We start from the raw sequence: 93,985 nt of genomic DNA on the forward strand, positions 1-93,985 counted from the left end.
GATCAGCGTCTGGCCGTTCTGCCAGTGGCCGCTCGTCAGCGTCATCGTGTAGGCCTCGTCACCGAGTCCGTCCGTGGCCGTGCCGGTGACCTTCACCTTGGCGTGGTCGTCGGTGTTCGTGTACGTGGCGCACTCGGCGGCCACGGTCCGCAGGCCCTTCATGACCGTGGCCGCGGTGGTGCCCTGGAAGGCGTCGATCTCCTGGGCCACGAGCTCGGTCTGGTCCTTGTTCGCGTAGTCGTCCTGCGCGAACGACACGCCCCCCTTGTAGCCGCTCACCTGGATCCACGAGGTGGTCTCCAGCCTCGTGCAGTCCGGCTTCGCGGTCTTCCTGCCCGACGGGGAGAGGAACCGGCCGCCGCTGTCCGCGGAGCCGTCGGCCTCCCGGGTGAGTCCGGACGGGAAGGCCGACGCGGGTGCCAGCGCCTCCTTCAGCTGCGTACCGGTGGCGAGACCGGCGTTCAGGTCCTCCGCCTTGGCCGGCTTGGCGCTCGCGCCCCCGGTGCCGGAGGAGGAACCGGAGGAGCAGGCGGTGAGGGCCAGCGGGAGCGCCACGACGGCGAGCAGCGTGGCGACGCGGGGAGAGAGGTGCATGACAGTCCTTAACAGGGGTGGGTGTGACAGGTGAGCGGTGGTGGGGGGTGCGTGGGGGTGGTGCGTGGGGGGTGGTGTGAGGGTGGCCGAGAGCCGGCCGGCTCAGGCCGCCTTCTTCCAGGCGCCGCAGCCGCTGGTCTTGAAGTAGGCGTCGCCCGGGCTGATGGTGACCACGGCCGAGCCGGTCACGTCGTTGTTGGCGATGATCGAGTCCAGCCCGTGCTCGGCGTCCCTGGTGCGCTCCCAGTAGCAGGAGTCGTCCTTGTTGCCGGTCGACCTGTACGTGCCCGGCGCGATGTCCGTGCCGACCTTGTACATGCCTCCGTTGCCGTCCATCGACGTGGCGGGGGTGCCCTTCGCCTTGGGGCCGACTGCCTCCCAGTCCTTGCAGCCGCTGGACTTGAAGATCTTGTCGGTGGCCTTGACGGTCACGTAACTCGTGCCGCTGACGTTGTCGTTGGCCAGCAGCGAGCTCGTCTCGCCCTTGGCGTCCTTGGCGCGCTCCCAGTAGCACATGTCGTCGCTGTTGCCGGTCGTGCGGTAGGTGCCCGGCTTCACGTCCGAGCCGACCTGGAACTCGCCGTCGCCGGCGATGGCGGCCTTCCGCTTCCCGGCCGCCGACGCGCTTTTCGAGTCCTTCGTGCCCTTGGCGCCGCCGGGCGTGTGCCCGGCGGAGGCGGCGGAGCCCTTGCCGCTGCCGCTCGAACCGCCGTCCTTGCCGTCGCTGCCGCCGCTGCCGGCGTTCGCGGACACGGCACCGATGACGACGAGTCCCACGACGGCGCCCAGCGCGACCTTGGTCTTCGTACCCATGGCGAATCCCCTCCCCAGAGCGGCGGCCTCCCCCTCCGGTGGCTGCTCGTTCGCTGGGTCAATAAGAGCAGAGCCTGTGAACCGAGTCAACACGGTTCACAGAGTCGAATGTGTACACGGGCGTGAATGCAGGGATCTTGTGTACGCCGGTATGCTCGGCGCACACACGGGACGAGGGGAGCGGGGCCGGTGCAGGACAACGCGACAGAGGTGACCGCAGCCGGAATCGCCAGGCTCGCCGGAGTGGGCCGGGCCGCCGTGAGCAACTGGCGCCGTCGGCACGCCGACTTTCCCAAGCCGGTCGGCGGCACCGAGACCAGCCCGTCCTTCGCGCTCACCGAGGTCGAGACCTGGCTGCGCAAGCAGGGCAAACTCGCCGAGGTCCCGCTGCGGGAACGCGTCTGGCAGCAACTCGTGGGGCACCCCGAGGGCCCCCTGACCGCCCTGGTGCACGCGGGGCAGGTGCTCCTGCTGATCCACGAGCGCCCCACCGTCTGGCTCGAGGCGAGCGCCGGTTCCGACGCACGCCTGGCCGCGATGCTGCCCGGCGCGCTGGAGCAGGTGCTGACATCGCGCTTCGGCGTTACGCCGGGCCGGGCAGTTCACAGGGGCCGAGCTGCGGATGGGGCCCGGGCTGTGAACACGTCCGGCGACGCAGAGGGTGTGAACCCACCCGGTGACGCAGGGGGTGTGAACCCACCCGGTGACGCGGAAGGTGTGAACCCGTCCGGCGGCGCGGACCGTGTGAACACCGCGCCGAGCACGCCCGCTGTGAACGGAGGCGCTACGGCACCTGCTGTGAACGCCTCAGTCACCCCCAGCCGCACCCCCACCGACACTCAGACCCCCACCCCCACCCCGGTCCCCACCCCCGCCCTCCGCACCCCCTCCGGCCCCCAACTCCTCCTCTCCGCCCCGCTCCTGCGCGGCGCGGCCGAGCTGGCCGCCGAGCTGGGGGCACGGCAGGCCTTCGAGTTCCTGCTGGGCCGGCATCTGGACGCCAACCCCCGCCAGTACACGCTCACCCCGGCCGACCTCGCCGGTCTCATGGCCGACCTCGCCGGCCCCGCCCGTACCGTCCTGGACCCCGCCTGCGGCACCGGTGCGCTGCTGCGGGCCGTCGACATCCGCCCCGGCCAGGAGCTGTACGCCCAGGACAGCGCGTCCGACCTGGCCGCGCTCACCGCGCTGCGCCTCGCGCTGCACTCCCGGGCCACCGTGCACGCCGCCGCGGGCGACACCCTGCGCGCCGACGCCCACCCGGAGCTGCGCGCCGACGCGGTGCTGTGCCATCCGCCGTTCAACGAGCGCAACTGGGGCCACGACGAACTGGCCTACGACCCCCGCTGGGAGTACGGCTTCCCGGCCCGCACCGAGTCCGAACTGGCCTGGGTGCAGCACGCGCTGGCCCGGCTGGCCGACGGAGGCTTCGCCGTCCTGCTCATGCCGCCGGCCGCCGCCTCCCGCCGTTCCGGGCGCCGGATCCGCGCCGACCTGCTGCGCCGGGGCGCGCTCAGGGCCGTGGTCGCGCTGCCGGTCGGGGCGGCACCGCCGTACAACATCCCGCTGCACGTGTGGGTGCTGCGCCGGCCCGACCGGACGCCCGCGGCGCCCGAGGTACTGCTCGTGGACACCGGGAGGTTCGCCGGGGAGGGGCGTGGCGGGCCGGACTGGGCGGCGGTGCGGGAGGCCGTCCTGGACGCCTGGCGTGCCTTCGAGCGCGCGGGGCGGCCGGCGGAGCGGCCGGGGCTCGCCCGGTCCGTGCCGGTCATCGAACTCCTCGACGACGACGTCGACCTGGCTCCCGCCCGGCATCTGCCGCCGGCCGCCGTGGCCGACGGCGCCGAGCAGCTCACGGTGGTGCGCGAGCGCCTCGGCGCGACCCTGAGCCTGACCGCCGGCCTGACCCCGCCGCCCGCCGCCCCGGCGCCGGGCGCGCGCTGGCCGCTCACCACCCTCGGTGAGCTCGCGCGTGGGGGTGCGCTGGTGATGCGCACCGGCGGAAACGGCGGCCACGTGCGCGTGCCCGTGCTCACCGACCACGACGTCCTCGCCGGCACGGCACCCTCCGGGACGCTGCCCGAGAGCGAGGAGGAGGCCGTTCTGACCGAGCCGGGCGACGTCGTCGTACCGGTGCTGGGCGGTGGCTCGGTGGCGCGCGTGATCGACGAGGCGACGGGGGGCGCCGCCCTGGGGCGCAACCTCGTCCTCCTGCGCCCTGATCGCACGGCGCTCGACCCGTGGTTCCTCGCCGGCTTCCTGCGCGGCACCGCGAACAACCGGCAGGCCAGCAGCTACGCCTCCACCGCGACCCGGCTCGACGTGCGCCGCCTGCAGCTGCCCCGGCTGCCGCTGGACGAACAGCGGCGCTACGGCGCGCGGTTCCGTGCACTCGACGAGTTCGAGCGGGCGCTGCGCCACGCGAGCCGGCTCGGGGAGCAGCTCGTGCGCGGGATGTACGACGGCCTCACCGACGGTACGGTGGCGGCCGACTGATCGCCGGTGTGGGCAGGACAACGGTTCGGTACAACCGGGACGCTTGTCCGTGTCCTTGTCCGTGTCGGGTCATATGCTCGAAGCGACAATCGCACGACCGGCGTTCTCCGCCCGAAGGAGCGCGCCGGGCGGGCACGTACGCCCACATCAGGCATCAGGAGCAGCCATGCAAGGCCACGGCTACGGACAGCCGCTGAAGCAGCCGCCGCACACCGCGTGGCTGGTTCTGCTGCGTGTGCTGTTCGTGGCGATCGGGTTCTTCGCCATCGGCCTGCTGTCCTGGGTGATGCTGCTGCGGCTGGCGATCGTCACCCGACGGTCGCTGGACTGGGGCCTGTTCGTGGCCGCGCTGGTCGCCGACATCCTCAGCCTGGTGCTGATAGGCACCGAGTCCGGCGACGACGTGCACACCCCGGGCGGCTACTTCGGCATGTTCCTGCTGCTCGGCACGCTGGTGGCCGCGACCGCGTACTACCTCGCCGCGGACATCCGGCACTTCGCGCTGCGGCAGCAGGCCCACGCGGCACAGCGCAGCGGGCAGGCCGGATACGCCTATCCCGGCCCCACGCACCCGTACCCGCCGGCGACCGTCCCGACGGGGCCGATCGGACAGGCGGGCCGCGACACGCCCTTCCCGCCGGCCCCGGCCGCCCCGCACACCCCGCCCCCGATGCCGCACACACCCGTGCCCCAGCGGCCGCCGGCCACCCCGCCCCCGCCGCAGCGCCCGGCGCCCAGCCACATCGACCAGGTGCGTGCCGAACTGGACGAGCTGAGCGACTACCTGCGCCGGCATGACGGCCGGCACGGCAGCCACGAGGGCGGAAGGTGAGCGTGGCGGCAGGACGCGTGGTCGCCGGCCGGTACGAACTGTCCACGCTCATCGGGCAGGGCGGCATGGGCCAGGTGTGGACGGCGTACGACCGGCGGCTGGACCGGCGGGTGGCGGTGAAGCTGCTGCGGCCCGACAAGGTGGCGGGCCAGGAGGCGGACGAGCTGCGCCGCCGGTTCCTGCGCGAGTGCCGGGTGACCGCACAGGTGGACCACCCCGGTCTGGTGACGGTGCACGACGCGGGCAGCGAGGGCGAGGAGCTGTTCCTCGTCATGCAGTACGTCGACGGCGCTGACCTGTCCGACCATCTCGCCGAGCACGATCCGTACCCGTGGCCGTGGGCGGTCGCGGTGGCCGCGCAGCTGTGCGCCGTGCTGAGCGCCGTGCACGCCGTGCCGATCGTCCACCGCGACCTCAAGCCGCGCAACGTGATGGTCAAGCAGGACGGCACGGTCACGGTCCTCGACCTGGGCGTGGCCTCGGTGATGGACACCGACACCACGCGCCTGACGCACACCGGCTCCCCGATCGGCTCGCCCGCCTACATGGCGCCGGAGCAGGCGATGGGCGGCGCGGTCGGCCCGTACACCGATCTGTACGCGCTCGGTGTGCTGATGCACGAACTGCTCAGCGGTGACGTGCCGTTCGCGGGCTCGACGGCGCTCGGGGTGCTGCACCGGCACCTGTACGAGCCCCCGGTGCCCGTGCGCCGGATCCGCTCCGAGGTCCCCGAGGCGCTGGAGACGCTCGTGCTGCGGCTGCTCGCCAAGGACCCGCAGCACCGGCCGGCGTCCGCGCAGGAGGTGTACGAGGACCTGGCGGTGCTTCTGCCCGCGCGCGGGACGCCCACCGGGGCGCCCCTGGACCCGACTCGCCCCTTCCTGCGCCCGCACGCCCCCTGGCCGGACCGTGCGCGGACCCCCGCGCCCCAGCCCGCCCCTGTCGCTCCGGTCCCACCGGTGGCGGAGAAGCCCGACGTCGCCGCCGCCGTGGACGAGGTCAAGCGGCTGCTCGGGGAGGGGCGCATCACCCAGGCCGTGGACATCCTGGGCGCGATCCTGCCCGCCGCCGCCGAGCAGCACGGCGAGCACTCCCCGGTGGTGCGCACGCTCCGCAAGCAGTACGCGGCCACGCTCATGGACGACGGCCAGTACCGGCGCGCGCTGCCCGAACTGCGCCGTCTCGCCGGCGAACGCGCCGCCGAGGCCGGCCAGGCCGACCCCCAGTCCCTGCGCTACCGCTACGAGGCCGCGCAGTGCCTGGAGCAGCTGGGCGAACCGGCGGCGGCGCTCGCCGAGTACCGCGCGCTGCTGCCGTACTACGAGAACCAGTACGTCTCCGGCGACCCCCAGCTCGCGCACGAGGTGCGCCGGCGTATCGGCCATCTGCTGCTCGCCCTCGGCGACCGGCCGTCCGCCCACGACACCCTCGCCCGGCTGCTGATGGACGTGGAGCGGCTGCACGGCCCCGGTCACCCGATGGCCCTGGAGATCCGGCGCACCCTGCAGTGGCTGGGGCAGGTGCGCTGAGCCGACTCGGTGGTGCGGCGGTGCCCCAAGCGCGTGCGAATCGTTGGTCGAATGGGTTGGCCCGCGCCCGCCCACTCCCTACCATCGATCACGCAAGACTTTGTGCACCGTCGCACAATCTCCCTTGGAGGTCTCCTTGCACCGCCGCCGCACCGCGCTCGTCCTCACCGCCGCGATCGCCGCCGCGGCACCCCTGCTGACCGCCTGTGGAAGCGATGCGCATCCGGGGGCGGCGGCCGTCGTCGGAGGGCAGCGGATCACCGTCGCCCAGCTGCAGAGCCGGGTCGACGAGGTCCGCAGGGCCCAGCGGGCCGCGGTCCCGGACGAGACCCAGTACCAGCAGGTGCTCGCCTCCACCAGCAGCCTCACCCGGGACACCCTGCACAACATGGTCCTCGACCGGGTGCTGCACCGCGCCGCACAGGACGCGGGCGTCACGGTGACCCGCAAGGAGGTCCAGCGGATGCGCGCGGGCCTGGAGCAGCAGGCCGGCGGCGCCAAGGGGCTCCAGGCCGCCTGGCTGCAGAAGTACGGCATCGCCCCCGCCCACCTCGACGAGAACCTCCGCCTCCAGCTGGAGGCGCAGAAGCTGGCCAAGCAGCTCGGCAGCGACACCAGCCAACCCGAGTTCTGGAAGGCGCTGTCCAAGGCCTCCCAGGAGCTCCGCATCGACCTCAACCCGCGCTACGGCACCTGGAACGTGCAGAAGAGCAGCCGCGTGGACGCGAAGACGCCGTGGGTGCGGGAGGTCACGGCGGCGGGCGGCGGGCAGCCGGTGACGGCCTAGCACGGCCGGCACGGCCGGGCCGGGCGCCGTGGCCGGACACGCGTCGGTCATACGATCACACGATCGTCCCCGCCCTGTGGACAACCGAATCCGCCGCCTGCCGCCGTGGGTTACGTTCGGATCGTGAACGCATCCAGCTCCGACCTCGCCGCCACGACCGACCCCGGTCGCATCGTCCTGCTCACCACCAGCCACCGCGTCGCCCCCGGCTTGCTGTCCTGGCCCGCCTGGCAGGCACTGCGCGCCGCCGACGCCGTGCTGTGCGCGGACGGAGCGCATCCGCAGCTGCCGTATCTGCGCGAGGCCGGGACAGCGGTGGAGGAGGCGTCCCCCACCGCGCAGGAACTGGTCGACGCCTGCGCCGGCGGGCGGACCGTGGTGGTCGTGGCCACCGGTGAGGGAGAGCCCGCGCTCACCGACGGCCTGGCCCGCCTGGCCGGCTCGGGCCGCGTCTCCATGCCGGAGCTGGAGCTGCTGCCGGCTTCCTACGACCTGCCGGGCGCCCGCCTGCTGGACCTCGTGCAGGTCATGGACCGCATCCGCGCCGAATGCCCCTGGTCGTCCCGGCAGACCCACGAGGGCCTCGCCAAGTACGGCATCGAGGAGGCGTACGAGCTGGTCGAGGCGATCGAGGCCGGCGACCGCCAGGAACTGCGCGAAGAGCTGGGCGACGTCCTGCTCCAGGTGATCTTCCACGCCCGGATCGCCGAGGAGCACCCGGAAGCGCCGTTCTCCGTCGACGACGTGGCCGGCGGCATCGTCGCCAAGCTCGTCCACCGCCACCCGCATGTCTTCGGTGACGAGAAGGCCGAGACACCGGAGGACGTCAAGGCGCACTGGCTGCGCACCAAGGCCGAGGAGAAGCGGCGCACCTCGGTCACGGAGGGCGTTCCGCTCGCCCAGCCCGCGCTGGCCCTCGCCGCCAAGCTCGCCTCCCGCGCCCGCACCGCGAAGCTGGACGTCCCGCTGCCCCGCGGCGAGGGGATCGGGTACGAGCTGCTCGCGCTGGCGGTCCGTGCCGAGGCGGCGGGCGCGGACCCGGAGGCGGCCCTGCGGGCGGCGGCCCGGGCGTACCGGGAGGCGATCCGGGAGGCGGAGGGCGCCGGGCCGGAGGCTGCGGGCGCGGTCGGCGGCGGCCACCGGGACGCGGAGGCCCACCCGAGTCCGGATACGGTCGAGGAGTGACCGACCAGCACCACCCCCAGGCCGCTCGCGGCCCCGCCCCGGAATCGGCTCCCACCCTGTTCACCTGGGAGTTCGCCACCGACCCCTACCCCGCCTACGCCTGGCTGCGCGAGCACGCCCCGGTGCACCGGACACGGTTGCCCAGTGGGGTCGAGGCCTGGCTGGTCACCCGGTACGCCGATGCCAAGCAGGCCCTGGCCGACCAGCGGCTGAGCAAGAACCCGGCGCACCACGACGAGCCCGCGCACGCCAAGGGCAAGACCGGCATCCCCGGCGAGCGCAAGGCCGAGCTGATGACCCATCTGCTGAACATCGACCCGCCGGACCACACCCGGCTGCGCCGGCTGGTCAGCAAGGCGTTCACCCCGCGCCGGGTCGCCGAGTTCGCGTCGCGCGTGCAGGAGCTGACCGACCACCTCATCGACGGGTTCGCCGAGAAGGGCTCGGCCGACCTCATCCACGAGTTCGCCTTCCCGCTGCCCATCTACGCCATCTGCGACATGCTCGGTGTCCCGCGCGAGGACCAGGACGACTTCCGGGACTGGGCGGGCATGATGATCCGCCACGGCGGAGGGCCGCGGGGCGGCGTCGCCCGGTCCGTCAAGAAGATGCGCGGCTATCTCGCCGAGCTGATCCACAAGAAGCGCGAGGCGCTGCCCGCCGAACCGGCGCCCGGCGAGGACCTCATCTCCGGCCTCATCCGCGCCTCTGACCACGGCGAGCACCTCACCGAGAACGAGGCCGCGGCGATGGCGTTCATCCTGCTGTTCGCCGGCTTCGAGACGACCGTCAACCTCATCGGCAACGGCACCTGCGCGCTGCTCACCCACCCCGAGCAGCGCCGGCGGCTGCAGGACTCCCTGGCCGGGCGGGAATCGGGCCTGCTGGAGACCGCGGTGGAGGAACTCCTGCGCTACGACGGCCCGGTGGAGCTGGCCACCTGGCGGTTCGCCACCGAGCCGCTCACCATCGGCGGCCAGGACATCGCGGCGGGGGATCCGGTGCTCGTGGTGCTCGCGGCGGCCGACCGGGACCCGGAGCGGTTCGCCGACCCGGACGTGCTGGACCTCGCCCGCCGGGACAACCAGCACCTCGGGTACGGCCACGGCATCCACTACTGCCTCGGCGCACCGCTCGCCCGGCTGGAGGGCCAGACCGCGCTCGCCACGCTCCTCACCCGGCTGCCCGACCTCAGGCTCGCGGCCGATCCGGCCGACCTGCGCTGGCGCGGCGGGCTCATCATGCGCGGCCTGCGCACGCTGCCCGTGGAGTTCACACCGGAGTCCGGCAAAGCCGTAGAACGGTGAACATCAGGGACGTTCAACTCTGTGATCTTCACGTGATCTGCGCGGCATTAACTTGTGACAAGTGATCGTCTGCCGATACGTTCACCCATCAGCGTGGCGAGGTATTTCAGCGCGCCGCGCCGCTCCTGCTGTCGCACGAAAGGCTTCCGCATGCTCTCCGGGAACGGTCGTCACCGTCGCCCCCGTCAGGCTCCGGCCCTCCTCGTCGCGGCCGGAGTGACCGGCTCCGCCATCGCCATCCCGTTGCTCGGCGCCGCGAGCGCCAACGCCGCCGACGGCACCACGTGGGACAAGGTCGCCGAGTGCGAGAGCGGCGGCTCCTGGAGCGCGAGCACCGGGAACGGCTACTACGGAGGCCTGCAGATCTCGCAGGACGACTGGGGCAAGTACGGCGGCACGCAGTACGCCGACAGCGCCGACCAGGCCAGCCGCTCGCAGCAGATAGCCGTCGCCGAGAAGATCCTCGCCGACCAGGGCACCAAGCCGTGGGCCATGTGCGCGCTGACCGCCGGCCTGACCTCCGACTCCGCTTCGGTCGACGTCGACACCGGCGTCGGGGGCTCCGGCGGCACCGCCGGGCCGGGCGACACGTCCGGCTCGGCCGACAGCTCCGACTCGTCCGGTCTGCCGGATTCATCCGCATCCGGTTCCGGCTCGGACTCCAACTCCACGTCCGGCACGGACTCCTCGGGTTCGGATGCCTCCGGCTCCTCGTCCGACGCGAGCACCACCCCGGCCCCGAGCCCGAGCCGCCAGGACACCAAGGCCCCGGACGCGACCGAGGGTCCGACCGGGACCAGCACCCCCAAGTCCGACAAGACTGACAAGTCCGGCTTGACCGGAAGTGGCGGCTCGCGGGGGAGTGACAGCGCGCCCTCGGTGCCCCCCGGTACCGACGAATCGGACAATTACCAGCAGCCTGCCGGTTCTTGGAGTCTGATCGACACCGGTGCGCTCAGCAGTGGCGGGCGTCACCGCGGCGGCAGCGCGGATGAAAGTGCGGACGAAAGCGCGACAAACGGTCAGAACGCCGCTTCTTCGGGCCGTCACGCCGGCCGCGCGGCCAGCACCTACACCGTGCGCGAGGGGGACACCCTCGCCTCCATCGCCGACTCCCTTGGCGTCGACGGCGGATGGCGCGCGCTCTATGACGGGAACAAGAGCGTCATCGGCGCCGACCCGAACCACATCGCGGCCGGTCAGACCCTGGACATCGGTTCTGAAACGGTCCAGAAGTAGCGGCAGTTGACACCCCGTTTCGCCGCTGATGTCCGTTTCGGTGAAAGTGTGGGATGAGTCTCAGAAGCCCTGATCGTCTTTGAAATTCCCTCGATCACCTGTCTACGGTCAAGGCCGCTCGTCACCACGAGCCCCGGCATCCGCAACGCCGAATCCTGCCAGCGGTTGCCCGGGAACAGTCGTCGCGTCAAGCGCCGTGGGCAGGAGCGGGGGACCCAAGGTAAGTGCCGGTCCCGGCGGTTGACGCCGGTACCGGCTGGGGGTGAAGCCGCACCTCGCGAGAGCGAGCGTGCGGCCGGGCAACTCAACCGGCCCGAACCCGACAGCTCACCTCGCAGGCGTCGGTGAGGGGATCGATCCATGCTGTTCACCGGCAAGGGCAAGCACCGCCGTCCGTCCAAGGCCACCCGCGTCATCGCTCTCGCCGGCGTGACCGGCGCCGCCGTCGCCGCCCCGCTGATGGCGGCCGGCAACGCCTCCGCCGCCACCGCCTCCGAGTGGGACGCCGTCGCCCAGTGCGAGTCCGGCGGCAACTGGTCCATCAACACCGGCAACGGCTTCTACGGCGGTCTGCAGTTCTCCGCCTCCACGTGGGCCGCGTACGGCGGCACCGCCTACGCCTCGCAGGCCAACCAGGCCACCAAGGCGCAGCAGATAGCCGTCGCCGAGAAGGTCCTCGCCTCCCAGGGCAAGGGCGCCTGGCCGGTCTGCGGCACGGGCCTGTCGAGCGCCGCCTACAACGGCTCCGCGCCCAGCACCCCCTCGAAGAGCACGGCGCCGAGCACCACCACCCGCTCCACCGGCACGCAGGCCGCCTCCCGCTCCGCCGAGCGCACGGCCCCGTCCGCGAGCAAGACCGTCACCACCCCGACCGGCAAGAAGGTCAAGAAGGGCGACGGCGAGTACAAGGTCGTCAAGGGTGACACCCTTAGCACCATCGCCGAGAAGCACCACGTCCAGGGCGGCTGGCAGAAGCTGTTCAAGCTGAACAAGGACATCGTCGAGGACGCGAACCTCATCTACCCGGGCCAGCAGCTGCACCTGAAGTAGGCGCGGCGGCCCTCGGGTCCGCCCCCCGGTCCCCACGGGCTCCCCGCCCCGGCGCGTGTTCCCCCGTACGCGCCGGGGCGGGGTCTTTTTCTGTGTGCCCCGCGTGTTTCCCCGCTCTTCACCCCCACCCCCCTTTGTTCCGCTCATGAACAATGGGTACCGTCTGCGTGTCCCTCCCCGTCCACGGGGCGGTCGGTCGGTGGCTGATCCCCTGGAGACGGTTAGGCTCTAGTCGCAAGGCAGCGCCGTAAGGCACACCGCCCCGCACTTCCAGCGTCACATCCAAGAAGGAGATGCTCGTGCCGTCCATCGACGTCGTCGTAGCCCGGGAAATCCTGGACTCCCGAGGCAACCCCACGGTCGAGGTCGAGGTCGGCCTCGACGACGGCAGCACGGGTCGTGCCGCCGTCCCGTCCGGCGCCTCGACCGGCGCCTTCGAGGCCATCGAGCTGCGCGACGGTGACCCCAACCGTTACCAGGGCAAGGGCGTCGAGAAGGCCGTCCTCGCCGTCATCGAGCAGATCGGCCCGGAGCTGGTCGGCTACGACGCCACCGAGCAGCGCCTGATCGACCAGGCCATGTTCGACCTGGACGCCACCGACAACAAGGGCTCCCTCGGCGCCAATGCCATCCTCGGCGTCTCCCTCGCCGTCGCCCACGCCGCCTCCGAGGCGTCCGACCTCCCCCTCTTCCGCTACCTGGGCGGTCCGAACGCGCACCTGCTGCCGGTGCCGATGATGAACATCCTCAACGGCGGTTCGCACGCGGACTCCAACGTGGACATCCAGGAGTTCATGATCGCCCCGATCGGCGCGGAGTCCTTCTCCGAGGCCCTGCGCTGGGGCACCGAGGTCTACCACACCCTCAAGAAGGTGCTGAAGGGCAAGGGCCTGTCCACCGGCCTCGGCGACGAGGGCGGCTTCGCCCCGAACCTCGGCTCCAACCGCGAGGCCCTCGACCTCATCCTCGAGGCCATCAAGGAGGCCGGCTACGTCCCCGGCCAGCAGATCGCCCTCGCGCTCGACGTGGCCGCCTCCGAGTTCTACAAGGACGGCACGTACCTCTTCGAGGGCAAGGAGCGCTCCGCCGCCGAGATGACGGAGTACTACGAGGAGCTCGTGGCGGCCTACCCGCTCGTCTCCATCGAGGACCCGCTGTTCGAGGACGACTGGGCCGGCTGGAAGGTCATCACCGACCGTCTGGGCGACAAGGTCCAGCTGGTCGGCGACGACCTGTTCGTCACCAACCCGGAGCGCCTGGCCCGCGGCATCGACGAGGGCACCGCCAACGCCCTGCTGGTCAAGGTCAACCAGATCGGCTCGCTGACCGAGACCCTGGACGCCGTCGAGCTGGCCCAGCGCAACGGCTTCAAGTGCATGATGTCCCACCGCTCCGGCGAGACCGAGGACGTCACCATCGCCGACCTGGCCGTCGCCACCAACTGCGGCCAGATCAAGACCGGCGCCCCGGCCCGCTCCGAGCGCGTCGCCAAGTACAACCAGCTGCTGCGCATCGAGGAGATCCTCGACGACGCCGCGGTGTACGCCGGCCGCAGCGCCTTCCCGCGCTTCCGCGGCCACGCCGAGGTCTCCAAGGGCTGACCTCCACCGGGCTAAGTCTTAGCCAGTCATACGTACGTCCCCGTACCCGGTCCCGTACCGTGTCCGGGGACGTACGCACGTGTGAAGCGCAAGGCAAAGGGGAGGCGGAGAGCCACATGGCCGTGAAGGACCGCGACCGTTTCTCCACCACGACGAGGCTGCGGCTGCTCGGCGAGCAGACGGCGGCCCGGGTCTACCGCTCCCAGACCAGACGGCAGGCCCGCCGCTCCCGGCTCACCGGCCGGGCGGCGCTGCTGGCGCTGGTGCTGTGCACGATGATCGTCGCCCTCGCCTACCCGATGCGGCAGTACGTCTCCCAGCGCGCGGAGATCGCCGACCTCCAGCGCCGGCAGGAGCAGGCCCGCAAGCGGGTCGAGCAACTGCGCGACCTCAAGGCACGGTGGCAGGACGACTCCTACGCCGAGCAGCAGATCCGGCGCCGGCTGCACTACGTCAAGCCAGGCGAGACCGGGTACGTGGTCGTCGACCCGGGCGCGGCCAAGCAGTCCCGTGCCGACCTCGGGGCCGCCCACCGGCCCTGGTACGCGAACGTCTGGGACGGGGTCGACAAGTCCGACGCCTCCGACCAGTGAGCAGTAACGCCGGCCTTTGGCCGTAACCGACAGAAAGCTTCGAAGAGCAGTCATGGAAACGCCCCCGCCCCGCACTTCGCGCACCGAGCCCACCGACGCGGACGTCGAGGCCTTCAAGCAGCAGCTGGGCCGCCCGCCGCGGGGCCTGCGGGCCATCGCGCACCGCTGCCCGTGCGGCCATCCGGACGTCGTGGAGACCGCCCCGCGGCTGCCCGACGGCACCCCCTTCCCGACGCTGTACTACCTCACGTGCCCGAAGGCGTCCTCCGCCATCGGCACGCTGGAGGCGAACGGCGTGATGAAGGAGATGACCGAGCGGCTGCGGACCGATCCCGAGCTGGCCGCCGCCTACCGGGCCGCGCACGAGGACTACATCCGGCGCCGGGACGAGATCGAGGAGCTGAAGGGCTTCCCGAGCGCGGGCGGCATGCCGGACCGGGTCAAGTGCCTGCACGTCCTGGTGGCCCACTCGCTGGCCGCCGGCCCCGGTGTGAACCCACTCGGCGACGAGGCGCTCGCCATGCTGCCGGAGTGGTGGCGCAAGGGTGCCTGCGTGACGCTGGAGAACCCCGAGGGGGCCGAGCAGTGACCCGTGTGGCCGCCATCGACTGCGGTACGAACTCCATCCGGCTGCTGGTCGCCGACGTCCATCCCGAGACCGGTGAACTCGTCGACCTGGACCGCCGTATGACGATCGTGCGGCTCGGCCAGGGCGTCGACCGCACCGGCCGGCTCGCCCCTGAGGCACTGGAGCGCACGTTCGCGGCCTGCCGCCAGTACGCGGCCCTGATCAAGGAGCACGGTGCCGAGCGACTCCGTTTCGTGGCCACCTCCGCCTCCCGCGACGCCGAGAACCGGGACGACTTCGTGCGCGGCGTGGTGGACATCCTCGGGGTCGAACCGGAGGTCATCACCGGCGACCAGGAGGCCGAGTTCTCCTTCACCGGTGCGACCAGGGAGCTGACGGGGCGGGCGGACCTCACCAAGCCGTACCTCGTCGTGGACATCGGCGGCGGCTCCACGGAGTTCGTCGTGGGCGAGGAGCACGTCCGGGCGGCGCGGTCGGTGGACGTCGGCTGTGTGCGGATGACGGAGCGTCACCTGGTGCGGGACGGCAAGGTCTCCGACCCGCCCACCGAGGAGCAGATCGCCGCGATAAGGGCCGACATCGAGGCCGCCCTGGACCTCGCGGAGCAGACGGTGCCGCTGCGCGAGGCGCACACCCTGGTGGGCCTGGCCGGCTCGGTCACCACCGTCTCGGCGATCGCCCAGGACCTGCCGGACTACGACTCCGCGCGCATCCACCACTCCCGGATCTCCCACGACCGCGTCCGCGAGATCACCGAGTGGCTGCTGCGCTCCACGCACGCCGAGCGCGCCGCGGTCGCGTCCATGCACCCCGGCCGGGTCGACGTCATCGGCGCGGGCGCCCTGGTGCTGCTCGCGATCATGGAGCGGATCGGCGCGGAGGAGGTCGTGGTGAGCGAGCACGACATCCTCGACGGCATCGCCTTCACGGTGGCGGAAGAGGCGGAAGCGGCGCACTCGGACTGACCGTCGAAGGGCGGCGGGCAACAGGGAGGGAGCCGGGCGGAAGAGCTCTTCGGGCGGCCGCCGGCTCTCTTTTATTACCTGCCGGTAGCATTCGACTGAGCAGGTCGGACACCGTTTGAGCGTCGCACCTCGGCCCTTGGAGGCGCCCCGGCGACATGGCGTCAGGAAAGTTCGTGAAGTTCTTCACAAGGAATTCGGCCCGGTCGGGGTGCGGAAGAGTGTCCGTTGGCCCTTCCGGGGGGCGAAGAGGCCGTTGAACATGTTCAGATAGGGGGTGTGGGGCACCTGCGGATCGCGTGTCGACGAGGGTGTTGCGAACGGCTCACACGCCGGTTCGCGCTCGAGAGAGGCAGCTCACGCGGCATTGACAACGGCCCCGGGGGTGCTGCGGTTCCCTTCGCCCGCCATGACCTGCGTCACGCGAGTCGCGGAGTGTAGCACAGGGCCTGTCGGACCTTGTGAAGGGGCGCACGAGCGACCCCTCCGGAGCAGGTGGATACTCGATGGCATGAGCACCACGGAGCGTCCCAGGATCCTCGTAGTAGGCGGTGGGTACGTAGGCCTGTACGCAGCTCGGCGCATTCTCAAGAAGATGCGCTACGGCGAGGCGACCGTCACGGTCGTCGACCCCCGGTCGTACATGACCTACCAGCCCTTCCTCCCCGAAGCCGCCGCCGGCAACATCTCCCCTCGCCATGTCGTCGTCCCGCTGCGGCGCGTGCTGCCGAAGGCGGAGGTCCTCACCGGTCGGGTCACCACCATCGACCAGGACCGCAAGGTCGCCACGATCGCCCCGCTGGTGGGCGAGGCGTACGAGCTGCCCTTCGACTACCTCGTCATCGCGATGGGCGCGGTCTCCCGCACCTTCCCGATCCCCGGCCTCGCCGAGCAGGGCATCGGCATGAAGGGCATCGAGGAGTCCATCGGCCTGCGCAACCACGTCCTCGAGCAGCTCGACAAGGCCGACTCGACCAACGACGAGGAGATCCGCCGCAAGGCGCTCACCTTCGTCTTCATCGGCGGTGGCTTCGCGGGCGCGGAGACCATCGGCGAGGTCGAGGACATGGCCCGGGACGCGGCCAAGTACTACAAGAACGTGTCCCGCGACGACATGCGCTTCATCCTCGTCGACGCCGCCGACAAGATCCTGCCCGAGGTCGGTCCCAAGCTCGGCCAGTACGGCAAGGAGCACCTCGAGGGCCGCGGTGTGGAGATCTACCTCTCCACCTCCATGGACTCCTGCGTGGACGGCCACGTCGTGCTGAAGAACGGCCTCGAGGTCGACTCCAACACGATCGTGTGGACCGCCGGCGTCAAGCCGAACCCGGCCCTCGCCCGCTTCGGTCTGCCGCTCGGCCCGCGCGGCCACGTCGACTGCGAGCCCACGCTCCAGGTCAAGGGCACGGACTACATCTGGGCCGCCGGCGACAACGCACAGGTCCCGGACCTCGTCGGCCGCAAGGCGGGCAACGAGAACGCCTGGTGCCCGCCGAACGCCCAGCACGCGCTGCGCCAGGCCCGCGTCCTCGGCGACAACGTGATCTCCGGTGTGCGGGGCTTCCCGCAGAAGGAGTACGAGCACGCCAACAAGGGTGCGGTCGCCGGTCTCGGCCTGCACAAGGGCGTGGCGATGATCGTCATGGGCAAGATGAAGATCAAGCTCAAGGGCCGCCTCGCCTGGTACATGCACCGTGGCTACCACGGCATGGCGATGCCGACCTGGAACCGCAAGATCCGCGTCTTCGCCGACTGGACGCTCGGCATGTTCCTCAAGCGCGAGGTCGTCTCCCTGGGCGCCATGGAGAACCCGCGCGAGGAGTTCTACGAGGCCGCCAAGCCGGCCCCGGTGGCCGCCGCCAAGACCGAGGAGAAGGCCAAGGCCTCCTGACCTTTGACGGTCGCTGAAACACCCGAAGGACCTCCTGCCATCCGTGGTGCGGGAGGTCCTTCGGCGTTCCCGGACCATCATGTGCGTGGCCGATACAACGGTTTTGCTCAGTTGTAACTCCTTTGCGGGACTGTGCGGAACTGCAGACGGTGTTTACGTGGTTACCGGCATCCGGGATCGTCGTCTTGGAGGTGTGCGCCATGGCCGACGCCGCGTCGCGGCTGAGGAGTCTTGCCGAGCAGCTGCTGGGAGCCCCGCTCCCGGTCCGGCTGCGGGCCTGGGACGGATCACAGGCGGGGCCGCCGGGCGCGCCTGCGCTCGTCCTGCGCAACCGCCGCGCCCTGCGCCGCATGTTGTTCAAGCCGGGCGAGCTGGGCCTCGTCCGCGCCTGGGTCTCCGGCGACCTGGGCATCGAGGGGGACCTGTACACCGTGCTCGACGTGATGACGGGCCTGGTGTGGGAGCGGGGCGAGGACGCCCGGGGGCCGGCCGAGGCCCTGCGTGACCCCGCCGTACGGGCCGCCGTCCGGGAGTTGCTGAAGCTGGCGGGGCCCCCGATCCCGCCCGCCCCACCGCGCGAGGAGGTCCGCAGACCGCGCCGGCACCTGCACACCCGGCACACCGACAAGCGGGCCATCAGCCACCACTACGACGTCGGCAACGACTTCTACGAGCTCGTCCTCGGCCCGTCGATGGTGTACTCCTGTGCGTACTGGGAGGACACCGGCAGCCTGGAGACCGCCCAGCGCGACAAGCTCGAACTCGTCTGCGCCAAGCTGGGCCTGAAAGACGGTCAGCGACTGCTGGACGTCGGCTGCGGCTGGGGTTCGATGGCCGTCCACGCGGCCCGCGAGCACGGCGTGAGCGTCGTCGGGATCACGCTGTCGCAGGAGCAGGCCGCCTACGCCCGTAAGCGCGTCGCCGACGAGGGGCTGACCGACAGGGTGGAGATCCGGGTCCAGGACTACCGGGACGTCCGGGACGGCCCCTTCGACGCGATCTCCTCCATCGGCATGGCCGAACACGTCGGTGCCGAGCGGTACCTGGAGTACGCGCAGCAGCTGTACGGTCTGCTCACACCCGGTGGCCGGCTGCTCAACCACCAGATCGCCCGACGCCCGCGGCGCGACGAATCGGCCTACGAGGTAGACGAGTTCATCGACGCGTACGTCTTCCCCGACGGCGAACTCGCCCCCATCGGCACCACGGTCACCCAGCTGGAGAGCGCCGGGTTCGAGGTGCGGGACGTGGAGTCGATCCGCGAGCACTACGCCCGCACCCTGCGCCGCTGGGTCACCAACCTGGAGGCGGACTGGGGCCGCGCCGTCCGTCTGACCAGCCCCGGCCGGGCCCGCGTCTGGCGGCTGTACATGGCCGCCTGCGCGCTGGCCTTCGAACGCAACCGGATCGGCGTCAACCAGGTCCTGGCGATCCGTACCCCGGATTCCGGCGCCTCCGGCCTGCCGCTGCGCCCGCGCACCTGGCACGGCTGACCCGGCCGACAGGGCCGACCCGGCCGACACGGCAAGGGCCCCCGTTCCGCGACCGGAACGGGGGCCCTGACCGTCGTACGGCTACTCGGCCTTGATCGCCGCCAGCATGTTCAGCCTGGCCGCGCGCCGGGCCGGCCACAGGGCGGCCAGGATGCCGACCAGACCCGCCAGCAGCAGGAAGACCGCCATCCGGCCCCAGGGCAGGACCAGTTCGTACGTCGGCATCTTCGTGCCCAGCAGCTGACCGGCCGCCCAGCCGAAGAACACCCCCAGGCCGATGCCGAGCACCCCGCCGAACAGCGAGATCACCAGGGACTCCAGGCGCACCATCCGCTTGACCGCCCGGCGGTCCAGGCCGATCGCACGCAGCATGCCGATCTCCTGGGAGCGCTCGAAGACCGACATGGCCAGGGTGTTGATGACCCCGAGGACCGCGACGATCACCGCCATGCCGAGCAGGCCGTAGAGCATGTTCAGCATCAGCGTGAACGTCTTCGCGATGGCGTTGGAGATGTCCTGCTTGTCCTGGACCCTGATGGCCGGGTTGGAGTCGAGGGCCTTGACCAGCTTGTCCTTGGTGGCGCTGGAGGTGCCGCCCGCGGTCTTGACCATGACGTCGCTGTCGGCCGGGTGGCTCAGGTGCGGAGTGAGGGCCTTGTTGTCGACCAGGATCTCCTTGAACATCTCGTTGCCCCGGTAGACGCCGGCGACCGTCAGCTTCTGCCGCTTGCCGTCCTCGTAGTGCACGGTGAAGACCGAGCCGGCCCTCCAGCCGTGCGCCTTGGCGGTGTCCTCGTCCACGGCGACCCGGGAGCCGCTCACCTCGAAGGTGCCCTGCTTCGTCTCCAGATGGGTCAGTGCGCCGATCGCCGAGCCGTTGACGCCGGTCAGCAGCTCGCTGGAGCCGTCGATCCGGGAGACGGCGCGGCGCACGGGGCTGCTGGCGGTCACGCCGTCGGTCGAGGCGAGCTTCGCCGCCACGTCGGGGGAGAGCGGGTCGCCGTTGGTCATCGAGACGACGTAGTCCGCGCGCAGCGACGAGCTGGCCATCTTGTCGATGGCGGTCTGCAGGCTGCCCGCCATCACCGTCATGCCGGTGATCAGCGTCAGGCCGATCATCAGCGCGGAGGCGGTGGCCGCCGTACGGCGCGGGTTGCGCACCGAGTTCTGCCGGGCCAGCTTGCCCGAGACCCCGAAGGCGCGCATGACCGGGGCGGCGGCCGCGATCAGCGGGCGGGACAGCAGCGGGGTCAGGATGAACACGCCGGTGATCAGCAGGACGGCGCCGATGCCCATCGGGCCCTGCGCCGAGTCGGCGTCCATGGACGTGGTCGCGAGGACCACCGCGACACCGGCCGCCGCGAACAGCGCGCCGAGCGTGTTGCGCAGCACCAGCGACTTCGTGGTGGCCTTGGCGTGGACGCTGCTCATCGCCGCCACCGGCGGGATCTTCGCGGCCCGGCGGCCGGGCAGCCAGGCGGCCAGCATGGTGATGAGGATGCCGACCGCGAGGGCGGTCACCACGGTGCCGGGGCTGATCGCCAGCGGTCCGTCCGGCACGCTCGCGCCGAAGGAGCCCAGCAGGGCCCTGAGGCCCGCGCCGATGCCGATACCGGCGGCGAGCCCCGTCACACCGGCGACCGCGCCGACCGCGAACGCCTCGATGAGCACCGAGCGGGTCACCTGGCGGCGGGAGGCGCCGACCGCACGCAGCAGGGCCAGTTCCCGGGTGCGCTGGGCGACCAGCATGGTGAAGGTGTTGGCGATGATGAACGTGCCGACGAACAGCGCGATACCGGCGAACACCAGCAGGCTCTGCTTCAGGCTGCTCATCGAGTCCGCGATCTGCTTCGCCTGGTCGTCGGCGAGCTGCTTGCCGGTGATGGTCTCCACCAGGTGGGACGGCAGGGCCTTGTCCAGCTCGGCCTTGAGCGCGGACTGGCTGGTGCCGGGCGCGGCCCTGACGTCGATCTCGTCGTAGGTGCCCTTCTTGCCGAACAGCTTCTGCGCCGTCGGCGTGTCGAACAGGGCCAGGCTGCCGCCCGCGGACACGTTGCCGTCGTCGGTGGTGAAGATGCCGGCGAGGGTCGGGGTGAGGACCGGGCCGTTCACCGACAGGCGCACGGTGTCACCGACCTCGTAGCCGGCCCGCTTCGCGGTCTTGGAGTCGAGCAGCACCTCGTCCGCGCCGTGCGGGGCGTGGCCGCCGACCAGCGGGTACCGGGCGTCCTTGGCGCCCCAGTAGTTGCCGCCCGCGGACTGCCAGTCGCCGCCGACCAGCTTGCCGTCCTGGTCGGCGACGGCCGTGAAACCGCTGACGACACCGGTCGCGGAGGCGGCGCCGGGGACCTTGCCGGCCTTGTCCAGCATGGCCCGGGTCAGGTCGGCCGTCCTGCCGACCTTGTCGCCCGTGGAGTCCTGGTACCCGGGCCGTACGGCGACGTCGACGTGGTCGAAGCCCTTGGCGGAGCTCTTCTGGTAGGCGTCGGAGATGGTGTTGGTGAAGACGAGCGTCCCGGAGACGAAGGCCACGCCGAGCATGACGGCGAGCACGGTCATCAGCAGCCGGGCCTTGTGCGCGAGGACGTTGCGCAGGGCGGTGCGGAACATCAGCTGGTACGGCCCTTCGCGTCGAACTGCTTCATGAGGTCGAGGACGGAGTCGGCCGTGGGGGCGTGCATCTCGTCGACGACCCGGCCGTCCGCGAGGAAGATCACGCGGTCGGCGTAGGCGGCGGCGACCGGGTCGTGGGTCACCATCACGACGGTCTGGCCGAGTTCGCGCACGGAGTTGCGCAGGAAGCCCAGCACCTCGGCGCCGGAGCGCGAGTCGAGGTTTCCGGTGGGCTCGTCACCGAAGATGATGTCGGGCTTGGAGGCGAGGGCGCGGGCGACGGCCACACGCTGCTGCTGACCGCCGGAGAGCTGCGAGGGCCGGTGGCTGAGCCGCCCGGACAGCCCCACCATCTGGATGACCTGGTCCAGCCACGCCCTGTCGGCCTTTCGGCCCGCGATGTCCATCGGGAGGGTGATGTTCTCCTGGGCCGTCAGCGTCGGCAGCAGGTTGAACGCCTGGAAGATGAAGCCGATCTTGTCCCGGCGCAGCTTGGTGAGCTGCTTGTCCTTCAGGGAGCCCAGCTCGGTGTCGCCGATGCGCACGGACCCGGAGGAGAAGGTGTCGAGGCCGGCCACGCAGTGCATCAGCGTGGACTTGCCGGAGCCGGACGGACCCATGATCGCGGTGAACTCGGCCTGCCGGAAGTCGACGGAGACCCGGTCCAGGGCGACCACCCGGGTCTCACCCTGCCCGTAGATCTTCGACAGCTCCGTGGCGCGTGCGGCCACGGCGGTGGTCCGGCCGGCGGTGGGTGTGGTGGTCACGGGAAGGTGCTCCTGTCGGGACGGCGTGTGTTCCATGGGGACCGCTCCATCGTCTCGGCGTCCGGGGCGCGTGTAGTCAGTCGCTGTTCCGGTTCCTGGGGGCGACTCGGGTCGGACGGCCGGACGCCGAGTCATACCTGGGGAGGACGGGCGACCCTGAGAAGGGGCGCGGCCGGACGGGTGCCGAAGGATGTCGAGAACGGGTGGAACACCCTCGTTCGGACGGTGAAATTCCGTCATTTCGCGTACGCGCGTACATCCGTCACGCCACGCTGTTGGCAAGTGCGGATGGCCCGTTCCCTGGGCTGATGCACCCTCAGACGTCAATAAAATAAGACAACATCGGTCCGCTCGTCCGCTGTTCGGGGGACGCGTCCCGATAGGCTCGAGCCTCGAAGCGGAGCCCCATGGCCTGCCCGGATGGTGGAATGCAGACACGGCGAGCTTAAACCTCGCTGCCCCTTCGCGGGCGTGCCGGTTCAAGTCCGGCTCCGGGCACCACCCGCGCCCCCGAGGCAGGGGTTCAGCGCGCGGCTCCTTCCTCATTGACATCGGATGCACCCCGGCGGAGACTCGGCCCAGCATCCAGTGAAGGGAATTTCACCAGGCGAACAGACGGAAGGGGCAGGGCCGATGCGCACCACCGTCGGGATCATCGGAGCGGGACCGGCCGGACTGCTGCTCGCACGGCTGCTGCACCGGGCCGGCATCGACTCCGTCGTCCTGGAGAGCCGCGACCGCTCCTACGTCGAGCACCGGCAGCGCGCCGGAATCCTGGAGCAGGGCACGGTCGACGTCCTGCGCGCGGCCGGCGCCGGCGAGCGGATGGACCGGGAGGGCCTGCGGCACGACGGCATCGAACTGCGCTTCGACCGCCGCCGGCACCGCGTCGACTTCCCCGCCCTGACCGGCGGGCGGTCGGTGACGGTGTACGCCCAGACCGAGGTCTGCAAGGACCTCATCGCCCTGCAGCTGAAGGAGGGCGGACCGCTGCTGTTCGGGGCGGAGGCGCTGGCGGTGGAGGGCGCGGACGGCGACCGGCCGCGCATCCGGTTCCGGCACCAGGGCCGCGAGGACGTGCTGGAGTGCGACTACGCCGTCGGCTGCGACGGCTTCCGGGGCGTGGCCCGGGAGGCCTTCCCGGCCGCCGTGTCCCGCGTGTTCGAGCGGACGTATCCCTACGCCTGGCTCGGCATCCTCGCCGACGTCCCGCCCTCGCACCACGAACTCGTCTACGCCCGCCACGACCGCGGCTTCGCCCTTCTCTCCATGCGCTCCCCCTCGGTGTCCCGCCTCTACCTCCAGGTGCCCGCGGGCACGGACGCCGGCGAGTGGACCGACGACGCGGTCTGGGCGGAGCTGGAGCGGCGCCTGGAGACGGATGACTGCTGGAGCCTGCGGCGCGGCCCCGTCACCCAGAAGTCGGTCACGCCCATGCGGTCCTTCGTCCACGAGCCGATGCGCCACGGCCGGCTCTTCCTCGCCGGTGACGCCGCCCACATCGTCCCGCCGACCGGCGCCAAGGGGCTGAACCTCGCCGTCGGCGACGTCGTCACCCTCGCCCGTGCCCTCACCCACCGGCAGGAGACCGGCTCCACGGACCTCCTCGACTCCTACTCCGCGACCTGTCTGCGCCGCGTCTGGCAGGCCGAACGCTTCTCCTGCGACATGACGACGATGCTCCACCCCGCCGTGGACGGCACGCCCTTCGACGTCCGCCTCCAGCGGGCCCGGCTGGACCGGATCACCTCCTCCCGTGCGGCCGAGACCGACCTGGCCGAGGGGTACACCGGGTTTCCGCTCGGTTAGACCGCATCGGTTAGGTCCCAGGTTCGTCAGGGAATGCGATCAGCCGTGGCCGGGAATCACCGGTCCACGTAGCGTGTTGCGCAGCACGGCAGGGGAAAGATCCTCCTCAGGTATCATGGTCGGTCCTTTGCCAATCCATTACTCTTGAGCCAAGGCTGCGCAAGGCAGCCATGGAGGAGTGAAATGAGGAGCAGTAACCCGGTCTTCTCGCGACGGGGGTTCAGCCGCGACAACGGCTACGCCGGCTTCAACACCGCACCGCAGGCCGGGTACGCACAGGGCAACCCGTACGCGCAGAACCCCTACGCCCAGAACCCGTACGCACAGCCGGGCGTCCAGTACGGCGCCGGCGCCCCGCCGCAGGCTCCGGTCACCACCGACCGGATGACCATGGACGACGTCGTCGTCCGCTCGGCCATCACGCTCGGCACCGTCGCCGTCGGCGCCGTCCTCGCCTGGGCGCTGCTGCCGGTCACCACGACCAGCTACGGCCTGGCCGTCGGCTCCGCGATCGTCGCGCTCGTCCTGGCGATGATCCAGAGCTTCAAGCGCACCCCGTCCCCCGCGCTGATCCTCGGGTACGCCGCCTTCGAGGGCGTCTTCCTCGGGGTCATCAGCGAGATGTACAACAGCCGCTGGAGCGGCGCCCCGTTCCAGGCGGTGCTCGGCACCATGGCCGTCTCGGCCGCGACCCTGCTGGTGTACAAGGCCGGCTGGATCCGCGTCACCGCACGCTACGCCCGCATCGGCATCGCCATCGCCATGGCGTTCCTGGTGGTCATGGCGGTCAACCTGCTGCTGGTCGCGTTCGGCGTCGCCGAGGACGGCGGTCTGCGCAGCTTCGGTCCGCTCGGCGCGCTCGTCGGCATCGTCGCGATCCTGCTCGGCGCGTTCTTCCTGACCCTCGACTTCAAGCAGATCGAGGACGGCATCGCCTACGGCGCCCCGCGCAACGAGTCCTGGCTGGCCGCCTTCGGCCTCACCGTGACCCTCGTCTGGATCTACCTGGAGATGCTCCGACTGGTGGCGATCTTCACCAACAACGACTAGCGGACGGCTGGTCAGGCGCAGTAAAGGGCCCCGGACTCGTTCCGGGGCCCTTCGCCGTCTAGAGCAGCTTGCGCGCTGCCCTCCTCAGGTCGTACTCGTGGACGATCGCCTTCGCGTGGCCGTACGCGAGGTCGTACTCGTGCCGGAGCCAGCTGACCTTCTCCTCGAAGCGGAACAGGGCGGGGCCTTCTTCAACGGTGCGCAGCCAGTCGGAGACTTCACGACCGGTGCAATGGGGAATGCGGGCGAGCAGGTTGCGGTGGGTCTCCTCGGAGAAGAGTTGGGACATCGGCGCCTCCGAACGCAAAGGGGATGTAAGCCGGTCCTTCACGTCACCGTGCCTGAGCGTTGGCCTGTTGGCAACAGTGCGGCAGGCTAGTCTCGGCGCGTGGTTGATACGACGCCCCTGACCCAAGCAGTGGATCACTTCGCCGACAGGTTGCGGGCCGCTCCGCAGAGCCGGCTGCAACGAGGCGCCGCCGGTGAGGCCTTGGCCGTCGCGAGGGAGCTCTCCCGGCGCGCCCAGCGGCTTGAGGAGCCCGGTGCCGAGCCGCGGGAGATGCCGGACGCGGGGATGTTCGCGGCGGCCGACCAGCTGCTGGTCGCCGCGCATGACCTGGGGCTGGTGCTGCGTAGCGACACCGAAGTCGCCGAGGCGGTGCGGCTGGTCGAGGAGGCGCGTCGCAGGGCGGGGGTCTGAGCGCCCTTCGCCACCTGCGGCACAAGGTCCTCAGAGCGACGCTATGACCCTGTCGGCCAGGATGTAGACCATGTTCCCGTCGTCCTCGCCGTAGGCGAAGGTGAGGGTGTATGCGCCGGAGATGCCGGAGCCGCCCAGCAGGTAGGGGGCCTCGCCCGCTTCCACGGCGGAGGCCAGGCGCTCGGCGGTCTCACGGTGGCCCGGGGTCATGCACAGGGTGGTTCCGTCGGCGAACACGTAGACGTCGAGGGTGCCGAGCGGGCCCGGACGGACGTCGGAGAGCTCGACGCGCTCGGCGGCCAGCTGCTCCAGCGTGGTCACCGTGCGCTCGTGGTCGTTCACCGCAGGGGACTGCACCGGGACGAAGTCGGGGTGCGAGGGGTGACGGCGCCGGGCCGCGGCCAGCTCCGGGGACTCCCCGGCGAACTCGTCGCTGTCGGCGGTCGGCTCGGACACCGGCTCCAGGCCGACGAAGTCCGTCTGCCGGGGCAGGAACAGGTCGGCGTCGGGCAGGCCGAGGAGGGTCGGGGTGTCGGAGGCGTCACGGGTTTCCTGAGCGGCCCAGAAGGCACGCGCCTCGGCCAGCTCGCGCTCCCGCTCCTCGGCGAGCGCCTCGGCGACGGCGGCGCGTATCCGGTCGGTGTCGGACTCGCTGCGCGCGTTCGGCACCAGCGCGCGCGTGGCGGCTGGCTGGTTCTGCGCGAGCTGGGTCTGCAGCTCACCGAGCTGGCGGCGCAGCTTCAGAACGGTGCGCAGGACGGCGACGCCCACGGCGCCGGTGGCGGCCGTGGTGAGCAGCAGGGCGATCGGCATGGCGCTCACTGACGTACTCCCGGTTCAAAGTCGACCCCCGACTTCCTACATCAGCTTGAAGGGCGGACTATCCAGCTGTCAGTGCGTAACGTCACGAAACGGACGGGACTTTGGCTTCGTGGTCTCGCCGCGTACCGCGCTGACCTGCTCCGACCTGCACTGATGTGCCCGGTGAGCGAGATAGGTCACATCCTGGGGGAGATTGGATCACGAAAAGGCCCGGAACCTTGGCGTTTCCTCGGTTCCGGGTCGATTCCTGACGGATTGTGCCTGGCCTGCTACGGACGGTGTGTCAGCTGAGGCGCTCGATGACCATCGCCATGCCCTGGCCGCCGCCCACGCACATCGTCTCCAGGCCGAACTGCTTGTCGTGCCACTGCAGGGAGTTGATGAGCGTGCCGGTGATCCGGGCGCCGGTCATGCCGAAGGGGTGGCCGACGGCGATGGCGCCGCCGTTGACGTTCAGCCGGTCGAGGTCGATGCCGAGTTCACGGTAGGAGGGGATCACCTGGGCGGCGAAGGCCTCGTTGATCTCGACCAGGTCGATGTCGCCGATGGTCAGTCCGGCGCGCTGCAGCGCCTGCTTGCTCGCCTCGACCGGGCCGAGGCCCATGATCTCGGGGGAGAGGCCGGAGACGCCGGTGGACACGATCCGGGCGAGCGGGGTCAGGCCCAGCTCGCGGGCCTTGGTGTCGCTCATGATGACGACGGCGGCGGCGCCGTCGTTGAGCGGGCAGCAGTTGGCGGCGGTGACGAGCCCGTCCGGGCGGAAGACCGGCTTGAGGCCCTGGACGCCCTCCAGGGTGACGCCCGGGCGGGGGCCGTCGTCCTTGCTGACGACCGTGCCGTCGGGAAGCGTGACCGGGGTGATCTCGCGCTCCCAGAAGCCGTTCTTGATGGCCTGCTCGGCGAGATTCTGCGAGCGGACGCCGAACTCGTCCATCTCCTGGCGGGTGACGCCCTTGGCGCGGGCCAGGTTCTCGGCGGTCTGGCCCATCGCGATGTACGGGTCGGGCAGCAGGCCGTCCTCGCGCGGGTCGTGCCAGGTGGAGCCCTCGGACTCGGCCACGGCGGCGGTACGGGCCTCGGCCTCGGCGAACAGCGGGTTGTGGGTGTCCGGCAGGCCGTCGGAGCTGCCCTTGACGTAGCGGGAGACGGTCTCCACGCCGGCCGAGATGAAGACGTCGCCCTCGCCGGCCTTGATGGCGTGCAGCGCCATGCGGGAGGTCTGCAGCGACGAGGAGCAGTAGCGGGTGATCGTGCAGCCCGGCAGGTGGTCCATGCCCATCTGCACGGCGACGATCCGGCCGAGGTTGTGACCCTGTTCGCCGCCGGGGAGGCCGCAGCCGAGCATCAGGTCGTCGATGTCCCTGGGGTCCAGTTCGGGGACCTTGGCGAGCGCGGCCTGGATGATCGTGGCGGTCAGGTCGTCGGGGCGCAGATCCTTGAGGGAACCCTTGCCGGCGCGGCCGATGGGGGAGCGGGCGGTCGAGACGATGACGGCTTCGGGCATCACGGCTCCAGTGACGGGGTTGTTTAGGCAGGGCCGGTTGGGAAGTTACCGCTACGTATGGCCCAGGTCACCGGTGTCGCGGTGTGACACTGACCGCAATTTACTAAGCGCTTGCTTGGCACTCCGGTGATTCGGCCCCCACGGTGCGGGCGGGCGGGGAGCCGGTCAGACCGACGGAGTCGCCGGCTCCGCCTCCGGTACCCGGCGCCGCCGGCGACGCTTCAGCAACGCCCACGGCCCCCGCGCCCCCGTCGGCATCGCCGCCGTGACCTCCGTGCCCGCCTCGGACGCGGCTTCCGCGGCGGCCCGTGCCACCGGCAGGAAACCCTCGCGCCGCGACACGTCCGGCCGTTCCTCCTCCGCCGGCCACAGGCCCAGCGCCGCGCACACCGTCGGCAGGACGGCCATGGCCGCGGTCGCGTAGCCCTCGGCCGAGGGGTGGTAGTTGTCCGGCCCGAACAGCTCCCGTGGGTTCGCCTCGAACTCCGGGCCCAGCAGGTCGCCCAGCGACACCGTGCGGCCGCCCTGCTCCACGACCCCGATCGTCTGCGCCGCCGCCAGCTGCCGGGAGGCCCGCCGGGCCAGCCAGCGCAGCGGCTGCTGCACCGGCTCGATGGTGCCCAGATCGGGGCACGTTCCGACCACCACCTCCGCGCCGGCCGTGCGCAGCCGTCGTACCGCCGCCGACAGGTGCCGTACCGAACGGGTCGGCGGCATCCGGTGGGTCACGTCGTTCGCACCGATCATGATCACGCAGATGTCCGGGACGGGGGACGGGGACGACAGGACCTGGGCCACCTGCCGGTCCAGGTCGTCGGACTGGGCGCCCGGCAGGGCGACGTTGCGCAGTTCCACGGGGCGTTCCGCCACCGCCGCGAGTCCCGAGGCCAGCAGCGCGCCCGGTGTCTGGCCCGCCCGGTGCACACCCTGTCCGGCCGCCGTGGAGTCGCCGAGCATGCTCAGACGCAGGGGTGGCTCTCCGGGGACGTCGTACGCGTGGCCGTACACACCGTCGGCCACCGGCACCCGGCCGCCGCTGTGGTTGCCCACATGGCGCCGGGCCAGCCGTACCTCCGCCAGCAGCAGGCCGACGGCGGCCGCGCCGACCAGCCCCGCCCCACCGCCGCCGTACGCCGCTCCGGCCGCGATGCGCCGGGCCACTCTCGCCCTCGACATGCTCGTCATGCGTCGCCGCCACCTCCTCGTAGCCGTACCCACTCCTTGCCCCGTACAGCCCGTGCGCCAATCTCAACGGGGAGTGAACGACCGCCACCGCCACACCGCTGGCCTTAGGCTGGCGGCACCACTACGAACACTTCTTTTGCAGCGACCGGAGACAACGGTGCACTTCCACGACTCGATGATCAGCCTCGTCGGCAACACCCCGCTGGTGCGGCTCAACAACGTGACCAAGGGCATCCAGGCGACCGTCCTGGCCAAGGTGGAGTACTTCAACCCCGGCGGCTCCGTGAAGGACCGCATCGCCCTGCGCATGATCGAGGCCGCCGAGGAGAGCGGGGAGTTGAAGCCGGGCGGCACGATCGTCGAGCCGACCAGCGGCAACACCGGTGTGGGACTGGCGATCGTCGCCCAGCAGAAGGGCTACAAGTGCATCTTCGTCTGCCCTGACAAGGTCTCCACCGACAAGATCAACGTGCTGCGCGCGTACGGCGCGGAAGTGGTCGTCTGCCCGACCGCCGTGGACCCCGAGCATCCGGACTCGTACTACAACGTCTCCGACCGGCTCGTCCGCGAGACCCCGGGCGCGTGGAAGCCCGACCAGTACTCCAACCCCAACAACCCGCTCTCGCACTATCACTCGACCGGCCCCGAGCTGTGGGAGCAGACCGAGGGGAAGATCACCCACTTCGTCGCGGGCGTCGGCACCGGCGGCACCATCTCCGGCACCGGCAACTACCTGAAGGACGCCAGCGACGGCAAGGTCAGGATCATCGGTGCCGACCCCGAGGGGTCCGTCTACTCCGGCGGCTCCGGCCGGCCGTACCTGATCGAGGGCGTCGGTGAGGACTTCTGGCCGACCGCCTACGACCGCACCGTCGCCGACGAGATCGTCGCCGTGTCCGACAAGGACGCCTTCCAGATGACCCGCCGCCTGGCCAAGGAGGAGGGCCTGCTGGTCGGCGGCTCCTGCGGCATGGCGGTCGTGGCCGCGCTGCGGGTCGCCGAAGGGCTCGGACCGGACGACGTCGTGGTCGTGCTGCTCCCGGACAGCGGACGCGGCTACCTCAGCAAGATCTTCAACGACGAGTGGATGGCCGACTACGGCTTCCTGGAGGACGAGGGCCCGAGCGCCCGCGTCGCCGACGTCCTGAGCGACAAGGCGGGCGGCACCATCCCCTCCCTGGTGCACATGCACCCGGAGGAGACTGTCGGCCAGGCCATCGAGGTGCTGCGCGAGTACGGCGTCTCGCAGATGCCCGTCGTCAAGCCGGGCGCCGGGCACCCCGACGTGATGGCCGCCGAGGTCGTCGGGTCCGTGGTGGAACGCGAGCTGCTGGACGCCCTGTTCAACAAGCGTGCCTCCCTCGACGACCCGCTGGAGAAGCACATGTGCGCCCCGCTGCCCCAGGTCGGCTCCGGCGAGCCGGTCGGCGACCTGATGTCCGTGCTCGGCTCGGCCGACGCGGCGATCGTCCTGGTCGAGGGCAAGCCGACCGGCGTGGTCAGCCGGCAGGACCTGCTGGCCTTCCTGGCCAAGGGCGGGAAGTAGCGGCGCACCCCCGGCGAACCCCCGGTGAACTGGGGGTTCACGGGTGTGGCTTGACGTGGGGCGGGGTTCGCGGAAGTGGTACGAGCGTGTCACGTGCGCGCAGCACCCGCTTAACACGCGTCCGGCACATTGGTGGGTGTCGGCAGGGCGGGAGCGGCTCCCCGCCCCGGCCGGCGCCGAACGGCGCCAAGGACCTCCGGAGCGGCTCCCGGACCTCCATGGACGCCACGGACGCGCAGCCCGGCCCTGACCCGGCCCGCGTCCCTCGCGGGGACCGCCGTCGTCCCGCCCCCCGGAAACGGGGGTGCGGCGGTCCCCGCGCACATCTTTTCCCCCGCTGTCCGGGGAGTGCGGACGGTCAGTCCTCGCCGTCGCCGCGGCGGCGGCCGCTGATCAGCTCGGGATGGAGCCGTACCGCCTGGGCGAAGTTGACGCCGACGATGCCGACCCAGGTGGCGATCGTCCCGGCCGTCCCCGCGATGCCGCCGCCGACGGCGGTCAGCGGTATGGCGAGGACCAGCGAGACCACGGCGAACCCGAAGCGCTCCGTCCACGTGTCGGCGTCCTTCGGGCGCCGGGCACCCCGCGCGCCCTCCATCCGCTGCTCGGCCAGCTGCCGCCGCACCCGGCGGTCCACCGCGTCGTCGATCCGCTGCTCGACCTTCTCCAGGAAGGAGTCGACCAGCGCGGCGTCGTAGTCATCGCCGAGTTCCGTGCGCGCCCGCACGGTGGCGTCGAGTTCCTTCCGCAGGTCGGGGTCCTTCTTCAGGTCCGAGCCGGGCGTGTCCGGTGTGCTCATACGTTCCAGCCTAGGGAACGATCATGTCCGGTGCACTGGGGACAACCCCCCTTCAGAGCGCCCTTGGCGTCGAACTGGATCATGAGATGTCCCTTGCCCGGCTGTATAACGTCATGCAGAGTTCTTGGTGTCTGAATAGGCTGTCCATGCTCCGGTGTTGATCCGGCGTAACCGATGACCGCACAGCAAGATCGGACGTCCGGGTTGAGGGGAGTGTGTGCTTGATGTCGTCTCGCATCGTGAACGTGCCGCTGTCCATGCCGTCCGCACGATCCGCGACCGTGATCCTGGACGGAGCCGGACTCGGCGTCGAGGACGTCGTCCGCCTGGCCGACGGCACCGCGCGTCCGGTCCCCGTGGCCGACGCGCTGCGACGCGCGGAGCACTCCTGGAACGCCGCCCGGCAGATCGCCGCGACCGGCCGCGTCTACGGCCGCTCCACCGGCGTCGGCGCCAACCGGAACGAGGACGTGCCCACCGAGGCCGCCGCCGGCCACGGCCTGCGCCTGCTGCGCAGCCACGCCGGCGCCATCGGCGAGCAGCTCCCGGCCCGCCAGGTGCGCGCGCTGCTCGCCGTCCGCGCCAACCAGCTGCTGGCCGGCGGCGCGGGCCTCAGGCCCGGCGTGATCACGGCGCTGTGCGAGGCCCTGGAGACCGGCGCACATCCGGTCGTCAACGAGTTCGGCTCCGTCGGCACCGGCGACATCGCCGCCCTCGCCCAGGTCGGGCTCGCGCTCGCCGGGGAACACCCCTGGCGCGGCGCGGACGCCCCCGAGCCACAGCCCCTCGACAACAACGACGCCCTCGCCCTGATCAGCAGCAACGCCCTCACCCTCGGCCAGTCCGCGCTCGCCCTGCACGAGCTGCGCGGACTCGTCGGCGCCACCCAGGTCGTCGCCGCGCTGTCCCTGCTCGCCGTCGACGGCTCCCACGAGGCCTACGCCGCCCCCGTGCACGCCGCCCGCCCGCACCGCGGCAGCACCGAGGTGGCCCGGCGGATGCGCGAGCTGACCGGCGCCGCCGACCGGCCGACCCCGCCGCTCGGCCGGATCCAGGACCCCTACGGCTTCCGCTGCCTGCCCCAGATCCACGGCCCCGCGCACGACGCCGCCGACGCCCTGGAGCAGGTCCTCACCGTGGAGATCAACGCGGCCGCCGAGAATCCGCTCATCTCCCCCGAGGACCTCGCCGCCTACCACCACGGCGGCTTCTATCAGGCCCAACTCGCTCTCGCCCTGGACCACTTCCGGCTCGCGCTCACCCAGGTGGCCCGGCTGTCCACGTCCCGCCTGTCCACGCTCAACGAGCCCGCCTACACCCGGCTGCGCCCCTTCCTCGCCGACCACGAGCCGGCCTCCTCCGGTGTGATGATCCTCGAGTACGCGGCCGGAGCGGCCCTGGGCGACCTGCGGGCCTTCTCGGCGCCCGCCTCGCTCGGCCACGCTGTACTCTCCCGGGGCGTCGAGGAACAGGCCAGCTTCGCCTCGCTCGCCGCGCGGCAGACCCTGCGCGCGTGCGGTGCGTATCGTCTGGTGGTCGGCTGCGAACTCGTCGCCGCCGTCCGGGCGCTGCGCCAGCGCGACCTGCGACCGGACCCGGGGCTGCCGGTCGGACGGGCGTTCGCGCTCGCCGAGACGGTCCTCGACGCCGACCCGGCCGACCGGCCGCTCACGGACGACGTGACGGCGGCGGCCGCACTGCTCGACCGGTTCACGGACATCTGGAGGGGGAGCGCGTCATGAGCGTGGACAGGAGTACCGGTGCGGCCTCCGGCGGGACGCCGGGTGCGCCGTCCGGCGTCACGGACAGCCCCGCGAACCGGCTGCAGGCGCTCTTCGAGGGGCACCGGCTCACCCCGACCCAGCGCCGGATCGCGCACAGCATGGTGCGGCGGGCCGCCGACGTGCCCTTCCTGTCCAGCGTGGAGCTGGCCGAACTGGCCGGGGTCAGCCAGCCGTCGGTGACCCGGTTCGCCGTCGCGCTCGGCTTCGACGGCTATCCGGCGCTGCGCAGGCACCTGCGCGAGGTCGTCCCCGCCGAACCGGCCGCCGAGGCGGGCGCCTTCAACGAGTACCAGCAGGCCGTCGAGGCCGAGATCGAGAACCTCCGCCACCTCGCCGACCTGCTCGCCGACCCGCGCCCGGTGCAGAAGGCCGGCCGGATCCTGGCCGCCTCCCGCCCGCTGCCGGTGCTCGGCCTGCGCGCCGCCGCCTCCCAGGCGTACGGCTTCGCCTACTTCGCCGCCAAGGTGCATCCGGACGTCCGGCTGCTCAACGAGGGCGGCACGATGATCCAGGACCGCATCGACGCCGCCGTCCGCGCGGGCGCCTCCGCGCTGCTGTGCTTCGCGCTGCCCCGGCATCCGCGCGAGGTCGTCGACACCCTCGCCTACGCCAAGGACGTGGGCCTGACCACGGTCACGGTCGCCGACTCGGCGTTCGCACCGGTCGCGAAGTACTCCGACCTGCTGCTGCCCGCCGCCGTGGGGACCGGCCTCGCCTTCGACACGGCGTGCGCGCCGATGCTGCTCGGGCGGGTGCTGCTGGAGGCGGTCTGCGACGGCCTGCCCGAGGCGCAGGCCCGGCTGGAGGAGTTCGACGCGAAGGCGGCGGCCCGGGGGCTCTTCGTGGAGTGATCCGGGGGCTGATCCGCTGTCGCGGGCGCTCTCAGACTCGTCTCACGTTCGCTCGTTACCGTTCCCGGCCGACAGCACTGTGCCGGACCGAGGAGGCGGATCGTGGCGCGCGGAGTACGCGGAGGACAGGGCCTGGCCCGGGTGGCCGTAGTCGTACGGGCGGGGGCCGCCCCGCTGTGGTGGTCCGGGGTGGTCGCCGCCGGTATCGGTGTGCTGCCGCAGGGGGTCACCGGGCGCCGGACCGGGGTGCTCGCCGGGGCCGCGCTGTTCCTCGTGGGCGCGGCCGCCGTGGCGCTCGTACGACGCGGGCGGTACGGCGCCCTCGCCCGCGGCGCGTCCCGCGCGGGCAGGTACGACGTGCTGCAGGACCGTGCGGTGACCGTGCGCAACTGGCGCCGGGGTCACCGCTGGTGGCTGCTGACGGCCTTCGCCGTCGCGCTCGGCTCCGCCTTCGCCGTGCCCGCGGCCGGCGGCCTGCTGCTGGCCGGGCTGGGCACCGGGCTGCGGCTCAAGGCCGCCTGGATCGGGCGGCGGGAGCGGGACGGGGAGACGCTGCTGTGGGTGCGCGTCGACTGGCTCGACCGGCGCGGCGGAGGCCCGGCGGGCAAGGCCGTGAAGGGCCTGCGCGGTACGGGCATCGCGGCCGGCGACGCGGCCCCGGGCGGGGCCCGCCGCCGTACCGTGGCGCTGGTCCGGGCCAGGCCCTAGACCTCCAGTTCCTCCTCGATCCGCTTCAGCTGGTGCCGGGCCATCGCCAGGTTGGCGCGGGCGGAGTCGAGGACCAGGTAGAGGAACAGGCCGTTGCCGCCGCGGCTCTTGAGCAGGCGGATCAGGTGGTACTGGTCCGTCAGCGTGATCAGGATGTCCTCGATCTCGCCCTTGAGGCCGAGCATCTCCATCGTGCGCATCTTGGCGCGGATCACGTCGGTGTTCCCCGCCGCGGCCACGTTCAGGTCGAAGCTCTTGGTGCCGCCCATCGTGCCCAGCGCCATCCCGCTGGTGTAGTCGACGAGCGCGACGCCGGTGGCGCCCTCGATGGAGGTGAGGGCTTCCTTCAGCGCGGTCTCGGTGTTGGCCATGGTGGTCCTTTCGGGACGGTCGGGTTGTCTCAGCTGTCGGTTGCGGTGTGTGTCTCGGCGGCCGTGGCACGGGGCGCGCGAGCGGTGCGGGTGCGTGCGGGGGCGGTCCGGGTGGTGCGGCGGACGGCCCGGGCGGCGGCGTCGGCCGCGTCGGCGGCGTCGAGCAGTTCCCCGATGCGGGCGCCGGCCCGGCGGCCCTCCAGGTGCAGCCGGCCGACGTTGACCCGGCCCTCGGCGAGCAGGGTCAGTACGGCGGTGCGGCCGGCCGCGTAGGTGGCGACGTAGCCGCCCTCGCCGCGCACCAGCAGTTCCCGGAAGCCGCCGTTGCCGGTGGCGTCGCTGACCCGCACGGCGACGCCGAGCGCGGCCGCGGTGAGCGCCGAGAGGCCCTCGGGGTCGACGCCGGGGGTGTCATGGGCGACGACGAGACCGTCGACGCCGGCCGCGAGCGCTCCGGTGAGCTGCGGCACCCGGGTGCGCAGCCGGTGCAGCTCGTCCAGGACGGCCTGAAGGTCCTCCTCGGACACGATCAGCTCTCTCCTCTCGGCGGGGCGGTGCCGTTCAAAGCGCCTCCAGCGCATCCCTGAGCCTCTTCAGCAGCGCGATGTCGGGGTCGGTGACCGGGGGTGGGGGCGGCGGGGCGGGTGCCGACGGTGCCGTCGGTGCCGGTGTGACGCGGCCGGCCGCCGCGAGCCGGCGTACGTCGACCAGCGTGTGGAAGGCCTGCCGGCCCAGGTTCCGGGCGATGCCGGGGGCCGTGCGGGCGCCGTCCACGCGGTCCAGGACGGCCCGTTGCCGGGGTGTGAGGGGTACGGCGGCCACCGGGTCCGCGCGGATCAGCGGGGCGCTGTCGGCGGCCGGGTCCGGCCACAGCCGGTGCAGCAGCAGGCGGCGGCGCAGCGTCTCGCGTTCCAGGGCGACCACCGGGACCGAGGGCAGCGGGCCGATGCGGGGCGTGTTGTCGTAGCGGAAGCGCCCCGGGGTGCTGCTCGGGGCCAGTGCGAAGTACCCGGCGTCGTACAGCGCGTCCAGATGGCACAGTTCCAGCGCGCCGACCGGTAACAGTCCGGACTCCAGGACGAGTTCGGCGGCGTGCAGCGGTCCCGCGCTCGCCGTGGCGGCCCGCTGCCAGGCGGCGGTCGCGAGGGTGCCGTGCGCCGTGAGGAGCACGTCGAGGCCGGGGGCGAGCGGGCTTTCGGCGTGCACCACCCGGCCCTCGGCGAGATACAGCGTGCCGTACTCGCGGACCAGGACGCCGGTGGCCCGGTCCTCGGCGAGCCGGGTGAGCATCGGAGACAGCGCCCGGGTGACCGACCTGTCCCGCACCGGCAGGGGCGGCGGAGGTATCTGTACCACGGTCATCCCAGCACCAGCCGGGCCGCCATCTCGCCGAGCCTGATCCGGGCGAGCGCGAGATTGCCCTCCTCGCGGCCGATCCACAGGTGCAGGAAGACGCTGCTGTCGAAGGACGTGTCCACGAACCGCAGCAGGTGATAGCTGTCGTGGTTGCTGACGATCACGTCCTCCACGCTCGGGTGTCCCTCCTCGTGGGCCGAGAAGGCACCGTGTTCGGCGGCCATCCGGGCCAGTTCGGCGGCCTCGGCGGCGGTCGTCTCGTGATCGCCGCCGGGCGCCTCCCCGACCGTCCCGAGGGCCAGTCCGCTCGTCCAGTCCACCAGTGCCGCTCCCCGGGCACCGGGTAACCGCATCGCTTCCAGCAGGCACTCGTCGATTCCGGGCACCGTGGCTCCCCTCCCGCCTGGGGTCTCCGGCTGAGTGACAGAGACACTACGCACCGTGCGCGCGAAAGACGGAGCCTTTGGCATTTTCCAGTGGAACATTCATCCGGCGTACTAGTGTGGGTCAACTGACCACAGGTACGGGTGAGTTGATCACCCCAGGGAAGTGAGTGCCCCCGCGTGCGCCCCGCCGGACTCCGTCACCACCTCGGCGACGGTCTGCGGTTCCCGTACGGTCGCGAAGGCGATGCCTCCCGAGCCGTCCGGCGCGAAGCCGTGGATCCCCGGCCGCGCAAGGGAGTTGTACGCGTAGTGGTGGGCGAAATAGTACGCGCCCGTGTCCAGCGCCGCCGCGTAGTCGCCCTGCTCCAGCGGCGGCAGCGCGCGGCCCTCCGCCAGCAGGTCGCCCGAGAAGCAGGCAGGCCCGGCCACGTCCTGCACCACCTCCGGCCCGGCCTTCGGCCGCCCCTTGGCGTCGTACACGGCGATCCTGAGCGGCCACGCCTCCGGCGCGTACACGGTCCGCGTCGCCACCTGTACGCCCGCGTGCGTCACCGCGATCCGCCGGCCGCCCGCGCGCTTGGCGTACTCCACCCGGGCCACCACCGTCCCGTGCTTGGCCAGCAGTGACCGCCCGAACTCGGTCACCAGGCCGTACCTCCCGTCGAACAGCCCCGGCACCTGTTCGGCCAGCAGCCGGGCGTACTGCGCGTACGTCGGTGCCGTCGCCTCGGCCGTGAAGTTCACCGGCAGTCCGCCGCCGATGTCGAGCGTGTCGATCTGCCGCCGCCCCGCCCGCTCGTTGATCTCCTCCGCGAGCCCGTACGCCTCCGCCGCGCCCCGCGCCAGCAGCGCCAGCGGGATGCCCTGGGAGCCGGTGTGCGCGTGCAGCCGGGTCAGCCACGGCCGGTCCAGGTAGGCGCGTACGACCCACTCGCGCGCCCCCTCGTCGCGCAGCGCCACCCCGAACTTCGAGGTCTCCGTCGCCGTCGAGGTGGCCCCGATGGTGCCGCCGCCCACCTGCGGGTTCACCCGGATGCCGAGCGGGGACCGGCTGGGCGCGGACCTGACCAGGGCGTCCAGGCGGTCCAGCTCCTGCGGGTTGTCGGCGTTCACCGCGATGCCCAGCGCCAGCGCCTCGCGCAGCTCCGCCGGGGTCTTGGCGGGTGAGTCCAGTACGGTCCGGCCGGCCGGCACCCCGGCCGCGCGGGCCAGCGCCAGCTCGCCCGGGCTGGCCACCTCCGCGCCGATCCCCGCCTCGTGCAGCAGCCGCAGCACCGGCACCAGCGGGGTCGCCTTCACCGCGAAGGCGTGCAGCACCGGCGCCCCGGGCGGCAGGACCGCGTCGAACGCCGCCCGCAGGGCCGCAGCCGACTCCCGGATCCCGGTCACGTCCAGCAGCCCCACCACGGCGGCGTCCGGCCCCAGCAGCCCCTGCTCGACGGCGGCCCGCACCGCGTCGTCCCGCCGGGCGGCACGCTCCCGCGCCTCGGCGGGACCCGTCTCGCTCTCCCGCTCCACGGTCTCTCCCCTCGTGTCCCTGTTGTCCGTCGTCGTCCGTCTCGCGTACATCCAGCCAAACACCGACGACGCGCGGACGGGTGCGCCCCGATGTATTGACTAGTTCTATTCAGGAGGACAGGATGTGAATAGACGTAGTAACAGGAGGAGGCAGACGATGTCGGGACCCCGCCCCGTACGAGCACCACGCGGCACGGAACTCAGCGCCCTGGGATGGCAGCAGGAGGCCGCCCTGCGCATGCTGCAGAACAACCTCGACCCCGAGGTCGCCGAGCACCCCGACAAGCTCGTCGTCTACGGCGGCACCGGCAAGGCCGCCCGGGACTGGCGCTCCTTCGACGCCATGGTCCGCACGCTGAGGACCCTCAAGCAGGACGAGACCATGCTGGTCCAGTCCGGCCGCCCGGTCGGCGTCATGCAGACCCACGAGTGGGCCCCGCGCGTCCTCATCGCCAACTCCAACCTGGTCGGCGACTGGGCCAACTGGGAGGAGTTCCGCCGTCTGGAGGCCCTCGGCCTGACCATGTACGGCCAGATGACCGCCGGCTCCTGGATCTACATCGGCACCCAGGGCATCCTCCAGGGCACCTACGAGACCTTCGCCGCCGTCGCCGCGAAGAAGTTCAACGGCACCCTCGCCGGGACGATCACCCTCACCGCCGGCCTCGGCGGCATGGGTGGCGCCCAGCCCCTCGCCGTGACGATGAACGACGGCGTCGCCCTCTGCATCGACTGCGACCCGCGCGCCATCGACCGCCGCATCGAGCACCGCTACCTCGACGTCAGGGCCGACTCCCTCGACCACGCGCTCCAGCTGGCCACCGAGGCCCGCGACCAGCGCAAGCCGCTGTCCATCGGCGTCCTCGGCAACGCGGCCGACCTGGTCCCGCAGCTGCTCGCGATGAACGCCCCCATCGACATCGTCACCGACCAGACCTCCGCCCACGACCCGCTGTCCTACCTGCCGGTGGGCGTGGCCTTCGAGGACATGGCCGACGCGGCCGCCAAGGACCCGGCCGGCTTCACCACGCGCGCCCGTGAGTCCATGGCCAAGCACGTCGAGGCCATGGTCGGCTTCATGGACGCCGGCGCCGAGGTCTTCGACTACGGCAACTCCATCCGCGGTGAGGCCCGACTCGCCGGTTACGACCGGGCGTTCGCCTTCCCCGGCTTCGTCCCCGCCTACATCCGCCCGCTCTTCTGCGAGGGCAAGGGCCCCTTCCGCTGGGCGGCCCTGTCCGGCGACCCCGCCGACATCGCCAAGACCGACAAGGCGATCCTGGAGCTGTTCCCGGAGAACGAGTCCCTGGCCCGCTGGATCAAGATGGCCGGCGAGCGCGTCCACTTCCAGGGCCTGCCCGCGCGCATCTGCTGGCTCGGATACGGCGAGCGGGACAAGGCCGGCGAGCGCTTCAACGACATGGTGGCCTCCGGCGAGCTGGCCGCTCCGCTGGCGATCGGCCGCGACCACCTGGACTGCGGGTCGGTGGCCTCGCCGTACCGCGAGACCGAGGCCATGCTCGACGGGTCCGACGCCATCGCCGACTGGCCGCTGCTGAACGCGATGGTGAACGTGGCCTCCGGTGCGTCGTGGGTGTCCCTCCACCACGGCGGCGGTGTGGGCATGGGCCGCTCCATCCACGCCGGTCAGGTCACCGTGGCCGACGGCACGAAGCTGGCCGGGGAGAAGATCCGCCGGGTGCTGACGAACGACCCGGGCATGGGCGTCATCCGGCATGTCGACGCCGGGTACGACATCGCGGAGACCGTGGCCGAGGAGCGCGGTGTCCGGGTGCCGATGCGTGAGGGTGACGAGGCGTGACCCAGCGCTCCGCTGAAGTGGGCGGCAGCGGTCCGGTGGGGGCCGGGCTCCCGTCGCCGTCCGCCGCTCGGGCCGGTACCTCCTTCCATGAGATGTGGCGCGAGCTGCTCCCCATCGGCCGGCACCCCGACTCCGGTGGCTACCGGCGCTACGCCTGGACCGGCGCCGACGCCGACTGCCGGGCCTGGTTCAAGGAGCAGGCCGAGGCCCGTGGGCTGACCTGTGAGGTCGACCGGAACGGCAACCAGTGGGCCTGGCTCGGCGACCCGGCCGCCGGGGACGCCGTCGTCACCGGGTCGCACCTCGACTCGGTGCCGGACGGCGGCGCCTTCGACGGGCCCCTCGGGGTCGTGTCCTCCTTCGCCGCGCTGGACGAGCTGCGCGGCCGGGGCGTCCGATTCGGCAGGCCGCTGGCCATCGTCAACTTCGGCGACGAGGAAGGCGCCCGGTTCGGGCTCGCCTGTGTCGGCTCCCGGCTCACCGCCGGACAGCTGAGCCTCGAGCAGGCGCACCGGCTCACCGACGGGGACGGGATCACGCTGCCGCGGGCCATGGAGGCCGCAGGCCACGACCCCGAGGGCATCGGAGCCGACCCCGAGCGGCTGGCCCGGATCGGTGCCTTCGTGGAGCTGCACGTCGAACAGGGCCGCGCACTGGACCTGTCCGGTGACCGGGTCGGCATCGCCAGCGCCATCTGGCCGCACGGGCGCTGGCGGTTCGACTTCCGGGGCGAGGCCAACCACGCCGGCACCACCCGGCTGGCCGACCGGCGTGACCCGATGCTCTCCTACGCCGAGACCGTGCTCGCCGCCCGCCGCGAGGCCGAACTCGCCGGTGCCGTCGCCACCTTCGGCAAGATCGCGGTGGAGCCGAACGGCGTCAACGCGATCCCCTCGCTGGTGCGCGGCTGGCTCGACTCCCGCGCCGCCGACCAGGACACCCTGGACACGGTGGTCGGGGGAGTGGAGAAGGCCGCACGCGAGTACGCCGACGCCCATGGCATCGACCTGGACGTGGTGCGGGAGTCCTTCACGCCGGTGGTCGAGTTCGACCACGCGCTGCGCGACGAGCTCGGCCGCATCCTGGGCAAGGACACCGCCCTGACGGTGCCCGTGCTCGGAACCGGCGCCGGACACGACGCCGGAATCCTCTCCGGGAGCATCCCGACCGCCATGCTGTTCGTACGCAACCCCACGGGTGTCTCGCACTCCCCGGCCGAGTTCGCCGCCGAGGACGACTGCGTGGCCGGGGTGCACGCGCTCGCCGACGTACTGGAAGGGCTGGCCTGCAGGTGACCAAGCGGACCTACTGGTTGGAGCACGCCTGGCTCGGCACCCATGTCGAGCCGGGGGTCGTGCTCGAGGTCGAGGACGGGCGGATCGGCGCGGTCCGCACCGCGACGCCCGCCGCGCCGCCCGGGGCCGAGGTGCTGCGCGGACTCACCCTGCCGGGGCTCGCCAACGCCCACAGCCACGCCTTCCACCGGGCGCTGCGCGGCACCGTCCAGGTCGGCAGCGGCACCTTCTGGACCTGGCGCGAGGTGATGTACTCCGTCGCCGACCACCTGACCCCGGACACCTACCACGCCCTGGCGCGCGCGGTGTACGCCGAGATGGCGCTCGCCGGCATCACCTGTGCCGGTGAGTTCCACTACGTGCACCACGCGCCCGGCGGCAGCCCCTACGCCGACCCCAACGCCATGGGCGAGGCGCTGATCGACGCCGCCGCCGAGGCCGGCATCCGGATCACGCTCCTCGACACCTGCTACGTCTCCTCCGGCTTCGGTGAGCCGCCCAACACCCACCAGCTGCGCTTCTCCGACGGGAGCGCGGAGAGCTGGGCCGAACGCTGTGCAGTTCTCAAGGAGCGGGATCACGCACGGATCGGAGCGGCGATCCACTCCGTACGGGCCGTGCCGGCCGGCCAGCTGGCGACCGTGGCGGCGTGGGCCGAGGAGCGGCGGGCGCCGCTGCACGTGCACCTGTCGGAGCAGACCGCCGAGAACGACGCCTGCCTCGCCGCGCACGGCTGCACCCCCACCCGGCTGCTCGCCGACCACGGCGTCCTCGGGCCGCGCACCACCGGGGTGCACAACACCCACCTCACGGACGAGGACATCGCCCTGCTCGGCGGCTCGGGCACCGGCACCTGCATGTGCCCGACGACCGAGCGGGACCTGGCCGACGGCATCGGCCCGGCCGTCGCCCTGCAGCGGGCCGGCTCACCGCTCTCCCTCGGCTCCGACAGCCACGCCGTCATCGACCTGCTCGAAGAGGCGCGCGCGATGGAGCTGAACGAGCGGCTGCGCACCCGCACCCGGGGACACTGGACGGCCGCGGCACTGCTGCGGGCCGCCGGCGCCGACGGTCACGCCGCGCTCGGCTGGGACGAGGCCGGCACCCTGGAGCCCGGCGCGCTCGCCGACTTCACGACGATCGCGCTCGACTCGGTCAGGACGGCGGGCCCGCTGCCCAGGCTCGGTGCCGAGACGGCCGTCTTCGCCGCGACGGCAGCGGACGTACGGCACACGGTCGTGGGCGGACGGCATGTCGTACGCGACGGGGTCCACACGCTCGTACCGGATGTGCCGCAGGCCTTGGCGCAGGCCGTCGAGGCCCTGCGCGACTGATGCCCACCGAAGCCCAAGAGGACACGATGAGCAGCACTGTCATCACCAACATCGCCACGCTGGTCACCAACGACCCCTCCCTGGGTGACGGCTCCCCCCTCGGTCTGGTCCAGGACGCGGCCGTCGTCATCGACGGCGACCGCGTCGCGTGGACCGGTGAAGCCAGCAAAGCACCCGCCACTGACAACCGGGTCGACGCGGGCGGCCGGGCAGTGCTGCCGGGCTTCGTGGACTCGCACTCGCACCTGGTCTTCGCCGGTGACCGCACGCAGGAGTTCAACGCCCGCATGTCCGGCCGCTCCTACACGGCGGGCGGCATCCGCACCACGGTCGCGGCCACCCGCGCCGCGACGGACGCGGAACTGGAGGCGAACCTCACCCGTTACCTCGACGAGGCCCTCCGCCAGGGCACCACCACCTTCGAGACCAAGTCGGGCTACGGCCTCACGGTCGAGGACGAGTCCCGCGCCCTGCGCATCGCCGCCGCGCACACCGACGAGGTGACGTACCTCGGCGCCCACATCGTCCCGCCCGACCACGCCGACGACCCGGCCGCCTATGTCGCCCTGGTCACCGGCGAGATGCTGGACTCCTGCGCGCCGCACGCCCGCTGGATCGACGTGTTCTGCGAGAAGGGCGCCTTCGACGGCGACCAGGCCCGCGCGATCCTGACCGCCGGCAAGGCGAAGGGCCTGCACCCGCGCATCCACGCCAACCAGCTCTCCTACGGCCCCGGCGTCCAGCTGGCCGTCGAACTGGACGCGGCGAGCGCGGACCACTGCACCCACCTCACCGACGACGACGTCGACGCCCTGGCGAACGGCAACACGGTCGCCACCCTCCTGCCCGGCGCCGAGTTCTCCACCCGAGCCGAGTGGCCCGACGCCCGCCGCCTCCTCGACGCCGGTGTCACGGTCGCCCTGTCCACGGACTGCAACCCCGGCTCGTCCTTCACCTCCTCCGTCCCCTTCTGCATCGCGCTCGCCGTCCGTGACATGCGGATGACCCCGGACGAGGCGGTCTGGTCCGCCACGGCGGGCGGCGCCGCGGCCCTACGCCGCACCGACATCGGCCGCCTCACCCCCGGCAGCCACGCCGACCTCACCCTCCTGGACGCCCCCAGCCACGTCCACCTGGCCTACCGGCCGGGCGTGCCCCTGGTCAGCGGCGTGTGGCGGCGCGGCGTGCGGGTGGTGTGACGGGCGGTTCGACGGGCGGTCCGCCGGTCACCTCGCCCCGGCCCGCCACCGCTGGTCGCTGCTGTCGTCCAGCGGTTGCAGGGCCACCCCGTGGCGGCCGTCCGGGGTGACGGCCGTCTCGATGGCGATGTCCGGGCGGATCGTGCCGTCGGGGTCGATGGTGAAGCGCAGGTTGTCGCCGTTGTCGCTGTAGACCGCGTCGCACTCCCAGATGCCGACGCCGCGGTACACCGAGCCCCGGCTGTCCAGGCAGAAGCGGTCGTCGGCCGCGGAGCGGAGCACGCCGAGGCGGGTGTCGAAGCGCCAGCGCTGGGTGTCGGCGGAGGTGCAGGGTTCGGTGATGACGTCGTTGCCCTCGGACAGATCGCCGTCCCGGATGTCCAGGCAGCGGCCCGTCGCCCGGTTCACCACCTGGGTGAAGGAGGTGCCCGGGGGCGAGAAGGAGGGCGTCGGGCCGGGGGTGGCCGGGTGCCGGGGTGGTGCGGGCGTCGTCGTCGGCCGGGGGGAACTCGGCGTGGGAGAAGGGGACTTCGACGCTGACCTGGTGGGGGAGGGGGACGGGGTGGGGGTGACCGAGACGGTCGCCGTCGCCGTCACCGTCACCGGAGGCGGCGCGGGGGTCGCGGCCGTCGGCTGCTGGTCGTCGGTGTGCGCCGGGGTGAGCAGGAACACCAGCAGCGGGGTCAGGGCCACGGCCAGGGCGGCCGAGGCCAGCAGGACGCGGCGGCGGGGCGGCCAGGCCGGCGTCCGCGGGGCGGCGGGAACGGGGACGGGGACGGGGACGGCCGGTGGCTCCCCGGCGTGTATGTACTCCGTTCCGCTCCATGGCAGCAGGCCCTCCGCCAGGGTCTGCCGGGGCGCGTCCCGCAGGGCCCGCAGATCCTCGAACGCGGCCGTGCAGTGCGGGCAGCGGGCCATGTGGGCGTCCAGGTCGGCACTGTAGCGCGGGCCGTCCGGCCGTACCGCCTCCTCGATCAGCCGGCGGAAGTCGGCGCAGCGCGGGTCGTCGGAGGCGGCGAGGCGCTCCCGGAGGCAGGCCTGGGCCAGGGCCTTGAGGGCCTGCGGGGTGCCGTAGGCCACGTCGGTGCGGCTCAGCCCGAGCAGGGCGGCGGTCCGCTCCTGCGGCTCCTCCTCCAGCACGCCGTACCAGACCAGGCCCTGGGTGCGCGACGGCAGCGACTGGAACGCGGGCAGCAGGGGCGGGGTGGGGCCGTCGGCCAGGCCGGACGCGTTCAGGGCGAGCAGCAGGCCCGGGTCGAGGCCGGCCGCGCGCTCGTCGCGTGCCCAGCCGGCCGCCAGCCCGGCGGTCAGCAGGAGGAGCCGGTGGCGCAGCGGGACGGCGGGCTCGACGCCGCGGGCCGTCTCACGGGCCGCCGTGGTGACGGCCTCGGCGGCCAGCCGGCGTGCGGCGGACTCGCTCGCGGTCCACAGCCGGGCGTAGGCCACGGCGGCCGGATGGTGCCGGCGGCGCAGCTCCTGCAGGGCGGGGTACGCCGTCGCCGTGGGGGAGCGCAGCAGTTCGGTCAGCCGGGCGTCCGGTACGTCCTCGTACTCCGCGCCCGCCTCGGTCCCGCCCGTCCCGGCCCCTTCCCCCTGAGCCATCGTTCTGCCTCCTCGCACCACCGGGTCGCCGCGCCGTTGCGGCCCCGGCCCGGCATACCAGCCGGTTTGGTGGGCCATGGTGGCCGAGAGGGGACGGCCGGGGAAAGAGGTTTCCGCGGATAACCGCATAACGTTTCTGTCGACAGGGCGAGTTGGCCGAATCGGCGGCGGGAATCCGGGAATGGCCGCACGGACCCTGGATACCCGCGCCACCCGGAGGGGTGGGCACACACGCGGACGCGGCCCGGCACCGACGGCCGGGCCGCGTCGCAGTGCGTCACGCGGAGAACGACACGGAGGAAGACGCGGACGTCACTCCTCGATCGTCAGCCCCTTGCGCAGCCGTACCAGCGTGCGTGACAGCAGCCGCGAGACGTGCATCTGGGAGATGCCCAGTTCCTCGCCGATCTCCGACTGGGTCATGTTCGCCACGAAGCGCAGCGAGAGGATCTTCCGGTCCCGTGGCGGGAGTTCGGCGATCAGCGGCTTGAGCGACTCGATGTACTCGATGCCCTCGAGGCCGTGATCCTCGTACCCGATGCGGTCCGCGAGCGCGCCCTCCGTCTCGTCCTCCTCGGGCTGGGCGTCCAGCGAGGAGGCCGTGTACGCGTTCGAGGCGGCCATGCCCTCGACGACCTCGTCGTTGGAGATGCCGAGCTTTTCGGCCAGCTCCGGGACCGTCGGCGCCCGGTCCAGCCGCTGAGCCAGCTCGTCCCCGGCCTTGGCCAGGTCCAGGCGCAGCTCCTGCAGCCGGCGCGGCACGCGCACGGACCACGAGGTGTCGCGGAAGAAACGCTTGATCTCGCCGATGATGGTCGGCATCGCGAAGGTCGGGAACTCGACGCCGCGGGTGAGCTCGAAGCGGTCGATCGCCTTGATCAGGCCGATGGTGCCGACCTGGATGATGTCCTCCATCGGCTCACTGCGGGAGCGGAAGCGGGAGGCGGCGAACTTGACGAGCGCGAGGTTGAGCTCGACGAGGGTGTTGCGGACGTACGAGTACTCGTGCGTCCCTTCCTCCAGCGACTCGAGGCGCTCGAAGAGGGTCTTGGACAGGGCCCGCGCGTCGACCGGGCCGATCTCGTCGTACGGGGGGATCTCCGGGAGTCCCTCGACGGGGTCGAGGGCGTCGATGGGATGATCCAGTTGTTCCGGTGGGGGTGTCGACGTCGCGGTCGGGGTATGCGATGCGTCGAGCCGGGGTGACATGGGTGTCCTCCATCGTTCTCGGCATAAGGCTGCCGAAGCCTGTGCGTGCACTGCGGTGTGCGGCGCCTCCGAAGCCGGCGTGTAGGAATAGGTGTCTTTACTAGCCCTACCTGCTTCACACCGGCGATCGCAAGTGCGTTCTGTTCAGGTATGTCCGATTCTGTGAAGTTCTTCGGGTGCCGGAGTGCGCATGGAAGGCGTAATGTTCGAGAGCAGTCAGCGTCCACGACCTCGGGAGAGAGACGGCATGGACCACGGGACGGTCGGCAGCGCACAGTCGGGCCGGCTTCTGGTGGAGGTGCGGGAAGAGGGCTCCAGCGCCGTTGTGACACCGGCGGGTGAACTCGACCACCACACCGCCGATCTTTTGCGTGAGCCCCTCGACGACCTTCTGGCCAAGGGCTTCTCGCGCCTCGTCGTGGACTGCTCACGCCTGGAGTTCTGCGACTCCACGGGCCTGAACGTCCTGCTCGGTGCCCGGCTGAAGGCGGAGGCCGCCGGGGGCGGGGTCCACCTGGCCGGGATGCAGCCCGTGGTCGCCCGGGTGTTCGAGATCACCGGGGCCGAGGCGGTCTTCACCTTGCACGACTCCGTGGAGGCGGCCCTGGCCGACGGCGCCGGCTGAGCCCGCCGCCCCCGCCCTCCCGCGCGCCGCAGGCCCTCGGGCGTTGCGTTCGTCACCCCGAAGACAGGGGTGTCGTGCCGGATCGGCCGGGCAGGAGAGGGCAGGAGAAGGGGGACACACCCCGACGAGCGCCGGCCGCGGACCGCCCCGGGACCGGCGAAACGACTGGACGGGACGTACGTGCGACGGACGGGTCGGCAGGACACCCCCGCGGACGACGGACGGACGGTGGGCGGACGAACGTACGGACCGGCCGGCACGGACGATGCCGGCCTTTTGAATCGTGAACTGGTGAATCGGTGAGGTGAAGCGCTGATGAGCACCACCCGGCCTTACTCGCCGGGCGACCGCGGCCCGGAGCCCAGCGGCGCTTCCGGGGCGTCCGAGGAAGGTGCGCCGAGTGCCGGCGTGCCCACGGGGGCAGCCGCGCCGTCCGGAGCTGCCGGCGGTACTCGGGGCACCGGCGGACCGCAGGTCCGCAGACTCGGCCTGCGCGGCGAGAGCGGGGTCGTCCCGCTCGCCCGTGACTTCGCCCGCCAGGCGCTGTACGCGTGGGGCTGGCTGCCCGCCGCCGGCGCCGACCAGCGGGCCGCCGCCGAGGACGTGCTGCTCGTCGTCTCGGAACTGGTCACCAATGCCTGCCTGCACGCCGAGGGGCCTGACGAGCTGCTCCTGGCCTGCGACAACAAGGTGATCCGGGTGGAGGTCTCCGACGGCGGCACCGGCCAGCCGGCCCCCCGCACCCCGCACCGCGCCGGCCGCCCCGGCGGCCACGGCATGTTCATCGTGCAGCGGCTGTGCCTGGACTGGGGCGTCGTCCGCCCGCCCGGCCGGCCCGGCAAAACGGTGTGGGCGGAGCTGGGCGCACCGGCGTAGTCCATCGGCGTGCGTCCGGCAGGCGGCACGCGGAAATCCGGTTTCCGCCGGGCGCGGTCCTGCCTACGCTGGGCGCAACGCGCTGACGGAGACGAGTAGCCCGGGCTCCGCGAGCCGAGAGAGCCGCCGGCAGCTGGGAAGGCGGCCTCGTACCCCGGGTGAATCCCCTCCCGAGTGCGGGGAGGAACGGACCGCCGCGCCACGACGGCCCCCATGCCCCGCCGGCCGGCCCCCGTCATCGGGCCCGACGAGGCCGTCGTGCACGACTGTCGTACGGCGGCGAAGGCGTGGTGGCACCGCGAGCACCCTCTCGCCCACGCCCCGAGGGAAAACCCCGGGGCGGACCCTGCCGCCCCGCCGACCAGTGGGGCGGCCCCATGCTGGACATCACCCTCATCCGACAGCACCCCGAACGCGTCCGCGCGGCCCTGGCCAAACGCGGCCTGGACGTGGACCTCGACACCTTCCTCGCCCTCGACGAACGGCTGCGCGCGGCCCGTACGGCCCTGGAGCGGCTGCGCGGCGAACGGCGCCGCGTCTCGGCGGGCGTCGCGGCCCTGCGCCGGGCGGGCGAACCGGCGGGCGAACCGCTCGCCCGGGCCGCGGAACTGGCCGACCGGGTCGCGCGGGCCGCCGCCGCGCACGGCCGGCTGGCGGCGCAGCACCGGGAGTTCCTCGACGCCCTGCCCAACCTCCCCGACCCGGACGTCCCCGCGGGCGGCAAGGAGCACAACGAGGTCGTCCGCACCGAGGGCACCCGGCCGGAGTTCGGCTTCCCGCCCCGGGACCACGTACGGCTCACCCAGGACCTGGGCCTGGTCGACCACCGGCGCGGAGCCGCGCTCGCCGGCAGCGGCCACTGGGTCTACCGGGGCGAGGGCGCCGCACTGGAGTGGGCGCTGCTCAACCACTTCCTGGACAGCCACCGCCGCGCCGGTTACACCTTCGTGCTGCCGCCCCACCTGCTCAGCTGGCAGGCCGGCTACACCGCGGGCCAGTTCCCGAAGTTCGCGGACGACGTCTTCGTCACGGACCGCGCGCCCGACGGCCGTCCCGAGCGGTTCCTGCTGCCCACCGCCGAGACCGCGCTCGCCGCCCTGCACCACGACGAGACCCTGGACGAGCGCGAGCTGCCCCTCAAATACGTGGCCTACACGCCCTGTTACCGCAAGGAGGCCGGCGGCTACCGCACCGCCGAGCGGGGCACCCTGCGCGGGCACCAGTTCAACAAGGTCGAACTGTTCCAGCTCACCCGGCCCGCCGACTCGGACGCGGCCCAGCGTGAACTCCTGGCCCGTGCCGAGGAACTGGTCACGGAACTCGGCCTGCACCACCGGGTCACCCGGCTCGCCGCCGGGGACACCAGCGCGGCCCAGGCCCGGACGTACGACGTCGAGGTCTGGCTGCCCAGCCTGGGCACCTACACGGAGGTCAGCTCGGTGTCGAACGCCCGCGACTACCAGGCCCGGCGCGGTGGGATCCGGTACCGCCCGGCGGGTGGCGGCAGGGCGGCGTACGTCCACACCCTCAACGCCTCGGGCCTGGCCACCAGCCGTCTGGTGCCGGCGCTCCTGGAACGGCACCAGCGGCCCGACGGCACCGTCGCCGTCCCCGAGGTGCTGCGGCGCTGGGGGCTGCCGGAGGTGCTGCGCAGGCCGTAGACCCCGACAGCACCCTCCACTCCAGCCACGCGTCACACACGCCGGATCGCCACAACTCCGGCGTGTGATGCGTCTTCCCTCCTCACGACGCCGGGCGTACCTTGACGGCCGAATCTGATGTGCCGTCAGGAAACGCCGTTGAGCCGTCATCGAAATTGTCGTCAGGAATGAATGGGGTGGACCGACCGTGTCGTACCCGAAACGAACCGCCGCGCTCGCGTCCGCCGCGGCCCTGGCCGGGTCGGCGGTGCTGCTGTCCGCGCCCGCGGCCCACGCCGACGTCGTCGACGTCAACTACCGCTGCCAGACGCCGATCGGTGTCAAGAGCGCCGTCTCGCCGATCGACATCAAGGGCGTCAAGAGCGGCAGCGGCTACCGGATCACCATGTCCTGGCAGAAGGGCGTCTCCTCCAGCCCGGTCGAGCTGGGCAAGGGCGCGATGAGCCCGAGCGCCACCATCGCGCTGGGTGGCGCCGACAGCGGCACGCTCCCGGTCAGCGGGCCGCCCAACGCGGCCGCGATCCCCGCCAACACCCCCATCAAGATCAGCGACCTGAGCGGGACGTACACCCCGAGGAAGACCGGCAAGGTCACCTTCACGCCGGGCACGCTCGTCATCAAGGCGCTCGGTACGACGACGACGTGCACACCGGCCAACAGCCCCCAGCCGGCACTGGCCCTGGACGTGACCGCGGCCGGCGGTTCTTCCGGCGGCTCCGCCTCGTCGTCCTCCTCCTCGGGCGGCGCCCCCGCCGGCGGACAGCTCCCGCAGACCGGACCCGAGGACTCCGCGATCGCCCTCGGCACGCTCGGCGGCACGGTACTCCTGACCGGTGCGGCGGGCGCCCTGTGGCTGACCCGGCGCGGGCAGCCGGTACGCCGCTGACCCGCCGAGGTCACAGGGCCGCAAGGCCCCGCCGAAAGCCAGGACCCGCTGCACCCAGGCCCCGCTGGAGCCGCCCATGCCGTCCGCCGCCCCCGCACCGATCCGTCACACACCGCTCCGCCACCGCCGCCGATACGCGCCCCGGGCCCGCGCCGCCCTGCCCGCGGCCCTGTGCCTGTACGCCGCGCTGGGCACCTCGCTGTGCGCCGCGCCCCGCGCCTCGGCCGCCGCGGGCTGGTCCGTCGCGCCCGCGGGCGGTGGCCGTCCGTCCTTCTACACCGAGGGCACCCCGGGGACGGTCCTGCAGGACACGGTGTCCGTCACCAACCCGGGCCGGGCGCCGGTCGTCGTACGGCTGTCCGGCACCGGTCTGCGGACCGTCTTCGCCGACAGGGCGGGCAACGGGCTGCGCGTCTCGGCCCGCACCCGTGCCGAGGTGCCCTTCACGGTGACCGTGCCGGCCGGGGCGGCGCCCGGCGACCGCTCCGGTGCCGTCGTGGCACGGGACACGCGCGGGCACACGGCGACCGTCCCGATCCGGCTGCGCGTCGGCGGCCCCGCGGTCGCCGCGCTGACCGTCGAACACCTCGCCGTGCACGCCGACCGCATCACATACGAGCTGGTCAACCGCGGTACGACCGTTCTCGTGCCGAGGCTCGCGGTGCGCGCGGACGGCGTCCTCGGCCCGGTCCTGGAGCGCGCTCCCCGCACCCTCCCCGTCCAACTGCGCCCCGGTGCGCGCCAGAAGCTCACCGAACCCTGGCCCGACCGGCCCGAGCTGGACGCCGTCGACGTACGGCTGACGGTCACGGCGCGGGGCGGAGCGCACGACACGGCGACCGCGTCGGCCCGGTTCGTGCCCTGGCAGGCGGTGGCGGCCACGGGCGGCGCGCTGCTGCTGGGGACGAGCGCGCTGCTCGCCGTACGCGCACGCCGGCGCCGTACCCCGTACGACGGCCGGGCAGCCGGTGTCCCTGCGCTGACGGAAGGCGCGGTGAAGTGAGCGGGAAGGCATGGAATCCGCGGTGGGCGGCGGTGGCGGCGGTGCTCGCGCTGCTGCTCCTGCCGCTCGACGGGCCCGCTGACGCGGCGGGCCGGCCCGCCGTCACGTTGTCGGCCTCCCAGGCCGGTAGCGGAGGCTCGGTCACCGTCCGGGGGAGCGGCTGGCGGTCGCACACCCTGCTGATGCTGTTGGTGTGCGGGCGGGCCACACCGGCCCGGGGTGTCATCGGCGGCACCAACTCCTGTGCCAACGGCGACGGCCGGGCCGTGACCACCGACGCCCGGGGCGCCTTCAGCCGGAAACTCCCGGTCGCCGAACCGCCCGTGCCCTGCCCCTGCGTGGTGCACGTGGCCACCGTCACCGGCGCCGAGGCGGAGGCGGACGCCGTCCTGCAGGTCGCCGGGCACCCCGTCGCCCCGCTGCCCGCGGAGCGGTCCGGGGGGCGGCTGGCGATCCTGTCCGACACCCGGCTGACCGGGTCGAGCGGTCTGCTCACCTGGTTCGGGGCGCCGCCGAGCCGCACCCTGGTCCTCACCGTCGGCAACACCGGCACCGGCACGATCAAGGACCCGGTCTTCCAGGTCGGTTCCGCGCACGGCGTCTTCGCACCGCAGTGGGACGACCGGCAGTGGCACGGCACCCTGGCGCCGGGCAGGCGGGCCGAGGTCAGCCTGCCCGTCGAGCTGTCCGCCGGGGCGCACGGCGACTACACCGTGTCCCTGAAGTACGGCGGCAGGGTCCTCGCCGAGCAGCCGTGGGGCGTGGGCCGCCCCTGGGGCGTGACGCTGTTCTGGCTCCTGCTCTGCCTGGTGGTCCCCGCCGCGCTGTTCCGCACCGGCATGGCGGTGGTGGACCGGGTACGGCCGCGCCGGCCCGGCGGTGCCCGCCGCGGCGGCGCCGCGCGCCTTCCCCGGCCGGCCCTGCGGCTGACCCGCTCCCGTGGCACCCGCACCCCCGAACCGCCCCCCATGAACCCGACCCTGCCGTGGTTCGCCCCGGACTCCGTCCCGGGCGACCCGGCCGGCCGGCTCTCCGCACCGCACACCGACAGCCCGTCGAGTCCTACGACTCCCACCACGAAGGGACCCACGTGAGCATCCGAAGGAGAGGGACGGCCGCGGGCGCCGCGCTGGCGCTGAGCGGTGCGGGCGTCCTGCTGGGCCTCGCCACGAGCCCCGCGCAGGCGGCCGAGGTGGCGTACGCCACCCACTGTGTGCCACCGGCGGGCATCAGCCCCGTCGACGGCACCACGAAGGTCGAGATCACCGCGCCCGCCACGGCGAAGGTCGGTGACACGGTGGACGTCGTGTGGAAGTTCGTCCAGGCCGCGTCCAAGAACCCGGACATCATCGACCTGCCCGCCAACTCGGTCCAGCCGTCCGGGGTGCTGAAGGCGGCCGGCGCGCAGACCGCCGACATCGCGATGCAGGGGACGCGCACGAACCCCGCCATCCCCAAGGGCGGCGAGATGGTGCTGTCCGACATGAAGGGCAGCGTCAAGCTGACGGCGGCCGGCGAGGTGACGCTGACGCCGGACGCGTACACCGTGAACGCGATGTCGACGGACACCACATGCACGCCGAAGGAGACCGTGCAGAAGGCGGCGACGATCCAGGTGACGGGCGGCGGCACGGCCAGCTCGACCCCGACGCAGTCGAGCACCCCCACCCACTCGGCCACTCCGACGGCCACCGCGAGCGGCGGCGGCCAGACCGACTTCACCGGCAAGGAGGTGCAGATCCCCTACGCCTGCAAGACCCCGATCGGCGACAAGAACGCGACCTCGCCGGTGCAGATCAACGCCAAGCGGGACGGAGGGAACTTCAACCTCACCGTGCAGTTCAAGAAGTCGGTGATGAACAGCCCCGCCGACATCCCGAAGGACTCCGTGAAGCCGTCCATGGAGGTGGTGCTGGGTGGCGCCGACAAGGGCACCGTGCATGTGGAGGGGCCGGCCAACGCCGATCCCATCAAGTCCGGTGACCCGATCGACATCCCCGACCTCACCGGCACCTACAAGCCCGGCGCGAGCGGCACCTCGACGCTGTCCCCGGGCGTCCTGACGGTCAAGGCGCTCGGCACGACCACGACGTGCACACCGACGAAGACGGAGGTCTCGCTCACCCTGGACACCAGCGGGCAGCCGGGCGGCGCGTCCGGCGGCACGTCCACCTCCGGAGGCACGTCCACCTCCGGCGGCTCGACCGGCGGCGGCACCAGCGGCGGCTCCGGCTCCGGCGGCCTCGCCGAGACCGGCGCGAGCGACCACGGCGCCCTGAAGGCGCTGGGCCTGGTGGCGGGCACGGCGATCCTGCTGGGCGGCGCGGTGTTCACGTTCATGCCGGGACGCAGGACACGCTAGTTGCGGACGCACGAAGAGGGCCGCCGCACCCCATGGATGCGGCGGCCCTCTCCCGGCCGAACCGGACGACTAGTGCACGTCGCCCATCAGCTTGTTGACCTTGTTGCGGTACACCCACACCGCGACACCCGCGAGCACCGCGAGCACGGCCTCCAGGGCGACGAAGCCCATCTTGTCGAGGTTCACGCCGCCTATGGCCGGGTTGGACACCAGCGCGGTGATCGAGTCGCCCGCGGTGACGGCGAGGAACCACACACCCATCATCTGGGAGGCGTACTTCTTCGGCGCCATCTTCGTCGTCACGGACAGGCCGACCGGGGACAGCGTCAGCTCACCGATGGTCTGCACGAAGTAGATCGCGACCAGCCACATCGCCGCGGCCTTGTGACCGCCCTCGGCGATCGACAGCGGGGCGAGGAAGAGGAAGAAGGACGCACCGATCAGCACCAGGCCGGAGGCGAACTTCACGATCGTGCTCGGCTCCTTGCCGCGCCGGTTCAGCCACAGCCACGCCCAGGCGAAGACCGGGGCAAGGGCCATGATCATGACCGGGTTGACCGACTGGTACCAGGAGACCGGGAACGTCCAGCCGGCGATCGAGTTCTTGGCCGAGCCGTCCGCGAACAGCGACAGGGTCGAACCACCCTGGTCGTAGATCATCCAGAAGACCGCGGCGGCGACGAAGAACCAGATGTACGCCCGCACCTTCGACTTCTCGGTCGAGTCCAGGTCCTTGTCGCGCAGCATCCGGGCGATGACCAGGATCGGCACGATCAGACCGATGACGGTGAGCGGGATCAGCGCCCAGTTCAGGGTGAAGTGGCCGGTGCCGCCGACGACGCCGTAGAAGACGGCGGCGATCGCCAGCCAGATCAGGCCCTTGCGCAGGGTGGCGGACTTCTCGTCGGCCGTGAGCGGCGTCGGGACGTCGCTGCTCTTCTCGCTCAGGTGACGGCCGCCCAGGAGGTACTGGGCCAGACCCAGCGCCATGCCGAGCGCGGCGAGCGCGAAGCCGAGGTGCCAGTTGACGTTCTCACCGACGGTGCCGATGACCAGCGGCGCGACGAAGGCACCGACGTTGATGCCGATGTAGAAGAGGGTGAAGCCACCGTCCCGGCGGGGGTCATCCGCACCCTTGTAGAGGTGGCCGACCATCGTGGAGATGTTGGCCTTCAGCAGACCCGAACCGATGGCGACGAGAGCCAGGCCGACGAAGAAGCTGGCGGCCACGGGGAGCGCGAGGCACAGGTGGCCGAGCATGATGATCAGGCCCGCGACGGCGACCGTCTTGCGGGGGCCGAGCACGCGGTCGGCGAACCAGCCGCCGGGGAGGGCGAGCAGGTACACGAGCGACACGTACACCGAGTAGATCGCGGTCGCCGTGCCCGCGCTCAGGTGCAGGCCGCCCGGGGCCACCAGGTACAGCGGGAGCAGGGCCCTCATGCCGTAGTAGGAGAATCGCTCCCACATCTCGGTCATGAAGAGAGTGGCCAGGCCGCGGGGGTGGCCGAAGAAGGTCTTCTCGGAACCGGGGGTGCCCGGGCGGACCGAGTCCTTCGTCAGGCTGGACGCCATGGTCGTTCCTTGCTGGTCGGGACGCGCTGCTGGAGCGTTGCGCGCCCGGTGGGGGTGCGGCCGGCACCGGCAGGGTCGGTCGTCCACCCCCAACGCCCAGGGGAGTCCGTTCCCGGATCACGGGAGCGGCGGACGGCGACCACCGGGATCCACGCCCCCACGCGACGATGCGTCCGGGGCCCGGCCAGAGGTCATTCCTTTCAAGGCTGGTGTTCACCAGCCCGCACACAAAAGAGACCCTCAGCGTCAAGTGCTCGCCAAAGGTCCCCGGTGTGCTACAGGCGTTCAGGTCACCATACGGCAGGACACTGCCTGATATGGAAGGACTTGAGACGCGGATCACAGGTGTCGGGGGAACCGCGGAAGGCGAATCGAAGGTCTCTCCTACGATCGCATCCCCGGACCAATGGTTCGTACCAGCAGCGTACGAAGGTAAGAGTTCCTCGAAGCGATCACACCCCAGCACCGTGCGCGGGCGGTCTACCATCACTCCATGACCCGTGTACTGCTCGCCGAGGACGACGCGTCCATCTCGGAGCCGCTGGCCCGCGCCCTGCGCCGGGAAGGTTACGAGGTCGAGGTGCGCGAGGACGGACCCACCGCGCTCGACGCCGGAATGCAGGGCGGCGTCGACCTCGTCGTACTGGACCTGGGCCTGCCGGGCATGGACGGCCTGGAGGTCGCCCGCCGGCTGCGGGCCGACGGCCACACCGTGCCGATCCTCATCCTGACCGCGCGGGCCGACGAGGTGGACACCGTCGTCGGCCTGGACGCGGGCGCCGACGACTACGTCACCAAGCCCTTCCGGCTCGCCGAACTGCTCGCCCGGGTACGGGCGCTGCTCCGGCGCGGTGCCGCCGAGCCGCAGCAGCCGCCGGCCACGCACGGGGTGCGGATCGACGTCGAGTCGCACCGGGCGTGGATGGGCGACGAGGAACTGCAGCTCACGGCCAAGGAGTTCGACCTGCTGCGGGTGCTGGTGCGGGACGCCGGCCGGGTCGTCACACGCGACCAGCTGATGCGCGAGGTCTGGGACACCACGTGGTGGTCGTCCACCAAGACCCTGGACATGCACATCTCCTGGCTGCGCAAGAAGCTCGGCGACGACGCGGCGAACCCCCGCTACATCGCCACGGTACGAGGCGTGGGCTTCCGCTTCGAGAAGAGCTGAGCCCCTGCCGGGGACGCAGCGATCACCCCAGGTAACGGATCATGCGCCGACGTCTCATCCAGTCCACCCTCGCCGTCGTCCTCGTGGTGATCGCCGTCTTCGGGATCTCCCTGGTGATCGTCGAGACACGGACGATCAGCAACAGTGCCCAGGAGCGGGTGGAGTCCGAGGCGGTGCGGCTGGCCAGCATCGTGGACAGCCGGATCCTCGCCGCCGAGAACGTCAACGCGGACGTGCTGCGCAACCCGGTCAGCAAGGACCAGTACGCGGTGATCAGCCTGCCCGGCAGGGCGCCGATAGAGATCGGCACCAAGCCCCAGGGTGATGTGATCCACGCCACGCAGACGGGCGAGGAGGGCGAGACGGTCACCGTGCAGGAGCCGCGCTCCGCGGTGACCCGCGAGGTCGGCCGGACCCTGCTGGTCATCGGTCTGGTGGCGCTGCTCGCGGTGGTCGCGGCCGTGCTGCTCGCCGTACGGCAGGCCAACCGGCTCGCCTCCCCGCTGACCGACCTCGCCGAGACCGCCGAACGGCTCGGATCCGGCGACCCGCGCCCGCGGCACAAGCGGTACGGGGTGCCCGAGCTCGACCGGGTCGCCGATGTGCTGGACTCCTCCGCCGAGCGGATCGGGCGCATGCTGACCGCCGAGCGGCGCCTCGCGGCCGACGCCTCCCACCAACTGCGCACCCCGCTGACCGCGCTGTCCATGCGGCTCGAGGAGATCACCCTCAACGACGACCCGGACATCGTGAAGGAAGAGGCGAACGTCGCGCTCACCCAGGTCGAGCGGCTCACCGACGTGGTCGAGCGGCTGCTGACCAACTCCCGCGACCCGCGCACCGGCTCCGCCGTCACCTTCGACCTGGACGAGGTCATCCAGCAGCAGCTCGCCGAGTGGCGGCCCGCCTACCGCAGCGCCGGCCGGGCCATCGTCAGCTCCGGCAAGCGGCACCTGCAGGCCGTCGGCACGCCGGGAGCGGTCGCCCAGGTGCTGGCCGCGCTGATCGAGAACTCGCTCATGCACGGCGGCGGCACGGTCGCGCTGCGCACCCGGGTCACCGGCAACCAGGCCGTGATCGAGGTCACCGACGAGGGCCCCGGCGTCCCGGCCGACCTCGGCGCGCGGATCTTCGAGCGGACGATCAGCGGACGGAACTCCACCGGGATCGGCCTGGCCGTCGCCCGTGACCTCGCCGAGGCCGACGGCGGCCGCCTTGAGCTGCTGCAGGCCCAGCCGCCGGTGTTCGGGTTGTTCCTGTCGCGTACGCCACCGACGCGGAAGACGGAGGAGGAACTGCCGACGGTCCGGTGACGGCCGTTCTACGGCACGCGCTGCGACTTCGGCTCGGGCTCCGGGTGGGGCCTCTTGGCCTCGGCCACCAGGATCGACTCGGCCTCCTGCGCGGGCATGGCCCGGAACACCCAGGTGCGGTACGACCAGAAGCGGAAGAGGGTCGCGACGCCGATGCCGACGAACTTGAAGACGTTGCTCTGCAGCGGGCTGTCCCAGCCGAAGCCGTAGGTCGCCGCGTACAGCACGCCGTTCTCGATCACCAGGCCGATCGCGCTGAAGAACAGGAAGAGCGTGAGCTCCTTGGTGCGGCCGCCTCTGTCGCGGTCCCGGTACGTCCAGTAACGGAACCCGACGTAGTTGAACGCGATGGCGACGACGGTCGCGATGATGCTGGCGCGCACCACCGGCAGGTCGGAGACGTGCCGGACCAGGTTGAACGCGCCGAGGTTGACGAAGATGCCCGCAACGCCGACGGTGCCGAACTTGGCCACCTCGCGTACGAGCCGTTGCAGCCCCGAGGAACGAGGTTCCATGGCTGTGCAGCTCCCGTCGGTAGGTTTCGTCAGCCCCGCCATGCTATCCGGGTGAATCCACTGCCGCCTGTGCACAAGCCCAAGACCAGGAAACAGATCGGAAAGAGGGTGGAAAGCGACCGGTAAGAGTTCATGAGAGGGACGCGATCCGGCCCCGGCGGCGTGGCCGATACGCTAGGGGTGTGACGTTCCCGGTAGTCGGCATGGTCGGCGGGGGGCAGCTCGCGCGTATGACGCACGAGGCGGGCATCCCGTTGGGCATCAGGTTCAAGCTTCTCAGTGACACCCCTCAGGATTCCGCGGCGCAGGTCGTGAGCGATGTCGTCGTCGGCGACTATCGCGACCTGGACACGCTGCGTGAGTTCGCGCGCGGGTGCGACGTGATCACCTTCGATCACGAACATGTACCCACCGAGCATCTCCGGGCCTTGGAGGCGGACGGCATCCCCGTGCGCCCGGGGCCCGACGCGCTGGTGCACGCCCAGGACAAGGGCGTGATGCGCGCGAAGCTCGACGCGATCGGCATCCCGTGCCCACGGCACCGCATCGTGACCGACCCGGAGGACGTGGTCCGGTTCGCGGCCGAGGGGGACGGCTTCCCGGTCGTCCTGAAGACCGTGCGCGGCGGCTACGACGGCAAGGGCGTGTGGGTCGTGGAGTCCGCAGAGGAAGCCATGGACCCCTTCCGCGCGGGCGTCGCGGTCCTCGCCGAGGAGAAGGTCGACTACGTCCGCGAGCTGGCCGCCAACGTCGTACGCTCCCCGCACGGCCAGGCCGTCGCCTACCCGGTGGTGGAGTCGCAGCAGGTCCACGGCGTGTGCGACACGGTGATAGCCCCGGCCCCCGGCCTGGACGAGTCCCTCGCGCTGCAGGCCGAGCAGATGGCGCTGACCATCGCCAAGGAACTCGGCGTCGTCGGGCACCTCGCCGTCGAGCTGTTCCAGACCCGCGACGGCCGCATCCTCGTCAACGAACTGGCGATGCGCCCGCACAACTCCGGCCACTGGACCCAGGACGGCGCGATCACCTCGCAGTTCGCCAACCACGTCCGCGCGGTCCTCGACCTCCCGCTCGGCGACCCGCGCCCGCGCGCCCCGTGGACCGTGATGGTCAACGTCCTGGGCGGCGACTACCCGGACATGTACTCCGCGTACTTGCACTGCATGGCCCGCGACCCCAAGCTCAAGATCCACATGTACGGCAAGGACGTGAAGCCCGGCCGCAAGGTCGGACACGTCAACACCTACGGCGACGACCTCGACGACGTGCTGGAGCGCGCCCGTCACGCAGCCGGCTACCTGAGAGGCACCATCACCGAATGAGCACCGCTGCCGGCCCTGTCGTGGGCATCGTCATGGGGTCGGACTCCGACTGGCCCGTCATGGAGGCCGCCGCCAAGGCCCTGGACGAGTTCGAGATCCCCTACGAGGTCGACGTCGTCTCCGCGCACCGCATGCCCCGCGAGATGATCACGTACGGTGAGCAGGCCGCCGACCGCGGCCTGAAGGTGATCATCGCCGGTGCGGGCGGTGCCGCCCACCTGCCCGGCATGCTCGCCTCCGTGACCCCGCTGCCGGTCATCGGCGTGCCCGTGCCGCTGAAGTACCTCGACGGCATGGACTCCCTGCTTTCCATCGTGCAGATGCCGGCCGGCGTCCCGGTGGCCACCGTCTCCGTCGCCGGTGCCCGCAACGCGGGACTCCTTGCGGCCCGCATGCTCGCCGCGTACGACGAGGACCTGCTGCACAAGATGCGCGACTTCCAGCAGGACCTCAACGACCAGGCCACCGAGAAGGGCAAGCGGCTGCGCTCGAAGGTCGAGGGCGCCGGCAGCGGCTTCGGCTTCGGGAAGTGACGCCGATGACCTCCCTCGACGAGGCCCGCGCGCTGCTGCGCGAGTTCCCGGTCGTCGACGGCCACAACGACCTGCCGTGGGCACTGCGCAAGAAGGCCGGCTACGACCTCGACACGCTCGACATCGCCGCCCCTCAGAACACGCAGCTGCACACCGACCTCCCGCGGCTGCGCGAGGGCGGCGTCGGCGCGCAGTACTGGTCGGTGTACGTGCCCAGCGAGCAGCCCGACCCGGTGGCGGCGACGCTGGAGCAGATCGACTGCGTACGGCGGCTGCTCGCCCGCTACCCGGCGGACCTGGCGCCCGCGCTGACCGCCGCGGACATGGAGGCGGCCCGCCGGGACGGCCGTATCGCCTCCCTGATGGGCGCCGAGGGCGGCCACTCCATCGCCAACTCGCTCGGCACCCTGCGCGGCCTGTACGCGCTCGGCGTGCGCTACATGACGCTCACCCACAACTCCAACGTGGACTGGGCGGACTCCGCGACCGACGAGCCGAGGGCCGGCGGCCTGACCGCCTTCGGCCGCGAGGTCGTCCGCGAGATGAACCGGCTCGGCATGCTGGTCGACCTCTCGCACGTGGCGGCGACGACCATGCGGGACGCGCTGGACGCGACCTCCGCGCCGGTGCTCTTCTCCCACTCCTCCGCCCGCGCGGTCTGCGACCACCCGCGCAACATCCCCGACGACGTCCTGGAGCGGCTCCCCGCCAACGGCGGGGTGGCCATGGTGACGTTCGTGCCCAAGTTCGTGCTCCAGGCGGCCGTCGACTGGACGGCCGCGGCCGACGAGAACCTGCGCGCCCACGGCCTCCACCACCTGGACACCGGCGCCGAGGCGATGAAGCTGCACCGCGCCTTCGAGGAGCGCACCCCGCGCCCCGTCGCCACGGTGTCCACGGTCGCGGACCATCTGGACCACATGCGCGAGGCGGCCGGCATCGACCACCTGGGCATCGGCGGCGACTACGACGGCACCGCGTTCACCCCGGACGGCCTGAGCGACGTCTCCGGCTACCCGAACCTGCTCGCCGAGCTGCTGGACCGCGGCTGGTCCCGGGCCGACCTGGCCAAGCTGACCTGGCAGAACGCGGTGCGGGTGCTGGGCGCGGCGCAGGACGTGGCCCGCGACCTTCAGGCCACCCGCGCGCCCTCCCTCGCCACCATCGAGGCGCTGGACGGCTGATCCGCGAGCGTGGGGCAGTCGCCGTAGCCCTGCGCCCCGCAGACGTACATGAAGTACCGGTCCCGGACCGGGTTGAGGGGCGCCCGAAGGCGCAGCCGCTCGACCAGGTCCGGGTCGGCGTGCGCGTGCGGATCGGGACAGTCGAGCACGACGGAACGGAAGCGGGCGACGGACGTCATGGTGTCCTCCTTCGGACGGCTCGGCCGGCGCACGGACCGAACGGGTGCCCGGCCGGACCGGCGTACACACGCCAAGGAGAAGTAAGACACAGGGAGTTCAACGGCCACGTATGTGCCCGGTGGTGCAGAATGCGGAAAGACGCCGGTTCGGCCGACTGAGCCTCGGCCGAACCGGCGTCACCCGTAGATCCTCAGGCCGTCGGCCGCCCCATCGCCCGGTACGTCCAGCCCGCCCGGCGCCACAGCTCGGGCTCGAGCGTGTTGCGGCCGTCCAGGATCACCCGGTCCGCCGCGACCTCGCCGAGCGCCGCCGGGTCCAGCTCACGGAACTCCCGCCACTCGGTCAGGTGCAGGACGACATCGGCGCCCCGGACCGCTTCCAGCGCCGAGCCGGCGTACCCCAGGGTGGGGAAGAGCCGGCGGGCGTTGTCCATGCCCTTCGGGTCGTACACCGTGACCTGCCCGCCCTGGAGGTGGATCTGGCCCGCCACGTTCAGCGCGGGCGAGTCACGGACGTCGTCCGAGTCGGGCTTGAACGTGGCACCGAGCACCGCGACCCGCTTGCCGAGGAAGGAACCGCCGCCGAGCGCCTCCCGGGCCATCTCCACCATCTGGCCGCGCCGGCGCATGTTGATGGAGTCGATCTCCCGCAGGAACGTCAGCGCCTGGTCCGCGCCCAGCTCACCCGCCCGCGCCATGAACGCCCGGATGTCCTTGGGCAGACAGCCCCCGCCGAAGCCGATCCCGGCACGCAGGAACTTCGCCCCGATCCGGTCGTCGTGCCCGATGGCCTCCGCCAGCCTCGCCACGTCACCGCCCGCGGCCTCGCACACCTCCGCCATCGCGTTGATGAAGGAGATCTTCGTGGCGAGGAACGAGTTCGCGGCCGTCTTCACCAGCTCGGCGGTCGGGAAGTCCGTCACCACGAACGGCGTGCCCTCGCCGACCGGCGTCGCGTACACCTCACGCAGCAGCTTCTCGGCGCGCTCACTGCGCACGCCCACCACGATCCGGTCCGGGTGCAGGGTGTCCTGCACGGCGAAGCCCTCGCGCAGGAACTCCGGGTTCCAGGCCAGCTCGGCGTCCGCGCCCGCCGGGGCGTGCTCGGCGAGATAGCCGGCCAGCCGGTCGGCGGAGCCCACCGGCACGGTCGACTTGCCGACGACGAGGGCCGGGCCGTGCAGATGCGGGGCGAGCGAGGAGATCGCGGCGTCGACGTACGACATGTCGGCCGCGTACTCCCCGTGCCGCTGCGGGGTGTTCACGCACACGAAGTGGACGTCACCGAAGGCCCCGGCCTCGGCCCAGTCCGTGGTGAACCGCAACCGCCCGGTGGACCCCTCGAAGCCCCCCACGTGCTTCCGCAGCAGCTCCTCGAGCCCCGGCTCGTACATCGGGGTCTCGCCGCGCTCCAGCATCGCGATCTTCTCGGGTACGACGTCGAGTCCCAGCACCTCGAAGCCCAGCTCGGCCATGGCCGCGGCGTGCGTGGCGCCGAGATAGCCGGTGCCGATCACGGTGATCTTCAGGCTCATGGGTGCGCTCCAGCTCGGGGTCCGTCTCGTGCGGTGCCCGAGCATAGCCGGGCCCTCCACCGGGCAATTTCCCTGCTGTCGCGTAGCTCACGTAGGCGCCCCGTCGGCGGCCCTCTAAAATTTGAGTTACTTAACGGTAATTAGCGTCAGTATCACTGCGTCTTTGGAGCGTGAGAGACCGTGGCCGGATCGGCTGACTTCGACCTGTACCGCCCGTCCGAGGAGCACGACATGCTCCGGGACGCCGTCCGCGCCCTGGTCGAGGCGAAGATCGCGCCGTTCGCCGCGGCGGTGGACGAGGAGGCCCGCTTCCCGCAGGAGGCCCTCGACGCCCTCGTCGCAAACGACCTGCACGCGGTGCACGTCCCCGAGGAGTACGGCGGCGCCGGCGCCGACGCGCTCGCCACGGTCATCGTGATCGAGGAGGTGGCCCGCGCCTGCGTCTCCTCCTCCCTCATCCCCGCCGTGAACAAGCTCGGCTCGCTCCCGGTGATCCTCTCCGGCGGCGAGGAGCTGAAGAAGAAGTACCTGACGCCGCTCGCCAAGGGCGACGCGATGTTCTCGTACTGCCTCTCCGAGCCGGAGGCCGGCTCCGACGCGGCCGGCATGAAGACCAAGGCGGTCCGCGACGGCGACCACTGGATCCTCAACGGCGTCAAGCGCTGGATCACCAACGCGGGCGTGTCCGAGTACTACACGGTCATGGCCGTGACGGACCCCTCGAAGCGCTCGAAGGGCATCTCGGCGTTCGTCGTCGAGAAGTCGGACGAGGGCGTCTCCTTCGGTGCCCCGGAGAAGAAGCTCGGCATCAAGGGCTCCCCGACCCGCGAGGTCTACTTCGACAACGTCCGCATCCCCGCCGACCGCATGATCGGCGAGGAGGGCACCGGCTTCGCGACCGCCATGAAGACCCTGGACCACACCCGCATCACCATCGCCGCCCAGGCCCTCGGCGTCGCCCAGGGCGCCCTCGACTACGCCAAGGGCTACGTCCAGGAGCGCAAGCAGTTCGGCAAGGCGATCGCCGACTTCCAGGGCATCCAGTTCATGCTCGCCGACATGTCCATGAAGATCTCGGCGGCCCGCGCCCTCACCTACCAGGCCGCCGCCGCCTCCGAGCGCGGCGACGCCGACCTCACCTATCTGGGCGCCGCCGCCAAGTGCTTCGCCTCGGACGTGGCGATGGAGGTCACCACGGACGCCGTCCAGCTCCTCGGCGGCTACGGCTACACCCGCGACTACCCGGTGGAGCGCATGATGCGCGACGCCAAGATCACCCAGATTTATGAGGGCACGAACCAAGTTCAGCGGATCGTGATGGCGAGGAACCTGCCGTAACGGCAGGAGCCGCACGGTTTTTCGGGGAGGCGTCCTGCGGGGCGCCTTTCTGTTGTGCGGGGGTACCTGCCGACCGGTCGGTCACATGCGGGGTGGGCCGTGGGGACGTAGGACGGAAGCAGACGGGACCCGTCCCGGGTCCCCGCCTTCGAGGAGGAGCCATGACCCAGCCCGGAACGATGACCCCCATGACCCAGCAGATGCAGGACTGCGTCAATGCCTGCATGGCCGCGCACACCATGTGCGAGGAGACCATGAGCTCCTGCATGCAGATGGGCGGCCAGGCCCAGATGCAGATCATGCGCGCGCTCATGGACTGCTCGGAGACGACCCGTATGTGCGCCGACATGATGATGCGCCGCTCGCCCATGTCGGGCGAGATGTGCGCGATGTGTGCCAAGGCGTGCGACATGTGCGCCGAGGCGTGTATGGCGATGCCGGACGACCCGCAGATGATGCGCTGCGCGGAAGCGTGTCGCCGCGCGGCGGAGATGTGCCGCGCGATGGCGGGCGCCGGCATGTGAGCCGCGCCCGCTGAGGGCGTCGGGGGCCCCGTTGAGGTGCCCCCGGTGCCCTCGGACCCGTGGGCCGGTCCCGGTCAGCGCGCGCGGGTCACCAGGTGAAGCCCGGCTGGACGGCCATGCACGCGTCCTTCTTGTCGCCGGGGAGCACGGCCGCCGACGTGGGGGCCTTCGTCGGCTCCTTGGGCGCCTTGTAGCCGGTGCCGGTGCGCCAGTCGGCGCCCACGATCAGCGTGACGCCCGAGACGTCGGTCGACTTGCGCACCTGCTTCAGCGGGATGGCCAGCGCCTTGGCCACCGCCTGGGCGTCACCCTCCAGATCGGCGCTGGGATACAGGACGACGGTCTTGGCCTCCGAGGCGGCCGTCGAGTCCTTCGCGGCCTCGGTGAACCCCTTGCCCTGCAGCAGCTGGGCGATCGCACCGGCCCGTTCGAGCACCGGGGCCCGGCCGTCCGTGCCGGTGCCGTTGCGCACCTGCACCGCGATCCTGTCGTCCGGGTCCGCAGGGGTCGCCGCCTTCTGCTCCGCCTTGTGCTTCGCGCCGCGTCCGTCCAGCGGGGTGTCGTCGCGGACCATGGAGATGAGCTGGTCGGCGTCCTCGGGCGCGGGCACGAGCCGGTCGTGGTCCTGCGACCACTGCACGGTCGGCAGGGTCGTCATCGTGATGCGCTGGGTGGGGACCTGCTTGAACTCCTCGGACAGGTCGTACAGCTTCTTGATCGTCCCCAGCCCCTCGTCGACCTTGAGGGACTTCGTCGCGGTCTCCGCGAGGTCGCGCATGGCGCCGGGGTTGTCCAGCGTCGCCTTCTCGCGCATCTGGCGCACCATCGCGTTCATGTACATGTGCTGGGCGTGGGTACGGCCGAGGTCGGTGCCGTCCTCGAAGCCGTACCGGGTGCGCAGCCACTGCAGGGCCTGCTCGCCCTTGACGTACGTGGTGCCCTTCTTCAGCTTCAGACCCGAGCCGTGACCGTTGGAGGTGTGCGACCAGACGTTCTGCTTGACGCAGACCGGGACACCGCCGATGGCGTCCGCCATGTCGACCACGCCGGAGAAGTCGACCATCATGAAATGGTCGATGTGGATCTTGGTGAGGCTCTGCCAGGTGGCGACCGTGCAGCCGGGGCCACCGCGGCCCAGCGACTCGTTCGCCATGGCCAGCGAGAGCGCCGGGTACCGATGGCCGGTGTGCGGGTCGGTGCACCTGGGAATCGGGATCTCGGTGTCGCGCGGGAGGCTGACCACGGACATGTTGGTGCGGTCGGCCGACACGTGCACCAGCATCTGCACGTCCGCCAGCGGGGGGCGGCCCACGTCCCCCTTGGAACCGCCGAGTTTCAGGTCCTGCGCGGTGTTCCGGCTGTCCGAGCCGATCAGCAGGACGTTCAACGGGGTCTGCCCGGCGGCGTTCGGGGTGGCCTTCGGCACGTCGGAGTCGCCGAGGTTCAGCTTGTCCTTCTCGATGTTGGCGTTGAGGTGCTCGTAGTAGAGGTAACCCGCGCCCGCGGTACCGAATATGACGACCGCCAGGGTGATCGCCGACCAGCGCAGTACCCGGCGTCTGGGGCGCGGCGATCCGGGGGCCGGACGACGTCTGTGGCCGCCACCGCGCCCGTGGTCGTCAGGACCGTCCTCCGTCGGGCTCGGCGCACCGGCCACGCCGGCACGCCGAGCCCGTGGAACCGTCCCCTCCTGGTCCACGCTGCTGCGTGTCATCTCCTGCCCCTCCCGCCCTCGGCACGCTTACACCTCGGCGTCGTTCGCGCCCACCACCCGCGCAGGGGTACGGCGCCCTTGTCGTTGTCTGCCGGCCCGGTGCCGCGGTCTTTCGGGCACGGGCCGAAACGCGGGACGGCCCCGGCCCGGTGCCGTGGCTCCGGCCGCGTTTCTGCGCTCAGTTAGACGCAGAACCGGGTCCTGACGTCACGAGGCACAGGTGACTTCGCGGCCGTCACTCCCCAAGCCCCCAAGCCCCGAAGACCCTCGGTACGGCGGCAGAACGGCGCACGAGACCGCGGCCGTTGCGCGCCGGATCGCACACGCTGTCCGCACAGTTCAGCGCCTGGACACGGAGATGACAAACCCTCAGCTTGCGCAACCGGTCGTTTGGTCCGCTATCTGCGCAATGGGCGGCGCGGCTTGGGGCATGCTTTACCGCGCCGCCGGGTGCGACCCGCTCGGCTAGTTGCCGGAGACGGTGACCTTCTGGTCGTTGTTCAGCTCGTCCACCAGCGTCTTCACCTTCGCCTTGTCCCAGACGAGGTTGCCGCCGACGGAGCCCGAGATCGGCATGTTCAGGGACGTGCCGTCGCCGCCCTGGACGCCCGTCATCGCCCAGAACATCGAGGCCAGGTCCCACAGGGACATGTCCTTGTCGACGATCAGGGAGTCGAGGCCCGCGCCCATCACCGGGTAGAACTTGAACGGGTTCAGGATCGTCGACGGGGTGGCCACCTGGTGGGCCAGGGCCGACAGGAACTTCTGCTGGTTCTTGGTGCGCTGCAGGTCGGACGTGGCGAACGCGTGCCGGGTGCGGACGAAGGCGAGGGCCTGCTGGCCGTTCAGGGTCTGCGGGCCCGCCTTGAAGTCGGCGCCGGACCACTTGTCCTTGAAGCCCTTGTCGATGTTGATGTCGACACCGCCGACCGCGTCCACGATGTTGGCGAAGCCCTGGAAGCCGATCTCCACGTAGTGGTCGATGTGCAGCCCGGTGTTGGCCTCGATCGTGCGGACCAGCAGCGTCGGGCCGTCCTCGGCGTAGGTGGCGTTGAGCTTCTCCTGCCGGCCCTGCGCCGGGTAGACCTTCCCGGACGTCGACCCCTTGTAGGAGGGGACGGTCACGTTCGAGTCGCGCGGCAGCGAGATCAGCGTGTCGCCGTTGTCGCCGACGTGCAGGATCATCATCGAGTCCGTGCGCTTGCCCTCGGCGGCACCGGTGTGCAGCTTCTTCTCGTCCGCCTTGGTCATGCCCTCGCGGCTGTCCGAGCCGACGATCAGGTAGTTCGTGCCGGCGCCCGCCGACGGCCGGTCGATGACCGTGGCCAGGTCGACCTCGCGGCGCAGCTTGGAGTCGGCCCAGAAGTAGGTCGCGACCGAGGTGCCGACCAGCACGGTCGCCAGGGTGATCGCGGTCCACTTGATCCGGCGCCGCCAGTTCGGCGCGGGACGCGGCCCGCGGACCGGAGCGTCCGCCGGACCGCCCGGGCCGCGGCCGCCGTAGACCTGGCCGGTGTTGTAACCGCTGTCGTACTCGCCGTAGCCGGCGCCCTCGTCGTATCCCCGGCCGTCCACGTACGACGGCTGCTGCGGGACACCGCCCCCGTAGGGCGGCGCCGACGGGCCCGGGTCGCCGTACGAGCGCTGCCCGGGCGGCACCGCCGGGCCGCGCCGCACCTGACGCATCACGCGGGCGCTCTCCGGCTGCGCGCCGGCACTCCCGCGTCCGTAGCGCGGGTCGCGGTTCTCGTCGGACCATCCCTGGGGCCAGTCATTCATGCGCCCCAGTGTGCAGGGCGTCGGTGTGAGGCTTACAAGGGATGTCGGAAAATAAGAGCGCCGCTGTTGCGAAGCTGACACAAATTCCGCGAATGTCACGTCGGCATAAGGTGGAGGGCATGACAGACCAGGCCACGGACGCGAATCCGGACATCGAACCGGACATCCCCGGCAAGTCGATCTCCGCCTCGCGCACCACTCTCAGCCACATCATGACCCACAACGACACCAACCTGCTGGGGACGGTCCACGGCGGGGTGATCATGAAGCTGGTCGACGACGCGGCGGGCGCGGTGGCCGGCCGGCACTCCGGTGGTCCCGCCGTCACCGCGTCCATGGACGAGATGGCCTTCCTGGAACCGGTCCGCGTCGGCGATCTGGTCCATGTCAAGGCGCAGGTGAACTGGACCGGCCGGACCTCCATGGAGGTCGGTGTGCGCGTCCTCGCCGAGCGCTGGAACGAGTCGACCCCGCCCACCCAGGTCGGCTCCGCCTATCTGGTCTTCGCGGCCGTCGACGCCGACGGCAAGCCGCGCCGGGTGCCGCCGGTGATCCCGGAGACCGACCGGGACCGCCGCCGCTACCAGGAGGCCCAGATCCGCCGCACCCACCGCCTGGCCCGCCGCCGCGCGATCCGCGAGCTGCGCGAGAAGAGGGCCGCGGAGGGGTACGAGGACTGACCAACTCCCCGCAGCTGCCGGGGGGTTGTACGGAAGTGGCAAGTATCACTCGGGCCGTCTGTCGATGATCTGTGCGGATAGTGTGTGCGATCCGGTGGGTGGCTGTGTGCCGGTGGCCGTGTGCCCGCCCGCCGTCCGACAGACGGAGAGTGACGGGGCGCTCGGCGTGGTGGCCCCTGCGGGGGTGCTGAGGCATGGACAGGCCGGGCCATGAACGGGACGAGGGCGTCGATCCCGCGGACCAGTGGGTGCGCAACCCGCACACCGGCGAGTACGAGCTGCGGCCGGACCCGCCCGTCGAGCGGCCGGCCGTACCGGGTCCCCGCTCCGCACCGGATGCCGCCCCGGGCCGGGAGCGTCCTCGGCAGTCCACGGACCGTCCGCAGCGCAGGGCGGCCAGGAGGAAGTCCCCGGGCAAGAGGAAGTCCACCGGCAAACGGATCCTGCTGTGGACCAGCGGCACCCTGGCCTTCGTGGTCGTCGCCGGCGCCGTCGGCGGATACCTCTACCTCAAGCACCTCGACGACAACATCAGCACCACCGACACCGCCGGTGCCACCAGCGACTCCTTCAGCAAGGACAAGGCGTTCAACATCCTGGTGATCGGCACCGACAAGCGGCAGGGCAAGGGCGACTCCGGCTACGGCGACGCCGAGGACAGCCTCGGGCACGCGGACACCAACATCCTCCTGCACGTCTCCCAGGACCGGACGAACGCGACCGCGCTCAGCATCCCGCGCGACCTGATCACCGACATACCGGACTGCCCGACCAAGCAGCCCGACGGCTCGGTCAGGACCATCCCGGGCACGCCCCACACGAAGTTCAACGAGAGCCTCGGCCAGCTCGGCCGCGACCCCGGGTGCACCGTGCGCACCGTGGAGCGGATCGCCCAGGGCATGAAGGTCGACCACTTCATGATGGCCGACTTCAACGCCGTGAAGATGCTGACGACCGCCGTCCACGGGGTCGAGGTGTGCCTCGCCCACCCCGTGAAGGACAAGGAGTCGCACCTGGACCTGCCCGCGGGGCCGTCGACGGTCCAGGGCGAACAGGCCCTCGCCTTCGTCCGCACCCGGCACAGCTGGGCCCACGAGAGCGACCTGGACCGCATCCAGGCCCAGCAGCAGTTCCTCGGCTCCCTGTTCCGCAAGATGAAGTCCGACGCCACGCTCACCAGCCCGGGCACCCTGCTGGACCTGGCGGAGACGGCGACCAAGGCGCTCACCGTGGACAAGGGCATCGGGCACATCACCACGCTCAAGGACGTGGCCCTGGAGCTGAAGAAGGTGCCGCCGAAGAACATCAGCTTCCTCACCCTGCCGGTCCGGGACAACCCGGCCGACGGCCCGGTCCACAAGACGGTCCTGGTGCAGCCCGGCCCCGCCGGGCAGATCTTCTCCGCGATCGAGCACGACGCCTCCTTCACCGAGGTGAAGAAGCAGCAGAAGGCGGCCGAGGCCGCCAGGCTCAAGGGCCCGCGTTCGGCGCCCGGTGACGTCCGCGTCGACATCTACAACGCGGGCGCCCCGGTCGGCTCCGCCCAGGCGGCCCTGGCCTGGCTGCAGACCCAGAAGGGGGTGACCCGGTCCAGCCAGCTCGGCAACTCGGGCGCCCACCAGCCGAAAACCACCCTGGAGTACGCCCCCGCCCAGGCCGCCCAGGCGCGCGAGCTGGCCGACCTGATGGGGCTGGCCGCCGCCGCGCTGAAGCCGGGCAGGAGCGAGACCAACGACCAGGGGCTCCCGGCGATCGTCCTGCGCCTCGGCGCCGACTTCCAGGGCGCGGGCATCCCCCTCACCGGCCCGGCCCACCCCCCGGCCGTCCCGAAACAGACAGCCGACCAGGTCAGGTGCGCTTCCTGAGCCGGGCGGCCCCGCTGCCCCGAGGCTAGCTGCCGGAGCAGACCACCTCGTTGCCGCGCACCGCGTTCTGCTGCGGCTGCTGCGGGTCTTCGTAGCGGACCCTGCGCACGCCCTTGAAGCCGGCCCCGGCGGTCACCTTCAGCAGCGGTCCCTGCCCCGGGGCGGGGTGCAGCTCGGCGCCGGGCAGGGCGGTGGCCAGGGAGCGGGCGGAGCGGTCCCAGCGGGGGTCGTAGGAGATCACCGTGTGCGGCACATGGGCGGGGGCGTCCACCGGCTGGCGGGTGGTGGCGAAGCCGGTCGCCGCGAGCGCCGCGTCGACCCGTTTGGCGAGGCCGGCGGTGCCGGTGCCGTTCGCCACCTGGACCCGGATCTGCCGCGGGTCCACCTCCACCGGCGTGGCGGGTGCCGGGCCGTGCTCCGGGCGGTCCGCGGTGAGCGGCTTGTCGTCACGCAGGGACGCGAAGAGCTGGGCCGCCTTGGCGGGGTCCCACTTCAGGGTCGAGCCGATGCCCTTGACCGAGTAGTTCATCTGCCCGATGGGCACGGTGGTGAACTCGGAGGACGACGGGGAGAAGTTCCGCATGGCCCGGCCGAGGTCGAGCAGCTCGTCGGTGCCGAAGCCCTCGTCGGCGCGGACCGAGCCGAGCACCGCCCGGGTCACGTCCCGGAACCGCATCGGGTTCAGCAGCACCCCGGAGGAGGTGGCCTTGTCGATCAGCTCGGCCATGAACTGCTGCTGCCGCTTCATCCGGCCCAGGTCGCTCGCCCCGTCGATGTGCCGGGCCCGTACGTACTGCAGAGCCTGGCCGCCCATGAGGGTGTGCGCGCCGGGGGCGAGGTCGAGGCCGGTGTAGGCGTCCTTCAGCGGTGTCGTCGTACACACCCGCACCCCGCCGAGGACGTCCACGGTCTTCATGAAGCTGGCGAAGTCGACCTCCAGGTAGTGGTCGATCTTCACATGGGTCATGTTCTCCACCGTGCGGACGGTGAGCTGGGGGCCGCCCTCGGCGTAGGCCGCGTTGAGCCTGACCGGGTGCGGTCCGTGCTCCAGCCCGGTGGCCGGGTCGGTGTGCGCGGGCACCTCGGCGTAGGAGTCCCGCGGCAGGCTCACCACGGTGGCCCGGTCCCGGTTCTCCGAGATGTGCACGATCATCATCGTGTCGGTGCAGTGGCAGGGCGCCCCGCCCAGCCGGTACGCGCGCCGTTCCTGCTCGGTGATCCGGTCGCGGCCGTCGGTGCCGACCAGCAGGACGTTCGTGCCGTGGCCCGCCCGGGGCCGGTTCTTCATGTCCTTGAAGGCGTCGACCCGGGCGATGCCCGCGTCCAGGCTGCTGATCACCGCGTGCCCGATCCCGGCGGAGGCGAGCACCACCACGGACAGCGTGGTCACCGCCCGCATGGCCCAGCGGGGCCGCCGGGGCGGCCGGACGGACCGCACGGGCCGCTCGGGCGGCCGCGGCACACGGCGGGGCGGCTGCGGTCGGCGCTGCGGACGAGCGGGGGACCGGGGCGGGCTGGCCAACGGGGACACCTCCGGACGACGCCGTACGTGGGATCCATGAGCACCGTAGGCCGATACGATCTCCAGCCCGGTCCTACGCCCCTGCGGCGCGCACCGGTGTCCCCCGTTCGCGGTAACGTGAGGCCCCTATGAACGCCAAGCCCGACGTGCGGTTCCCCGCTGTTTCCGTGATCATGCCCGTCCTCAACGAGGAGCGGCACCTGCGCGGGGCCGTCCAAGCGATCCTCGCGCAGGAGTACGCCGGCGAGATGGAGGTCGTCATCGCCCTCGGTCCGTCCACGGACCGCACGGACGAGATCGCGGCCCAGCTCGTGGCGGAAGACGCGCGTGTGCACACCGTCCCGAACCCGACCGGCCGCACGCCGGCCGCGCTGAACGCCGCGATCAAGGCCTCCCGGCATCCGATCGTCGTCCGCGTCGACGGCCACGGCATGCTCTCGCCGGACTACATCGCCACCGCCGTGCGGCTCCTGGAGGAGACCGGCGCGCAGAACGTCGGCGGCATCATGCACGCCGAGGGCGAGAACGACTGGGAGCACGCGGTCGCCGCCGCGATGACGTCGAAGATCGGCGTCGGCAACGCCGCCTTCCACACGGGCGGCGAGGCCGGGCCCGCCGAGACCGTCTACCTCGGTGTCTTCCGCCGGGAGGCCCTGGAGCAGCAGGGCGGCTACAACGAGGAGTTCATCCGCGCCCAGGACTGGGAGCTGAACTTCCGCATCCGTGAGGCGGGCGGCCTGATCTGGTTCTCGCCCGAGCTGAAGGTGTCGTACCGGCCGCGGCCGAGTGTGCGTGCCCTCGCCAAGCAGTACAAGGACTACGGCCGCTGGCGGCACGTCGTGGCCCGCTACCACTCCGGCTCGATCAACCTGCGCTATCTGGCCCCGCCGACGGCGGTGTGCGCGATCGCGGCGGGGATCGTGGCCGGCGCGGCGCTCACCCCGTGGGCCTTCGTCGTCCCCGGCGGCTATCTGGCGGCGATCGTCGCGGGCTCGGTCCCGGCCGGCAAGGGTCTGTCCCCGAAGGCCCGGCTGCAGATCCCCGTGGCCCTGGCCACCATGCACATGTCGTGGGGCTGGGGCTTCCTGACCAGCCCGAAGGCGCTGGCCAAGCGGGTCATCGCGTCCCGGCGCCCGGCGGTCCTCAGCCCGAGCTGACCGGCTCACACCGAGAAGGCCGCCTCGCGCACGCTGATCCACGTGCCGAGGCGGCCTCTTTGTGTCGTCCCATGAGGTGGGTGCCGCCGTGGCGGCCGACTCGGACAAGTAAGTCAAGCCTTACTTTCATGGAAATCCGGCTGCATAGTGGAGGGCCGAGTCGACGGGAGGACTGCTGTTGCCGCCGTTCAACAGTGATGCCGCAGGACAGGCCGAGGTGGAGCAGGCCCACGTGGCCGCTATGTACCGGCTCCTCGACGAGCGACTGGCGGATGCACGGGCCCAGCTGGCGGATGTGCTGAGGTCGTCGGCCGACAGCCCGGGCGAGGTGTACGCGCGCGATGTCGCCGCAGAGCGTCTGGCACGTCGGATTCGCGGGCTGGAGGGGGCCGAGGAGGGGTTGGCGTTCGGCCGGGTCGATGGCGCGGACGGAACCGTCCTGCACATCGGACGGCTCGGCCTGCACGTGGGCGACCGGGACCTGCCCCTGCTCGTCGACTGGCGAGCGGACGCGGCGCGGCCCTTCTACGAGGCGACGGCCCTCCACCCCATGGGGCTGCGGCGCCGGCGTCATCTGCGGGTCGAGGGCCGTGCGGTACGTGCGGTGAGCGACGAGCTACTGGACGGATCGCCGGCCGCGGTCGGCGACGTCGTCGGCGACGGTCCGCTCACCGAAGCGCTGGAGGCGCGGCGCACCGGGCGGATGCGTGCGGCGGTGGCGACCCTGCAGGCGGAGCAGGACGCGATCGTCCGGTCCCCGCACCGGGGGGTGACGGTGGTGCAGGGCGGCCCCGGTACGGGCAAGACCGTGGTTGCGCTGCACCGGGCGGCGTACGTGCTGTACGCGTTCCCGGGAGCGGCCGCCCGCGGCGTGCTGGTGCTCGGGCCGAACGCGCGGTTCCTCGACTACGTTTCCCAGGTGCTCCCCTCGCTGGGGGAGAACGATGTGCTCCTGGCGACGTGCGCGGAGCTGGCCGGGGTGGAGCCCGCAGCCGTGGAGCCGTTCGACGTCGCGCGCCTCAAGGGGAGTTCCGCGCTGGCCGAGGCGCTCGCGGACCTGGTGCACTCCCTGCAGGCACCTGCCGGCGGCTTCGTGGTCCGGGTGGGGCAGCAGTCGGTCCGGCTGGAGCGCGGGGATGTCGCGGCGGCGCGGGAGGCCGCGGTGGCCGGCGGTCTGGCGCACAACACTGCGCGGGAGGTGTTCAAGGACCACCTGATCGGCGCGGTCACCGACGCCCTGGAGCGGGGCGCCGTCGAGACCCTCGAACAGATCGACGCCGAGATCGCCGAGAGCACGGGCATGGATCTCGATGCCGCGGCCGAGGCCGATCTGCGGGCTCTCGGCTTCGACGACGCGCCGGCCGCGGATCCGGCTGAGGTGTTCGACGCGGACACCGTCCGTGCGGACCTGACGGGCGACGCCCACATCGACCGTGCGGTGGAGTCCCTCTGGCCGCGGCTGACGCCCGGAGTGGTCGTACGGGCCCTGCTGGCGGACGCTCGCACGCTGGCGAGGCACCTGCCCTCGCTCACCGGCGACGAACGGTCCCGGCTGGTGCGTTCGCCCGACGCCCCGTGGACGGATGCCGACGTACCGCTGCTGGACGAGGCGGCGGCCCTGGTGGACGGGCCGCCGGAGCGGTCGTTCGGGCACGTCGTGGTCGACGAGGCCCAGGAACTGACCGCGATGCAGTGGCGGATGGTGATGCGCCGGTGTCCGGCCAGGTCGATGACGCTGGTGGGTGACTTCGCCCAGGCGGGCCCCGCGACGGCGGCGGGCGACTGGTCCCAGGCGCTGGGTCCGCATCTCGGCAACCGGTTCTCCCTGCACACGTTGACCGTCAGCTACCGCACCACCGAGGAAATCCTTGCGATCACCCACGGCCTGCTGGCGCGGATCGCCCCCGGTCAGACGCCGAGCCGGTCGATCCGCCACGGCGATCATCCCCGCCACCTCACCGCCTGCCCGCACTCCGTCGCCGCCACCGTGGCCGGGGAACTCCGGGCGCAGGCGGCCTCGCACCCGGACGACCTGCTCGCCGTGATCTGCGCGGACGACCGGGTCGAGGAGCTGGCGTCCGCGGATGTGGCGCGGTGGGCCCGCCTCGTGCCGGCTTCCGAAGCCCGCGGGCTGGAGTTCGACGCGATCGTCGTCGTCGCCCCGGAGGAGATCGCCGCAGCCCGTCCCGGCGGTGAGCGCGACCTGTACGTCGCCCTCACGCGCGCAACCAGGAGACTGTGCACGATCGCCGTGAACCCGGCGTCACGGCACACCTGACGCCGGAAGGGCGCGCACACGGCGAAGCCGGGCTTGTGGAGTGCACGGCTTCACCCTGGCCTAGGAGGCGCACTGCACCTTGTCCGCCGTGGACTTCTGGACGTCCGGTGCCTTCGACGGAGCGGTGAGGGAGACCCCGGCGCCCTTGAAGTCCTTGCCCAGGGTCAGCGTCATCGCGGGCAGGCCCTGGGAGTTGGTCACGCTCTTGCCGGGCTTGAGCGCGGAGCCGGACAGGCCCATGAGATGGGCCAGTTCGCGGGCCTGGGCGGCCTGGTCGGGCGCGTACTCGAGCGTGGTGTTGCTCAGCTCCGCCGGCGCGTTGCCCGCGTTCTCCGACTTCAGCACGCCCTCCTGGTTCTGCAGCCAGCCGAGGGTCTCCTGCGCGCCGCCGGAGACGGCGCCGCCGTTGAGGATCCGCACCCGTACGTCGGCCGGGGCGGACCTGCTGCCCTTCAGACGCGCGGCAGCCGCGTCCTTCGCCGCCTTCTGCTGCTTCTTCACCTCGGTGAACGAGACGTCGTTCTTGATCGCGTCGAAGACCTGGGGGGCGCTGCTCTGGTTGACGATGACCGTCTTGTGGACGACGCCGTCGGCCGGGTTGTCGAGCACGGGCACCGTCACGAACGAGATGTTCTTCGGCGGGACCTTCTTCAGCTCCAGCGCGATGTCCTTGAGTGTGCTCACGGAACCGATGCCCTGGTCCACGGTCAGCGCCTTCGTGGCGGCCTCGGCGAGATCGATCAGCTTGGTCGGGCTGGTCAGCGTGTCGCTGGAGGACATCTTCCGCATCAGCGAGCCCATGAACTGCTGCTGGACCTTGATGCGGTCCAGGTCGCCCTGGTTGCCCCAGCTGTGCCGGGTGCGGACGAAGGCCAGCGCCTGCTCGCCCTCGATCTTGTGCTCACCGGCGCCCAGCTTGAGGTGCGAGTCCGGGTCGTCCACCGCGTGCTTGAGACAGACGTCGACGCCGCCGACCGCCGAGGTCAGCGTCTTGACCGCGTTGAAGTCGACCATCATGAAATGGTCCGGCATGATCCCGGTGACCTGCTGCACGGTGCGCATGGTGCAGCCCGGGTCACGGCCGTCCTGGCCCAGGCTGGTGTTGAAGCGCACGTCGTCCGTGCCGGGGACGACCTTCTCGCTGCCGTCCGGCTGCTTCGTCGGGCAGTCCGGCACGTTCACGATCAGGTCGCGCGGAATGCTCAGCGCGGTCGCGTTCGTCCGGTCCTTGGAGACGTGCAGCAGGATGTTGGTGTCGGCGTGCCCGACGCTGCCCTTGTCGCCGTAGCCCTCGTTGCCCTTGCCGGTGCGCTTGTCGGTGCCGATGACCAGGATGTTGAAGGCGCCGTCCTTGCTGAAGCCGTTCTTGGCGGCGCTGCCGACGTCCGTCGTGGTGACGTTGCCCTCGAGGTGCTTGATGTACAGATAGCCGGCGGCGCAGAGGGCGACCAGCACGAACGCCGTGCCGCCGGCGGTCCACCCGACCACCTTCTTCGCCTTGGACTTCTTCACCGGCCGCCGGCCGCGCCGCCCCTGGGGTGTCTCCGGCTCGCCGCCCCGGCGCCGGGCCGAGCGCGGCGCCGGTACGTCACCGCCACGCACCCGGCCCGCCTCACGGGCCCCGCCCGCCGCCGAGTCGTTGCCGCGGCGGCGTGCGGCACGGGCGTTGTCCCCGGGGGACGGTCTGCGGGGGCCCGGGACCGACGACTGCGGTGCGGAAGGGCTCAGTCGCAGTTCGTATTCGCCGGTGTTCGGATTGAGCACCCACTGGTCTGCGGGGTCGATGTTCTCCGCCCGCCCACGGCCTTGCGCGTCCACGGTTGTCCGAATCCTCCGTCGGGGCCACGCGGCGCCTTCCCCCTCAAGGCGCTCGGGTCTCGGTGAAACAGTGCACGACCCCAGAACTGGACCCGGTGCACCGGATCGCTCACCCTATCCGCCCAGTTCAGCGTCGAGCCACGCCGGTGACAAATTCCACCTGACTGCAACCGGGCAATCCGCCGCATTTCCTGAACGGAGGTCCGGTGCGCCGGTGTGCGCGTCACTCACAGCTGTGTTCGGCGGCGGTGTTCCCCCGGAACGTGGGCACGGGTGACGGGTCGCCCTTGCCGTCCGCCCCCGAGGCGCCCTCAGGCGTGTCCCGGGCCACCGCCACGGGCTGATCGGCCCGCAGCCGCGCGAACAGCTTCTCGGCTTCCGGCTCCACGAGTTGGTCACGGTTGGCGTCGTAGACGTACGACTCCCTCGGTACGGTCAGGAACTGCACCCGTTCGGTGGGGATGTCGCGCAGGCCGCGAACCAACTGGTACAAGCCGCGCAGACTGGCCAGTTCCGGATCGGTGGTCAGCGAGGAGGTCGCCGCGTCCAGCACCGGATACAGCTTCACCGGGTTCAGCAGGACGTCGTTGCTCTGCACCTTGTCGACGAGCGCGCCGAGGAACCGCTGCTGGCGCTCCATCCGCTCGGTGTCGCTGCCGTCGCCGAGCGACTTGCGGGCCCGCACGTACCCGAGCGCCTGCTCCCCGTCGAGCACGACCCTGCCCGCGGGCAGCTTCAGTTTGGCCGCCTTGTCGTCGATGGGCTCCTTCAGGCAGACCTGCACCCCGTCCACGGCGTCCACCATCTCCTTGAAGCCGCTGAAGTCCACGATCATGTGGTGGTCGATCCGGATGTCCGTCAGCTTCTCGACCGTCCGGATCGTGCACGCCGAACCGCCCACCTGGAAGGCGTGGTTGAACATCGCGAACACCGGCAGGCTGCGGCTGCCGTCCTGCTGCCGGCAGCCGGGGATGCCCACCATCAGGTCCCTCGGCAGCGAGACGGCGGTGGCGCTGCGCCGGTCGGCGGCCAGGTGCAGCAGGATCGTGGTGTCGGAACGCTCGGTGCCCAGGTCCCGCCCGTACGCGGAGTTGCCGTCCCCGGCCCGCGTGTCGGATCCGATCAGCAGGATGTTCTGCGCACCCCGCACGAGCGCGGTGGGCCGCTCCCGCTCGTAACGGGCCAGCTCGCGGGCGGCCGCCTCGTCCGGGGTGATGTTCGCACTGAGCTTGGCGTAGACGGCCCAGCCGGTTCCCGCGGCGGCCGCGACGAACACGGCCAGCCCGAGCGCCGTCCCCTTCGCCCACCGCCGCCGGCGCCGTCGCCGTAGCCCGTTCCCGGTGGCCGAGGTCCCCGGGCCGGGACCGGGGGCCTTGCGGGCGGAGTCGGTCACGGGCGGGACACCCCCTCATGGCGTACGAGCGTCAGGTCCTGCTCCTACGACCATGGCGGGGGAGAGCCGTGACAGCGCCCTCAGCTGCTCCAACCGGGGGACGTGCCGCTCCTCGGGGGCGCGGCCCCTACCGCCGTACCGCGGTCACCCTCTCGCTCTCGATCCGCTTGGCGAGGCCTTCCTCGCCCAGCCGCTCCGGGTGCCGGCACAACACCACGGACCCGCCGGTGGCGAGCGGCGAGTACAACCCCGCGCTGAGCCCCTCCCACGTGTCGTACGGCACAGCGGACAGCATGCGAGAACCCGGCCCCGTCAGCCCCAGCGCAGGCGCCTCCGCCAGGGCCCGTTCGACGACCTCGGCCCCGCTGAACTCCCGCCCGGCGACGATCAGCGCGGCATCCTCGGCATCCACCGGCGCGAACGGTACGAACCGGTCACCCTGGCCCGGCACTTCCACGGCGTAGTCGATGAAACCGTCCGGTGTCTGCGGAAAACGCCCGCCGAGCGGCCGCAGTGCCAGTGCGACCCGCTCGCCACGGCACGCCCGCGCCGCCTCCACGGAGTCCGGCCCGCTGACGACCACGTCGGCCGCCGCCGGATCCCCGGCCACGTCCGCGATCGCGCCCACCGACGAACACGCCAGCAGCCACACCGCCGTCTGCCAGTGGGCGGGCAGCAGCAGCGCGACCCGGTCACCGGGTCCGGCGGACAGGTCGCCCTGGAGGAGATTCGCGGTCTTGGCCACCCAATTGGCGAAGGTGGCCACGGACAGTTCGACGCGTTCGCCCGTGGCGTCGTCGTAGAAGGTCACCAGCGGGCGGCCGGGGTCCGCGGCGAGCGCGGAAGCCAGCAGGTCGGCAGGGGTGCGATCGGTGGCGTTCACCCGGAAAAGGGTACGCGCGGGCGGACACGCGCAGCGCGCGACGGGGGCACCGGTTCGGCGGAACGGCTGCCGACGGTCCGTCAGTTCGCCGTTGGACAGATTTGTATGACTATGTCCAAGATCATAAGCATGCGTGGATTCCTGACACCGTCCATCGGCGCACCGTCGATCACCGTCTGCTCGATCAGCGTGACCTGCGCCGCGGCCCTCGCACTCCCGCTGACCCCGCCCGCGTCCGCCGCGCCCGCCCGCTCCGTCGCCCCGCGGGCCGCCGCCGATCCCGCGATCCCGGGAAGCACCCGCTCGCTGCCCCTCGTCCCCCTCTCCGCCGAGCGCGTCCGCGGCACCGCCCCGGAGCAGGGGCTGTACCGGCCCGGCGGACAGCACTTCTCGCTGGTCGGTGTCGTCTGGCGGGACCCGGACACCGAACTGCGCGGCCGGGTCCAGGTGCGCACCCGGTCGGCCGCGACGGGGAAGTGGTCCGGCTGGCAGGAGCTGGAGACGCACAACGCCGACCACGGCGCCGACCCGCGCACGGCGGAACGGGACGCCCGGGGGGTGCGCGGAGCGACCGCACCGCTGTGGGTGGGCGACGCGGACGGCGTGGACGTACGGGTCCAGGCCGGTGCGCGGGGCGGCCGTACGGACGAGGTGAGGCCGCCGCTGCCGTCGGGGCTGCGCCTCGAACTCGTCGACCCCGGCGGCGAGGGGCCACCCGAGGGCGGGCCGGCCGAACCGCCCCGGACCGGCCTGCAGTCGGCCGCGGCCCGGGAGGCCTCGGCCGCCAACAGCGACCTCACCGGCTTCGGGTCCATGGCGATCCCGGCACTGGGCAAGCGGGCCACCGAGCGGGAACTCGTCCGTCTCCGGGGGCCGGTGCGGGGCAAGCCGCACATCGGGCCGCGCCCACGGATCGTCACACGGCGCGGCTGGGGCGCGGACGAGTCCCTGCGCCAAGGCAGGTTCGCCTACATGAAGAAGGTCAAGGCGGCCTTCGTCCACCACACGGCCTCGGGCAACAGGTACACCTGCTCCCAGGCCCCCTCGGTCATCCGCAGTATCTACCGCTACCACGTCAAGAGCATGGGCTGGCGGGACATCGGCTACAACTTCCTCGTCGACAAGTGCGGAACCATCTACGAGGGCCGGGCCGGTGGCGCGGCGAAGGCGGTCCTCGGCGCGCACACCGAGGGCTTCAACCGCGACAGCATGGGCATCGCCGTGATCGGCACGTACGGCACGGCGGAGCCGCCCCGCGCCGCGGTGACGGCCGTCGCCCGGCTCACCGCATGGAAGCTCGGGCTCTACGGGGTCAATCCGCGTGGCACGACATATCTCAGGTCAGGCGGTGGCAACCTCTTCCCCAAAGGTAAGAAGGTACGACTGAACGTGATCTCCGGCCATCGGGACGGATTCGCCACCGAGTGCCCTGGCAAACGGCTTTACGCCAGGCTCGGTACGGCCCGTTCCAGCGCGGCGCGCTACCAGGGGCGCTGACGCGGCAGGGGAGAGCGTTCGCCGCCGTCGCCGCGGGGCTCGCCGGTCTCACACCGTTCTCATACCGATCTCGCGGGAAAACGCGCGGTCGTCAAGGGCGCCGCCGCTACGGTCTGCATACACTGACCCGCCGAAACGAGTGATACGAGTGGTACGAGTAGTTCGGCCGGTCCCGGCAGGAAGCAGAGACGACAGGTGACAGAAGCGATCCTCCTGGTCGGCGGCAAAGGCACCCGGCTGCGTCCGCTCACGGTGCACACACCCAAGCCCATGGTCCCGGCCGCCGGGGTGCCGTTCCTCACGCACCAGCTGGCGCGCGCCAAGGCGGCGGGCGTGGACCACATCGTGCTGGCCACCAGCTATCTGGCCGAGGTCTTCGAGCCGTACTTCGGCGACGGCTCCGCGCTCGGCCTGCACATCGAGTACGTGACCGAGGAGGAGCCGCTCGGCACGGGCGGTGCCATCCGCAATGTCGCCTCCCGCCTGCACTCCGGTCCCGACGAACCGGTGCTGATCTTCAACGGTGACATCCTGACGGGCCTGGACATCAGGGCGCTGGTGGACACCCACGAGTCCGCGTCCGCCGACGTCTCCCTCCACCTGACGAAGGTGACGGACCCCAGGGCCTACGGCCTGGTCCCCACGGACGAGACCGGCCGCGTCCTCGCCTTCCTGGAGAAGCCGCAGACGCCGGAGGAGATCGTCACCGACCAGATCAACGCGGGGGCGTACGTCTTCCGCCGGTCGGTCATCGACACGATCCCGCTGGGCCGCCCGGTGTCCGTGGAGCGGGAGACCTTCCCCGACCTCCTCTCGGCCGGCGCCCATCTCCAGGGCATGGTCGACTCCACCTACTGGCTGGACCTCGGTACCCCGGCGGCGTTCGTCCGCGGCTCGGCCGACCTGGTCCTGGGCCGCGCGCCCTCCCCGGCCGTTCCCGGCCGCTGCGGCGACCGCCTGATCCTCCCGACGGCCGAGGTGGCGCCGGACGCGAAGCTGACCGGTGGCACGGTGGTCGGCGAGGGCGCGTTCGTCGCGGAGGGGGCGCGTGTCTCCGGCTCCACCATCCTCCCCGGCGCCGTCATCGAGCCCGGCGCGGTCATCACCGACTCCCTCATCGGCACGCGGGCCCGCGTCGGCGAGCGCACGGTCCTGACCGGCACGGTCATCGGCGACGGCGCGGTCGTCGGCCCCGACAACGAGCTGCGCGAGGGAGTACGGGTCTGGTGCGACGCCCGCATCCCGGCGGGGGCGGTCCGCTTCTCTTCGGACCAGTAGCGGTCTTCGGACCGGTAGCGGGGGTGTCCGGGGTGCGGCTCATGAGGGCTGCGCCCCCAGACCTCCGTCTCGGGGGGAACTGCGGCGGCAGCAGCGGGCGCCTCACAGCAGCCCGATGTCCACCCGGGGCATCTTCGGCGCACGCCGGGCCGGGACATGACCGCTCAGCAGGATCAGCCGGACCGCCCGATGCCGCTGCCCCGCATACGGCTCCAGCAGGCGCAGCATCACCGCGTCGTCCGCATGCCGGTCCCCGGCCAGCGCCCACCCCACGATCCCCGGCAGATGCAGGTCCCCGACCGTGACGGCGTCCGCCGCCCCGTGACTGCGCTGCACCACCTCCGCCGACGTCCACGGCCCGATCCCCGGCACGACCTCCAACCGCGCCTGGGCCTCGGCCGCCGGCATCCGCACCGCCTGCTCCAGCCGCGCAGCGACCCGCACGGCCCGCAGAATCGTGGACGCCCGCTTGTCGTCGACGCCGGCCCGGTGCCACTCCCAGGAGGGAATCAGCGCCCAGGTCCGCGGCGCCGGCATCACGAACATCGGCCGTTCCCCGGCTCCCGCCGGCCCCGGCGCACGCTCCCCGAACCGCCGTACCAGCAACCGCCACGCCCGGTACGCCTCGTCCGTCGTGACCTTCTGCTCCAGGACAGACGGGACGAGGGACTCCAGCACCAGCCCCGTCCGCGTCAGCCGCAGCCCCGGCCGCCGGTGCCGGGCCAGCGCCACCACCCGGTGCCGGGGCACGAACGCCTCCGGCTCGTCGGCCGCGCCGAGCCACTCGGGCAGCCGGTCCAGCAGCCACTCCGCGCCCGCGCCCCACGCCTCGCCGAGCACCTCAGCGTCGTACGCGCGCACCCGCAGCGTGCCCGGCCCGGCGGGCGTACGGCAGGCCCGCCACACGGATCCGTCCGAGGTGGCCCGGAAGGTGGGGTCGGCGGGCCCGCGCCGCAGCGGTCCGAGCACCAGGCCCAGATCGAGCGGTCCCTCGGGCACCCACCGCCGTACCCGCGCCGACGCTGCCGCCTGACGCGGTATCCCGGCAGCGGCGCCCGCGGGCACACCGGCATGGCCTCCGCGCACGGTCGTACGCGTCGGCCGCTGAGCGAATCGTCCTGCCACGAAATGAGGTCCTAGGGAGCCGGTGCCGCCGGGGTCGTCGGTGTCGTGCTACGAGACTAGGCGCTCGGGCAGGAGCGCGTACGCGAACTCACCGCACCTCGACGAACGCCCCGGCGTCCCGCTCCGGCCGCGGTCTCGGCTCCTCGGCCGGATGCCCGACCGCCACCGCGCCCATCGGCTCCCAGTGCGCGGGCAGCGCGAGCACCTCACGCACCACGTCCCGGCAGAACATCGTCGACGACACCCAGGCCGAGCCCAGCCGCTCCCCAGCCAGCGCGACCAGCAGGTTCTGCACGCCGGCGCCCATCGCGACGACGAACATCTCCCGCTCGGCGCCGTCCCGCCGCGCGTCCCCGTAGTGGTGCGAGCCGTCCGTGACGAGGCACGGCACCACCAGGTAGGGCGCGTTGCGCAGGACGTCACCGCGGCGCACCCGCTTCGCGACGGACTCCTCGCTCTTGCCGTCCCGGCGCAGGTCCGCGATCCAGGCGTCGCGCATCGCGTCCAGCAGCCGGGTGCGGGACCGCGCCGACTCCAGCAGGACGAACCGCCAGGGGGTGGTGTGGTGCGGGGCCGGCGCGGTCACCGCCGCCGCCACCGCGCGCCGTACCGCCCCGGGGTCCACCGGCTCGTCCGTGAACGCCCGGACCGTGCGCCGCTGGGTCACCGCCTCCCGGACCGCCTCGGACGTGCCGAGCCGGAACATGTCGTCGCGCGCGGTCCGCACCAGCGCCCGCGCGCCCTCGCCGTCCCCCGCGCCGAGGACATGGGGCAGACCGCGCAGCACGGCCACCGGCCGGCCCGTCGCCTTGCCCTTGACCAGGTCGCCGGCGGCGGCCAGCTCGTCCGCCGTGGCGACGACCGTCGCGCTGAGCGGATTGCCGTGCGCGTCCGCGCCCCCGCGCAGATCGTCCAGCACACGCACACCCGCGGCGCCGATCGCCACGTCCGTGAGCCCCGCGCGCCAGGGTCGCCCGAAGGTGTCGGTGATGACGACACCGACGTCGACGCCGAGGGCCTCGCGCAGTCCGGCGCGGAGCGCACGCGCGGACGCGTCCGGGTCCTCGGGCAGCAACAGCACCGTGCCGGCGGGGGTGTTGGAGGCGTCGACCCCGGCGGCGGCCATGACCAGGCCCTGCCGGTTCTCCACGATGCGCAGCGCGCCGCGCCGGGCCACGACCCGGACGGTCTCGGCGTCGATCGCCGCCTCCCGGTCGACCGCCTGGACGACCCGGCCCTCCGCCTTGGAGACGATCTTGGAGGTGACGAGCAGCACGTCCCCGTCGGCCAGACCCGGCTCGGCGGCGGCGATCAGCTTGGCGAGATCGTCGCCCGGCTGCACCTCGGGGATGCCCGACAGGGCCCGGACGGTGTACTCCGGGTGCTCCTCGTTCACGCTTGCCGCACCTCCTCGGCCAGCGCCAGCGCCTCCCGCGCCATCTGCGCGGCGGCCTCGACGTCGGTCATCATCAGCGGTACGGCCCGGCAGCGGATCCCGTCCGCCTCGACCCGCTCGACCGCGCCCGCGTCCACGGTGTCGACCAGCCAGCCGTCCAGCAGGCCGGAGCCGTAGTGCTCGGCGACCGCGGCCGCCGTGGACTCCACGCCGACCGCGGCGAGCACCTTGTCGGCCATCCCGCGCACCGGCGCGTCCCCGACGATGGGCGACAGGCCGATCACGGGCACGCCCGCGTCCGCGATCGCCTCCCGGATGCCGGGCACGGCGAGGATGGTGCCGATGGACACGACGGGGTTGGACGGCGGGAAGAGGATGACGTCCGCCCCGGCGATGGCCTCCAGGACGCCCGGCGCCGGTGTGGCCTGCTCGGCGCCCACGGGCACCACCGCCTCCGCCGGGACCGAGGCGCGCAGCCGCACCCAGTACTCCTGGAAGTGGACCGCCTTGCGCTCGCCGTCGACCTCGAGCGCCACGTGCGTCTCCACGCGGTCGTCGGTCATCGGGATCAGCTTCACGCCCGGCTTCCAGCGGTCGCACAGCGCCTCGGTGACGGCGCTGAGCGGATAGCCCGCGCCGAGCATCTGCGTGCGCACGATGTGCGTGGCGAAGTCCCGGTCACCGAGGCCGAACCAGTCGGGCCCGACCCCGTAGGCCGCCAGTTCCTCCTTGAGGTGGAAGGTCTCGTCGGCCCGCCCCCAGCCCTGCTCCTCGTTGATGCCGCCGCCCAGCGTGTACATCACCGTGTCCAGGTCGGGGCAGACCTTCAGCCCGAAGAGGTGGATGTCGTCGCCGGTGTTGCCGATCACCGTGACGTCCGCGTCCGGCACGGCCTGCTTCAGACCGCGCAGGAAACGGGCACCGCCGATGCCGCCTGCCAGAACCACAATGCGCATGCACCAAGTCTTGCAGGCGGGTACGACAACGCGTCAGGCAGTCACCGGACGAGCCTCGCAGTGCTGGGCGGTGTGCATGGGCATCTCGGTCAGGCCCGGGTAGTAGACGTGCAGGCTGACCGCCGGCTCCAGCGCGTCGTTGACGACCTCGTGGACGTAGCCCGGCGCGAACACCCGCTGCGTGCCCGCGGCCAACGCGCGCGTGCCGCGCTCGGTGCGCTCGGTGAGGGTGCCCTCCAGCACGGTGAGGACACCGGAGGAGCGGCCGTGGTCGTGCAGCCCGCTGCCCTGCCCGGGCACCCAGGACAGCAGCCACACCTCGTAGCCGGGGCCGGTGCGCAGCCGGTGGTACCAGCGGGTGGTCGCGTCGTAGCGGACCAGGTGGGCCCACTGGGCGCGGTCGGCGGCGATCGACCGGGCGAGGCCCACGAACTCGGCAACGGTGGCCGGGTGCTCGCGCGGCGGCTGGAGCAGGTGCGGGACTTCGAGGATGTCGCCGGCGATCTGGAGGTCGTTGTCGCTGTTCATGGGGTGCGGTGGTTCCTCGGTGAGGGAAGGCCGGAGGGAACGGAGGAGGGACCGCGTCACGGGGGACACGGCTACAGCCGGAGCACGGTAGGGCTCAACAGCTGCAACAGCGACAACAGCTACAGCGGGACCGGGCAGCACCGTGGGACCCGGCGGTGCGGGTCGAGGTGAGTGCCAAGTTCGCGAGCATGCCCACTAGGACATCAGTTCACACCTGAGCTGTCAACTCGACGCCCGGCATGTGGGACACGTTTCACCTCATCCGGTTCATCTGTCAGGTGAAAGGTTTGTTCACCCGGACCTCGGGACACATGGGGCACAACCGAGCGCTCAAGCCTCGTGCAACGCGATCGAACACGAGGACGTCCTTCTCCGTACAGAGGGCTGTGCGGGGGTCGACCGCCTCCTCGGCCCTCGCCTGCGTGTCAAGGTTTATGGCGATTTGAACACTTTCCGCATGGCCTTGGTTCCGCAGAGTGAATAACGGGCTCAATAGCAGATCTCGGCTTGACTCGCCCGGAGCAGCACACTTGTAATTTCACTCGTGTCGTTCAGCCGAAATCGGTAGCGGCAACACGGGGACGCGAAAGACAGACGAGGGGCGCACATGACCGAGCTGGTGCAGCAACTGCTGGTCGACGACGCGGACGAGGAACTCGGCTGGCAGGAGCGCGCGCTGTGCGCCCAGACCGACCCCGAGTCCTTCTTCCCCGAGAAGGGCGGCTCCACCAGAGAGGCGAAGAAGGTCTGCCTCGCCTGTGAGGTCCGCTCCGAATGCCTTGAGTACGCCCTCGCCAACGACGAGCGATTCGGTATCTGGGGCGGTCTGTCGGAGCGGGAGCGGCGTCGGCTGAAGAAGGCCGCCATCTGATCGTACATCCAGCCCAAAACGTTACGAAAGGCCCGTTGTCGGTGGGTTATCCACAGGCGGCGGGCCGTCGTCATGGCCAGCCGATAGTGTGGTCGCTCGTCCGAGACGCCCCGCTGTCCCCTCGGCACCCGAGAGGGCGCGGGCGTCCACCGCAGTCCATCGAACCGGGGCCCGCACCTCGATGTCCGTGCACAGCCATACGGCAGCCCAAGACTCGGCTGCCACACCTGAGTTCCCGCGTCACGTGGTGACCGCGGTCCTCGTCTCCCACGACGGCGCCCGCTGGCTGCCCGACGCCCTTGCCGGGCTGCTCGGCCAGGAGCGCCCCGTGCAGTACGCGGTGGCCGCCGACACCGGCAGCGCGGACGACTCCGCCCGGCTGCTCACCGACGCCCTCGGCGACGCGGGCGTCCTGCACCTCGCCCGGCGCACCGGCTTCGGCCAGGCCGTCGAGGAGGCGAGCCGCACCGCCCCGGTCCTCACCCCCGAAGAGCTGCCGTACCTCAAGCGCCCCAGCGGCTGGGACCCGGTCACCCGCTCCTGGCGCGACGACGCCTACGACCTGCCCGAACTGCCGCACGGCGAGCCCGTCCAGTGGCTCTGGCTGCTGCACGACGACTGCGCCCCCGAACCCGACGCCCTCGCCCAGCTGCTGCGGGTCGTCGAGACCGAACTGGAGCTGGGCCGCGACGACGTGGCGATCGTGGGCCCCAAGTTGCGCGGCTGGTACGACCGCCGGCAACTGCTGGAGGTCGGTGTCTCCATCGCCAACTCCGGCCGCCGCTGGACCGGCCTGGACCGCCGCGAACAGGACCAGGGCCAGCACGACCACGTCCGCACCGTGCTGTCCGTCTCCACCGCCGGCATGCTCATCCGCCGCGACGTCTTCGAACAGCTCGGCGGCTTCGACCGCCGGCTGCCCCTGATGCGCGACGACGTCGACCTGTGCTGGCGCGCCCACGCCGCCGGACACCGCGTCCTGATCGCCCCCGAGGCGGTCGTACGGCACGCCGAGGCCTCCTCCCGCGAGCGCCGTACCGTCGACTGCGCCGGCCGCACCGCCGCCTCCCCGCACAAGGTCGACAAGGCCGGCGCCGTCTACACCCTGCTCGTCAACACCCGCGGCGGCGCGCTGCCCTGGGTCCTGCTCCGGCTCGTCGTCGGCACCCTCCTGCGGACCGTCGCCTACCTCGTCGGCAAGGTCCCCGGCCAGGCCGTCGACGAGATCCGCGGCCTGCTCAGCACCCTGCTGCGCCCCGAGCGGATCATCGCCGCCCGGCGCCGCCGCGGCCCCGCACGGATCGACAAGGGCGAACTGCGCCAACTCTTCCCACCACCCGGTGCCACCGTCCGGGCCACCGTGGAACAGCTCGCCGCCAACTTCACCAGCGGCTCCGACGACACCTACCGGGCCGGCCGGCACGGCGGCGCCGTGGAGTCCGGGCCCGGCGGCGACGACGACTTCCTGGAGGTCGAGCAGTTCGCCCGGCTCAGGCGGATCGCCCGCAAGCCCGGCCCGGTGCTCTTCCTCGCGCTGCTGCTCATCTCCCTCGTCGCCTGCCGCGCCCTGCTCGGCGGCGGCGCGCTCGCGGGCGGCGCCCTGCTGCCCGCCCCGGCCGGCGCCGGCGAGCTGTGGGCCCGTTTCGCGGACGCCTGGCACCCGGTCGGCGCGGGCGGCACCCCGTCCGCCCCGCCCTACCTCGCCGTCCTCGCGACCTTCGCCGGCATCCTGTTCGGCTCCACGGGACTCGCCGTCACCGTCCTGCTGGTCGCCTCGGTACCGCTCGCCGGGTTCACCGCCTACTTCGCCTCCCGGCCGCTCGTCACCTCCCGGCTGCTGCGCGCCTGGGCGGCCATCGCCTACGCCTTCCTGCCCGCCACCACCGGCGCCCTCGCCGGCGGCCGCATCGGCACCGCCGTCCTCGCCGTGCTGCTGCCGCTCATCGCACGCGCCGGCATCGCCGCGAGCGGCCTCGCCAACCGCTCCGGCGCGCGCGGCAGTTGGCGCGCCACCTGGGCGTACGCGCTGCTGCTGACCATCACCACCGCCTTCACGCCGATCGTGTGGCCCATCGCCCTGCTCCTCGGCATCGGCGTGCTCGTCCTGCGCCGCGGTGACCTCGTCGCCCACGTCCTGCGCTTCCTCGCCCAGCTCGGCACCCCCCTGCTGGTCCTCGCCCCCTGGTCGCTGACCCTGCTCCCGACCGGCTTCTTCAAGGAAGCGGGCCTGGCGTACGGCCCTTCCGCGGCCTCCGCCCTCGACCTGCTCGGCGCCGGCCCGGGCGGGCCGGGCACCGTGCACGGTCTGATGCTCATCGGCATCGTCCTCGCCGCCCTCGCCGCGCTGCTGCGCTCCGAGCGGCAGCTGGGCATCCGCACCGCCTGGGCGGTCGCCCTGGTCGCCCTCGTCTTCGCCGTCCTGTCCAACAGGTCCGCGTGGGCCGGACCGGCCACCCTCGTCTACGGCATCGCCCTGCTGGCCGCCGCCGCCCTCGGCGCCGACGGCGCACGCGCGCGTGTCGCCGAGCAGAGCTTCGGCTGGCGCCAGCCCGTCGCCGCCCTGATCGCCTTCGCCTCGGCCGCGGGCCCGCTGGTCGTCGCCGCCGGCTGGATGGTCCGCGGCGCCGACGGCCCGGTGGAGCGCCGCGACCCGACCCAGGTGCCCGCGTTCGTCGCCGAGGACTCCACCACCGGCGACCGGGCCCGCACCCTGGTCCTGGACAGCGACTCCACCGCGCGCGTGCGCTACACCCTGGTCCGCGGCTCCGGTGCCCGCATGGGCGACGCCGAGCTCAGCGCCGCCGACGGCGAGAACAGCCGGCTGGACAAGGTCGTCGCCAACCTCGTCGCCGGCTCCGGCGCCGACCAGGCCGACGAACTCGGCGGCTTCGCGGTGCGGTACGTCCTGGTGCACAAGGGCGCGCCCCGCGACATCACCCGCGTCCTCGACACCACTCCCGGCCTGAGCCGGCTCAGCCAGCAGAGCGGCGGCGCCCTGTGGCGCGTCGACCAGGAGGTCTCCCGCGCCACCATCGTCCCGGCCGGCGGCTCGGGCACCGCCCGGTCGGTCACCGCGGGACCGGTGGAGATCCATACCACCATCCCGGCCGGCTCGGCCGGCCGCGTCCTGCGCCTCGCCGACACCGCCTCCGCCGGCTGGACGGCCACCCTGAACGGCAGACCGCTCACCCGCACCACGCTCGACGGCTGGGCCCAGGGCTTCCGACTGCCCGCTGACGGCGGCAGGCTGGACGTCACCTACGCCGACCCGGTCACCCACACCGCCTGGCTGTGGGCCCAGGGCGCGCTCGCCGTCGTCCTGGTCGTCCTCGCCCTGCCCGGCCGCCGCCGTGACGTCGACGACGACCTGCCCGAGGAGGAGCCGCTGCCCGCCCAGGCCACCGCCGGCGAGGGCCGCCGCGCCCGCCGCCTGCGCGCCCAGGCCGAGGAGCAGGCCGCCGAGGAGCAGCCGGCCGCACCCCCGCTGCCGGAGCAGACCCCGGCCGCCGTACCGCACCAGCAGTCCTACGACGACTGGGACCAGACCGCCTACCCGGACACCGGCTACGCGGGCTACGGAACAGACCAGTACCAGACCGGCGACCCGTACCAGCCCTCCGGCTACGACCAGCAGGGCTACCCCGCCGCCGACCCCTACCAGACGGGCCAGTACGACCCCTACGCCTACGGCGGCACGACCGGCCAGGTGCCCTACGACCCGGCGGCCTACCAGCAGGGCTACGACCCCGCGTACGACCCCGCCCAGCAGGGCTACGACCCGGCCCAGCACCCCCACGGCACCGGCAGCGAGCGCCCCGACGGGAGCCAGCAGTGAACCGCACCACCCTGTCCCTGATCGCCGGAACCACCGCGCTGGCAGCCGTCACCGCGTTCGCCGCGCTCGACGGCCCGTCCGCGTCCGGGGCCCTGGCCGCCCAGCCGGCCGCGAACCTCCCGGTGGAGCGCTCGGGCCTGCTGTGCCCGGCGCCGAGCATCTCGGACATCGCCGACACGTCGTACACGTCGTTCACGCCCGTCACCCAGGGTGCGGCGAACAGCGGCAAGGCCCAACTCCAGGCGGCCGAGGAGCAGTCGGCGGACGGCGCGGACAGCTCCCAGACCGGCAAGGGGACCAAGGGCTCCCAGGGCGCGAAGAAGAGCGCGGACAAGCCGGTGCTCACCCCCAAGGCACCGGGCACCCCGGTCACCGGTGACACCTCCGGCGCCGACACGCCCGCGCTCATCGGCACCGCCGACGGGAAGTTCGCGCCCGGCTGGACCGTCCAGGAGACCACCGAGGTCGCCGCCGGCACCGGCCGCGGCCTCCAGGGCGTCAACTGCACGGCCGCGGACACCGACTTCTGGTTCCCGGGCGTCAGCACGGCCGCCCGCCGCACCGACTACGTCCACCTCACCAACCCCGACGACTCCGCCGCGGTCGTCGACATCGAGCTCTACGGCAAGGACGGCGCGATCAAGTCCCCGCTGGGGGAGAACCTCACGGTCGCGCCGCACGCGAGCAAGCCGATCCTGCTGTCCACGCTCACCGACCAGCGGCAGGACGACCTGACCGTGCACGTCAGCGTGCGCAGCGGGCGGGTCGGTGCGTCCGTGCAGGCCCTGGACGACAAGACGGGCGGCGACTGGCTCGCCGCCGCCGCCGACCCCGCCGGGAGCCTGGTCCTGCCCGGCATCCCGAAGGACGCCACCGACGTCCGCCTGATCGCCTTCACCCCCGGCGGCGACGACGCCGACCTGAAGGTCCGCCTGGCCTCACCGGACGGCCTGATCACCCCCGCGGGCAACGAGACCCTGCATGTGAAGTCCGGTATGACGACCGCGGCCGACCTGGGCGCCGTGACCCGGGGCGAGGCAGGCTCCCTGGTCCTGACCCCCACCGACCAGTCGGTGCCCGTCGTGGCGGCCCTCCAGGTCGTCCGCGGCAAGGGCGGCAACCAGGAAACGGCGTTCATCCCGGCCACGGCCCCCGTCGGCACCCGCGCGACATCGGCCGACAACAGTGCCAAGGGCACGACCCTCGCCCTGACGGCGCCCACCGCCACCGCCACGGTCAAGGTCACCGCCTCGGCGGGCAGCGAGGGCGGAACGGCGACGACGAAGACGTACACGATCAAGTCCGGCACGACGCAGGACGTCCCGGTGCCCGTCCCCGCCGCCCTCAAGGGCACCTACGCCCTCACCGTCGAAACCGTCTCCGGCGGCCCGCTCTACGCCTCCCGCACCCTCGCGGCCACCGAGGCGGGAGTCCCCGGCTTCACCATCCAGACCCTCCCGAACGACCGGGGGATGGTGGCCGTACCGAAGACGACGCAGGACCTGTCGGTCCTGCAGAAGTGAGGCCCGGGGGGGGGGGGGGGGGGGGGGGGGGGGGGGGGGGGGGGGGGGGGGGGGTGGGGGACCGCAGGAGCGCGGCCTCATCCTCCCCCCCGTC

78 protein-coding genes, 1 tRNA gene and 1 riboswitch (1 of these 80 running past the window's edge) are annotated in these 93,985 nt (G+C 72.0%); of the genes, 49 read left to right on the forward strand and 30 right to left on the reverse strand.

From position 1 onward, the window contains the following. Positions 1-594 carry the 5' portion of a hypothetical protein gene (locus ACZ7HQ_RS21345; protein ID WP_470991959.1) on the reverse strand. Its footprint begins 117 nt before the window's first position, so 594 of the gene's 711 nt are visible here — the first part of the coding sequence; it begins with the start codon at positions 592-594; the stop codon falls past the left edge of the window. Between the two features lie 102 nt (positions 595-696). Continuing rightward, complete coding sequence (locus ACZ7HQ_RS21350; protein ID WP_470991964.1) at positions 697-1,407, reverse strand: hypothetical protein; 711 nt, start codon at positions 1,405-1,407, stop codon at positions 697-699. A 189-nt stretch (positions 1,408-1,596) separates the two neighbouring features. Here ACZ7HQ_RS21350 and ACZ7HQ_RS21355 point away from each other — a divergent pair, with 189 nt between their 5' ends. From ACZ7HQ_RS21355 to ACZ7HQ_RS21420, 14 genes are all read left to right on the forward strand, one after another. Continuing rightward, entirely contained in the window at positions 1,597-3,903 is a 2,307-nt protein-coding gene (locus ACZ7HQ_RS21355) for an N-6 DNA methylase (RefSeq protein WP_470991969.1), read from the forward strand. Positions 3,904-4,069: 166 nt separating this feature from the next. Beyond that, positions 4,070-4,735, forward strand: coding sequence for a hypothetical protein (locus tag ACZ7HQ_RS21360; protein WP_470991972.1), 666 nt, complete (start codon positions 4,070-4,072; stop codon positions 4,733-4,735). 38 nt (positions 4,736-4,773) lie between these two features. Then, on the forward strand, positions 4,774-6,264 hold the full coding sequence (locus ACZ7HQ_RS21365; RefSeq protein WP_470992276.1) for a protein kinase domain-containing protein: 1,491 nt from the start codon (positions 4,774-4,776) through the stop codon (positions 6,262-6,264). 136 nt (positions 6,265-6,400) lie between these two features. Continuing rightward, positions 6,401-7,051 (forward strand): SurA N-terminal domain-containing protein, encoded by a 651-nt coding sequence (locus ACZ7HQ_RS21370; protein ID WP_470992279.1) that lies wholly within the window; start codon positions 6,401-6,403, stop codon positions 7,049-7,051. A gap of 123 nt (positions 7,052-7,174) precedes the next feature. Next, entirely contained in the window at positions 7,175-8,236 is a 1,062-nt protein-coding gene (locus ACZ7HQ_RS21375) for a nucleoside triphosphate pyrophosphohydrolase (protein WP_470991975.1), read from the forward strand. Further along, positions 8,233-9,543, forward strand: a complete 1,311-nt coding sequence (locus ACZ7HQ_RS21380; RefSeq protein ID WP_470991978.1) for a cytochrome P450 family protein — start codon at positions 8,233-8,235, stop codon at positions 9,541-9,543. The genes ACZ7HQ_RS21375 and ACZ7HQ_RS21380 overlap by 4 nt, the downstream gene beginning before the upstream one ends. Positions 9,544-9,693: 150 nt before the next feature. Beyond that, positions 9,694-10,782, forward strand: coding sequence for a transglycosylase family protein (locus tag ACZ7HQ_RS21385; RefSeq protein ID WP_470991980.1), 1,089 nt, complete (start codon positions 9,694-9,696; stop codon positions 10,780-10,782). 182 nt (positions 10,783-10,964) lie between these two features. Beyond that, a riboswitch (cyclic di-AMP (ydaO/yuaA leader) is annotated at positions 10,965-11,138 on the forward strand. A gap of 4 nt (positions 11,139-11,142) precedes the next feature. Then, the gene (locus ACZ7HQ_RS21390) at positions 11,143-11,832 is read left to right on the forward strand and encodes a transglycosylase family protein (protein ID WP_470991983.1); all 690 of its coding nucleotides are present in this window, start codon (positions 11,143-11,145) and stop codon (positions 11,830-11,832) included. A 293-nt stretch (positions 11,833-12,125) separates the two neighbouring features. Next, on the forward strand, positions 12,126-13,433 hold the full coding sequence (gene eno / locus ACZ7HQ_RS21395) for a phosphopyruvate hydratase (protein WP_470991987.1): 1,308 nt from the start codon (positions 12,126-12,128) through the stop codon (positions 13,431-13,433). Positions 13,434-13,549: 116 nt separating this feature from the next. Continuing rightward, the gene (locus tag ACZ7HQ_RS21400; protein ID WP_470991991.1) at positions 13,550-14,026 is read left to right on the forward strand and encodes an FtsB family cell division protein; all 477 of its coding nucleotides are present in this window, start codon (positions 13,550-13,552) and stop codon (positions 14,024-14,026) included. A gap of 52 nt (positions 14,027-14,078) precedes the next feature. Then, positions 14,079-14,615 carry a DUF501 domain-containing protein gene (locus ACZ7HQ_RS21405; RefSeq protein ID WP_470991995.1) on the forward strand — a complete coding sequence of 179 codons (537 nt, stop codon included), beginning with the start codon at positions 14,079-14,081 and terminating at the stop codon, positions 14,613-14,615. After that, complete coding sequence (locus ACZ7HQ_RS21410) at positions 14,612-15,580, forward strand: Ppx/GppA phosphatase family protein (RefSeq protein ID WP_470991998.1); 969 nt, start codon at positions 14,612-14,614, stop codon at positions 15,578-15,580. Before ACZ7HQ_RS21405 ends, ACZ7HQ_RS21410 begins: the two co-directional genes overlap by 4 nt. A 508-nt stretch (positions 15,581-16,088) precedes the next feature. Next, on the forward strand, positions 16,089-17,468 hold the full coding sequence (locus tag ACZ7HQ_RS21415; RefSeq protein ID WP_470992001.1) for an NAD(P)/FAD-dependent oxidoreductase: 1,380 nt from the start codon (positions 16,089-16,091) through the stop codon (positions 17,466-17,468). Positions 17,469-17,668: 200 nt separating this feature from the next. After that, complete coding sequence (locus ACZ7HQ_RS21420; protein ID WP_470992004.1) at positions 17,669-18,961, forward strand: class I SAM-dependent methyltransferase; 1,293 nt, start codon at positions 17,669-17,671, stop codon at positions 18,959-18,961. A gap of 81 nt (positions 18,962-19,042) precedes the next feature. On the opposite strand, the gene ACZ7HQ_RS21425 is transcribed toward ACZ7HQ_RS21420, so the two are convergent. Both ACZ7HQ_RS21425 and ACZ7HQ_RS21430 read right to left on the reverse strand, forming a co-directional pair. Continuing rightward, complete coding sequence (locus ACZ7HQ_RS21425) at positions 19,043-21,571, reverse strand: ABC transporter permease (protein ID WP_470992007.1); 2,529 nt, start codon at positions 21,569-21,571, stop codon at positions 19,043-19,045. Continuing rightward, positions 21,571-22,341, reverse strand: a complete 771-nt coding sequence (locus tag ACZ7HQ_RS21430) for an ABC transporter ATP-binding protein (protein WP_470992010.1) — start codon at positions 22,339-22,341, stop codon at positions 21,571-21,573. Before ACZ7HQ_RS21430 ends, ACZ7HQ_RS21425 begins: the two co-directional genes overlap by 1 nt. Before the next feature lie 414 nt (positions 22,342-22,755). Between ACZ7HQ_RS21430 and ACZ7HQ_RS21435 the strand changes: the two genes are divergently transcribed. The 3 genes from ACZ7HQ_RS21435 (at position 22,756) to ACZ7HQ_RS21445 (ending at position 25,200) form a co-directional block, all read left to right on the forward strand. Continuing rightward, positions 22,756-22,842 (forward strand) — tRNA-Leu (locus ACZ7HQ_RS21435). Positions 22,843-22,974: 132 nt separating this feature from the next. Then, positions 22,975-24,150 carry a 4-hydroxybenzoate 3-monooxygenase gene (locus ACZ7HQ_RS21440; protein ID WP_470992013.1) on the forward strand — a complete coding sequence of 392 codons (1,176 nt, stop codon included), beginning with the start codon at positions 22,975-22,977 and terminating at the stop codon, positions 24,148-24,150. Positions 24,151-24,333: 183 nt separating this feature from the next. After that, positions 24,334-25,200: a Bax inhibitor-1/YccA family protein gene (locus ACZ7HQ_RS21445; RefSeq protein WP_470992015.1), complete on the forward strand. Its 867-nt coding sequence runs from the start codon at positions 24,334-24,336 to the stop codon at positions 25,198-25,200. Positions 25,201-25,258: 58 nt separating this feature from the next. Here the strand turns inward: ACZ7HQ_RS21445 and ACZ7HQ_RS21450 are convergent, their stop codons facing one another. Then, positions 25,259-25,489 carry a DUF4287 domain-containing protein gene (locus ACZ7HQ_RS21450; RefSeq protein ID WP_020940491.1) on the reverse strand — a complete coding sequence of 77 codons (231 nt, stop codon included), beginning with the start codon at positions 25,487-25,489 and terminating at the stop codon, positions 25,259-25,261. A gap of 99 nt (positions 25,490-25,588) precedes the next feature. On the opposite strand from ACZ7HQ_RS21450, the gene ACZ7HQ_RS21455 reads away from it, so the two are divergent. Beyond that, positions 25,589-25,900, forward strand: coding sequence for a hypothetical protein (locus tag ACZ7HQ_RS21455; protein WP_470992017.1), 312 nt, complete (start codon positions 25,589-25,591; stop codon positions 25,898-25,900). Positions 25,901-25,930: 30 nt separating this feature from the next. On the opposite strand, the gene ACZ7HQ_RS21460 is transcribed toward ACZ7HQ_RS21455, so the two are convergent. The 3 genes from ACZ7HQ_RS21460 to ACZ7HQ_RS21470 all read right to left on the reverse strand — a co-directional run bounded on the left by ACZ7HQ_RS21460 (position 25,931) and on the right by ACZ7HQ_RS21470 (position 29,411). After that, entirely contained in the window at positions 25,931-26,722 is a 792-nt protein-coding gene (locus tag ACZ7HQ_RS21460) for a hypothetical protein (RefSeq protein WP_470992021.1), read from the reverse strand. 283 nt (positions 26,723-27,005) lie between these two features. Next, positions 27,006-28,226: an acetyl-CoA C-acetyltransferase gene (locus tag ACZ7HQ_RS21465; RefSeq protein WP_470992024.1), complete on the reverse strand. Its 1,221-nt coding sequence runs from the start codon at positions 28,224-28,226 to the stop codon at positions 27,006-27,008. A gap of 165 nt (positions 28,227-28,391) precedes the next feature. Further along, positions 28,392-29,411, reverse strand: a complete 1,020-nt coding sequence (locus ACZ7HQ_RS21470; protein ID WP_470992027.1) for an SGNH/GDSL hydrolase family protein — start codon at positions 29,409-29,411, stop codon at positions 28,392-28,394. Between the two features lie 157 nt (positions 29,412-29,568). Between ACZ7HQ_RS21470 and ACZ7HQ_RS21475 the strand changes: the two genes are divergently transcribed. Further along, positions 29,569-30,957, forward strand: a complete 1,389-nt coding sequence (locus tag ACZ7HQ_RS21475; protein WP_470992030.1) for a cystathionine beta-synthase — start codon at positions 29,569-29,571, stop codon at positions 30,955-30,957. Between the two features lie 358 nt (positions 30,958-31,315). Here ACZ7HQ_RS21475 and ACZ7HQ_RS21480 read toward each other — a convergent pair whose 3' ends face one another. Further along, on the reverse strand, positions 31,316-31,756 hold the full coding sequence (locus tag ACZ7HQ_RS21480; RefSeq protein ID WP_470992033.1) for a hypothetical protein: 441 nt from the start codon (positions 31,754-31,756) through the stop codon (positions 31,316-31,318). Between the two features lie 224 nt (positions 31,757-31,980). On the opposite strand from ACZ7HQ_RS21480, the gene ACZ7HQ_RS21485 reads away from it, so the two are divergent. From ACZ7HQ_RS21485 to ACZ7HQ_RS21495, 3 genes are all read left to right on the forward strand, one after another. After that, positions 31,981-33,498 carry an aromatic amino acid ammonia-lyase gene (locus tag ACZ7HQ_RS21485; RefSeq protein ID WP_470992035.1) on the forward strand — a complete coding sequence of 506 codons (1,518 nt, stop codon included), beginning with the start codon at positions 31,981-31,983 and terminating at the stop codon, positions 33,496-33,498. Further along, positions 33,495-34,391 carry a MurR/RpiR family transcriptional regulator gene (locus ACZ7HQ_RS21490; RefSeq protein WP_470992038.1) on the forward strand — a complete coding sequence of 299 codons (897 nt, stop codon included), beginning with the start codon at positions 33,495-33,497 and terminating at the stop codon, positions 34,389-34,391. Before ACZ7HQ_RS21485 ends, ACZ7HQ_RS21490 begins: the two co-directional genes overlap by 4 nt. A gap of 102 nt (positions 34,392-34,493) precedes the next feature. Next, the gene (locus ACZ7HQ_RS21495) at positions 34,494-35,099 is read left to right on the forward strand and encodes a hypothetical protein (RefSeq protein WP_470992041.1); all 606 of its coding nucleotides are present in this window, start codon (positions 34,494-34,496) and stop codon (positions 35,097-35,099) included. Here the strand turns inward: ACZ7HQ_RS21495 and ACZ7HQ_RS21500 are convergent. The 5 genes from ACZ7HQ_RS21500 to ACZ7HQ_RS21520 form a co-directional block, all read right to left on the reverse strand. Further along, positions 35,096-35,470: a roadblock/LC7 domain-containing protein gene (locus ACZ7HQ_RS21500; protein ID WP_470992044.1), complete on the reverse strand. Its 375-nt coding sequence runs from the start codon at positions 35,468-35,470 to the stop codon at positions 35,096-35,098. The genes ACZ7HQ_RS21495 and ACZ7HQ_RS21500 overlap by 4 nt on opposite strands. Before the next feature lie 29 nt (positions 35,471-35,499). Then, the gene (locus ACZ7HQ_RS21505) at positions 35,500-36,000 is read right to left on the reverse strand and encodes a roadblock/LC7 domain-containing protein (RefSeq protein WP_470992282.1); all 501 of its coding nucleotides are present in this window, start codon (positions 35,998-36,000) and stop codon (positions 35,500-35,502) included. Positions 36,001-36,031: 31 nt separating this feature from the next. Then, positions 36,032-36,832 carry a transcriptional regulator gene (locus ACZ7HQ_RS21510; RefSeq protein ID WP_470992047.1) on the reverse strand — a complete coding sequence of 267 codons (801 nt, stop codon included), beginning with the start codon at positions 36,830-36,832 and terminating at the stop codon, positions 36,032-36,034. Further along, complete coding sequence (locus ACZ7HQ_RS21515) at positions 36,829-37,212, reverse strand: hypothetical protein (RefSeq protein WP_470992049.1); 384 nt, start codon at positions 37,210-37,212, stop codon at positions 36,829-36,831. Before ACZ7HQ_RS21515 ends, ACZ7HQ_RS21510 begins: the two co-directional genes overlap by 4 nt. Positions 37,213-37,362: 150 nt before the next feature. Next, positions 37,363-38,781, reverse strand: coding sequence for a type III PLP-dependent enzyme domain-containing protein (locus tag ACZ7HQ_RS21520; RefSeq protein WP_470992052.1), 1,419 nt, complete (start codon positions 38,779-38,781; stop codon positions 37,363-37,365). 106 nt (positions 38,782-38,887) lie between these two features. On the opposite strand from ACZ7HQ_RS21520, the gene hutU reads away from it, so the two are divergent. The 4 genes from hutU to hutI all read left to right on the forward strand — a co-directional run bounded on the left by hutU (position 38,888) and on the right by hutI (position 44,380). Then, positions 38,888-40,552 (forward strand): urocanate hydratase, encoded by a 1,665-nt coding sequence (hutU, locus tag ACZ7HQ_RS21525; RefSeq protein ID WP_470992055.1) that lies wholly within the window; start codon positions 38,888-38,890, stop codon positions 40,550-40,552. 92 nt (positions 40,553-40,644) lie between these two features. Beyond that, complete coding sequence (locus ACZ7HQ_RS21530) at positions 40,645-41,847, forward strand: allantoate amidohydrolase (protein ID WP_470992285.1); 1,203 nt, start codon at positions 40,645-40,647, stop codon at positions 41,845-41,847. Beyond that, positions 41,844-43,181 carry a formimidoylglutamate deiminase gene (locus tag ACZ7HQ_RS21535; protein ID WP_470992058.1) on the forward strand — a complete coding sequence of 446 codons (1,338 nt, stop codon included), beginning with the start codon at positions 41,844-41,846 and terminating at the stop codon, positions 43,179-43,181. The genes ACZ7HQ_RS21530 and ACZ7HQ_RS21535 overlap by 4 nt, the downstream gene beginning before the upstream one ends. 26 nt (positions 43,182-43,207) lie before the next feature. After that, complete coding sequence (hutI, locus tag ACZ7HQ_RS21540) at positions 43,208-44,380, forward strand: imidazolonepropionase (RefSeq protein ID WP_470992061.1); 1,173 nt, start codon at positions 43,208-43,210, stop codon at positions 44,378-44,380. A 27-nt stretch (positions 44,381-44,407) separates the two neighbouring features. Here hutI and ACZ7HQ_RS21545 read toward each other — a convergent pair whose 3' ends face one another. Together ACZ7HQ_RS21545 and ACZ7HQ_RS21550 are read right to left on the reverse strand one after the other, a co-directional pair. After that, the gene (locus ACZ7HQ_RS21545; protein WP_470992064.1) at positions 44,408-45,982 is read right to left on the reverse strand and encodes a ricin-type beta-trefoil lectin domain protein; all 1,575 of its coding nucleotides are present in this window, start codon (positions 45,980-45,982) and stop codon (positions 44,408-44,410) included. Between the two features lie 312 nt (positions 45,983-46,294). After that, positions 46,295-47,191: an RNA polymerase sigma factor SigF gene (locus ACZ7HQ_RS21550; RefSeq protein WP_470992067.1), complete on the reverse strand. Its 897-nt coding sequence runs from the start codon at positions 47,189-47,191 to the stop codon at positions 46,295-46,297. A gap of 247 nt (positions 47,192-47,438) precedes the next feature. On the opposite strand from ACZ7HQ_RS21550, the gene ACZ7HQ_RS21555 reads away from it, so the two are divergent. The 7 genes from ACZ7HQ_RS21555 (at position 47,439) to ACZ7HQ_RS21585 (ending at position 54,604) form a co-directional block, all read left to right on the forward strand. Further along, positions 47,439-47,816 (forward strand): STAS domain-containing protein, encoded by a 378-nt coding sequence (locus ACZ7HQ_RS21555; protein ID WP_470992070.1) that lies wholly within the window; start codon positions 47,439-47,441, stop codon positions 47,814-47,816. A gap of 315 nt (positions 47,817-48,131) precedes the next feature. After that, on the forward strand, positions 48,132-48,692 hold the full coding sequence (locus ACZ7HQ_RS21560; protein WP_470992073.1) for an ATP-binding protein: 561 nt from the start codon (positions 48,132-48,134) through the stop codon (positions 48,690-48,692). A 377-nt stretch (positions 48,693-49,069) separates the two neighbouring features. Continuing rightward, positions 49,070-50,353, forward strand: coding sequence for a serine--tRNA ligase (gene serS / locus ACZ7HQ_RS21565; RefSeq protein ID WP_470992076.1), 1,284 nt, complete (start codon positions 49,070-49,072; stop codon positions 50,351-50,353). A 187-nt stretch (positions 50,354-50,540) separates the two neighbouring features. Beyond that, a complete protein-coding gene (locus tag ACZ7HQ_RS21570) occupies positions 50,541-51,239 on the forward strand; it encodes an LPXTG cell wall anchor domain-containing protein (RefSeq protein ID WP_470992079.1) in 699 nt (232 codons plus the stop codon). A 76-nt stretch (positions 51,240-51,315) separates the two neighbouring features. After that, positions 51,316-52,242: a COG1470 family protein gene (locus tag ACZ7HQ_RS21575; protein WP_470992081.1), complete on the forward strand. Its 927-nt coding sequence runs from the start codon at positions 51,316-51,318 to the stop codon at positions 52,240-52,242. After that, positions 52,239-53,336 (forward strand): hypothetical protein, encoded by a 1,098-nt coding sequence (locus tag ACZ7HQ_RS21580; protein ID WP_470992084.1) that lies wholly within the window; start codon positions 52,239-52,241, stop codon positions 53,334-53,336. The genes ACZ7HQ_RS21575 and ACZ7HQ_RS21580 overlap by 4 nt, the downstream gene beginning before the upstream one ends. Continuing rightward, positions 53,333-54,604: a hypothetical protein gene (locus tag ACZ7HQ_RS21585; protein ID WP_470992087.1), complete on the forward strand. Its 1,272-nt coding sequence runs from the start codon at positions 53,333-53,335 to the stop codon at positions 54,602-54,604. The genes ACZ7HQ_RS21580 and ACZ7HQ_RS21585 overlap by 4 nt, the downstream gene beginning before the upstream one ends. A 69-nt stretch (positions 54,605-54,673) precedes the next feature. Here the strand turns inward: ACZ7HQ_RS21585 and ACZ7HQ_RS21590 are convergent, their stop codons facing one another. Then, a complete protein-coding gene (locus ACZ7HQ_RS21590) occupies positions 54,674-56,179 on the reverse strand; it encodes a peptide MFS transporter (protein ID WP_470992090.1) in 1,506 nt (501 codons plus the stop codon). A 493-nt stretch (positions 56,180-56,672) separates the two neighbouring features. Between ACZ7HQ_RS21590 and ACZ7HQ_RS21595 the strand changes: the two genes are divergently transcribed. Together ACZ7HQ_RS21595 and ACZ7HQ_RS21600 are read left to right on the forward strand one after the other, a co-directional pair. Continuing rightward, positions 56,673-57,350, forward strand: a complete 678-nt coding sequence (locus ACZ7HQ_RS21595) for a response regulator transcription factor (RefSeq protein WP_020940464.1) — start codon at positions 56,673-56,675, stop codon at positions 57,348-57,350. A gap of 41 nt (positions 57,351-57,391) precedes the next feature. Beyond that, entirely contained in the window at positions 57,392-58,663 is a 1,272-nt protein-coding gene (locus ACZ7HQ_RS21600; RefSeq protein WP_470992093.1) for an ATP-binding protein, read from the forward strand. An 8-nt stretch (positions 58,664-58,671) separates the two neighbouring features. Here the strand turns inward: ACZ7HQ_RS21600 and ACZ7HQ_RS21605 are convergent, their stop codons facing one another. Then, positions 58,672-59,178, reverse strand: coding sequence for a GtrA family protein (locus tag ACZ7HQ_RS21605; protein WP_470992096.1), 507 nt, complete (start codon positions 59,176-59,178; stop codon positions 58,672-58,674). 182 nt (positions 59,179-59,360) lie between these two features. On the opposite strand from ACZ7HQ_RS21605, the gene ACZ7HQ_RS21610 reads away from it, so the two are divergent. The 3 genes from ACZ7HQ_RS21610 to ACZ7HQ_RS21620 are packed head-to-tail and all read left to right on the forward strand — an operon-like array spanning position 59,361 to position 62,217. After that, complete coding sequence (locus ACZ7HQ_RS21610) at positions 59,361-60,500, forward strand: 5-(carboxyamino)imidazole ribonucleotide synthase (RefSeq protein WP_470992099.1); 1,140 nt, start codon at positions 59,361-59,363, stop codon at positions 60,498-60,500. Further along, positions 60,497-61,033 carry a 5-(carboxyamino)imidazole ribonucleotide mutase gene (purE, locus tag ACZ7HQ_RS21615; RefSeq protein ID WP_470992102.1) on the forward strand — a complete coding sequence of 179 codons (537 nt, stop codon included), beginning with the start codon at positions 60,497-60,499 and terminating at the stop codon, positions 61,031-61,033. Before ACZ7HQ_RS21610 ends, purE begins: the two co-directional genes overlap by 4 nt. Before the next feature lie 5 nt (positions 61,034-61,038). After that, entirely contained in the window at positions 61,039-62,217 is a 1,179-nt protein-coding gene (locus ACZ7HQ_RS21620) for a dipeptidase (RefSeq protein ID WP_470992105.1), read from the forward strand. On the opposite strand, the gene ACZ7HQ_RS21625 is transcribed toward ACZ7HQ_RS21620, so the two are convergent. Continuing rightward, positions 62,166-62,396 (reverse strand): hypothetical protein, encoded by a 231-nt coding sequence (locus ACZ7HQ_RS21625; RefSeq protein WP_470992107.1) that lies wholly within the window; start codon positions 62,394-62,396, stop codon positions 62,166-62,168. The genes ACZ7HQ_RS21620 and ACZ7HQ_RS21625 overlap by 52 nt on opposite strands. Positions 62,397-62,587: 191 nt before the next feature. Next, complete coding sequence (locus ACZ7HQ_RS21630) at positions 62,588-63,931, reverse strand: UDP-glucose dehydrogenase family protein (RefSeq protein ID WP_470992110.1); 1,344 nt, start codon at positions 63,929-63,931, stop codon at positions 62,588-62,590. Positions 63,932-64,111: 180 nt separating this feature from the next. Between ACZ7HQ_RS21630 and ACZ7HQ_RS21635 the strand changes: the two genes are divergently transcribed. Both ACZ7HQ_RS21635 and ACZ7HQ_RS21640 read left to right on the forward strand, forming a co-directional pair. Beyond that, the gene (locus ACZ7HQ_RS21635; protein ID WP_470992113.1) at positions 64,112-65,269 is read left to right on the forward strand and encodes an acyl-CoA dehydrogenase family protein; all 1,158 of its coding nucleotides are present in this window, start codon (positions 64,112-64,114) and stop codon (positions 65,267-65,269) included. A 161-nt stretch (positions 65,270-65,430) separates the two neighbouring features. Beyond that, positions 65,431-65,793, forward strand: coding sequence for a four-helix bundle copper-binding protein (locus ACZ7HQ_RS21640; protein ID WP_470992116.1), 363 nt, complete (start codon positions 65,431-65,433; stop codon positions 65,791-65,793). A gap of 88 nt (positions 65,794-65,881) precedes the next feature. On the opposite strand, the gene ACZ7HQ_RS21645 is transcribed toward ACZ7HQ_RS21640, so the two are convergent. Next, on the reverse strand, positions 65,882-67,507 hold the full coding sequence (locus ACZ7HQ_RS21645; RefSeq protein WP_470992119.1) for an LCP family protein: 1,626 nt from the start codon (positions 67,505-67,507) through the stop codon (positions 65,882-65,884). A 465-nt stretch (positions 67,508-67,972) separates the two neighbouring features. Next, a complete protein-coding gene (locus ACZ7HQ_RS21650) occupies positions 67,973-69,286 on the reverse strand; it encodes an LCP family protein (RefSeq protein ID WP_470992122.1) in 1,314 nt (437 codons plus the stop codon). 119 nt (positions 69,287-69,405) lie between these two features. Here ACZ7HQ_RS21650 and ACZ7HQ_RS21655 point away from each other — a divergent pair, with 119 nt between their 5' ends. Together ACZ7HQ_RS21655 and ACZ7HQ_RS21660 are read left to right on the forward strand one after the other, a co-directional pair. After that, the gene (locus ACZ7HQ_RS21655) at positions 69,406-69,966 is read left to right on the forward strand and encodes an acyl-CoA thioesterase (RefSeq protein ID WP_470992125.1); all 561 of its coding nucleotides are present in this window, start codon (positions 69,406-69,408) and stop codon (positions 69,964-69,966) included. A gap of 194 nt (positions 69,967-70,160) precedes the next feature. Next, positions 70,161-71,831, forward strand: coding sequence for an LCP family protein (locus tag ACZ7HQ_RS21660; RefSeq protein ID WP_470992128.1), 1,671 nt, complete (start codon positions 70,161-70,163; stop codon positions 71,829-71,831). A 25-nt stretch (positions 71,832-71,856) separates the two neighbouring features. Here ACZ7HQ_RS21660 and ACZ7HQ_RS21665 read toward each other — a convergent pair whose 3' ends face one another. After that, positions 71,857-73,353 (reverse strand): LCP family protein, encoded by a 1,497-nt coding sequence (locus tag ACZ7HQ_RS21665; RefSeq protein ID WP_470992131.1) that lies wholly within the window; start codon positions 73,351-73,353, stop codon positions 71,857-71,859. Between the two features lie 128 nt (positions 73,354-73,481). Between ACZ7HQ_RS21665 and ACZ7HQ_RS21670 the strand changes: the two genes are divergently transcribed. Beyond that, positions 73,482-74,510 (forward strand): glycosyltransferase family 2 protein, encoded by a 1,029-nt coding sequence (locus tag ACZ7HQ_RS21670; RefSeq protein WP_470992134.1) that lies wholly within the window; start codon positions 73,482-73,484, stop codon positions 74,508-74,510. 241 nt (positions 74,511-74,751) lie between these two features. Beyond that, positions 74,752-76,788, forward strand: a complete 2,037-nt coding sequence (locus ACZ7HQ_RS21675) for a HelD family protein (protein WP_470992287.1) — start codon at positions 74,752-74,754, stop codon at positions 76,786-76,788. Between the two features lie 60 nt (positions 76,789-76,848). Here ACZ7HQ_RS21675 and ACZ7HQ_RS21680 read toward each other — a convergent pair whose 3' ends face one another. The 3 genes from ACZ7HQ_RS21680 to ACZ7HQ_RS21690 all read right to left on the reverse strand — a co-directional run bounded on the left by ACZ7HQ_RS21680 (position 76,849) and on the right by ACZ7HQ_RS21690 (position 80,882). Beyond that, a complete protein-coding gene (locus tag ACZ7HQ_RS21680) occupies positions 76,849-78,606 on the reverse strand; it encodes an LCP family protein (protein WP_470992137.1) in 1,758 nt (585 codons plus the stop codon). Between the two features lie 223 nt (positions 78,607-78,829). After that, positions 78,830-79,999: an LCP family protein gene (locus tag ACZ7HQ_RS21685; protein WP_470992140.1), complete on the reverse strand. Its 1,170-nt coding sequence runs from the start codon at positions 79,997-79,999 to the stop codon at positions 78,830-78,832. Between the two features lie 127 nt (positions 80,000-80,126). After that, positions 80,127-80,882, reverse strand: a complete 756-nt coding sequence (locus tag ACZ7HQ_RS21690; RefSeq protein ID WP_470992143.1) for a TIGR03089 family protein — start codon at positions 80,880-80,882, stop codon at positions 80,127-80,129. Between the two features lie 129 nt (positions 80,883-81,011). Here ACZ7HQ_RS21690 and ACZ7HQ_RS21695 point away from each other — a divergent pair, with 129 nt between their 5' ends. Together ACZ7HQ_RS21695 and manB are read left to right on the forward strand one after the other, a co-directional pair. Beyond that, a complete protein-coding gene (locus ACZ7HQ_RS21695; RefSeq protein WP_470992146.1) occupies positions 81,012-82,379 on the forward strand; it encodes a peptidoglycan recognition protein family protein in 1,368 nt (455 codons plus the stop codon). Positions 82,380-82,574: 195 nt separating this feature from the next. Then, complete coding sequence (manB, locus tag ACZ7HQ_RS21700; RefSeq protein WP_470992148.1) at positions 82,575-83,657, forward strand: mannose-1-phosphate guanylyltransferase; 1,083 nt, start codon at positions 82,575-82,577, stop codon at positions 83,655-83,657. A gap of 102 nt (positions 83,658-83,759) precedes the next feature. Here the strand turns inward: manB and ACZ7HQ_RS21705 are convergent, their stop codons facing one another. The 4 genes from ACZ7HQ_RS21705 to ACZ7HQ_RS21720 all read right to left on the reverse strand — a co-directional run bounded on the left by ACZ7HQ_RS21705 (position 83,760) and on the right by ACZ7HQ_RS21720 (position 87,662). Continuing rightward, a complete protein-coding gene (locus ACZ7HQ_RS21705) occupies positions 83,760-84,782 on the reverse strand; it encodes a DNA-3-methyladenine glycosylase family protein (protein WP_470992151.1) in 1,023 nt (340 codons plus the stop codon). An 88-nt stretch (positions 84,783-84,870) separates the two neighbouring features. Next, entirely contained in the window at positions 84,871-86,178 is a 1,308-nt protein-coding gene (locus ACZ7HQ_RS21710; protein WP_470992154.1) for a coenzyme F420-0:L-glutamate ligase, read from the reverse strand. Next, positions 86,175-87,134, reverse strand: a complete 960-nt coding sequence (gene cofD, locus ACZ7HQ_RS21715) for a 2-phospho-L-lactate transferase (RefSeq protein WP_470992157.1) — start codon at positions 87,132-87,134, stop codon at positions 86,175-86,177. The genes ACZ7HQ_RS21710 and cofD overlap by 4 nt, the downstream gene beginning before the upstream one ends. A 33-nt stretch (positions 87,135-87,167) precedes the next feature. Then, entirely contained in the window at positions 87,168-87,662 is a 495-nt protein-coding gene (locus ACZ7HQ_RS21720) for a cysteine dioxygenase (protein WP_470992162.1), read from the reverse strand. A gap of 607 nt (positions 87,663-88,269) precedes the next feature. On the opposite strand from ACZ7HQ_RS21720, the gene ACZ7HQ_RS21725 reads away from it, so the two are divergent. The 3 genes from ACZ7HQ_RS21725 to ACZ7HQ_RS21735 all read left to right on the forward strand — a co-directional run bounded on the left by ACZ7HQ_RS21725 (position 88,270) and on the right by ACZ7HQ_RS21735 (position 93,891). Then, positions 88,270-88,533 (forward strand): WhiB family transcriptional regulator, encoded by a 264-nt coding sequence (locus ACZ7HQ_RS21725; protein ID WP_010986447.1) that lies wholly within the window; start codon positions 88,270-88,272, stop codon positions 88,531-88,533. 181 nt (positions 88,534-88,714) lie between these two features. Next, positions 88,715-92,368 carry a glycosyltransferase family 2 protein gene (locus ACZ7HQ_RS21730; protein WP_470992167.1) on the forward strand — a complete coding sequence of 1,218 codons (3,654 nt, stop codon included), beginning with the start codon at positions 88,715-88,717 and terminating at the stop codon, positions 92,366-92,368. After that, a complete protein-coding gene (locus ACZ7HQ_RS21735) occupies positions 92,365-93,891 on the forward strand; it encodes a DUF5719 family protein (RefSeq protein ID WP_470992170.1) in 1,527 nt (508 codons plus the stop codon). Before ACZ7HQ_RS21730 ends, ACZ7HQ_RS21735 begins: the two co-directional genes overlap by 4 nt. Positions 93,892-93,985 lie beyond the last annotated feature (94 nt).

The organism is Streptomyces sp. NPDC037290 (genome assembly GCF_055603245.1).

Bases quoted from the DNA above. Each gene is read 5' to 3' on its own strand.
- ACZ7HQ_RS21350 (WP_470991964.1), bottom strand. From the start codon at position 1,407: ATGGGTACGAAGACCAAGGTCGCGCTGGGCGCCGTCGTGGGACTCGTC.
- ACZ7HQ_RS21360 (WP_470991972.1), top strand. From the start codon at position 4,070: ATGCAAGGCCACGGCTACGGACAGCCGCTGAAGCAGCCGCCGCACACC.
- ACZ7HQ_RS21385 (WP_470991980.1), top strand. From the start codon at position 9,694: ATGCTCTCCGGGAACGGTCGTCACCGTCGCCCCCGTCAGGCTCCGGCC.
- ACZ7HQ_RS21390 (WP_470991983.1), top strand. From the start codon at position 11,143: ATGCTGTTCACCGGCAAGGGCAAGCACCGCCGTCCGTCCAAGGCCACC.
- eno (WP_470991987.1), top strand. From the start codon at position 12,126: ATGCTCGTGCCGTCCATCGACGTCGTCGTAGCCCGGGAAATCCTGGAC.
- ACZ7HQ_RS21400 (WP_470991991.1), top strand. From the start codon at position 13,550: ATGGCCGTGAAGGACCGCGACCGTTTCTCCACCACGACGAGGCTGCGG.
- ACZ7HQ_RS21405 (WP_470991995.1), top strand. From the start codon at position 14,079: ATGGAAACGCCCCCGCCCCGCACTTCGCGCACCGAGCCCACCGACGCG.
- ACZ7HQ_RS21415 (WP_470992001.1), top strand. From the start codon at position 16,089: ATGAGCACCACGGAGCGTCCCAGGATCCTCGTAGTAGGCGGTGGGTAC.
- ACZ7HQ_RS21420 (WP_470992004.1), top strand. From the start codon at position 17,669: ATGGCCGACGCCGCGTCGCGGCTGAGGAGTCTTGCCGAGCAGCTGCTG.
- ACZ7HQ_RS21425 (WP_470992007.1), bottom strand. From the start codon at position 21,571: ATGTTCCGCACCGCCCTGCGCAACGTCCTCGCGCACAAGGCCCGGCTG.
- ACZ7HQ_RS21440 (WP_470992013.1), top strand. From the start codon at position 22,975: ATGCGCACCACCGTCGGGATCATCGGAGCGGGACCGGCCGGACTGCTG.
- ACZ7HQ_RS21445 (WP_470992015.1), top strand. From the start codon at position 24,334: ATGAGGAGCAGTAACCCGGTCTTCTCGCGACGGGGGTTCAGCCGCGAC.
- ACZ7HQ_RS21450 (WP_020940491.1), bottom strand. From the start codon at position 25,489: ATGTCCCAACTCTTCTCCGAGGAGACCCACCGCAACCTGCTCGCCCGC.
- ACZ7HQ_RS21465 (WP_470992024.1), bottom strand. From the start codon at position 28,226: ATGCCCGAAGCCGTCATCGTCTCGACCGCCCGCTCCCCCATCGGCCGC.
- ACZ7HQ_RS21470 (WP_470992027.1), bottom strand. From the start codon at position 29,411: ATGACGAGCATGTCGAGGGCGAGAGTGGCCCGGCGCATCGCGGCCGGA.
- ACZ7HQ_RS21480 (WP_470992033.1), bottom strand. From the start codon at position 31,756: ATGAGCACACCGGACACGCCCGGCTCGGACCTGAAGAAGGACCCCGAC.
- ACZ7HQ_RS21485 (WP_470992035.1), top strand. From the start codon at position 31,981: ATGTCGTCTCGCATCGTGAACGTGCCGCTGTCCATGCCGTCCGCACGA.
- ACZ7HQ_RS21490 (WP_470992038.1), top strand. From the start codon at position 33,495: ATGAGCGTGGACAGGAGTACCGGTGCGGCCTCCGGCGGGACGCCGGGT.
- ACZ7HQ_RS21500 (WP_470992044.1), bottom strand. From the start codon at position 35,470: ATGGCCAACACCGAGACCGCGCTGAAGGAAGCCCTCACCTCCATCGAG.
- ACZ7HQ_RS21510 (WP_470992047.1), bottom strand. From the start codon at position 36,832: ATGACCGTGGTACAGATACCTCCGCCGCCCCTGCCGGTGCGGGACAGG.
- ACZ7HQ_RS21520 (WP_470992052.1), bottom strand. From the start codon at position 38,781: ATGTACGCGAGACGGACGACGACGGACAACAGGGACACGAGGGGAGAG.
- hutU (WP_470992055.1), top strand. From the start codon at position 38,888: ATGTCGGGACCCCGCCCCGTACGAGCACCACGCGGCACGGAACTCAGC.
- ACZ7HQ_RS21530 (WP_470992285.1), top strand. From the start codon at position 40,645: ATGTGGCGCGAGCTGCTCCCCATCGGCCGGCACCCCGACTCCGGTGGC.
- hutI (WP_470992061.1), top strand. From the start codon at position 43,208: ATGAGCAGCACTGTCATCACCAACATCGCCACGCTGGTCACCAACGAC.
- ACZ7HQ_RS21545 (WP_470992064.1), bottom strand. From the start codon at position 45,982: ATGGCTCAGGGGGAAGGGGCCGGGACGGGCGGGACCGAGGCGGGCGCG.
- ACZ7HQ_RS21550 (WP_470992067.1), bottom strand. From the start codon at position 47,191: ATGTCACCCCGGCTCGACGCATCGCATACCCCGACCGCGACGTCGACA.
- ACZ7HQ_RS21555 (WP_470992070.1), top strand. From the start codon at position 47,439: ATGGACCACGGGACGGTCGGCAGCGCACAGTCGGGCCGGCTTCTGGTG.
- ACZ7HQ_RS21560 (WP_470992073.1), top strand. From the start codon at position 48,132: ATGAGCACCACCCGGCCTTACTCGCCGGGCGACCGCGGCCCGGAGCCC.
- serS (WP_470992076.1), top strand. From the start codon at position 49,070: ATGCTGGACATCACCCTCATCCGACAGCACCCCGAACGCGTCCGCGCG.
- ACZ7HQ_RS21575 (WP_470992081.1), top strand. From the start codon at position 51,316: ATGCCGTCCGCCGCCCCCGCACCGATCCGTCACACACCGCTCCGCCAC.
- ACZ7HQ_RS21590 (WP_470992090.1), bottom strand. From the start codon at position 56,179: ATGGCGTCCAGCCTGACGAAGGACTCGGTCCGCCCGGGCACCCCCGGT.
- ACZ7HQ_RS21595 (WP_020940464.1), top strand. From the start codon at position 56,673: ATGACCCGTGTACTGCTCGCCGAGGACGACGCGTCCATCTCGGAGCCG.
- ACZ7HQ_RS21600 (WP_470992093.1), top strand. From the start codon at position 57,392: ATGCGCCGACGTCTCATCCAGTCCACCCTCGCCGTCGTCCTCGTGGTG.
- ACZ7HQ_RS21605 (WP_470992096.1), bottom strand. From the start codon at position 59,178: ATGGAACCTCGTTCCTCGGGGCTGCAACGGCTCGTACGCGAGGTGGCC.
- purE (WP_470992102.1), top strand. From the start codon at position 60,497: ATGAGCACCGCTGCCGGCCCTGTCGTGGGCATCGTCATGGGGTCGGAC.
- ACZ7HQ_RS21620 (WP_470992105.1), top strand. From the start codon at position 61,039: ATGACCTCCCTCGACGAGGCCCGCGCGCTGCTGCGCGAGTTCCCGGTC.
- ACZ7HQ_RS21625 (WP_470992107.1), bottom strand. From the start codon at position 62,396: ATGACGTCCGTCGCCCGCTTCCGTTCCGTCGTGCTCGACTGTCCCGAT.
- ACZ7HQ_RS21630 (WP_470992110.1), bottom strand. From the start codon at position 63,931: ATGAGCCTGAAGATCACCGTGATCGGCACCGGCTATCTCGGCGCCACG.
- ACZ7HQ_RS21640 (WP_470992116.1), top strand. From the start codon at position 65,431: ATGACCCAGCCCGGAACGATGACCCCCATGACCCAGCAGATGCAGGAC.
- ACZ7HQ_RS21645 (WP_470992119.1), bottom strand. From the start codon at position 67,507: ATGACACGCAGCAGCGTGGACCAGGAGGGGACGGTTCCACGGGCTCGG.
- ACZ7HQ_RS21650 (WP_470992122.1), bottom strand. From the start codon at position 69,286: ATGAATGACTGGCCCCAGGGATGGTCCGACGAGAACCGCGACCCGCGC.
- ACZ7HQ_RS21655 (WP_470992125.1), top strand. From the start codon at position 69,406: ATGACAGACCAGGCCACGGACGCGAATCCGGACATCGAACCGGACATC.
- ACZ7HQ_RS21660 (WP_470992128.1), top strand. From the start codon at position 70,161: ATGGACAGGCCGGGCCATGAACGGGACGAGGGCGTCGATCCCGCGGAC.
- ACZ7HQ_RS21670 (WP_470992134.1), top strand. From the start codon at position 73,482: ATGAACGCCAAGCCCGACGTGCGGTTCCCCGCTGTTTCCGTGATCATG.
- ACZ7HQ_RS21675 (WP_470992287.1), top strand. From the start codon at position 74,752: ATGTACCGGCTCCTCGACGAGCGACTGGCGGATGCACGGGCCCAGCTG.
- ACZ7HQ_RS21695 (WP_470992146.1), top strand. From the start codon at position 81,012: ATGCGTGGATTCCTGACACCGTCCATCGGCGCACCGTCGATCACCGTC.
- cofD (WP_470992157.1), bottom strand. From the start codon at position 87,134: ATGCGCATTGTGGTTCTGGCAGGCGGCATCGGCGGTGCCCGTTTCCTG.
- ACZ7HQ_RS21720 (WP_470992162.1), bottom strand. From the start codon at position 87,662: ATGAACAGCGACAACGACCTCCAGATCGCCGGCGACATCCTCGAAGTC.
- ACZ7HQ_RS21725 (WP_010986447.1), top strand. From the start codon at position 88,270: ATGACCGAGCTGGTGCAGCAACTGCTGGTCGACGACGCGGACGAGGAA.
- ACZ7HQ_RS21730 (WP_470992167.1), top strand. From the start codon at position 88,715: ATGTCCGTGCACAGCCATACGGCAGCCCAAGACTCGGCTGCCACACCT.